111 protein-coding genes, 1 tRNA gene and 1 pseudogene (2 of these 113 only partly in view) are annotated in these 112,932 nt (G+C 67.3%); 63 read left to right on the top strand and 50 right to left on the bottom strand.

What is annotated here, in order from left to right; all coding sequences use genetic code 11:
* The 4 genes from Q8K49_RS13520 to Q8K49_RS13505 form a co-directional block, all read left to right on the top strand.
* On the top strand, window positions 1–2,037 hold the 3' portion of the coding sequence (locus Q8K49_RS13520; protein WP_305306606.1) for an efflux RND transporter permease subunit. 1,152 nt of this gene lie to the left of the window's left edge; the window shows 2,037 of its 3,189 coding nt (coding positions 1,153–3,189); its start codon lies off the left edge, out of view; the stop codon is at window positions 2,035–2,037.
* A gap of 322 nt (window positions 2,038–2,359) precedes the next feature.
* A complete protein-coding gene (locus Q8K49_RS13515) occupies window positions 2,360–3,040 on the top strand; it encodes a HupE/UreJ family protein (RefSeq protein WP_305306605.1) in 681 nt (226 codons plus the stop codon).
* 15 nt (window positions 3,041–3,055) lie between these two features.
* A complete protein-coding gene (locus Q8K49_RS13510; RefSeq protein ID WP_305306604.1) occupies window positions 3,056–3,739 on the top strand; it encodes a transmembrane anchor protein in 684 nt (227 codons plus the stop codon).
* 160 nt (window positions 3,740–3,899) lie between these two features.
* Window positions 3,900–4,256, top strand: a complete 357-nt coding sequence (locus Q8K49_RS13505; protein WP_305306603.1) for a hypothetical protein — start codon at window positions 3,900–3,902, stop codon at window positions 4,254–4,256.
* On the opposite strand, the gene Q8K49_RS13500 is transcribed toward Q8K49_RS13505, so the two are convergent.
* The gene (locus tag Q8K49_RS13500) at window positions 4,240–4,515 is read right to left on the bottom strand and encodes a metal-sensing transcriptional repressor (RefSeq protein ID WP_305306602.1); all 276 of its coding nucleotides are present in this window, start codon (window positions 4,513–4,515) and stop codon (window positions 4,240–4,242) included. The genes Q8K49_RS13505 and Q8K49_RS13500 overlap by 17 nt on opposite strands.
* Window positions 4,516–4,598: 83 nt before the next feature.
* On the opposite strand from Q8K49_RS13500, the gene Q8K49_RS13495 reads away from it, so the two are divergent.
* Window positions 4,599–5,927, top strand: coding sequence for an MFS transporter (locus Q8K49_RS13495; RefSeq protein WP_305306601.1), 1,329 nt, complete (start codon window positions 4,599–4,601; stop codon window positions 5,925–5,927).
* A gap of 244 nt (window positions 5,928–6,171) precedes the next feature.
* On the opposite strand, the gene Q8K49_RS13490 is transcribed toward Q8K49_RS13495, so the two are convergent.
* The 6 genes from Q8K49_RS13490 to Q8K49_RS13465 form a co-directional block, all read right to left on the bottom strand.
* Complete coding sequence (locus Q8K49_RS13490) at window positions 6,172–8,544, bottom strand: TonB-dependent receptor (RefSeq protein ID WP_305306600.1); 2,373 nt, start codon at window positions 8,542–8,544, stop codon at window positions 6,172–6,174.
* A 138-nt stretch (window positions 8,545–8,682) separates the two neighbouring features.
* Window positions 8,683–10,698 carry a sulfotransferase gene (locus Q8K49_RS13485; protein WP_370867784.1) on the bottom strand — a complete coding sequence of 672 codons (2,016 nt, stop codon included), beginning with the start codon at window positions 10,696–10,698 and terminating at the stop codon, window positions 8,683–8,685.
* A 473-nt stretch (window positions 10,699–11,171) separates the two neighbouring features.
* A complete protein-coding gene (locus tag Q8K49_RS13480; RefSeq protein WP_305306598.1) occupies window positions 11,172–11,555 on the bottom strand; it encodes a DUF302 domain-containing protein in 384 nt (127 codons plus the stop codon).
* Entirely contained in the window at window positions 11,552–11,896 is a 345-nt protein-coding gene (locus Q8K49_RS13475) for a helix-turn-helix transcriptional regulator (RefSeq protein ID WP_305306597.1), read from the bottom strand. The genes Q8K49_RS13480 and Q8K49_RS13475 overlap by 4 nt, the downstream gene beginning before the upstream one ends.
* Entirely contained in the window at window positions 11,893–15,123 is a 3,231-nt protein-coding gene (locus Q8K49_RS13470; protein WP_305306596.1) for an efflux RND transporter permease subunit, read from the bottom strand. The genes Q8K49_RS13475 and Q8K49_RS13470 overlap by 4 nt, the downstream gene beginning before the upstream one ends.
* Complete coding sequence (locus Q8K49_RS13465) at window positions 15,120–16,151, bottom strand: efflux RND transporter periplasmic adaptor subunit (RefSeq protein ID WP_305306595.1); 1,032 nt, start codon at window positions 16,149–16,151, stop codon at window positions 15,120–15,122. Before Q8K49_RS13465 ends, Q8K49_RS13470 begins: the two co-directional genes overlap by 4 nt.
* Before the next feature lie 165 nt (window positions 16,152–16,316).
* Between Q8K49_RS13465 and Q8K49_RS13460 the strand changes: the two genes are divergently transcribed.
* The 4 genes from Q8K49_RS13460 to Q8K49_RS13445 all read left to right on the top strand — a co-directional run bounded on the left by Q8K49_RS13460 (window position 16,317) and on the right by Q8K49_RS13445 (window position 18,381).
* A complete protein-coding gene (locus tag Q8K49_RS13460; RefSeq protein ID WP_305306594.1) occupies window positions 16,317–16,610 on the top strand; it encodes a hypothetical protein in 294 nt (97 codons plus the stop codon).
* Window positions 16,607–16,810, top strand: a complete 204-nt coding sequence (locus tag Q8K49_RS13455) for a DUF2892 domain-containing protein (RefSeq protein ID WP_305306593.1) — start codon at window positions 16,607–16,609, stop codon at window positions 16,808–16,810. The genes Q8K49_RS13460 and Q8K49_RS13455 overlap by 4 nt, the downstream gene beginning before the upstream one ends.
* Window positions 16,811–17,059: 249 nt before the next feature.
* Window positions 17,060–17,959 (top strand): MBL fold metallo-hydrolase, encoded by a 900-nt coding sequence (locus Q8K49_RS13450; RefSeq protein WP_370867782.1) that lies wholly within the window; start codon window positions 17,060–17,062, stop codon window positions 17,957–17,959.
* Between the two features lie 110 nt (window positions 17,960–18,069).
* The gene (locus Q8K49_RS13445; RefSeq protein ID WP_305306592.1) at window positions 18,070–18,381 is read left to right on the top strand and encodes a rhodanese-like domain-containing protein; all 312 of its coding nucleotides are present in this window, start codon (window positions 18,070–18,072) and stop codon (window positions 18,379–18,381) included.
* 366 nt (window positions 18,382–18,747) lie between these two features.
* On the opposite strand, the gene Q8K49_RS13440 is transcribed toward Q8K49_RS13445, so the two are convergent.
* Complete coding sequence (locus Q8K49_RS13440) at window positions 18,748–18,888, bottom strand: hypothetical protein (protein ID WP_305306591.1); 141 nt, start codon at window positions 18,886–18,888, stop codon at window positions 18,748–18,750.
* A 354-nt stretch (window positions 18,889–19,242) separates the two neighbouring features.
* Here Q8K49_RS13440 and Q8K49_RS13435 point away from each other — a divergent pair, with 354 nt between their 5' ends.
* Entirely contained in the window at window positions 19,243–20,277 is a 1,035-nt protein-coding gene (locus Q8K49_RS13435; RefSeq protein WP_305306590.1) for a ligase-associated DNA damage response exonuclease, read from the top strand.
* Window positions 20,277–21,899, top strand: coding sequence for a cisplatin damage response ATP-dependent DNA ligase (locus tag Q8K49_RS13430; protein WP_305306589.1), 1,623 nt, complete (start codon window positions 20,277–20,279; stop codon window positions 21,897–21,899). The genes Q8K49_RS13435 and Q8K49_RS13430 overlap by 1 nt, the downstream gene beginning before the upstream one ends.
* A 26-nt stretch (window positions 21,900–21,925) precedes the next feature.
* Here Q8K49_RS13430 and phaC read toward each other — a convergent pair whose 3' ends face one another.
* Window positions 21,926–23,710, bottom strand: a complete 1,785-nt coding sequence (gene phaC / locus Q8K49_RS13425; protein WP_305306588.1) for a class I poly(R)-hydroxyalkanoic acid synthase — start codon at window positions 23,708–23,710, stop codon at window positions 21,926–21,928.
* 15 nt (window positions 23,711–23,725) lie between these two features.
* Window positions 23,726–23,914 (bottom strand): hypothetical protein, encoded by a 189-nt coding sequence (locus Q8K49_RS13420; protein ID WP_305306587.1) that lies wholly within the window; start codon window positions 23,912–23,914, stop codon window positions 23,726–23,728.
* A gap of 112 nt (window positions 23,915–24,026) precedes the next feature.
* On the opposite strand from Q8K49_RS13420, the gene Q8K49_RS13415 reads away from it, so the two are divergent.
* Genes Q8K49_RS13415 through cysC form a run of 11 tightly spaced genes read left to right on the top strand, consistent with a single transcriptional unit; the run spans window position 24,027 to window position 35,738 of the window.
* On the top strand, window positions 24,027–24,926 hold the full coding sequence (locus tag Q8K49_RS13415; protein ID WP_305306586.1) for a LysR family transcriptional regulator: 900 nt from the start codon (window positions 24,027–24,029) through the stop codon (window positions 24,924–24,926).
* 44 nt (window positions 24,927–24,970) lie between these two features.
* On the top strand, window positions 24,971–27,268 hold the full coding sequence (locus Q8K49_RS13410) for a bifunctional salicylyl-CoA 5-hydroxylase/oxidoreductase (RefSeq protein ID WP_305306585.1): 2,298 nt from the start codon (window positions 24,971–24,973) through the stop codon (window positions 27,266–27,268).
* Window positions 27,265–28,026: an SDR family NAD(P)-dependent oxidoreductase gene (locus Q8K49_RS13405; RefSeq protein ID WP_305306584.1), complete on the top strand. Its 762-nt coding sequence runs from the start codon at window positions 27,265–27,267 to the stop codon at window positions 28,024–28,026. The genes Q8K49_RS13410 and Q8K49_RS13405 overlap by 4 nt, the downstream gene beginning before the upstream one ends.
* Entirely contained in the window at window positions 28,023–28,526 is a 504-nt protein-coding gene (locus tag Q8K49_RS13400; RefSeq protein ID WP_305306583.1) for a MarR family winged helix-turn-helix transcriptional regulator, read from the top strand. Before Q8K49_RS13405 ends, Q8K49_RS13400 begins: the two co-directional genes overlap by 4 nt.
* On the top strand, window positions 28,523–29,335 hold the full coding sequence (locus Q8K49_RS13395) for an enoyl-CoA hydratase family protein (protein ID WP_305306582.1): 813 nt from the start codon (window positions 28,523–28,525) through the stop codon (window positions 29,333–29,335). Before Q8K49_RS13400 ends, Q8K49_RS13395 begins: the two co-directional genes overlap by 4 nt.
* Window positions 29,336–29,338: 3 nt before the next feature.
* Window positions 29,339–30,505, top strand: a complete 1,167-nt coding sequence (locus Q8K49_RS13390; protein WP_305306581.1) for an acyl-CoA dehydrogenase family protein — start codon at window positions 29,339–29,341, stop codon at window positions 30,503–30,505.
* Entirely contained in the window at window positions 30,505–32,109 is a 1,605-nt protein-coding gene (locus tag Q8K49_RS13385; RefSeq protein WP_305306580.1) for an AMP-binding protein, read from the top strand. Before Q8K49_RS13390 ends, Q8K49_RS13385 begins: the two co-directional genes overlap by 1 nt.
* The gene (locus Q8K49_RS13380; protein ID WP_305306579.1) at window positions 32,106–32,528 is read left to right on the top strand and encodes a thioesterase family protein; all 423 of its coding nucleotides are present in this window, start codon (window positions 32,106–32,108) and stop codon (window positions 32,526–32,528) included. Before Q8K49_RS13385 ends, Q8K49_RS13380 begins: the two co-directional genes overlap by 4 nt.
* Window positions 32,525–32,920 carry a RidA family protein gene (locus tag Q8K49_RS13375; RefSeq protein WP_305306578.1) on the top strand — a complete coding sequence of 132 codons (396 nt, stop codon included), beginning with the start codon at window positions 32,525–32,527 and terminating at the stop codon, window positions 32,918–32,920. Before Q8K49_RS13380 ends, Q8K49_RS13375 begins: the two co-directional genes overlap by 4 nt.
* 38 nt (window positions 32,921–32,958) lie before the next feature.
* A complete protein-coding gene (gene cysD, locus Q8K49_RS13370; RefSeq protein ID WP_305306577.1) occupies window positions 32,959–33,864 on the top strand; it encodes a sulfate adenylyltransferase subunit CysD in 906 nt (301 codons plus the stop codon).
* Window positions 33,864–35,738 carry an adenylyl-sulfate kinase gene (gene cysC / locus Q8K49_RS13365; protein ID WP_305306576.1) on the top strand — a complete coding sequence of 625 codons (1,875 nt, stop codon included), beginning with the start codon at window positions 33,864–33,866 and terminating at the stop codon, window positions 35,736–35,738. The genes cysD and cysC overlap by 1 nt, the downstream gene beginning before the upstream one ends.
* Here the strand turns inward: cysC and Q8K49_RS13360 are convergent.
* The 6 genes from Q8K49_RS13360 to Q8K49_RS13335 form a co-directional block, all read right to left on the bottom strand.
* Entirely contained in the window at window positions 35,719–37,029 is a 1,311-nt protein-coding gene (locus tag Q8K49_RS13360; protein WP_305306575.1) for a tyrosinase family protein, read from the bottom strand. The two genes, cysC and Q8K49_RS13360, sit on opposite strands and share 20 nt — an antisense overlap.
* A 95-nt stretch (window positions 37,030–37,124) precedes the next feature.
* The gene (locus tag Q8K49_RS13355) at window positions 37,125–37,400 is read right to left on the bottom strand and encodes a SemiSWEET family sugar transporter (RefSeq protein ID WP_305306574.1); all 276 of its coding nucleotides are present in this window, start codon (window positions 37,398–37,400) and stop codon (window positions 37,125–37,127) included.
* The gene (locus Q8K49_RS13350; RefSeq protein WP_305306573.1) at window positions 37,397–37,873 is read right to left on the bottom strand and encodes a low affinity iron permease family protein; all 477 of its coding nucleotides are present in this window, start codon (window positions 37,871–37,873) and stop codon (window positions 37,397–37,399) included. The genes Q8K49_RS13355 and Q8K49_RS13350 overlap by 4 nt, the downstream gene beginning before the upstream one ends.
* A gap of 34 nt (window positions 37,874–37,907) precedes the next feature.
* Window positions 37,908–39,401, bottom strand: coding sequence for an amidase (locus Q8K49_RS13345; RefSeq protein WP_305306572.1), 1,494 nt, complete (start codon window positions 39,399–39,401; stop codon window positions 37,908–37,910).
* Window positions 39,402–39,424: 23 nt separating this feature from the next.
* Window positions 39,425–40,750, bottom strand: coding sequence for an amidase (locus Q8K49_RS13340; protein WP_305306651.1), 1,326 nt, complete (start codon window positions 40,748–40,750; stop codon window positions 39,425–39,427).
* Window positions 40,751–40,992: 242 nt separating this feature from the next.
* A complete protein-coding gene (locus Q8K49_RS13335) occupies window positions 40,993–43,329 on the bottom strand; it encodes a S9 family peptidase (RefSeq protein ID WP_305306571.1) in 2,337 nt (778 codons plus the stop codon).
* A gap of 423 nt (window positions 43,330–43,752) precedes the next feature.
* Here Q8K49_RS13335 and Q8K49_RS13330 point away from each other — a divergent pair, with 423 nt between their 5' ends.
* Window positions 43,753–44,580 (top strand): ferredoxin--NADP reductase, encoded by an 828-nt coding sequence (locus Q8K49_RS13330; protein WP_305306570.1) that lies wholly within the window; start codon window positions 43,753–43,755, stop codon window positions 44,578–44,580.
* Window positions 44,581–44,623: 43 nt separating this feature from the next.
* Window positions 44,624–44,896, top strand: coding sequence for a chorismate mutase (locus Q8K49_RS13325; RefSeq protein WP_305306650.1), 273 nt, complete (start codon window positions 44,624–44,626; stop codon window positions 44,894–44,896).
* Between the two features lie 13 nt (window positions 44,897–44,909).
* Here the strand turns inward: Q8K49_RS13325 and Q8K49_RS13320 are convergent, their stop codons facing one another.
* The 4 genes from Q8K49_RS13320 to Q8K49_RS13305 are packed head-to-tail and all read right to left on the bottom strand — an operon-like array spanning window position 44,910 to window position 47,160.
* Complete coding sequence (locus tag Q8K49_RS13320; protein WP_305306569.1) at window positions 44,910–45,182, bottom strand: type II toxin-antitoxin system RelE/ParE family toxin; 273 nt, start codon at window positions 45,180–45,182, stop codon at window positions 44,910–44,912.
* Window positions 45,170–45,352, bottom strand: a complete 183-nt coding sequence (locus Q8K49_RS13315; RefSeq protein WP_305306568.1) for an antitoxin — start codon at window positions 45,350–45,352, stop codon at window positions 45,170–45,172. Before Q8K49_RS13315 ends, Q8K49_RS13320 begins: the two co-directional genes overlap by 13 nt.
* 30 nt (window positions 45,353–45,382) lie before the next feature.
* Window positions 45,383–45,736: an Hpt domain-containing protein gene (locus Q8K49_RS13310; RefSeq protein ID WP_305306567.1), complete on the bottom strand. Its 354-nt coding sequence runs from the start codon at window positions 45,734–45,736 to the stop codon at window positions 45,383–45,385.
* Entirely contained in the window at window positions 45,736–47,160 is a 1,425-nt protein-coding gene (locus Q8K49_RS13305) for an amino acid permease (RefSeq protein ID WP_305306566.1), read from the bottom strand. Before Q8K49_RS13305 ends, Q8K49_RS13310 begins: the two co-directional genes overlap by 1 nt.
* Window positions 47,161–47,373: 213 nt before the next feature.
* On the opposite strand from Q8K49_RS13305, the gene Q8K49_RS13300 reads away from it, so the two are divergent.
* The 4 genes from Q8K49_RS13300 (at window position 47,374) to Q8K49_RS13285 (ending at window position 49,361) form a co-directional block, all read left to right on the top strand.
* A tRNA-Lys gene (locus Q8K49_RS13300) sits at window positions 47,374–47,449 on the top strand.
* Window positions 47,450–47,736: 287 nt separating this feature from the next.
* Entirely contained in the window at window positions 47,737–48,579 is an 843-nt protein-coding gene (locus tag Q8K49_RS13295; protein WP_305306565.1) for an RHS repeat-associated core domain-containing protein, read from the top strand.
* Window positions 48,580–48,855: a hypothetical protein gene (locus tag Q8K49_RS13290; protein ID WP_305306564.1), complete on the top strand. Its 276-nt coding sequence runs from the start codon at window positions 48,580–48,582 to the stop codon at window positions 48,853–48,855.
* 263 nt (window positions 48,856–49,118) lie between these two features.
* Window positions 49,119–49,361 carry a hypothetical protein gene (locus tag Q8K49_RS13285; protein WP_305306563.1) on the top strand — a complete coding sequence of 81 codons (243 nt, stop codon included), beginning with the start codon at window positions 49,119–49,121 and terminating at the stop codon, window positions 49,359–49,361.
* Window positions 49,362–49,504: 143 nt separating this feature from the next.
* On the opposite strand, the pseudogene Q8K49_RS13280 reads toward Q8K49_RS13285, so the two are convergent.
* From Q8K49_RS13280 to Q8K49_RS13225, 12 genes and pseudogenes are all read right to left on the bottom strand, one after another.
* Window positions 49,505–49,807: pseudogene (locus tag Q8K49_RS13280) on the bottom strand (transposase); the annotation flags it as partial.
* A gap of 110 nt (window positions 49,808–49,917) precedes the next feature.
* Complete coding sequence (locus tag Q8K49_RS13275) at window positions 49,918–50,682, bottom strand: peptidase (RefSeq protein WP_305306562.1); 765 nt, start codon at window positions 50,680–50,682, stop codon at window positions 49,918–49,920.
* Between the two features lie 74 nt (window positions 50,683–50,756).
* Window positions 50,757–51,584: a transglutaminase family protein gene (locus Q8K49_RS13270; protein ID WP_305306561.1), complete on the bottom strand. Its 828-nt coding sequence runs from the start codon at window positions 51,582–51,584 to the stop codon at window positions 50,757–50,759.
* Between the two features lie 3 nt (window positions 51,585–51,587).
* The gene (locus Q8K49_RS13265; protein ID WP_305306560.1) at window positions 51,588–52,520 is read right to left on the bottom strand and encodes an alpha-E domain-containing protein; all 933 of its coding nucleotides are present in this window, start codon (window positions 52,518–52,520) and stop codon (window positions 51,588–51,590) included.
* A 135-nt stretch (window positions 52,521–52,655) separates the two neighbouring features.
* Window positions 52,656–54,068 (bottom strand): circularly permuted type 2 ATP-grasp protein, encoded by a 1,413-nt coding sequence (locus Q8K49_RS13260; protein ID WP_305306559.1) that lies wholly within the window; start codon window positions 54,066–54,068, stop codon window positions 52,656–52,658.
* A 121-nt stretch (window positions 54,069–54,189) separates the two neighbouring features.
* Window positions 54,190–56,637, bottom strand: coding sequence for a prolyl oligopeptidase family serine peptidase (locus Q8K49_RS13255; RefSeq protein WP_305306558.1), 2,448 nt, complete (start codon window positions 56,635–56,637; stop codon window positions 54,190–54,192).
* A gap of 65 nt (window positions 56,638–56,702) precedes the next feature.
* On the bottom strand, window positions 56,703–57,200 hold the full coding sequence (locus Q8K49_RS13250; protein WP_305306557.1) for a hypothetical protein: 498 nt from the start codon (window positions 57,198–57,200) through the stop codon (window positions 56,703–56,705).
* 15 nt (window positions 57,201–57,215) lie between these two features.
* The gene (locus tag Q8K49_RS13245) at window positions 57,216–58,616 is read right to left on the bottom strand and encodes an MBOAT family protein (RefSeq protein WP_305306556.1); all 1,401 of its coding nucleotides are present in this window, start codon (window positions 58,614–58,616) and stop codon (window positions 57,216–57,218) included.
* Window positions 58,617–59,864, bottom strand: coding sequence for a GDSL-type esterase/lipase family protein (locus tag Q8K49_RS13240; protein ID WP_305306555.1), 1,248 nt, complete (start codon window positions 59,862–59,864; stop codon window positions 58,617–58,619).
* Window positions 59,865–59,866: 2 nt separating this feature from the next.
* Window positions 59,867–60,775 carry a DUF459 domain-containing protein gene (locus Q8K49_RS13235; RefSeq protein WP_305306554.1) on the bottom strand — a complete coding sequence of 303 codons (909 nt, stop codon included), beginning with the start codon at window positions 60,773–60,775 and terminating at the stop codon, window positions 59,867–59,869.
* A 109-nt stretch (window positions 60,776–60,884) separates the two neighbouring features.
* Window positions 60,885–61,298, bottom strand: a complete 414-nt coding sequence (locus Q8K49_RS13230) for a DUF2177 family protein (protein ID WP_305306553.1) — start codon at window positions 61,296–61,298, stop codon at window positions 60,885–60,887.
* A 12-nt stretch (window positions 61,299–61,310) separates the two neighbouring features.
* Window positions 61,311–62,342: a cyclopropane-fatty-acyl-phospholipid synthase family protein gene (locus Q8K49_RS13225; protein ID WP_305306552.1), complete on the bottom strand. Its 1,032-nt coding sequence runs from the start codon at window positions 62,340–62,342 to the stop codon at window positions 61,311–61,313.
* A 117-nt stretch (window positions 62,343–62,459) separates the two neighbouring features.
* Between Q8K49_RS13225 and Q8K49_RS13220 the strand changes: the two genes are divergently transcribed.
* The 5 genes from Q8K49_RS13220 to Q8K49_RS13200 all read left to right on the top strand — a co-directional run bounded on the left by Q8K49_RS13220 (window position 62,460) and on the right by Q8K49_RS13200 (window position 66,818).
* Window positions 62,460–63,824: an NAD(P)/FAD-dependent oxidoreductase gene (locus tag Q8K49_RS13220; protein ID WP_305306551.1), complete on the top strand. Its 1,365-nt coding sequence runs from the start codon at window positions 62,460–62,462 to the stop codon at window positions 63,822–63,824.
* 131 nt (window positions 63,825–63,955) lie between these two features.
* A complete protein-coding gene (locus tag Q8K49_RS13215; RefSeq protein ID WP_305306550.1) occupies window positions 63,956–64,813 on the top strand; it encodes a DUF1365 domain-containing protein in 858 nt (285 codons plus the stop codon).
* A 165-nt stretch (window positions 64,814–64,978) separates the two neighbouring features.
* Window positions 64,979–65,683 (top strand): CoA transferase subunit A, encoded by a 705-nt coding sequence (locus tag Q8K49_RS13210; RefSeq protein WP_305306549.1) that lies wholly within the window; start codon window positions 64,979–64,981, stop codon window positions 65,681–65,683.
* A 35-nt stretch (window positions 65,684–65,718) separates the two neighbouring features.
* Window positions 65,719–66,033, top strand: coding sequence for a four helix bundle protein (locus tag Q8K49_RS13205; protein WP_305306548.1), 315 nt, complete (start codon window positions 65,719–65,721; stop codon window positions 66,031–66,033).
* Window positions 66,034–66,167: 134 nt separating this feature from the next.
* Window positions 66,168–66,818: a 3-oxoacid CoA-transferase subunit B gene (locus tag Q8K49_RS13200; protein ID WP_305306547.1), complete on the top strand. Its 651-nt coding sequence runs from the start codon at window positions 66,168–66,170 to the stop codon at window positions 66,816–66,818.
* A gap of 6 nt (window positions 66,819–66,824) precedes the next feature.
* Here Q8K49_RS13200 and Q8K49_RS13195 read toward each other — a convergent pair whose 3' ends face one another.
* Entirely contained in the window at window positions 66,825–67,991 is a 1,167-nt protein-coding gene (locus tag Q8K49_RS13195) for an FAD-dependent oxidoreductase (protein WP_305306546.1), read from the bottom strand.
* Between the two features lie 217 nt (window positions 67,992–68,208).
* Here Q8K49_RS13195 and Q8K49_RS13190 point away from each other — a divergent pair, with 217 nt between their 5' ends.
* The gene (locus Q8K49_RS13190; RefSeq protein ID WP_305306545.1) at window positions 68,209–69,054 is read left to right on the top strand and encodes a hypothetical protein; all 846 of its coding nucleotides are present in this window, start codon (window positions 68,209–68,211) and stop codon (window positions 69,052–69,054) included.
* On the opposite strand, the gene Q8K49_RS13185 is transcribed toward Q8K49_RS13190, so the two are convergent.
* The 8 genes from Q8K49_RS13185 to flgK form a co-directional block, all read right to left on the bottom strand.
* Window positions 69,055–69,672, bottom strand: a complete 618-nt coding sequence (locus tag Q8K49_RS13185; protein ID WP_305306544.1) for an ABC-type transport auxiliary lipoprotein family protein — start codon at window positions 69,670–69,672, stop codon at window positions 69,055–69,057.
* Complete coding sequence (locus tag Q8K49_RS13180) at window positions 69,669–70,607, bottom strand: MlaD family protein (RefSeq protein WP_305306543.1); 939 nt, start codon at window positions 70,605–70,607, stop codon at window positions 69,669–69,671. The genes Q8K49_RS13185 and Q8K49_RS13180 overlap by 4 nt, the downstream gene beginning before the upstream one ends.
* 13 nt (window positions 70,608–70,620) lie before the next feature.
* Window positions 70,621–71,421: an ABC transporter ATP-binding protein gene (locus Q8K49_RS13175; RefSeq protein WP_305306542.1), complete on the bottom strand. Its 801-nt coding sequence runs from the start codon at window positions 71,419–71,421 to the stop codon at window positions 70,621–70,623.
* Entirely contained in the window at window positions 71,418–72,530 is a 1,113-nt protein-coding gene (locus Q8K49_RS13170) for an ABC transporter permease (protein WP_305306541.1), read from the bottom strand. Before Q8K49_RS13170 ends, Q8K49_RS13175 begins: the two co-directional genes overlap by 4 nt.
* A gap of 118 nt (window positions 72,531–72,648) precedes the next feature.
* Window positions 72,649–74,079, bottom strand: coding sequence for a UdgX family uracil-DNA binding protein (locus Q8K49_RS13165; RefSeq protein WP_305306540.1), 1,431 nt, complete (start codon window positions 74,077–74,079; stop codon window positions 72,649–72,651).
* Window positions 74,080–75,321 (bottom strand): putative DNA modification/repair radical SAM protein, encoded by a 1,242-nt coding sequence (locus Q8K49_RS13160; protein ID WP_305306539.1) that lies wholly within the window; start codon window positions 75,319–75,321, stop codon window positions 74,080–74,082.
* A gap of 61 nt (window positions 75,322–75,382) precedes the next feature.
* Window positions 75,383–76,312: a flagellin gene (locus tag Q8K49_RS13155; RefSeq protein ID WP_305306538.1), complete on the bottom strand. Its 930-nt coding sequence runs from the start codon at window positions 76,310–76,312 to the stop codon at window positions 75,383–75,385.
* Window positions 76,312–78,426 (bottom strand): flagellar hook-associated protein FlgK, encoded by a 2,115-nt coding sequence (gene flgK / locus Q8K49_RS13150; RefSeq protein WP_305306537.1) that lies wholly within the window; start codon window positions 78,424–78,426, stop codon window positions 76,312–76,314. Before flgK ends, Q8K49_RS13155 begins: the two co-directional genes overlap by 1 nt.
* A gap of 408 nt (window positions 78,427–78,834) precedes the next feature.
* Here flgK and Q8K49_RS13145 point away from each other — a divergent pair, with 408 nt between their 5' ends.
* The 7 genes from Q8K49_RS13145 (at window position 78,835) to Q8K49_RS13115 (ending at window position 86,840) form a co-directional block, all read left to right on the top strand.
* Window positions 78,835–80,253 carry a flagellar hook-length control protein FliK gene (locus Q8K49_RS13145; protein WP_305306536.1) on the top strand — a complete coding sequence of 473 codons (1,419 nt, stop codon included), beginning with the start codon at window positions 78,835–78,837 and terminating at the stop codon, window positions 80,251–80,253.
* Between the two features lie 3 nt (window positions 80,254–80,256).
* Window positions 80,257–81,021 carry a flagellar hook assembly protein FlgD gene (locus tag Q8K49_RS13140; protein WP_305306535.1) on the top strand — a complete coding sequence of 255 codons (765 nt, stop codon included), beginning with the start codon at window positions 80,257–80,259 and terminating at the stop codon, window positions 81,019–81,021.
* A 13-nt stretch (window positions 81,022–81,034) separates the two neighbouring features.
* Window positions 81,035–82,489, top strand: a complete 1,455-nt coding sequence (flgE, locus tag Q8K49_RS13135) for a flagellar hook protein FlgE (protein WP_305306534.1) — start codon at window positions 81,035–81,037, stop codon at window positions 82,487–82,489.
* Window positions 82,490–82,652: 163 nt separating this feature from the next.
* Window positions 82,653–82,940 carry a DUF1153 domain-containing protein gene (locus tag Q8K49_RS13130; protein WP_284222292.1) on the top strand — a complete coding sequence of 96 codons (288 nt, stop codon included), beginning with the start codon at window positions 82,653–82,655 and terminating at the stop codon, window positions 82,938–82,940.
* A 105-nt stretch (window positions 82,941–83,045) separates the two neighbouring features.
* The gene (gene mnmA, locus Q8K49_RS13125) at window positions 83,046–84,245 is read left to right on the top strand and encodes a tRNA 2-thiouridine(34) synthase MnmA (RefSeq protein WP_305306533.1); all 1,200 of its coding nucleotides are present in this window, start codon (window positions 83,046–83,048) and stop codon (window positions 84,243–84,245) included.
* Between the two features lie 126 nt (window positions 84,246–84,371).
* Window positions 84,372–84,833 carry a hemerythrin domain-containing protein gene (locus Q8K49_RS13120; RefSeq protein WP_370867781.1) on the top strand — a complete coding sequence of 154 codons (462 nt, stop codon included), beginning with the start codon at window positions 84,372–84,374 and terminating at the stop codon, window positions 84,831–84,833.
* 72 nt (window positions 84,834–84,905) lie between these two features.
* Window positions 84,906–86,840, top strand: a complete 1,935-nt coding sequence (locus Q8K49_RS13115) for a S9 family peptidase (protein ID WP_305306532.1) — start codon at window positions 84,906–84,908, stop codon at window positions 86,838–86,840.
* Window positions 86,841–86,866: 26 nt separating this feature from the next.
* On the opposite strand, the gene Q8K49_RS13110 is transcribed toward Q8K49_RS13115, so the two are convergent.
* Window positions 86,867–87,718, bottom strand: coding sequence for a thioesterase family protein (locus Q8K49_RS13110; protein ID WP_305306531.1), 852 nt, complete (start codon window positions 87,716–87,718; stop codon window positions 86,867–86,869).
* Window positions 87,719–87,886: 168 nt separating this feature from the next.
* On the opposite strand from Q8K49_RS13110, the gene Q8K49_RS13105 reads away from it, so the two are divergent.
* From Q8K49_RS13105 to Q8K49_RS13080, 6 genes are all read left to right on the top strand, one after another.
* Window positions 87,887–88,390: a helix-turn-helix domain-containing protein gene (locus Q8K49_RS13105; RefSeq protein ID WP_305306530.1), complete on the top strand. Its 504-nt coding sequence runs from the start codon at window positions 87,887–87,889 to the stop codon at window positions 88,388–88,390.
* A 68-nt stretch (window positions 88,391–88,458) separates the two neighbouring features.
* Window positions 88,459–89,640, top strand: coding sequence for a thiolase family protein (locus tag Q8K49_RS13100; RefSeq protein ID WP_305306529.1), 1,182 nt, complete (start codon window positions 88,459–88,461; stop codon window positions 89,638–89,640).
* A 1,242-nt stretch (window positions 89,641–90,882) separates the two neighbouring features.
* Window positions 90,883–91,137 (top strand): PH domain-containing protein, encoded by a 255-nt coding sequence (locus Q8K49_RS13095; protein WP_305306528.1) that lies wholly within the window; start codon window positions 90,883–90,885, stop codon window positions 91,135–91,137.
* Window positions 91,138–92,031: 894 nt separating this feature from the next.
* Window positions 92,032–94,437, top strand: coding sequence for a M1 family metallopeptidase (locus Q8K49_RS13090; RefSeq protein WP_305306527.1), 2,406 nt, complete (start codon window positions 92,032–92,034; stop codon window positions 94,435–94,437).
* Window positions 94,437–94,943, top strand: coding sequence for a DUF6702 family protein (locus tag Q8K49_RS13085; protein WP_305306526.1), 507 nt, complete (start codon window positions 94,437–94,439; stop codon window positions 94,941–94,943). The genes Q8K49_RS13090 and Q8K49_RS13085 overlap by 1 nt, the downstream gene beginning before the upstream one ends.
* A 259-nt stretch (window positions 94,944–95,202) precedes the next feature.
* Window positions 95,203–95,355 (top strand): hypothetical protein, encoded by a 153-nt coding sequence (locus Q8K49_RS13080; protein WP_305306525.1) that lies wholly within the window; start codon window positions 95,203–95,205, stop codon window positions 95,353–95,355.
* Window positions 95,356–95,362: 7 nt separating this feature from the next.
* Here Q8K49_RS13080 and Q8K49_RS13075 read toward each other — a convergent pair whose 3' ends face one another.
* The 3 genes from Q8K49_RS13075 to thiE form a co-directional block, all read right to left on the bottom strand.
* A complete protein-coding gene (locus Q8K49_RS13075; RefSeq protein ID WP_305306524.1) occupies window positions 95,363–96,139 on the bottom strand; it encodes a hypothetical protein in 777 nt (258 codons plus the stop codon).
* A 44-nt stretch (window positions 96,140–96,183) separates the two neighbouring features.
* On the bottom strand, window positions 96,184–97,866 hold the full coding sequence (locus Q8K49_RS13070; RefSeq protein ID WP_305306523.1) for a sensor histidine kinase: 1,683 nt from the start codon (window positions 97,864–97,866) through the stop codon (window positions 96,184–96,186).
* A gap of 67 nt (window positions 97,867–97,933) precedes the next feature.
* Entirely contained in the window at window positions 97,934–98,593 is a 660-nt protein-coding gene (gene thiE, locus Q8K49_RS13065; RefSeq protein WP_305306522.1) for a thiamine phosphate synthase, read from the bottom strand.
* Window positions 98,594–98,709: 116 nt separating this feature from the next.
* On the opposite strand from thiE, the gene Q8K49_RS13060 reads away from it, so the two are divergent.
* The 5 genes from Q8K49_RS13060 to Q8K49_RS13040 all read left to right on the top strand — a co-directional run bounded on the left by Q8K49_RS13060 (window position 98,710) and on the right by Q8K49_RS13040 (window position 101,742).
* Window positions 98,710–98,895, top strand: a complete 186-nt coding sequence (locus tag Q8K49_RS13060; protein WP_305306521.1) for a bacterioferritin-associated ferredoxin — start codon at window positions 98,710–98,712, stop codon at window positions 98,893–98,895.
* 141 nt (window positions 98,896–99,036) lie between these two features.
* The gene (bfr, locus tag Q8K49_RS13055; RefSeq protein WP_305306520.1) at window positions 99,037–99,537 is read left to right on the top strand and encodes a bacterioferritin; all 501 of its coding nucleotides are present in this window, start codon (window positions 99,037–99,039) and stop codon (window positions 99,535–99,537) included.
* Between the two features lie 93 nt (window positions 99,538–99,630).
* Complete coding sequence (locus Q8K49_RS13050; protein ID WP_305306519.1) at window positions 99,631–100,179, top strand: tryptophan-rich sensory protein; 549 nt, start codon at window positions 99,631–99,633, stop codon at window positions 100,177–100,179.
* An 88-nt stretch (window positions 100,180–100,267) separates the two neighbouring features.
* Window positions 100,268–100,834 (top strand): elongation factor P, encoded by a 567-nt coding sequence (gene efp / locus Q8K49_RS13045; protein WP_305306518.1) that lies wholly within the window; start codon window positions 100,268–100,270, stop codon window positions 100,832–100,834.
* 104 nt (window positions 100,835–100,938) lie between these two features.
* Window positions 100,939–101,742, top strand: a complete 804-nt coding sequence (locus tag Q8K49_RS13040) for an inositol monophosphatase family protein (RefSeq protein ID WP_305306517.1) — start codon at window positions 100,939–100,941, stop codon at window positions 101,740–101,742.
* Window positions 101,743–102,174: 432 nt separating this feature from the next.
* On the opposite strand, the gene Q8K49_RS13035 is transcribed toward Q8K49_RS13040, so the two are convergent.
* A complete protein-coding gene (locus tag Q8K49_RS13035) occupies window positions 102,175–102,546 on the bottom strand; it encodes a hypothetical protein (protein ID WP_305306516.1) in 372 nt (123 codons plus the stop codon).
* 312 nt (window positions 102,547–102,858) lie between these two features.
* Here Q8K49_RS13035 and Q8K49_RS13030 point away from each other — a divergent pair, with 312 nt between their 5' ends.
* The 9 genes from Q8K49_RS13030 to Q8K49_RS12990 all read left to right on the top strand — a co-directional run bounded on the left by Q8K49_RS13030 (window position 102,859) and on the right by Q8K49_RS12990 (window position 108,003).
* The gene (locus tag Q8K49_RS13030) at window positions 102,859–103,638 is read left to right on the top strand and encodes a hypothetical protein (RefSeq protein WP_305306515.1); all 780 of its coding nucleotides are present in this window, start codon (window positions 102,859–102,861) and stop codon (window positions 103,636–103,638) included.
* Window positions 103,635–104,504: a CsgG/HfaB family protein gene (locus tag Q8K49_RS13025; protein ID WP_305306514.1), complete on the top strand. Its 870-nt coding sequence runs from the start codon at window positions 103,635–103,637 to the stop codon at window positions 104,502–104,504. The genes Q8K49_RS13030 and Q8K49_RS13025 overlap by 4 nt, the downstream gene beginning before the upstream one ends.
* 4 nt (window positions 104,505–104,508) lie before the next feature.
* A complete protein-coding gene (locus tag Q8K49_RS13020; RefSeq protein ID WP_305306513.1) occupies window positions 104,509–104,976 on the top strand; it encodes a hypothetical protein in 468 nt (155 codons plus the stop codon).
* Between the two features lie 158 nt (window positions 104,977–105,134).
* Window positions 105,135–105,425, top strand: coding sequence for a hypothetical protein (locus tag Q8K49_RS13015; protein ID WP_305306512.1), 291 nt, complete (start codon window positions 105,135–105,137; stop codon window positions 105,423–105,425).
* A complete protein-coding gene (locus Q8K49_RS13010) occupies window positions 105,422–105,868 on the top strand; it encodes a hypothetical protein (protein ID WP_305306511.1) in 447 nt (148 codons plus the stop codon). The genes Q8K49_RS13015 and Q8K49_RS13010 overlap by 4 nt, the downstream gene beginning before the upstream one ends.
* Window positions 105,865–106,239: a hypothetical protein gene (locus Q8K49_RS13005; RefSeq protein WP_305306510.1), complete on the top strand. Its 375-nt coding sequence runs from the start codon at window positions 105,865–105,867 to the stop codon at window positions 106,237–106,239. The genes Q8K49_RS13010 and Q8K49_RS13005 overlap by 4 nt, the downstream gene beginning before the upstream one ends.
* 63 nt (window positions 106,240–106,302) lie before the next feature.
* Window positions 106,303–106,734, top strand: a complete 432-nt coding sequence (locus Q8K49_RS13000) for a hypothetical protein (protein ID WP_305306509.1) — start codon at window positions 106,303–106,305, stop codon at window positions 106,732–106,734.
* Window positions 106,735–106,801: 67 nt separating this feature from the next.
* Window positions 106,802–107,197, top strand: coding sequence for a hypothetical protein (locus Q8K49_RS12995; protein WP_305306508.1), 396 nt, complete (start codon window positions 106,802–106,804; stop codon window positions 107,195–107,197).
* A 2-nt stretch (window positions 107,198–107,199) separates the two neighbouring features.
* Window positions 107,200–108,003: a YkgJ family cysteine cluster protein gene (locus tag Q8K49_RS12990; protein WP_305306507.1), complete on the top strand. Its 804-nt coding sequence runs from the start codon at window positions 107,200–107,202 to the stop codon at window positions 108,001–108,003.
* Window positions 108,004–108,267: 264 nt separating this feature from the next.
* Here Q8K49_RS12990 and recN read toward each other — a convergent pair whose 3' ends face one another.
* From recN to Q8K49_RS12970, 4 genes are read right to left on the bottom strand one after another with little or no spacing between them, the layout of a single operon-like run.
* Window positions 108,268–109,968 (bottom strand): DNA repair protein RecN, encoded by a 1,701-nt coding sequence (recN, locus tag Q8K49_RS12985; RefSeq protein WP_305306506.1) that lies wholly within the window; start codon window positions 109,966–109,968, stop codon window positions 108,268–108,270.
* Between the two features lie 55 nt (window positions 109,969–110,023).
* Entirely contained in the window at window positions 110,024–110,311 is a 288-nt protein-coding gene (locus Q8K49_RS12980; RefSeq protein ID WP_305306505.1) for a BrnA antitoxin family protein, read from the bottom strand.
* On the bottom strand, window positions 110,293–110,559 hold the full coding sequence (locus Q8K49_RS12975; protein WP_305306504.1) for a BrnT family toxin: 267 nt from the start codon (window positions 110,557–110,559) through the stop codon (window positions 110,293–110,295). Before Q8K49_RS12975 ends, Q8K49_RS12980 begins: the two co-directional genes overlap by 19 nt.
* A 36-nt stretch (window positions 110,560–110,595) precedes the next feature.
* Window positions 110,596–111,441, bottom strand: a complete 846-nt coding sequence (locus Q8K49_RS12970) for an outer membrane protein assembly factor BamD (RefSeq protein WP_305306503.1) — start codon at window positions 111,439–111,441, stop codon at window positions 110,596–110,598.
* Between the two features lie 220 nt (window positions 111,442–111,661).
* Here Q8K49_RS12970 and Q8K49_RS12965 point away from each other — a divergent pair, with 220 nt between their 5' ends.
* The gene (locus tag Q8K49_RS12965) at window positions 111,662–112,597 is read left to right on the top strand and encodes a ribose-phosphate pyrophosphokinase (RefSeq protein ID WP_305306502.1); all 936 of its coding nucleotides are present in this window, start codon (window positions 111,662–111,664) and stop codon (window positions 112,595–112,597) included.
* Between the two features lie 85 nt (window positions 112,598–112,682).
* Window positions 112,683–112,932: the start of a hypothetical protein gene (locus tag Q8K49_RS12960; RefSeq protein ID WP_305306501.1), read on the top strand. Its footprint extends 857 nt past the window's final position; 250 of the gene's 1,107 nt are visible here — the first part of the coding sequence; it begins with the start codon at window positions 112,683–112,685; its stop codon lies off the right edge, out of view.

Raw genomic sequence — 112,932 nt, 5'->3', positions numbered from 1 at the left:
GGCATGGTGCAGACCGGCACCTCGGGCAACCTGATGAGCCTCGGCGCGCTCGATTTCGGCCTGATCGTCGATGGCGCCGTCATCATCGTCGAGAACTGTCTGCGCCGGTTCGGCGAGGCCCAGCATCGCCTCGGCCGCATACTGACCCGAGAAGAACGGTTCGATCTGGCGGCCTCGGCTTCCAGCGAGGTGATCCGGCCATCGCTGTTCGGAGTGATGATCATCACCCTCGTCTATGTACCAATCTTCGCCCTGACCGGGGTCGAGGGCAAGATGTTCCACCCGATGGCGATCACCGTCGTGATCGCCCTGACGGCGGCCCTGCTGTTGTCGCTGACCTTCGTGCCGGCGGCCGTCGCCATGTTCGTCACGGGCAAGGTCGAGGAGAAGGACAGCTTCGTGATGCGCTGGGCGCGGGTTGGCTATCAACCGGCGCTGGACTTCGCGCTGAAGACACGGGGCCTGATGATCGGCGTCGCGATCGTTCTTGTCGCTTTGGCGGGCTTCGGCGCGTCCCGGATGGGGTCGGAGTTCATCCCCAACCTCGACGAGGGAGACATCGCCATGCACGCATTGCGCATCCCCGGCACAAGTCTGAGCCAGGCCATCCAGATGCAGACCGCGCTCGAGGCCCGAATCGCGCGGTTCCCGGAGGTCGAGCGGGTCGTCGCCAAGATCGGCACGGCCGAGGTCGCGACCGATCCGGTGCCGCCTTCGGTCGCCGACACCTTCATCATGCTGAAGGATCGATCCGACTGGCCCGATCCAAGAAAGCCGCGCGGCCAGCTGGTCGAAGAGATGGAAGCTGCGGTGAACGAGATTCCCGGCAGCAAATACGAGTTCACCCAACCGATCCAGATGCGGTTCAACGAACTGCTCTCGGGCGTGCGCGCCGACGTCGCCATCAAGATTTTCGGTGACGACCTCGACGAACTGCTGAGACTTGGAGCCGAGATCGAAGGCATCGTCTCTAGTGTGGAAGGATCGGCTGATCCGCAGACCGAACAGGTCACGGGCCTCCCGGTCCTGCAGATCACGCCCAACCGGGTCGCCATGGCCCGGCTCGGATTGAGCGTGAACGACGTCCAGTCGGTCATCTCCACCTCGATGGGCGGCACAACGGCAGGACAGATCTTCGAGGGCGATCGGCGTTTCGACGTCGTCGTCCGCCTGCCCGAGGCTCTGCGGGCCGACACCGACGCCATCGGCCGCCTGCAGATTCCCCTGCCGGCGAGCGAGGGGCAGGCGCGACAGTTCGTGCCCCTGGCCGAGGTGGCGACGATCGAGCTCACGGTGGGTCCCAACCAGATCAGTCGGGAGAACGGCAAGCGCCGCATCGTGGTGACGTCCAACGTTCGCGACCGCGACCTGGGCTCGTTCATCGGTGAGGTTCAGCAACGGGTCGAGGCCGAGGTGGCGGTTCCGGCCGGCTACTGGATCACCTACGGCGGCACCTTCGAACAGCTGATCTCGGCGGCCAAACGGCTTCAGGTCGTGGTGCCGGCGGTGCTGCTGCTGATCTTCGGTCTCCTGTTCGCCCTGTTCCGCTCCTGGAAGGACTCGGCCATCGTCTTCTCCGGCGTGCCCTTGGCGCTTACCGGCGGGGTGGCCGCCTTGATGTTGCGTGATCTACCGCTGTCGATCTCGGCCGGCGTGGGCTTCATCGCCCTGTCCGGCGTAGCCGTGCTTAACGGCGTCGTCATGGTAAGCTTTATCCGGGGCCTGATCGAGGAGGGCAAGCCGATCCCCGAAGCCATCCGCGAAGGCGCGCTGACCCGGTTGCGGCCGGTGCTGATGACCGCCCTGGTCGCCAGCCTGGGCTTCGTGCCGATGGCGCTCAATGTCGGGACCGGGGCCGAGGTGCAGCGGCCTCTGGCCACGGTGGTCATCGGCGGGATCATCTCATCGACCTTGCTGACCCTGCTCGTGCTCCCAGCACTCTACAGCCTGGTACACGGCCGCGACGGACCTGCGGATCGTCCTCGTCCCGCCTGGCTCGATCACCTGCCATTCCGCGTCAAGCGGAGGCGTACTTGAAGCCAAACCGTCCGGCGACGGCGACGGCCACCGACGCGGCTCCGGCTGCGGCGGTGGACGGGCTGCCCGCCAACCTGCTGTCCCTGACCAGTATCCGGTGGTTCTTGTCCCCTTCCCGTCTGGGACGCGGGCGTCTTACTGGCGATCACGAATCTGGCTGCTTTCGCCCTTCGCTATCTCTCGGAACAACCCCCGCGCTCGATCGCGCGCTCCTGCTGGCTTCTCGCCCGCCCCTCCCTCCGAATCCTCCCCAACCCCCGAAAAGGTCCTCATGACAGTGGCATACCGACACGACCCTTGGTCGTGGCTCAAATCACCCACGATGGCGCTGGCAGCCGTACTTCTGTTCTTCCTGCTCGACGGAGCCTTGAGTCAGGCTCTCGCCCATGGCGTCGCCGAGGGCGACAAGGGCTACATTCAGGAAACCTCTGGCATCGTCTTCTGGCCCTTCGTTTATCTGGGGGCCAAGCACATGGTCACCGGCTACGACCACTTGCTGTTCCTGTTCGGCGTGATCTTCTTCCTCTATCGGATGAAGGACATCTCCATCTACGTGACGATGTTCGCCATCGGCCACTCGACCACGCTTCTGCTCGGCGTGCTGATGGACGTCAGCGTATCCAGCTACCTCGTAGACGCCATCATCGGGCTTTCCGTCGTCTATAAAGCGCTCGACAATCTGGGGGCATTCCAGCGGTGGTTCGGCGTTCAGCCCAACACCAAGGCCGCGACCCTCATCTTTGGGCTGTTCCACGGCTTCGGCCTGGCGACCAAGCTGCAGGACTTCGAGCTTTCGCCGGACGGCCTGTTCGTCAATCTGGTGGCCTTTAACATCGGCGTCGAGATGGGCCAGCTTTTGGCCCTGGGCGCCATCCTCATCGCCATGGGCTTCTGGCGCAAAACCGGCAGTTTCTGGCGTCACGCCTACGCCGTCAACGTCGTCCTGATGACCCTCGGTTTCGTCCTGACGGGCTATCAGCTTGTCGGTTATTTCGTCCTCTAATCGGAGATCTGAACCATGTACAACGCCAACAAACCCACTGCCTCCGAGCTGCCCTCCACGCGCAAGCTGCTGAAATCGACCGGGATCGCGGTGGTCGTCGCCGCTGGCCTGCTCGTCACCATCGTCATGCCAGCCGAGTATGGCGTCGATCCGACCCGCGTCGGCTCGGTATTCGGCCTGACCGAAATGGGGCGGATCAAAGTCTCCCTGGCCGCCGAAGCCCAAGCTGAAGAAGCGGCGGCGGCCACCGCCGCGGTCCCGGCTTCCAGCCCGGAGACGGCCCCGACCGCCCTCACGCCGGCCACTCCAGTCCCCGGCAATCCGGTGCCGGGGACTCCGGCCGCCCCCGTCGCGGCTCCGGCGGAAGCGGCGACGCAGGCCGGCGTGCGCTCCGACCGGACCGTCCTGACCCTCGCTGCCGACCAAGGCGCCGAGATCAAGCTGGTGATGCAGGAAGGGGCAACAGTGCGCTTCACTTGGTCCAGCAGCGGGGGCCGCGTGAATTATGACACCCACGCCGATCGACCGGGCCTGTCCTATCACGGCTACAACAAGGGGTCGGCCGAACGGCTTGAAGGGGAATTGACGGCGGCCTTCACCGGTAGCCATGGTTGGTTCTGGCGCAACCGCACCGGCGAGCCCATGACCATCACCTTGATCACCGAGGGGGCCTATAGCGAGGTCAAGCGGGTGGTGTGATCACCCCGCTTCCCGTCTCCGGTGTCCAGTCCATGGACATCGGAGGCGAAAGTTCGTCGCCCCAGTGATTTGCAAAAGGGTGTCCCCCTCCCCAACCGCGCAGGGCTTGCTCCCCTTACGCGCTAGTCTAGACCTCTCGGCCGACTTGGGGACCGTGACTATGCGTGTGATGATGGTCAAGACGGGGCTCGCCAAAGATCACGTCGAAAGCCTGAACCTGCCCCCGGGAACCGATGGCCAGACGGGCTTTGAAATCGTGCGGCGGCTGAAGGCCCTCGACGGACCGCAGGACCCGGCCCGACCGGACGAAGGTGAAAATTTCGCTGGCGCCCCCGGAGCGACGCGTGGTGACGATGATATCGTCGGCGCCCGGCAGAGGCCCGATTTCAGCGGATATCTGGAAATGTGCAGGCGTCCTCGGTTCGGTTATACCGAACACCAGGATGCCATGATCCGTAGGGATGCGGCGGACGGCTTGGTGCTGCAAGGTCATCGCAGCCTCACAAATATTTCGTGATGGTCTTGAACTCAGCCATCGCTTGACGAGCTTCGACCGGTTCGCCACTGGCGGCATGGGCCAGACAGTGATCGATGTGGTCGTGGATGAGCGCGTTTTTAGCTGCGGCCACGGCTTTCTCGATCGCATGGAGTTGTTGGGCAAGATCCACACAGGTTCGACCGCCCTCGATCATGATGATCGTCTTTCGAAGATGGCCTTCCGCCCTCCGTAATCGATTGACGATCTTGGGGTGGGTCTCGTGCACCACATGTACCATGCTGAATATGCTATCCCCCTGGAGGGGATATGGCTAGTCTGTGCGAACATTTAGCCTACTTCCCAGAAAGCGCGCGCCTGCTGATGTTCTCGCCCCTCCGACACGCCGGATATCGGCATCTGTTCGCGGCCCAGGTCGCCGCCCTGCTCGGCACGGGCATGGCCACGGTCGCGCTGGGCCTTCTCGCGCATGATCTGGCCGGGGCCAATGCGGGCGAGGTGCTCGGCGCGGCCCTGGCCATCAAGATGGTCGCCTATATCGGCGTGGCGCCGTTCGCGAGCGCATTGGTCGCACGGCTGCCCAGGAAGACGCTACTGGTGGCGCTGGACGTTGTGCGAGCCGGTATCGCGATCACCCTCCCGTTCGTCGGCGAGGCTTGGCAGATTTATGCCTTAATGACGGTGCTCTACGTCGCCTCGGCGGCCTTCACTCCGGCCTTCCAAGCCATGATCCCGGATTTGCTTGAGGACGAGGCCGAGTACACCAAGGCTCTGTCACTGTCGCGGCTGGCGGCTGATCTGGAGAGCGTGGCCAGTCCTGTGGCCGCGGCCGTACTGCTGGCGTTCATCAGCTACAACAACCTCTTTGTTGGCACCGCCCTGGGATTTGTCGTCTCGGCCCTGTTCGTGATCACCGCAAGCTTGCCGCTGCTCAGCAAGATTCAGCCCAAGCCTTTCCTGCAGCGTTTGACGGGCGGCATCCGACTGTTCGCCCTGACGCCTCGGCTTCGCGGTCTGCTAGCGATCAGTTTGGCGACCTCGGCTGGGGGCGCGATGGTCTTCGTCAACACCGTGGTGCTCGTCCAGTCCGGCTTCGGACTGTCGGGCCAAGCGGCTGCCTGGGCGCTCGCCGCCTTCGGAAGCGGCTCGATGACGGCGGCGGTGGTCCTGCCGCGCCTGCTTGTCCGTCTGAGCGACCGGACGGCCATGGTGATGGGGGCGGGCCTGATGACCGCCGCGCTGCTGGCCGGACCGTGGATCGCGGTCAGCTATCCCGCGCTGCTGGCGCTATGGGTGATCATGGGCTTCGGGTACTCGCTGACAATCACCCCTGCGGGACGGGCGCTTAGGCGATCGTCCACGGCGCAGGATCGGCCGGCCTTGTTCGCGGCCCAGTTCGCCCTGTCCCACGCCTGCTGGCTGGTCGCCTATCCGGTCGCCGGCCTGGTCAGCGCGGCGGCGAACCCCGGCGCGGCCTTCCTGGTGCTCGCGGCCCTGTGCGCGACCGGGGGCGTACTGGGCCTGCTGATCTGGCCCGCCCACGATCCCGAAAACCAAATCCACGCCCACATGGGACTCGCGCCGGACGATCCTCACCTGGCTGATGGATCGAGGGCGGATCAGACTGCGACACACGCCCATCCCTTTGTGATCGATGAGCGTCATGACCGTTGGCCGAAAGCGAAGCCTTGAGCTTGCCTTGGGGTCGGCCCTTCAGACTCCCGGAACTCGTGACTCCCGCTAGCCCGGTCGCCATGGCCAAATCGAGCAACCCGTTCCGCGACTTTGACAGTTCGCCGGAGGGCTCTGTCAGCCCAAACTTAGCTTGACGGTAAGCAGGACCGGCTCATACCAAGTCTCAGTTTTCGGGACGTCGCGGAACTCTTGGCCCAGCGCGGCCGCTCCGTCCACGCCGCATTCCGGACGACGGCAACCGTCAGAATTTCCAGCCGAGGCGGACGCTGATCATGCGGGGTCGGTTGGGTACGATATAGGTCCTGGCGCCGCAGACCTGTTCCGCGCATTGGGCATAGCGATACAGACTGGCTCGCTCATCGGTGAGATTGCTGACGGCCAGCGTCGCGGACCAGACATCGCTGGCCACGCCGGCCGACAGGTCGGCCGTCGTATAGGCGGGCTGCTCGCCGATGATCGCGCGCTCGATCAGCCGCAGGTCGGTCCAGTTCTCGCCGACATAGACCACTGATCCCTGGACGAAGCCGTCGAGGCTGCCGACCGGAAACTCATAGCGGGCGGTCATATTGCCCTTGAGTTTGGGCGTGACCGGCAGCTCGGTGCCTTCGGGGGCCTGCGGGGTCGGGCAGTTGGTTTCCGGCGACCCATCCGGCGCGAGGAATCCGCAATAGTTCTCGGACAGCTCGGCGTCGGTATAGGCCACCGCCCCCGACAGGGTGAAGTCAGGCGTCAGCCGCCAGACGACGTCGCTTTCGGCCCCCATGACGCGGGCCTGGGCGGCGTTCTTGATCTCCGTCAGCCCGTTCGATCCGAGGATGGAGAACTGGAAATCCTCCCAGCGCAGCGCGTAGACCGCCCCATTCCAGCGCAGGCTGCCATCCATCCAGGTGGTCTTCCACCCCATTTCATAGTTGGTCAGGAAGTCCGAATCATAGGGCGGCAGGCTGCCGCGCCGGTTGATGCCGCCAGGCCTGTAGCCGGTTGACCAGGTGGCGTAGACCATGCGGTCGTCGTCGATCTTGTAAGTCAGGTTCAACCGGTGGGTCGAGCCGCTCTCCTCGACGCTCTTGTCGAGATTGGTGCATGGCGAATCCGGCACGATCGGACCGGAGAAGCAGGAACCCTCGCCCAGGGTGGCGCTGTATCCGGTGCCGAAGCCGAAGAAGCCGCGCAGGGAATTCTCGGACTTGAACAGCCGCAGGCCACCGGTCAGGGTGAGCCGGTCTGTGAGATCGTAGGCGAGTTCACCGAACACCGCCGAATCATCGTCCTCGCGGACCTGTTGAGTGAGCCAGAGCGTGTCGGCCTGGCCGGTGACCTCCAGCGAGGGGACCGTTCCACCGGGTCCGGCCAGGCCGTCGATCCGGTACTTCTGTTCGATGTCGTGGGTCTGCTGCTGGTAGAACAGGCCGACAACGGCGCGCAGCCGGGCGTCCGCTGGCGACGACAGCCGGATCTCGTGGCTGTTGCGTTGGTACTGGTCCGCGCCCTGGATATATTGCGAAGGATTGTCGAGCGGCGTGCCGGAATCGTCGGTCCAGTAGGCCCCATAGCCCGCCAGCGTGTCATAGAAGAAGGAATAGTCAGAGTAGTCCTGCTGTATCTCGTCGTTGCGGTTCATATAGGCGCCCGCATAGACGAGATCCCAGTTGCCGACCCGACCGGTGACAGTGAGCGCCGCCTGGTACCAGCGGTCCTCGAGCGTCTCGGGATAGAAATGGCTGGCGTTCAGATCGCCCTTGGCCGGGTCGTAGGACCAGTTGCCATTGCTGTCGGCGCTCTGACCCATCAGGGACGCCGTGGCCGTCCAGGTATCGTCCAACTCGATCCGAAGCGCGGCGCGACCGCCGATCACGGTGGAGTCGTTGTAGTCCTCCTCGACCCGGCTGGCGTTGTTGATGGTCGCACCCGAGGTCGGATAGGTGAGGGTTCCGGGCACGTTGTCGATATAACCGGCGTCCTGGCGGTACCAGCCGACGACACGGGCGGCGATGCGGTCGCTGATCGGCAGGTTGACGAAGCCCTCGACGCTGCCACCGGCGCCGCCGTGGGCCACGGAGTTGGCCTCGACGTCGATCTGACCATACCGGCCGGCGAAGTCAGGCTTGTTGGTGATCAGACGGATCGTTCCGGCCTGGGAGCTGGCCCCATAGAGGGTGCCCTGCGGCCCGGCCAACGCCTCGACCCGGTTCATGTCGTAGACATTGATGTCCAGCGGCCCCTGGATGGTCGTGATGGGTTGTTCGTCGAGATAGACGCCGACGCTTGGCAGGGACCCCGAATGGTTGCCGTCCCCGCCGCTGGCGATGCCGCGCATATAGACGCCCGAGAAACCCGGGGCGACCGTCTGGTAGGAAACGCTGGGCAGCAGTTTGACGTAGTCGTTGAAGTCCGAGACCCCCATCTGCTCAAGCCGCTCGTTGCCGAGCGCCTGGATGCTGATGGGCACGTCCTGCAGATTCTCATCGCGCTTCTGGGCGGTGACGATAATGTCGTCGATCGCGGTTGTGCGCTCGGCGTCCTGGGCCATGGCGGCCGGCGCCCCGGCCAGCATGGTGGTGCCCATCAGGGCCGCCGACCAGAATGCGCCCCGCACCCCCGTACCCAATTTCATCTTGACCATCTCAGCCCCCCGACGACTCACAGGGCCAGTTGCTCTGGTTCCGGGGGGAGATGTCAATATTGCAAATTTGCCCCGGTCGAACGGGTGCGTTCCGCCCGGACCTGTGGCCCGAACACGGACGCCTCCTGCCTACTGACGCCAGTTCCGCCGGGTCTCGCCAAGGGCCGCTTCCAGGGGCTCCAGCCAGGCCTGGTAGTGGCGCCACTGCTCGAGAGCATCGGTGAAGATCGGGCGCCGCACCTGTTCGGAGCTCGCTGTCCGAACAGCGCGCTCGGTCTCGTGGAACCGCAGGCAGGCCGCCTCAAAGGGGAGGCCGCAATGATCCAACAGGGCGCGGGTCTGCCCCTCCGGATCGGCGATCATGTCCTCATAGATCACCCGGTGCACGCGGCCAGACAGGACCTCGTCGAAATGCCGCATCAGGGCGACATAGTCGGAATAGTAGCGGCCCAGGTCGACGAGGTCGTAGGAGAAGTTCTGGCCGCGCGCGAAATGCTGTTTGAAGGCGGAAAAGCAGCCGGCCATCGGGTGTCGTCGGGCGTCGATGATCTTCGCCTTCGGCAGGATCAGATGGATCAGCCCGACATGGGCGAAATTGTTTGGCATCTTGTCGATAAAGAACGGACGATCCGTCTTCCGGTGCACCCGGGTCCGCGCGACGTATTCTTCGCCGAGGGCTGAAAGGTCTGCGCCGTCGAGCTCCGCCAGACTCTCGGGGTAGGCCGTGGCCCCTCTCCCCTCAGACCCGCCGCCCAACCGTCGCGCCAGCGAGATGATGTCGGGCAGTTCCTGGGTTCCCTCCACCGCCGAATGGCTCGACAGGATCTGTTCGATCAAGGTTGAACCGGCCCGTGGCAGACCCACGACGAAGATCGGATCCGGCGCCGGACAGCCCGCCCCGGCTTTGCGGGCCAGCAAGTCCGGGGTGAACACGGCGCGGGACCGCTCCATGTGCGAGGTCGTGGCGGCGGCGTCATAGCGCTCGCGCGCTCGACGCAGTCCAGCCCCCTGCTGGTAATGGTTGAACGAGGAACGATAGCTTCCGGCATCCTCGAACGCCTTGCCGAGCGTATAGGCCAGATGAAGCCGATCCTCGTCGGAGATGTCCGGACGGACCAGCTGACGTTCCATCTCGGCGACGTCGGCGGACGTAAAGACCAGGGTTTTGAGATTGGCCAGACTCCACCAGGCCTCTCCCATATGAGGAGCAAGGGCCGCAGCGCGGCGATAGGCGTCAATGCACTCGGCCTGACGCCCGACGGTCTTGAGCGCATGGCCGAAGCTCAGCCAGACCCGGGGTTGATCCGGAAGCGCCTTGAGTAGCGAACTCCAGATCGCGATGGCCTCGTCATAGTCGCCCACCCGGCCGAGCGCAGCGGCCTTGAGATTCAGATAGGTGGGGCGGTCCGGTTCGAGGCTCAGTAGCTGCTCGATCTGCGCCAATGCCGCGACAGCCTTGTTCTGGCGGTAGAGGACGGTCGCATAGTTGTGCCGCGCGGGAGCGAAGCCCGGGGCCAGTTCGACGCAGCGCTCCAACAGACGTTCGGCGTCGTCAAGCCGACCGAGCCGACCCCCGGTTTCGGCGAGCATCCGGATCGCAGGAACATTGAACGGATCTCGCTTGAGATAGTCCCTCAGCAGGCGTTCAGCGATGGCCAGACGATTGTCAGCCAGCGCCGCGCCGGCTTCGAGCAGGATCGGATCTGAAACCGATGAACGGATCTCCTCGGCGGTGGCGACCGCCGCACCCGTGTCATCTCCGCCCATAGCCAATTGTTCGGCCAGAGCGCGCCAAGCGGAGGTCAGACCCGGATCCAGTGTCACGGCGCGTTTCAGGGCAGCGATGGCGGTATTGCCTTGGCCCAGGTCGGTCAGTGCGAGTCCGATCGCAGCATGAAGCGGCCCCCAGTCGGGCCGGGTCGCCAACAGCGGCTCCAGGGCCGCCAGAGCGGCCTCCGGCGCCCCCCGTCGGCGCCGGGCTGAAGCCAGCAGAACCAGTGCTTCCGCTTCATCTGGGTAGAGTCGGAGGATCTCGTCTGCCTGGGCCTCCGCGAGCCTTGGGTCGTCGGACATCAAACGATATCCATGCGCAAGCGCCGTCGTCAGATCGGCGCTGCCGGCCGGGCCCGGATCGGCCGCTGACATCATCATTGCTCCCCGCTATCGCCTCGGCGGCGTTGTCAGACTGACGGTGCGAAGCCGAACCGTGCCCTACGTCGGCCGCCTCAGGCAACCGCGGCGGCGGCGCTGTCGGCCCAAAACTGGCCACCCGGCGATCTGACCCGCCCAGCGTCTTGGCTATGGCCCAAATTTGATGGCCCGCACCGGATCGTCTCGTAGCTGACGTCGATCCCCGCTGCGCCAGAAGCTCCTCACGTCGCGGAAACTCAGGCTGAACCGGAAACAGAGCCACGCCGCATGTCGGATGACATCCGCCGGAAATCTATCGCGCTTGAACGAGATCGGCTCCACGAAACATCATCCCTGTCAGTGGCTTATGCCGCTCTATGTGGAGACAGGTTAGCGTTAGCCTGACAGCATCCCTCCCTGCCCGGCTCGCAAACATCGTGCGTTCGAGAAGCCGGATTGCAGATCAAATCGCGCCGTCGCGCGCGCCCTCAAATCTCATCGACAGCCGAACGCAAATGCTCACCCACCGTCCGCGCGTGGCCCAGCAGTTCGGTATTGTCGATAGCGCTCATCGAGGCGGCGGGGTCGACGGCGAACACCTCGACGCCGCAATCGGTCTGCTGGACGACGACGTTGCAGGGCAGCATGACCCCGACGTGCGGCTCCATATTCAGGGCTTCGTGGGCCATGACGGGGTTGCAGGCGCCGAGGATGCGGTAAGGGCGGAAATTCTCCCCGATCTTCGCCTTGAGCGTGGCCTGGACGTCGATCTCGGTGAGGACGCCGAAGCCGTGCTTTTGAAGCGCCGCGCGGGTGCGCTCGACGACGGCCTCGAAGTCGCCCTCGATCGTGCGGGCATGGAAATAGGTCATGATGTCTGGTCCTCGGGTTTATCGCGGTAGATGTCGCATAGCAGGGCGATGAGGCGGGCCGCGGCTGGATCGGAGATGCCGTAGTAGATGGTCTGGGCCTCGCGTCGCGGAGCGATGACGCCGGCTATGCGCAAGCGGGCGAGATGCTGCGAACAGGCTGACTGCGACAGGCCCGCATAGCCGGCCAACTCACCGACCGCGCACTCACCTTCGCTCAGCCGGCACATCAGCATCAGTCGCTGCTCGTTGGCGAACAGCCGCAACAGCCGGGCCGCGGGAGCGGCGCTGGCCTCGAGCTCGGCGAGGGCGGCGGCGTTCGGCATAGGCAAGGCGTCGATCATGGCGTCTCTTCCGCGGGCCCGGGCGCAGCCAGGGGCCGACCGTCGTCCTTCAACGCGATATAGATGGCCGGGATCACCAGCACCGTCAGAATCGTGGAGGAAATCAGACCGAACAGCAGGGAAATCGCCAATCCCTGGAAAATCGGATCGAACAGAATGACCGCAGCGCCGATCATGGCGGCCAGGGCGGTGAGCAGGATGGGCTTGAAGCGGATGGCGCCCGCCTCCAGCAGAACCTCGCGCAGCGGCCGTCCCGGTGTTCGGGCGTGGCGAATGAAGTCGACCAGCAGGATCGAGTTTCGCACGATGATCCCCGCCAGGGCGATGAAGCCGATCATCGAGGTGGCGGTGAAGGGCGCGCCGAACAGCATGTGGCCGATGACGATGCCGATCAGGGTCAGGGGGATGGGCGTCAGGATCACCAGCGGAATGCGGAAATCCTTGAACTGGGCGACGACCAGAACATAGATCCCCAGCAGGGCCACGCCGAAGGCGGCGCCCATGTCGCGGAAGGTCACCCAGGTGATCTCCCATTCGCCGTCCCACAGCACGGTGGGGACCGTCTCGTCCGTCGGCTGGCCGTTGAGGCGAACCTCGGGACGCGGCAGCCCCTTCCAGTCGTGGGCCTTGATGGCCGCGTCGATGGCCATGATGCCGTAGATCGGGGCTTCGAACTGGCCGGCCAGTTCGGCGGTGACCATCTCCGCGGCCCGGCCGTCGCGGCGATAGACGGGCCAGCCGGCCAGCTCGCGCCGGGCCTCGACCACCTCGCCCAGTTCGACCAGCCGCCGGCCGCCGTCGATCGTGGTCATGGCAACGGGCATGACAGCCATCTGTTCGTTCCAGGTCCGGGCCGACTGCGGCAGGCGCACGGCGATCTCCAGAGGGGTCCGCTCGTCTCCGCGCTCGGCGTAGCCGAGCACCTGGCCGCCCATGACGGCGGCGATGGAGTCGTGCACCTCGCGTTCGGACAGGCCGAATCGCTCGATCTTCTCGCGGTCCGGGATCAGGCGCAGGACCGGACGGCGGACGCCGTAGCTGTTGTCCACGTCGACCACCGAGGGCTCGGCCCGGAACAGGGTCTCCAGTTCGGCGGCCACGGCGCGGCGGGTGGCGGGATCGGGGCCGTAGACCTCGGCCAGCAGGGTCGCCAACACCGGCGGTCCCGGCGGGGCCTCGACCACCTTGATTGAGGCCCCCGCCGGCAGCGGCAGGTCGGCCAGACTGCGGCGCAGGTCGAGGGCGATGGCGTGGCTGCTGCGGCTGCGTTCACCCTTGGGGGCCAGCATCACCGCAAGGTCGCCCTGCTCGGCCCCGGCGCGCAGGAAATAGTGGCGCACCAAGCCGTTGAAGTTGAACGGCGCGGCGGTTCCGGCATAGCTTTCCAGCGACTCGACCTCGGCCAAGGTCCCGGCCACGGCGGCGGCCCCGGCCAGGGTGCGTTCGGTGGTCTCGAGGCTGGTCCCTTCGGGCATGTCCAGCACGACCTGCAGCTCGGACTTGTTGTCGAACGGCAGCAGCTTCACCGGCACGGCCCGGAAGCCGAACATCGACATGGCGAGCAGGGTGGCGACACCGACCACGATCAGGAAGGTCCAGGCGCTGCGGCGCGAGCGGATCACGGGCGTCGCAACCTTGCGATAAAGGCGGCCCAGCATCCCCTCCCCGTGCTCGTGACCCGTGTCTCCGGCCAGGGTCTTGCGGGCCAGACGGATCATCAGCCAGGGCGCGATGACCACGGCGACGAAGAAAGAGAAGACCATGGCCGCCGAGGCGTTGACCGGGATCGGCGCCATATAGGGGCCCATCAGACCCGAGACGAACAGCATGGGCAGCAGGGCGGCGACCACGGTCAGGGTGGCGACCACGGTCGGGTTGCCCACCTCGGCCACGGCCTCGACGGTGGCCTGGGCGCGGCTGCGGTCGTCATTCATGGCCCAGTGGCGGGCGATGTTCTCGATCATCACGATGGCGTCGTCGACGAGGATGCCGATCGAGAAGATCAGGGCGAACAGGCTGACGCGGTTGATGGTGTAGCCCATCAGGTTGGAGGCGAAGAGGGTCAGCAGAATGGTCGTGGGGATCACCACTGCCGTCACGCCGGCCTCGCGCCAGCCGATGGCGAAACCGATCAGGATAACGATGGAGATGGTGGCGAGGCCGAGGTGCATGAGCAGCTCATTGGCCTTTTCATTGGCCGTCTCGCCATAGTCGCGAGTGACCACGACCTCGAGGCCGTCCGGAATCAGCGTGCCCTTCAGCGCCTCGACCCGCTGCATCACCCCATGGGAGACCACCACGGCGTTGGCCCCCTGGCGCTTGGCCACGGCCAGGCTGACGGCCGGGGTCCGGCTCCAGCCGTCGCCGACGCGCGCGTAGTGGGCGGCCCGGGCCTGATCCTCGCGCGGGGCCTGAACGACGGTCGCTACGTCGCGCAGATAGACCGGCTCGCCGGCCATAGAACGGACCGTCAGCAGGGCCGCATCGTCGGGCGTGGCCAGCCGTTCGCCGGAGCGCAACGACACGGCCTGGCCCTGGTCGCGGAAGGCGCCGGCGGGGAAGCTGCGGTTGGCCTGGGCCACAGTCTCGAGGATGGAGGACAGCGCCACGCCGCGCGCGGCCATGCGGGCGGGATCGGGCTCCACCCTGATCTCGGACGGGCGGCCGCCGACGACGAAGGTCAGGCCGACGTCCTCAACCTTGCTGATCTCGGTGCGCAGGCGGGCGGCGACGTCGTAGAGGGCCTGATCGCTCCAGCGCGCGGCGGCGGCGGCGCGGGGTGTCAGGGTCAGGACCACGGCCGGAACGTCATTAATGCCCCGGGTGACGATCTGCGGCTCTGACACGCCCGTGGGAATGGAGCCGTAGTTGGCGCGCACCTTCTCGTGCACGCGAACCGCCGCGTCGTCGGGGTCCGAGCCGACCACGAAACGGGCGGTGACCATCACCCGGTCGTCCTGTACCTGGGTGTAGACGTGCTCGACGCCGTCGATGCTGCGGACGATGGCTTCCAGCGGCTTGGCCGCCAGTTCGGTCGCGTCGGCGGCGCTCAGCCCGGGGGCTGCGACCATGATGTCGACCACGGGCACGCTGATCTGCGGCTCCTCCTCGCGGGGGATCGACAGCACGGCCATCAGGCCGACGGCGATCGCCGCCAGCAGTATCAGGGGGGTCAGGGGCGAGTTGAGCGTGGCGCGAGTCAGCCGCCCGGAAAGGCCGAGGTTCATCGGGTGGGCTCCGGGGCCAGCACCACATCGCCGGCAGCGAGACCCGACAGGACCTCGACACGATCCGCACCGGCGGGGCCGCCCAACTGGACCGGCGCCTCGCTAACGTGGCCGGCGCGATCGACGGTGCGGACGAAGTCGATGCCGTAGCGGCTGGCGACGACGCGGCGGGGAATTACCAGCGCGCGCCGCTGACCCACCGGCACCTGGACGGTGACGCGCTGTCCAACCCGGTCGCTGTTCAAGCCGGGCACCGAGATGTCCGCGATGGTCTGGCCGGCGGTGGTGGCCGGATAGACCTGGGCGATGGTCCCCGCGCTGACGCCGGGCAGGTCCTCGGACGAAATGATGACGCCTTGGCCGACCCGCAGGTTGCGACCCTGGGCCTCGGGCAGTTCAAGTCGCAGGACCAGCGGTCCGGCGGTGATGGTGGCGACTGACTGTCCGGCGTTAACCACCGAACCGGCGGGCACGTCGGCGGCGAGCACCCGCCCGGACGTGGGGGCCAGGATGCGGCCCTGGGCCCCGGTCTCGGCGCTGGCCGAGCGCACGGCGCGCGCCGCCCTGACCTGTGCGTCGGCGGCCCGCGAGGCGGCCACGGACTGGTCGAGCCGGGCCTGGGCGTAGATGCCTTTGTCGAACAGGGTCTGGATGCGCGACAGGTCAGCCCGGGCCCGCGCGGCCTCGGCCTCGGCCGCCGCGACCTGAGCACCATAAGCCGCCGTCTCGAGCCCGACCCGGTTGTCGGTGACCAGGCCGATGATCTGGCCCTGACGCACCGTATCGCCTTCACGCACGTTCAACTCGCTGAGCGTACCCGGAATGCGGGCCCGCGCCTCGCCGAGATCGCGCGAGGCCACCACGGCTGAGGCCGGCTTGACCGCGTCGATCATGGCTTCGGTCACGGTCAGGCGCTCGCCCCGCGCAGGCGCGGTCACCACGACCTCGGGCTCTCCGCCGCAGGCCGACAATCCGCCGACCAGAAGGACGGCGGCGAGGGCGGCGAACAGGGCCGTGGGCGTCTTCATCCGAGAATCCTTATGTAAGGTTGCTCTAATATTATATCATGCTAATATGAATGCAAGCCTGAGGTCTGTGCACAGGGCGCCGATTCCCGGCCTTGTTCGGAACAAGGCGCGGCGGACCCCGTTGGCGCAGGATTGAGCATCGGGGACAGCTCAAGGAGTTTGCGCATGGAACGGCCCACCATCATCATACCGGGCGCAGGCCTGGGCCGCGCCATCGCCGCGTTTGATCTGCGGCACGTCCCGCGTGAACGCGCGCGGATCGTAATGGCGTCGAAGGGCGACAACTTTCATTTCAACCCTTTGGTGGCGGTGAACGGGCGCAAGCGCGAAGCCATCGAGGTCAAGGTCCGCAGGGGCCAGGCCGAGCGGCTCTACGAAAAGCTGGCCCTCGATCTGATCGGCGCCCACAAGCTGCGCCGCACCACCCGGTCCACCCCCGTACAGGAGCCGAGAGCATGAGCCTCGACCGCGCCGTCATGATGTTCGCTGGCTTCATGGTGCTTGTCAGCCTGGCGCTGACCCACTGGGTGCATCCGACATGGATTTGGCTGACGGTCTTCATCGGCCTGAACCTGCTTCAGGCCTCGATCACAGGCTTCTGCCCAGCCGCCATGCTGTTCCGACGGCTGGGCGTGCGGCCGGGAACGGCGTTTCGTTGAGGATCGAGAAAGCTGCTGGATCGTCTGCTGGAAGCCTGCCATGCCCACAGCGTCACCAATAAGACGGACGGCCATCTCCGGGCCGCGCGGCCTGGTCATGTGGGCAGAGTTCCGCGATCTGGCGTGCCAGGCCGCCGACCACAACGGAGTAGACTTCGTGGGCTTCCCGGTGTGTGACGACGGCCGCCGCTACAGCCAGATATTGGTGGCGCCGCTCGCCGAGCCGCCGCCGTCATTGGAGGTGAGACGGTGATCAAATACTTCACCCACGGCGGGGCCGAGATTGCGGCCTTTCACGATCAGAAAACCGGGAGCTGGCAGTATGTGATCGTCGATCCGACCACACGGGCTGCGGCCATCATCGATCCTGTCTGGGACTTTGACGAGAAGGCGGCCTCAACGTCCACCGGCAACGCGGACCGGATCCTCGACCATATTCGCGACCGCAACCTGGCCGTCGAATGGATTCTGGATACCCACCCGCATGCCGACCACTTCTCAGCGGCGCCCTACCTGACGGAAAAGCTGGGAGCCCCGACGGCGATCGGCGAGAAGGTCACGGACGTTCAGATATTGTGGAAAAATCTCTACGGTCTCGCCGACGCATTCCCTGTTGACGGACGTTATTGGGACCGGCTGTTTAAGAGTGAGGAGCGCTTCAAGCTGGGGGGGCTTGAGGGGCGTGTGATGTTCTCACCCGGACACACAATGGCATCCATTACTTACGTGATCGGGGGCAACGCCTTCGTGCACGATACCCTGATGATGCCGGACGCCGGCACTTCCCGGGCTGACTTTCCCGGCGGTGATTCGAGGGCGCTCTACCGCAGCATTCAGGATCTGCTGGCGTTGCCGGACCGCACCGGCGTGTTCGTCGGTCATGACTACGGGCCCGGAGGCCGCGAGCCGGCCTGCTTCAGCACAGTCGCTGAACAAAAGGCCAGCAACATCCACGTTGGCCGAGGCCGGTCGGAGGCAGAGTTTGTCGCATTGCGTGATGAGCGCGACGCCAACCTGCCCCTGCCCAACCTCATGCTCTACGCCCTTCAGGTGAATATCCGGGGCGGGCGACTGCCCGAGCCGGACGCCAACGGGCGTGTGTTCTTCCGCATACCCGCCAACCAGTTCAAGCCACCTCGTGGCGTATAACGATGGAGGCTGGCGATTGAGGGGCCACCGGCGCGGCCGTGTTGCGCCTACTCGCGACCTGTTCCCACCAGACGGCGGGCGCCGCCCGCCTGCAACCCGAGGAAACTGACATGAGCACCAAATCCATCACCCCCGAAGATGCCGCCCGCCTCGTCGCAGAAGGGGCGCTACTGGTCGACATCCGCGAGCCCGGCGAATGCGCCCTGGTCATCGCCGGAGCCCACCCCGCGCCCCTTTCAACGGGCGCGGCCGGGCTGGCGGCCAAGCCGGGCCAGCCGGTCATATTCCACTGCCGCAGCGGTCGGCGCACGCAGATGAACGCCTCCGCCCTTGCGAGCACCGTGGACACAGACGACGTCTATCTGCTGGAAGGCGGGATCGACGGCTGGCAGGCTGCGGGGCTGCCGGTCGAGCGCCGCTGAGGCGGGCGGCGGATGGATCTGATCCAGCCCATCCTGGCAGGGGCCTCGGGCTCGGTCGTAGGCTTCACCCTCGGTCTCGTCGGCGGTGACCTGTAGCCGTGCAAACTCGGTATTCCGCAAGTCGCGAATCGATTGCGTCTGCTCCCGCCCAACGGGTGGAGGACCCTCGCCGGACAGGCTCGGCGTCGCCTGCTCCACCCGCGTCTCGTGGACACAAGTTGTCGGCGGACTGACAGCACCCGACCGCCGGACCCCCAAGGTCCGGCAGTCGCGTTGGCTTAGGCCCAGGTGTAGAGGCCGCTGGTGTCGATCCAGTTATCTCTGCCCAGGATTTGGCCGTCTTCTGTGATCGTCAGTTGCATCGCGTCATGCCTTGAGGCGGGCAGCCAGGAAGTCCAGATGGCCGATCGGATTGTACAGGACAGTCCCGTCGGCGTTCAGGGTCACTGTGGCGCCATTTGCGCTGGTGCCCACCGACACAATGGTGAGCGTGCCCCCCGTCGACATCAGTCGCGCCGGCTGTGAAGTTCGAGGCTGCGAACGTGAAGCTCTCGTCCTCGCCCACACCGTTCCGGAGGATTCCGGCGAAGCCGAGATCCAGACGGGCACGCGTCAAACCCCGCCGCCGCCCGGTGAACCGCGGGGAATACGATATGACCTGCTCCTGGATTGGTTCGGCGGCGGCTGACGCCTCCAAGACGACGTCTGGGGGTAATGGGCGCTGCCGGACTAGCTCCACTGTTGAAAACCTTGCGGACGGTCTGCGGTCCCATGCCAGGCGGCACACGTTGCGGACTGGACCCGACGGAAACCTCGCATTGTCGCGGCGTTCAAGGTTCTGCAAACTCGCTCCGGAACCCCATGCCCCCGCCCGCTGACCGTCGCACTTCACGCCGTTTTGACTCGATCCTGCGCCCCACGCCGGACGGGCTCTGGTGTCCAGGTGGAGCGTTTTTCATCGATCCGCCGCGGCCCGTCGATCGGGCGGTCATCACCCACGGCCACGCCGATCATGCGCGAGCGGGGCACGGCGCCGTACTGGCGACCCCTGAAACCCTGGCCATCATGGGCGAACGCTACGGCCACGACTTCGCCGGTCACGCGCAGTCGCTGGCCTATGGCGAGCGGGTCGTGATCGGGGGTGTCGAGCTGTCGCTGGCGCCGGCGGGCCATGTTCTGGGCTCGGCACAGGCAACGGTTCGTCAGGGCGGACTGACGATCACGGCCTCGGGGGACTACAAGCGCCGACGCGATCCGACCTGTGTCCCGTTCGAACCCGTGCCCAGCGACGTCTTCATCACCGAGGCGACCTTCGGTCTGCCCGTGTTTCGCCATCCGCCGGACACGCAGGAGATCGGGCGGTTACTGCGGTCGGTCCAGCAGTTTCCCGAGCGCGCCCATCTGGTCGGGGCCTATGCCCTCGGCAAGGCGCAACGCGTGATCCGCCTGCTGCGCGAGGCCGGCTATGACGAGACCATCTATGTCCACGGCGCGCTGGAGCGGCTGAACCGGCTGTACGAGCATTTCGGCGTGTCGCTGGGCGCGCTGGCGCCGGCGACCGGGTCCAAGGCCGATTTCGCCGGGCGCATCATCATCGCCCCGCCCTCGGCGCTGGCCGATCGCTGGAGCCGGCGGTTTCCCGACCCGGTCACGGCCTTCGCCTCGGGCTGGATGAGCGTGCGGGCCCGGGCGCGGCAGCGGGGCGTGGAGCTGCCGCTGGTGCTGTCGGACCACGCGGACTGGGACGAGCTGACCGAGACCCTGACAGAGCTTTCGCCCGAAGAGATCTGGATCACCCACGGACGCGACGACGCCCTGCGCCGCTGGGCCGAGTTGAACGGGCTGACGGCGCGCGCCCTGCACCTGGTTGGCTACGAGGACGAGGACGACGACTGATGCGCGCCTTCGCCGCCCTGCTGGATCGCCTGTCGCTGACCGCGTCGCGCAACGCCAAACTACGGCTGATCCGCGACCACTTGGCGGACGCACCGGATCCTGATCGAGGCTGGGCCCTGGCCGCCCTGACCGGCGCCCTGTCGTTCACCGCCGCCAAGCCGACCATGATCCGCCAGGCGGTCGAGGCGCGGGTCGATCCGGAACTGTTCCGGCTGTCCCACGACTATGTCGGCGACCTGGCCGAGACCGCGGCCCTGATCTGGCCCGCCCGTCACGGCGCCAACCGGGAGCCCGATCTGTCGGAGGTGGTCGACGCCCTGACACAGGCAAAACGCGGCGAGGTCCGGGCGCTGCTGGAGGGGTGGCTGGACGCGCTGGACGCCGACGGCCGCTGGGCCCTGCTCAAGCTCGTGACCGGGGGGTTGCGCGTGGGGGTCTCGGCGCGGCTGGCCTGGCAGGCCGCGGCGGACTTCGGCGGGGTCGAGGTCGCCGAGATCCAGGAGGTCTGGCACGCCCAGACGCCGCCCTATGCCGACCTTCTGGCCTGGCTGGACGGCAAGGCCGACCGTCCTGCGGCCGACGCCCACGGCCGGTTCAGGCCGGTCATGCTGGCCCAGCCGCTCGACGAGGCGGACCTGCCGAAGCTGGACCCCGCCGCCTACGCCGCCGAATGGAAATGGGACGGCATCCGGGTTCAGGCCACCAGCGAGGGCGGGGTGAAACGCCTCTACAGCCGCACCGGAGAGGATGTGTCGGCGGCCTTCCCCGACGTGCTGTCAGCCCTGACCTATGAAGGGGTGATCGACGGCGAGCTGCTGGTTTTGCGGGACGGACGGGTCGCGCCGTTCGGCGACCTGCAGCAACGGCTGAATCGCAAGGCCGCGGACGCCAGGGTGATGGCGGCCTATCCCGCCGGCATCCGCGCCTATGACCTGCTGGCGGCGGACGGCGTCGATCTGCGCGGCCTGACCTTCGTCGAGCGGCGGGCACGGCTGGAGGCCCTGGTCGCCAGGACGGCGTCCGACCGGATCGATCTGTCGCCGGTGCAGCCGTTCGCGTCGTGGGAGGCGCTCACGGCCTTGCGTCTCGCGCCGCCCGCCGGCGATCCGGCGGCGGCGGAGGGGCTGATGCTCAAACGACTCGACAGCGTCTATGAGGCGGGCCGACCCAAGGGACCGTGGTTCAAGTGGAAGCGGGATCCGCACCTGATCGACGCGGTGCTGATGTACGCCCAGCGGGGTCACGGCAAGCGCTCCAGCTTCTATTCCGACTACACCTTCGGCGTATGGATCGAGGACGCGAACGGGGCCCATGCGTTGACGCCGGTGGGCAAGGCCTATTTCGGTTTCACCGACGAGGAGCTGAAGCAGATCGACAAATTCGTGCGCGACCACACGGTCGAACGCTTCGGCCCGGTGCGGTCGGTGCGGGCGGACCGCGAGTTCGGCCTGGTGCTGGAGGTGGCGTTCGAGGGTCTGCAGCGGTCGAAACGCCACAAGTCAGGGGTCGCCATGCGTTTCCCCCGGATCAGCCGCATCCGCTGGGACAAGCCGGCGAAGGAGGCGGACGAACTGGCGACGCTGGAGGGGATGTTGGATCAGGTCGAACCGGCGCTGGGGTGAGCCGTCAGGCCGGGGCGTCCAAAGACCTAATGCCGAACCCGGACGTAGTCGCCGGGCGCGGCGGCGCCGGCCTTCAGCTTGCCTGAGCCCACCTTGCGGGCCTTGACCTTGTCGTCGGCCCCGCCGGCGTCGAGCCAGCCCTGCCATTCGGGCCACCACGAACCGGCCTTCTGCTCGGCGCCGGCCAGCCAGGCCTCGGCGTCAGCGGGGGCGTCTTCATTGGTCCAGTAGCCGTGCCTGTTGGCCGCCGGCGGATTGATCATTCCGGCGTTGTGGCCCGAGCCCCCCAGCAGGAACCGCGTCGGCCCGCCGAAGAAGGCGCGACCGGCGTAGGTGTTCTTCCAGGCCGAGACATGATCATCCTTCAGCGCCACGATCATGACCGGGGTCTCGATCGCCTTGAGGTCCAGCGTCACGCCGTCGATCGCGACCCCGCCGTCCTTGAGCTGGTTCCCGCGCAGGATCTGGCGGCCGTATTCCTTCAGCATCCGCGCCGGGATGCGCGAACCGTCGTCAAACCACCACAGCAGGTCCGAGGCGCGGGCCTCGTCGCCCAGCAGATAATGGTTCACCACCGACGACCAGATCAGGTCGTTGGCGCGCACGGCCGAGAACAGCTTGGTCAGGTCGTGGGCCTCGACATAGCCCTTGTCGTCCAGATAGCGGTCAAAGGCTTTCAGGTCGTCTTCGCCGGTGAACACCGACCATTCGCCCATCTCGCCGAAGTCGACGAGGGTGGCGATCAGGGTGGCCGAGGCGATGCGGTCAGCCCGGCCTGTACGGGCCAGATAGGCCAGCGTCATGGCCGAGAGCGTGCCGCCCAGGCAGTAGGAGACCAGATCCGCGTCCGGCTCGCCCGTGGCTGCCTCGACGGCGTCAAGGGCGGCGATGACGCCGTCCTTCACATAGGCGTCCATGCCGTTGTCAGCGTGGCTCTCGTCCGGGTTGGCCCAGGAGATGACGAAGACGGTGTGGCCCTGATCGACCAGCCATTTCAGATAGCTGGCCTTGGGCGTCAGGTCGAAGAGGTAGTATTTGTTGACCAGCGGCGGCACGAACAGCAGCGGGCGGCGATAGACCGTGTCGGTCGTCGGCGCATACTGGATCAGTTCCATCAGGTGGTTCTTGAACACGACCGCGCCCGGCGTGGCGGCGACGTTGACGCCAAGCTCGAAATCATTCGGCGCGCGGCGGCTGACCAGCCCCTGCCCCCTGCCGACGTCCTCCAGCAGGTTCGACAGACCGGTCATCAGGTTCAGGCCGCCGCTCTCGATGGTGCGGCGGGCGACCTGCGGATTGGTGTGGGCGAAATTCGTCGGCGCCAAGGCGTTCATCATCTGGCGGCTGGCGAAGTCGACCTGGGCGCGGGTCGCGTCATCGACCGGTGCGGCGGCGACGAAATCCTGCAGCTGGCGCGCGGCCAGCAGATAGGCCTGTTTCAGATAGTCATAGACCGGTTCGTCGCTCCACGCCGGGTCGGAGAAGCGGCGATCGCCCTTGGCCGGAGCGGCGACGGGAGTGGCCTCCTGGCCCATGGCCCGCTCGCCCATGGCGCGCCACAGGGCGACCCAGTCGTTCCAGTTGTTCGCCTGGGCCTCGAACAGCGCCGCGGGCTGGATCATCACCGCGGTGTTGAAGTCGATCATCGCCCGCGTGAGCGTCGCCGGATCATAGGGCAGCGCCTGGGGCGCGGCGGCCTGGGCCATGGTCGTGCGCACCGCGGCGGCGGCGTTCTGCATCAGGGTGGTCAGGGTCTCGGCCACGACGGTCGGGTCAGGCAGATGGGGAACCGGCGGCTGGGAAACGGTCATGGGCAGGCTTTCCGCTTACAGCGAGACGAGGACATCCACGGCCGCGCAATCGCGCGGGGCCACGAACAGCAACGCCAGGGCGCGGTCCGGGTTCTCGGCCGCCCAGATCGGGCAGTGAGTGTCGAATGCGTCGATCAGCGCGGCTGCCGGCGTGGGAATAGTGGTTCGGATGGCGGGCATATAGGCGGCGGAGTCGAAGGCCATGACGGTGTCCTCGGAAAGGAGACGTTCGGATGGAGGGGTATGTCATGGCTTTTTTGTCCTGACGATGCCAAAATCTGTGCAATCGTTGTGCGTTTTTGCACAGGAGCGGACGGTGGCCGACTTCAACTGGAACGACCTGCGCGCCTTCCTCGCCGTGGCCCGCACGGGGCGTCTGACCACGGCGGCCGCGCGGACCGGCATGGACCACACCACCGTGGCCCGGCGCATCGCGGCGCTGGAGGACGGTCTGGGGGCCCGGCTGTTCGACCGCAGCCCCCAGGGCTACGCCCTGACCCCGCACGGCGAACGCCTGATGCCGACGGCGGAGAAGATCGAGAGCCTGACCCTGCTGGCCGCCAGCGAACTGGGCGAGGCCGACCAGGCCCTGACCGGCACGGTGCGGATCGGCGCGCCGGAGGGCTTCGGCAGCTACGTTCTGGCGCCGCTGATGGCCAAACTGGCCGACCGGCATCCTGGACTCGATATCCAGCTGGTGGCCATCTCCGGCGTGCTCAGCCTGTCCAAGCGCGAGGCCGACATCGCCGTGACGCTCAGCGCGCCGCGCGAGGGCCGGCTGATCTCGCGCAAACTGACCGATTACGGCCTCAGCCTCTACGCCGCCCCCGCCTATCTCGACGCACGCCCGCCGATCCTGACCCGCGCCGACATGGCCGGCCAGCGCTTCATCGGCTACATCGGCGACCTGCTCTACGCGCCCGAGCTCGACTATATGCAGGCGCCCGACGTCGACATCCATGTCGCCCTGCAGAGCTCCAACCTGATCGCCCAGCTCCAGGCCGCGCTGGCCGGGGCGGGCCTGTGCGTCCTGCCCGACTTCATCGCCGCGCGCGAGACGGATCTGCGGCGTGTGCTGCCCGACGCCGTGCATCTGGACCGCAGCCTGTGGCTGGTCACCCATGCCGACCTCAAGCCTCTGGCGCGTATCCGGGCGGTCACGGCGATGATCGTCGAGGCGGTCAAGGCGGACCGGGCCATGTTCACCAGCGCCTGACCCGACCTCTGGACACCCGTCCGATTTTGTTTCAAGCTTAAAATATGTCGTCGGATCGAGCCGTCAAAAGCATCGCCGTTGTGGGCGCCGGGCCGGGCGGCCTGTACCTCGCCATTTCCCTGAAGCTGCGTGATGCGTCTCTCGACGTCGTGGTCCATGAGCGCAACCGCGCGGACGACACCTTCGGCTGGGGCGTGGTCTTCTCCGACCAGACCCTGGCCAATCTGAAGGCCAACGACCCGGAAACTGCCGCCGCCATCGAAGCGGCCTTCGTCCACTGGGACGACATCGACGTCCATATCCATGGCCGGACCATCCGCTCCGGCGGGCATGGTTTCGCGGGCATCGGGCGGCAACGGTTGTTGACCGTCCTACAAGAGCGCGCCCGGTCGCTCGGAGTCGATTTGAGGTTCGAGGACGAGGTCGCCGACATTCGCGCCCTGCCGGCCGACGTCATCGTCGCCGCCGACGGCCTGAACAGCCGCGTCCGCAACGACAATCCCGAGGTCTTCGGCGTCGACATCGATGTGCGGACCAACAAATACATCTGGCTGGGCACGAAACAGTCTTTCGACGCCTTCACCTTCGCCTTCGTCGAGACACCCCACGGCTGGATCTGGGCCCACGCTTACCAGTTCGAACCGGGCGCCTCGACCTTCATCGTGGAGTGTTCGGAGGCGACATGGCGCGGCCTTGGCTTCGAGGCCATGGATCACGACCAGACCTGCCGCGCGGCGGAGGGCCTGTTCGCCGACTGGCTGGGCGGCCATGCCCTGATGAGCAATGCCAAACACCTGCGCGGCTCAGCGTGGCTGAACTTCCCGCGCGTGGCCTGTTCCAACTGGCGCGCCGGCAGGGTGGTGCTGCTGGGCGACGCGGCGCACACGGCCCACTTCTCGATCGGCTCAGGGACCAAGCTGGCCTTCGAGGACGCCATCCGCCTGGCCCGGGCCCTGACCGACGGGGGCGATCGGGACGCGGCGCTGGCCGCCTATGAGGCAGAGCGCCGGGTGGAGGTGCTGAAGCTGCAGAGCGCGGCCCGCAACTCCACCGAATGGTTCGAGACGGTCGACCGCTATGTCGGACTCGACCCGCTGCAATTCGCCTACAGCCTGCTGACCCGCAGCCAGCGCGTCAGCCACGAGAACCTGCGCCTGCGCGACCGCGACTTCCTGACCGGGGTCGAGCGCTGGTTCGCCGACAACGCCGGCGCTCCGTCCACAGACAATCCACCCCCGCCCATGTTCGCACCACTGAAACTGCGCGGCCTGACCCTGCCCAACCGCGTCGTCGTCTCGCCCATGTGCATGTATTCGGCCGAGGACGGGACCGTCGGCGACTTCCATCTCGTCCACCTCGGCGGGCGGGCGCTGGGCGGCGCGGGTCTGGTCTTCACCGAGATGACCGACGTCTCGGCCGACGCCCGGATCACGCCCGGCTGTGCGGGGATGTACAGCCCTGAGCATCGCGACGCCTGGAAGAGGATCGTCGGCTTCGTCCACGCCCAGGGTTCGCGCATCGCCATCCAGCTGGCCCACGCCGGGCGCAAGGGCTCGGTTGAACGGCCGTGGGGGCCGCGCGCCGATCAGCCGCTCGAGGACGGCTGGGCGTTGATCGCTCCGTCCGCCATTCCGTGGTCGGACGAAGATCAGATTCCGCGCGAAATGACCCGCGCCGACATGGACCGCGTCCGCGACGACTTCGTGCGCGCGGTCGGCTGGGCCGACGAGGCCGGCTTCGACATGGTCGAACTGCACTGCGCCCACGGCTATCTGCTATCGTCCTTCCTGACGCCGGTGTCGAACCACCGCGCTGACACCCACGGCGGCCCCGTCGAGAACCGGCTGCGCTTCCCGCTGGAAGTTTTCGCCGCCATGCGCGCAGCCTGGCCCGACGACAAGCCGATGTCGGTCCGCCTGTCGGCCAGCGACTGGGTAGAGGACGGCCTGACGCCTGAGGACTCGGTGGCCATCGCCCGCGCTTTCGCCGAGGCCGGCTGCGACCTGATCGACGTGTCTGCGGGATCGACCACGCTGGACGGCCAGCCCGTCTACGGCCGGATGTTCCAGACCCCGCTCAGCGACCGCATCCGCAACGAAGCGGGGGTGGTCACCATGGCCGTCGGCAACATCTATGAGACCGACCATGTGAACAGCATCCTCGCCGCCGGGCGCGCCGATTTGTGCGCCCTGGCCCGGCCGCATCTGGCCGATCCGAACTGGAGCCTGCGCGCCGCCGCCGAGCTGGGCTGGCGAGGGGTCCAGCCGCCCGTCCAGTACCGCGCCGGTTTCGCCCAGCTGGCCCGCAATCTCGAACGCCAGCAGCAGGTGGGATCCGTATGAGCCTGACCGGACATCACGCCGTGGTCACCGGAGCCGGGTCGGGCATCGGCCGCGCCACCGCCGACCGGCTGGCCGAGGCCGGCTGTCAGGTCACCCTGATCGGCCGCCACATCGATCGGCTGGTCGAGACCGCCGACCGCGTCGGCGACGCCGCCTTCGCCGCCCCGGCCGACGTCACGGACCCGGACGCCCTCGCGGCCGCCATCGAGGCGGGTCGCGACCGGTTCGGCCCGATTGACATCCTGATCAACAACGCCGGCGCGGCCACCTCCGCCCCCTTCCTCCAGACCGACGCCGAAGCCTTGCGCGCCATGCTGGCCCTTAATCTGGAAGCGCCCGCAGAGGCCGCGCGTCTGGTTCTGCCGGGCATGCTGACCCGTCGATGGGGCCGGATCGTCAACGTCGCCTCGACGGCCGGCCTGAAGGGCTATGCCTACGTCTCGGCCTATGTCGCGGCCAAGCACGGCCTCGTCGGTCTGACCCGCGCGCTCGCGCTCGAAGTCGCCTCGAAGGGCGTGACGGTCAACGCCGTCTGCCCGGGCTTCACCGACACCGACCTGGTCGCCCGCTCGGTCGAGGCCATCGTCGGCAAGACCGGCCGCAGCGAGGAGGAAGCCCGCGCGGCGCTGGCCGCCTCCAACCCGCAAGGCCGGCTGATCACCCCGGACGAGGTCGCCATGACCATCGTCTGGCTGTGCGGCGACAACGCCTCGGGCGTCAACGGTGCCGCCGTACCCGTCGCGGGCGGCGAACTGTGAGCCCCGCCGCCGCCCATCTGCCGGACAGGCTGGGCGGCGCGCCCGACGGCAAGCGCTCGCTGCGTCTGTGGCTGCGGCTGCTGACCTGCTCCACCCGCATCGAACAGACGGTGTCGCAGCGGCTCAGGGACGAATTCGACTCCACCCTGCCCCGCTTCGACATGCTGTCGGCCCTCGACCGGGCCGGCGCCGGGGGCCTGACCATGGGCGAGGTCTCGCGCATGCTGATGGTGTCCAACGGCAATGTCACCGGCCTGGGCGCGCGGCTCCGGGCCGACGGCCTGATCGAGGCCGTGGCGGGGGTCGACCGCCGCGTCCAGCGCGTGCGTCTGACCGCCGCCGGACAGGCGCGCTTCGCCGTCATGGCCCGCGCCCACGAACGCTGGATCGAGGCCCTGTTCGCCGGCCTGACCGGGGCCGAGGCCGACGATCTGACCCGACTGCTGGAGCTGACCAAACAGTCGCTCCACGCCACCACGCCCGAGGAGCTGAACGGATGAAGGCGCGCGACTACAAGGCGGCCCATTTCCTGTGGTCGGTCGATGACGACGGCGTCGCGACCCTGACCCTGAACCGGCCCGAGCGGAAGAATCCGCTGACCTTCGACTCCTATGCCGAGATGCGCGACCTGTTCCGCGCGCTCGTCCACGCCGACGACTGCGAGGTGGTGATCGTCACGGGCGCCGGCGGCAATTTCTCGTCGGGTGGGGACGTGCACGAGATCATCGGCCCGCTGACCGAAATGGCCATGCCGGCCCTGCTCGACTTCACCCGCATGACCGGCGATCTGGTCAAGGCCATGCGCGGCTGCCCCCAGCCCGTGATCGCCGCGCTGGACGGCGTCTGCGTCGGGGCCGGGGCGATCATGGCCATGGCCTCGGACCTGCGCATCGCTACGCCGCGCACGAAGACGGCCTTCCTGTTCACCCGCGTGGGGCTGGCCGGTTGCGACATGGGCGCCTGCGCCATCCTGCCCCGCCAGATCGGTCAGGGCCGGGCGTCAGAGCTGCTGTTCACCGGCCGGGTCATGACCGCCGACGAGGGCGAGCGCTGGGGCTTCCACAACCGCGTCGTCGAGGGCGAGGCCTTGATGGAGACCGCACTGGAACTGGCGCGCTCGCTAGCCAAGGGGCCGACCTTCGCCCACGGCATCACCAAGAACCAGCTGAACGTCGAATGGGACATGAGCCTGGACGCCGCCATCGAGTCCGAGGCCCAGGCCCAGGCCATCTGCATGCAGACCAACGACTTCCGCCGCGCCTATGAGGCCTTCGCCGCCAGGCGCGAGCCGGTGTTCGAGGGGAACTGAGCCATGGCGGACCGCACCTTCCTCGACTGGCCCTTCTTCGACGACCGCCACCGCGCCTTCGCCGCTGATCTGGACGCTTGGGCGGACAGAACGGAGGCGGTGAACCTGCACGGCGACCACGACCTCGACGGCGATTGCCGCTCGATCCTCAAGGCGCTGGCCGAGGGCGGGTGGCTCAACAACGCCGTCCCCGACGCTAACGGAAAACTGGACGTCCGAACCCTGTGCCTGACGCGCGAGACCCTCGCCCGCCGCTCGGGCCTGGCCGATTTCGTCTTCGCCATGCAGGGCCTCGGCTCCGGCCCGATCAGCCTGTTCGGTACGGACGACCAGAAGGCCCGCTGGCTGCCCGGCGTGGCGGCCGGCGAGACCATCGCCGCCTTCGCCCTCTCCGAGCCCGAGGCCGGCTCCGACGTCGCCGCCCTGTCCACGACCGCCCGGCGCGACGGCGACGGCTGGATACTGGACGGGACCAAGACCTTCATCTCCAACGGCGGCCTAGCCGACCGCTACACCGTCTTCGCCCGCAGCGGCGAGGCGCCCGGCGCCAAGGGCCTCAGCGCCTTCGTCGTCGATGCAGACACGCCTGGGTTCGAGATCGTCGAACGCATCCCCCTGATGGCCGCCCATCCGCTGGCGACGGTCCGCTTCAACGCCTGCCGCATCGACGGCGACCGCATCCTCCGCGCGCCGGGCGAGGGCTTCCGCATCGCCATGGGCACGCTCGACGTGTTCCGCTCGACCGTCGCCGCGGCGGCGCTCGGCTTCTCACGCCGCGCCTTCGGCGAGGCCGCCTCCCGCACCGTCTCCCGCAAGCTGTTCGGCGCCCCGATGAGCGACCTGCAGCTGGTGCAGGCGTCCCTCGCCGACATGGCGCTGAAGATCGACGCCTCGGCCCTGCTGATCTACCGCGCCGCCTGGCTGAAGGATCAGGGCGCGCCGCGCGTCACCCGCGAGGCCGCCATGGCCAAGCTCTACGCCACCGACGAGGCCCAGGCAGTCATCGACGCGGCGGTCCAGCTGTTTGGCGGCCTCGGCGTCGTCTCCGGCCATCCAGTCGAGCGGCTGTACCGCGAGATCCGCGCCCTGCGCATCTATGAGGGCGCGTCCGAGGTGCAGAAGATCGTCATCGCCCGGCAGGCCCTGGCGGCCATGGCGGGAGGCGGCTGATGGGGACCAGCGCGCATCTCGACCGGTTCGTCCTCGACCATCTGCCGCCGACGGACCAGCAGCCGGAGTTCGTCTTCGACCTGCCGGAACTGGTCTATCCCGAGCGCCTGAACGCCGGCGTGGAGTTGCTGCGCCGGGCGCTCGCCGCCGCCGGCCCCGACGCCCGCGCCCTGATCGACTTCGACCACGAATTCTCGTGGAGCCGCGTCGACGCCATCTCGGGCCGGATGGCGCGGGTGCTGGTCGAGGAGATGGGCCTGGTCCCGGGCAATCGCGTACTGCTGCACGGCCCGAATTCCTCCTGGACTGTCCTGGCCTGGTTTGCGATCCTCAAGGCTGGCGGCGTCGTGGTCGCCACCATGCCCATGCTGCGCGCGGCCGAATTGGCGACGGTGATCGACAAGGCCCGGATCAGCCGCGCTCTGGTCTATTCGACCCTCGCCGACGCCGTGAGCGAGGCCCGGAATGCGACGACATCGCTGACGCAGGTGATGGACTCGACCGCGCTGCAGAAGGCCGCCCAGGCCCTGCCCGCCGGTTACCGCTTCGACGCCGTGGACACCGCCGCCGACGACCCCGCCCTGATCGCCTTCACCTCGGGCACCACCGGCAGGCCCAAGGGCTGCGTCCATTTCCATCGCGACATCCTCGCCATGGCGGATACGTTCGGCCGCCACATCGTCGGCCTGACGAAGGACGACATCGTCGTGGGCGCCCCGCCCATCGCCTTCACCTTCGGCCTCGGCGGACTGGTGGTCTTCCCGGCCGCCGTCGGCGCCGCGACGGCCTTCGCCGATCGCCCCGGCCTCGAAGCCCTGGCCGAGACCATCGCTCGTCACAGGGCCACCGCCCTGTTCACCGCCCCCACCGGCTACCGCGCCCTGCTGAAGCTGGCCGGCGGGCACAACCTGTCCTCCCTGCGCACCTGCGTCTCGGCCGGAGAGGCCCTTCCCGCCGCCACTTCGGACGCCTGGCATGAGACTACCGGCGTCCGCATCATCGACGGCATCGGCTCGACCGAGATGATCCACGTCTTCATATCCGCGCGCGGTGACAACATCCGCCCCGGCTCCACCGGCAAGGCCGTGCCCGGCTATCAGGCCCGGATCATCGACGCCGACGGCAAACCCCTGCCCCCCGGCGAGACCGGCCGCCTCGCCGTGCGTGGCCCGACCGGCTGCCGCTACCTTGATGACGACCGGCAGGCGGCCTATGTCCAGAACGGCTGGAACCTGACCGGCGACATCTACCGTCAGGATACGGACGGATACTTCTGGTTCGTGGCCCGATCCGACGACATGATCGTCTCGTCCGGCTACAATATCGGCGCGCCCGAGGTGGAGCACGCCCTGCTGCGCCACCCCGCCGTGGCCGAGGCCGCGGTGATCGGCGTCCCCGATCCCGAACGCGGCCAGATCGTGAAGGCCTTCGTGGTGTTGAACGAGGGCCACGCCCCCTCCGACGCCCTGCGCGCCGAGCTCCAGACCTTCGTCAAGGGCGTCATCGCCCCCTACAAATACCCCCGCGGCCTCGACTTCGTCGAGGCCCTGCCCAAGACCCAGACCGGCAAGCTGCAGCGCTTCCGGCTCAAGGAGCCCAAATGACGGGCCAGATTTTCACGGTCGAACGCCGCGTCCGCTTCGCCGATTGCGACGCGGCAGGCATCGTCTTCTTCCCGCGCTATTTCGAGATGCTGAACGGGGTCGTCGAGGATTGGTTCGCCGGGCCGCTGCACGCCTCCTTCCGCGAACTGCACGTCAACCGTCATGTCAGCGTCCCCACCGCCGCCGTCGAGGCCCGCTTCATCGCCCCCTCGCGGCTGGAGGACGAGTTGACCTTCGCCCTGACCGTCACCAGACTTGGCGGCGCCTCCTGCGGCCTGCGCCATCGCATCAGTTCGGGCGGTCAGCTGCGCTTCGAGGCGACGCAGACCATCGTCTATGTCGGCGCGTCGCTGAAGCCCGAACCCTGGCCAGAACCCTTGCGCACCCGTATCACCTCGTTCGTGGAGACGTCCGAATGAATCGTGTCCTGCTGCCCGAAGGCTGGCCTCGGCCCAAGGGCTATTCCAACGGCATCGAAGCGACCGGCCGCACGGTCTTCGTCGCCGGCCAGATCGGCTGGACACCCGCAGGCCTGTTTGTCGAGACGGGGTTCGCCGGCCAATTCCGCCAGGCGCTGGAGAACACCCTCGCCGTCCTTGCGGAAGCGGGCGCCGGCCCAGAAGATATCGTCAGAATGACTTGGTACGTGGTCGACAAGAGCGAGTATTTGGCCGCCCTCCGCGACATCGGCGCGGCCTGGCGCGAGCTGATCGGACTGCACTACCCGGCCATGGCCGTGGTCGAGGTCAAGGGACTGATCGAGGACGCGGCCCGCGTGGAGATCGAGACCACCGCCGTCGTCCCCGCGTGAGGGTTGGCGCCGCGCGATTCGGGGGCCACAGCTAGACCATGCGGCTACACGACGACGTCCTTGGCGCACTTGAGGCCGAGGCTATTCACATTTTCCGGGAGGTCGTCGCCGAGTGCGAACGGCCCGTGCTGCTGTTCTCGGGCGGCAAGGACTCGGCGGTTCTGCTACATCTCGCGCGCAAGGCCTTTTTCCCCGCCGTGCCGCCCTTCCCCCTGCTTCACGTCGATACGATGTGGAAATTCCGCGAGATGTACGTCTTCCGCGACCAGGCCGCGGCCGCGGCGGGCATGCGGCTGCTGGTTCATCGCAATCCCGAGGCCGAGGCGGAGGGCATCAACCCGTTCGATCATGGGGCGAGCGTCCACACCGATCTGTGGAAGACCCAAGGCCTTAAACAGGCGCTGGATGAGGGCCGGTTCGACGCGGCCTTCGGTGGCGCCCGCCGCGACGAGGAGAAGAGCCGGGCCAAGGAGCGGATCGTCTCGGTTCGCACGGCGGCGCACGGCTGGGATCCCAAACGCCAGCGTCCCGAGCTCTGGAACCTCTACAACACCCGCCTGAACGATGGGGAGTCGGTGCGGGTCTTCCCCCTGTCGAACTGGATCGAGCTGGATGTTTGGCGCTACATTCAGCGCGAAAACATCGGTCTGCCCTCGCTCTATTTCGCCGCCGACCGGCCGGTGATCGAGCGCGACGGAGCCCTGCTGATGCTCGACGACGATCGCCTGCCGCTGCGGCCCGGCGAGACCGCCCGGATGCGCCGGGTCCGCTTCCGCACCCTCGGCTGCTGGCCCCTGACCGCCGCCATCGACAGCGATGCAGACTCCCTCGAGGCCGTGGTCCGCGAGGTCGCGGAGGCCTCCGTGTCAGAACGTCAGGGCCGGGCCATCGACCACGATCCGTCGGCCTCGATGGAGCGGAAGAAGCGCGAGGGCTATTTCTGATGGTGGCGCTGCATGACATCGGCCCGAAGGAAGTCGTCCGCCTGATCACCTGCGGCTCGGTTGATGATGGCAAATCGACCCTGATCGGCCGTCTGTTGTACGACGCCGGCGCGATCCCCTCCGATCAGATCGCGGCCCTGCCTGACCTCGACGGCTCCCCGGATCTGTCCTTCCTCGTCGACGGTCTGGCGGCCGAGCGCGAGCAGGGCATCACCATCGACGTCGCCTACCGCTTCTTCGACATCGGCAAGCGCCGCTTCGTCCTGGCCGACACACCGGGGCATGAGCAGTACACGCGCAACATGGTCACCGCCGCCTCGACGGCGGACCTGGGCATCGTCCTGGTCGATGCGCGCAAGGGGGTGCTGACCCAGACGCGACGGCATAGCCGGCTTCTGGCCCTGCTGGGCGTCCGTCGCGTCGTGCTGGCGGTGAACAAGATGGACCTGGTTGAGGGAGCCCAGGGCCGCTTCGACTCCATCGTCGCCGACTATTGCGCCTTCGCCGACCAGATTGGCCTGACCGACATCACCGCCATCCCGACCTGCGCCCGGACAGGCGAGAATGTTTCGGCGCCGGGCGGTCTGACATCCTGGTACGCCGGTCCCGGCCTGATGGCCCATCTGAAGACCGTCGGCCTCGCTGAAGCCGCGCCCGGCCCGCTGCGTATGACGGTACAGGGCGTCAGCCGGCCGAATGCGGACTTCCGGGGCTTCGCGGGCAGGATCGTCGTGGGCAAGGCTCGTCCGGGAGACGCCGTCCGTGTCCTGCCCTCGGGCGTCAGCGCTACCATCGACCGCATCGTCACCATGGACGGTGATCTTGACGAGGCCCGGATCGGCCAGTCCGTGACCCTGACCTTGACGCCGGAGGTGGACGTCTCGCGCGGGAACCTGATCGCCGCCGCCGAGGCTCCACCCGAAGTCGCGGACCAGTTCGAGGCCCATCTGGTCTGGATGTCCGACCGCCCCCTGCTGCCCGGCCGGTCCTACTGGCTGAAACTGGGCGCGGAGACGGTGGCGGCGCGGATCAGCGACCTGCGGCACAAGGTCAATGTCGATACCGGAGAATTGCTCGCCGCGCCGACCCTCAGCCTTAACGACATCGGACTGTGCACCCTGGCGCTCGATGCGCCAGTCGCCTTCGAGCCCTATGCCGTCAGTCGCGACCTGGGGGGCTTCATCCTGATCGACCGGATAACCAACGAGACCGCCGGCGCCGGTATGATCCGCTTCGCCCTGCGCCGTGCGGCGAACATCCATCCGCAGGCCCTGACCGTCAGCCGAACCGATCGCGCTGCACTGAAGCGGCAGTCGCCGCTGGTGCTGTGGTTCACCGGCCTGTCCGGCGCCGGCAAGTCCACCATCGCCAACCGCGTCGAACAGCGGCTGTTTGCCGAGGGCCTGCATTCGGTGCTGCTGGACGGCGACAATGTCCGCCACGGCCTGAACCGCGACCTCGGCTTCACCGACGCCGACCGGGTCGAGAACGTCCGCCGCGTGGCCGAGGTGGCGCGGCTGATGACCGACGCGGGCCTGATCGTGCTGGTGTCCTTCATCTCGCCCTTCCGCGAGGAACGCCGGATGGCGCGCGAGCGGATGGAGCCGGGCGAGTTCATCGAGGTCTTCATCGACGTCCCCCTGGAGGTGGCGGAGGCGCGGGATGTGAAGGGTCTCTACGCCAAGGCGCGGGCAGGCCAGTTGAGCCATTTCACAGGCATCGACAGCCCCTATGAGGCGCCGGAAGCGCCCGAACTACGGATCGACGCCTCGGCCTGCTCAGCGGACGAAGCAGCCGACCGGATCGTCGCCTTGGTCCATGCGGCGCAAGCGGCCGAACGGCCCGCCGGAGGCCTCAGGCCGCGTATTCGGTGATCGTCAGCGTAGCCTCGAGCGAGACCGCGCAGACCGGGGGCCGCTGCTCCTCTGGTCGCAGGTCCTGGGCCGTCGATACGATCACGAGCGGCCCCGTAGTCAGTCGCGCCAGTTCGACCACGGCGCTGTCGAAGGTGAAGACGTGGGCGTAGTCGCCATGCCCGGCATGATCGCCCGCTTCGCCCATGCCGAAATGCACAAACGTCGGCGACACGCCCAGATCGACCCGACCCTTTTCGGTGAACACGCTGGTGGCGATGGCGCGGCCCGTCAGGTTTTCAGACCGCTCATAGGCCACGACGCCCTCGCCTTCGACTGTGACCCTGTTTGGCGACTCGCGCAGCAGACGCACGACTTCGGCGGGCAGTTCCAGCCGGAGGGAGTCGTCGGTCGCAGCGGCGTCGACCCGCACTGAGACCTGGCGTGTCGACACCGGTCCGTCGCCCAAGGCGCTCGGGGGCAAAGCGAAGACCAATGGCGCATAGAGCGCGTCGTAGCGGTACCCCAGACCGCGCGTGGAGGTTATGCGCGACGCGAGCCAGCGCCCCGTCTGCCGGCCATCTGGGCCCGTGAACCCCGACATGGAGAGGTCCTTCCACGGCCGGGGATAGGCCAGGTCGCCATTCTTCTGGTGCCAGGTCGCCCAGACCCGGTCGACGTTGCAGTGGTGCAGCCAGAACACCGGGTCCAGCGCCGCCGTTCGGGTGCTCCCCATCAGGCCGCCGACCAGCATGTGGATGATGTTGTGGCCATAGGCTTCCACCCGACCCGCCGCCCGGTCGCGACCGCAGAAGGTCTCGAAGCGATCGTCGGCGACGCGGGCCACATCGCGGCTCTGGGCGAAACGGGCTTTCTGGAAGTCGAGGGTCTCAGTCGCCGGGTCGCGCTCACGCTCATAGAGCGCCGATGTCGGATCCAGCACCCACGGCGGCAGGAAGCGGTCCACCTGCCAGTCCCAATAGGGCATGGCGAAGTTTGAGTGCCCGGTCACCTGGGCGATGATCCGTTCCATATGGGCCACCTGCAGGCGGTGCCAGGGCAGGAACCGCCAGTTGCCGTGCTCGGCGCGCTGGGCATGGAGCCGGTTCTGGGCCTCCCACGACAGGGAATCCGACCGGCGTTTCATGATCTTGACCCCCTCGGCGAAGGCCAGGATGTCGGTGTCGGCGGAACTCAGCGAGGAGGCCGCCTTTCGGACGCGCCGCGCGTCCTGCGCCCAGGCCTCGCCCGTCGCCAGGGCCGTCATCAGACCGCCCGCGCCCGCCAGCGCGCCTCGTCGATTGAGCAACATCGGTCAGGCCCCCGCCTTCAGAACGGCGTTACGGTCTCAGAGCCGAGCCGCCCTGTCCATCGGCATCGCCCGCAGGTTGTCGGCTGTTCGCGGGCTCAAGCCGAGCGTGGGCCGTCGAACCACCACTTCATCGCCAGCACACCGGCGGCCATGACCAGGGCGCAGGCATTGGCGATGACAATGGGCCAGGCGTCGGTCAGCACGCCGTAGGTGGTCCACAGCACGAAGCAGATCACCGTCAGCGAATAGGTCTTCAGCGACACGGAGGAGGCGTCGCGTTCCCTCCAGATCTTGATCATCTGCGGCGCAAAGCTGGTGATCGAGCACAGGGCCGCGGCCGTGCCGACGACGTTGGCGACCAGACCGCTCACCGGGACGCCTTGCGGCGACCGGGCGTCTTCTTCTCAGCCGGTTTCCCCGCGGGTTTGCGAGGCGCCGCCGACAGGTCCTCGGCGCGCGTCGCCACGATCGGCATTTGATCGCCGCCGTGCAGGCGTTGGGCGCGGGCCTCGACCTCGACCAGGATCTTGTCGAGATCCTTCTCGGTCAGGTGCTCGATGCCGATGAACCGCTCGTCGGCGGCGGTGACGGCATGCAGCAACTCATCCAGCTTGGCCTGAATCGCCGCGCCGTCGCGGTTCTGGGTGTTCTGGATCAGGAAAACCATCAGGAAGGTGATGATGGTCGTGCCGGTGTTGATCACCAGTTGCCAGGTCTCGCTGAATTTGAAGATCGGACCGGTTGCCGCCCAGATCAGCACGATCGACAGGCAGGCGATGAAGGTCCATGGCTTGCCTGCCACCTTGGCCGTCGCCGTGGCGAATTTGACGAACTGCTTTTCCATGGCTGCTTAACTGCGCCTTGCGGACTACGTTGCGTTACTCGCCCTCGCGCACCGGCGAGGAGCCGGCGGCCAGCAGCGGCGCGTTTTCCTCCATCGTGTCGATCGACCGAACGAACGTCGGCGGTCGCAGCGCATGGGTCAGTTGCTCGAATGCATAGCCCAGCGACAAGACCTTCGAGTCCTCCCATTTTCCGGCGATGAAGCTCATCCCGACCGGCAGCCCGCGCACGAAACCCATCGGCACGGTCAGGTGCGGGTAGCCGGCGATGGCCGGCATGCTGGACGCCGCCCCGGCATAGTGGTCGCCGTTGACCACATCCGTCGTCCAGGCCGGGCCGGTCGTCGGCGCGATCAGGGCGATGACGGCGTGGTCGCGCATCATCCGGTCGATGCCGTCGGCGCCGGCGGCCTTCAGGGAGGTCGCTCGCGCCGCCACATAGGCCGGGTCGTCCAGCCCCTTCGTCTGCTCAGCCTGCAGGAACAGCTCCTGCCCGAACAGGGCCAGTTCACGTGGCTCGGCGATGTTGAAGGCGATGACGTCGGCCAGGGTCCGGGTCTGCACCTGCCGCGGATCGGTCGAGGCGAGGTAGGCGTTCAAATCGACCTTAAGCTCGGTCAGCAGCACGGTCAGCTCGGCGGCGTCCATGGCCGGGTCGGGGCCCTGGGTGATATCGACCAGAATGGCCCCCGCTTCGCGCAACCGGGACAGGTTCTCTTCGAACACGCGATCAAGGCCATTCGAATAGCCGGTCGCGAATCGCATCACGCCGATGCGCGCGCCACGCAGCGAGCCCGCGTCCAGCGCCGCGCGATAGTCGACCTTCCGTGCGTCGGCCTCGACCGTGGCAGGATCCAGCGGATCGCTTCCGGCGATGACGGTCAGCACCATGGCCGCGTCCTCGACCGTCAGCGTCATCGGTCCGGCGGTATCCTGGGAATGGCTGATCGGCACGATGTGGGTGCGGCTGACCAGGCCGACGGTCGGCTTGAAGCCGACGATGCCGTTGATCGCCGCGGGGCAGGTGATGGACCCGTCCGTCTCGGTCCCGATCGCCGCCGGCGCCAGCCCCGCCGCCACCGCCGCCCCGCTGCCCGAGGACGAGCCGCAGGCGTTGCGATCCAGCGCATGCGGGTTGCGGGTCAGTCCGCCGACCGCGCTCCAGCCGCTGGTCGAGCTGGACGAGCGGATATTGGCCCATTCCGACAGGTTGGTCTTGCCGACGATCACCGCTCCGGCGGCCCTCAGCCGCGCCACCAGAGGCGCGTCCCGGCCGGGAGCGTTGTTGAGAAGCGCCAGCGACCCCGCGGTCGTGGGCATGTCGGTGGTTTCGATGTTGTCCTTGAGAAGGATGGGCATGCCCGCGATGCCGGCTCCGTCCTCCCACCGCACCACCTGTTGCGGATCGGCCCAGACCAGCAGGCTGTTAGTCGCGGCTTCCTGCGGCGTCACATGGCGTGCGCCATAGACTTCCTGCGCTGACGCCGCTCCGGCGAGCAGCAGAGCGGCCGCGGTCGCCGCGGTGATCATCCGGCCTATCATCATGGTCCCCGTCATCCTTCCGGTTGAAGCGCCGGCGCCCGCCGCGCCCGCGTCCGCTGCTCGAAGGCATACCCCAGCGACAGCACCTTCGCGTCGTCCCATTTGCCGCCGATGAAGCTTATCCCCACCGGCATGCCGCGGTCGAAGCCCATCGGCACGGTCAGGTGCGGATAGCCGGCCACCGCCGCCAGCGAGCTGGACGAGCCTTGGGACCGGTCGTCATCAGTCGGGTCATTGGTCCAGGCCCGCGATGTCGTCGGCGCGACCAGCGCGACCACCCGGTGGGTCGCCATCATCCGGTCGATCCCCTCCGGACCTGCAGCGCGCAGCGATCGTTCCCGCGAAGCGATATAGACCGGGTCTTCCAGTCCCGTGGTCGCCTCGGCGCGGATGAACAACTCCTGGCCGAACAGCACTGTCTCGCGCGGTTCGGCGGCGTTGAACGCGATCAGATCGGCCAGGCTCCGGGACGGCACCTGCGCGGGATCGGTCGAGGCCAGATAGGCATTCAGGTCGACCTTCAGCTCGGTCAGCAACACCTGGAGGCTGGCGCCCACGGCCTGCATGTCCGGCCCCTCGGTGATCTCGACCAGTTCGGCGCCCGCATTGCGCATCGCCTGAAGCGCCCGCTCGAACTCGGCTTGCGTTTCGGCTGAATAGTTGGCGATCAGGAACCGCATCACCCCGATCCGCGCGCCGTTCAACGAGCCGGCGTCCAAAGCGGCGCGATAGTCGACCTTGCGGGCATCGGCCTCGACCGTCGCTGGGTCTAGCGGGTCGGAGCCGGCGATGACCGACAGCACGATCGCCGCGTCCTCAACCGTGGTGGCGATCGGCCCGGCCGTATCCTGCGAATGGCTGATCGGCACGATGTGGGTGCGCGAGACCAGACCCACGGTCGGCTTGAACCCGACCACGCCGTTCACCGAGGCCGGGCAGACGATGGAGCCATTGGTTTCGGTGCCGATGGCCGCCGGCGCCAGACCGATGGCCACGGCCACCGCGCTGCCGGCCGAAGAGCCGCAGGGGGTGCGTGCCGGATCATACGGATTGCGCGTCTGCCCAACGACGGCGCTCCAGCCGCTGATGGAATTAGTCGAACGGATGTTGGCCCATTCGGACAGATTGGTCTTGCCGAGGATGACCGCGCCGGCTTCGCGCAGGCGCGTGACGATGGGTGCATCGCGGCCCGGGGCGTTGCCGGACAGCGCCAGCGAACCGGCCGTGGTCGGCATGTCGGCGGTTTCGATATTGTCCTTGAGGAGGATGGGCATGCCGCTGATTCCGGCCTCTGGCATCCAGCCTCGGTCGCTGATCCCCGATGCCCACGCGATCATGCTGTTCGGGCCGACAATGTCGTCGCGGCAGCGATCTGTATAGGCATGGTGGTCAGGACTGACGTTGCCCCGCTCTCTGTAGAGCTGCTCGCAACGCGTTCCTGCCAGCGTCACTCCCAAGGCCCGATCCGCCGCGGCTGTGGCGTCAGCCGCCGCGGCGTCGGCCGCAGCCCAAATCTCGGGCTCCGGCATGGACGGCGTGGCGCAGGCCCCCAGAGTCAGGGCCCCTGCCGCCCCTGCAATCAGTCCTGCGCGGCGGGCGCCCTTGAACCGATCGTGCGATCCAGAAAGTCGAGATACGTCCGCCATTGCTGCAGCTGCCTTTCATTGCCCCGGACGCCGTGGCGCTGGCCGGGGTAGAGCATCAATTCGAAGGGAATGGACGAGGCCTGCAGCGCGTCGATGACCCGCGTGGAGTTCTCGAGGATGACGTTGTCGTCGGCCATGCCGTGCAGCAAAAGCAGCCGCCCGGTCAGGTTCGGCAGGCGCGGAATGGCGTCCGAGGCGGCATAGCCCGCGGCGTTAGCTTCCGGCGTCGACATGTATCGTTCGGTATAGTGGGTGTCGTACAGGCTCCACTCGGTCGGCGGCGCGCCCGCGATGGCCGATGTCAGCCCCATGTGGGGCTCGGTCAGGGCCATCAGACTCATGAACCCGCCATAGGACCAGCCCATCATGGCGATGCGATCGCCGGCAACGTATGGCAATGTTCTCAGATAGTTGATAGCCAACACCTGATCTTCGACCTCAGGCTGCCCCATGCGCAGATAGAGCGCCTGTTTGAAAGCCGCTGAACGGTCGCCCTCGCCCCGGTTATCGAGCCGGAAGACGATGTATCCGGCCTCGGTCAACAGTTGATTGGTGGACGACTGCCACGACTGCCGCACCCCGCCGCCGGACGGTCCGCCATAGACCTGCATGACCACCGGATACTGTTTCGACGGATCGAAGCCCGGCGGCGTGGTCATCTGCCACACCAGCATCTCGCCATGGCTGTCCAGCGTGCCGAAGGTCACCTCGCCCCGGCGTGACACGTAGGGGAAGCTGGGATGGTCGGCGTCGAGCCGGTTCTCCTCGATCCAGCGCACGAAGGTCCCGTCGGCCCGGTACAGGCCCGACTGCGGCGGGGTCTGCAGGTCAGTATAGTTGCCGACGAAGGCGGTCCCCGTCCTGTTCATCGAAGCCGACCACCAGCCGCCGTCGGACGTCACAGCGACGGCCTGGCGCAGTTCGTTCAGCGAGGCCCGCCACAGGCGCTGGGTCGTCGGCCGCTCGCCCTGCACGTCGCACATGGTCACCCGGCCGCCGGGCAGCGGACAGGCGCTGTGGCCGCCGGTCACCCCGGGGGGCCGCGCGGCATAGCCAAACGAGGCGGTGAAGAAGACCTCGCCGGTCTGCTGGTTGACGCCGTCCAGGCTCTTCACCGGCCAGGGGCCGTGGGTGATTGGCTGGATCAGCGTCCCGTCGCGCTCGTACAGATACAGGTGCTTCCAACCCGTCTCCTCCGACGACCAGATGAAGCGGCCGTCGTCCAGCGGCCGGAAGTCGTCGTTCAGCGAGACCCAGGCGTCCGAGGTCCGGGTCAGGATCACCCGCGACGCGCCCGTGGCCGGATCGACGCTCAGCAGGTCCAGAGTCTTCTGGTCGCGCGACTGGCGCTGGACATAGAGGGTGCGACCGTCAACCGACCAGTCGACCCGCGCCAGATAGATGTCGGCGTTCGCGCCCAGGTCCACCTTGGTCCGCCGACCGCTTTCGCGGTCGTGGACGAACAATTCGACCACCGCATTGGGCCGCCCGGCGCGCGGGTAGCGCTGCTCGATAACCCGGGCGCCGCCGCCGGTGATGTCGAGGCGCGGGATAATGTCGACCGTGCTCTCGTCCGTCCGTTGCAGGGCGATGTAGCGTTCGTCCGGGCTCCACCAGTAGCCGGTGTCGCGGTCCATCTCCTCCTGGGCGATGAACTCGGCTGTGGCCCAGGTGATCAGGCCATCGCCGTCTGAGGTGATCTCCGTCTCGCGATTGCCGTCCAGCGCCAGCACAACCAGATCCTGGTCGCGCACGAAGGAGACGAAATTGCCCATCGGCGACACCTTGGCGTCGATCTCGTCGGCCTCGGTCTCGGTCAAGCGGCGCACCGCCCCGCCCTCACGTTCGGCCAGGAAGATGTCGCCTTCAAGCGGGGCCAGGATATAGCGGCCCTGTTCGTCCCACGAATACTCGACCACGCCGCGCTGGCTGATCCGCATCCGCTCGCGCCGGGCCTTCTCGGCCTCCGACAGTTCGCCGGCGTCGGGAACCAGCGCCCGCGCGTCGATCAGCTTGAACGGCTCGCCCTCGCCCGTCGGCGCGGCCCACAGGTCCAGCACATCCACGTCATCCTCGCGCGAACGCAGGAAGGCCACGAGTTCGCCGTCCGGCGACAGGCTGACGCCGCGCGCCACCGGTCCGGCCAGCGACGGATTGGCGAACACCCGCTCGGGCGTCAGGACTGTCGGGTCCGGCGTTTGCGCCATGGCGGCGGTGAACGGCGAAAGCGCCGCGAGAAACAGGGTGGAGGCGAGGAGTTTGTTGCGCATGACGCTGACGCTAGCGGTCGTTTCGGCCGGCGTCATCCCCGATTCCGCACGGGCGGTGGAGGAGTCGAGAGTACATTCTGGCGCCGGAAAATTATCGAGTGATCGAGCGACCCTTCGGGTGGTCCGCGCAGGGATCGCCGGTTGAACCGGATGCTGATGCCATGATGTGTGTCGAACCGTCAAAAAGCCCTGTCGCCTCCGCGTCTTCGCATTGAGGCACACCGCTACGTCAGCTTCGGTCGCAGGCGATTGACGGTCAGGCCAATGAGGCCGGGACAAGGGGCGGAAGGACACGATCAGGGGCGAAAAGGGACGCGATTATCAGGGGCGAGAAGACAGCATCGCCGGGGCGCGCTCACAACAGACCCGGCGCGACACCGCATCCCTTCCCCCGTCGTCCCTCACCCCCTAATAAGCCTCGCAATGACCGACGTCGCCGCCTCCGCACCCGCGAAAGCCTCCGCCTTCCATGAACTGGAAGTGCTGTGGGTGCGCCACTGGACCGACCAGCTGTTCAGCTTCGCCATTGCCCGGCCCGAGGATTTCCGCTTCCGCTCGGGCGAGTTCGTGATGATCGGCCTGCCGGCGGAAGATGGAGGAAAGCCCATCTTGCGCGCCTATTCCATCGCCAGCCCGCACTGGGACGAGCAGCTCGAGTTCCTGTCGATCAAGGTCCCCGACGGCCCCCTGACCTCGCGCCTCCAAAGAATCCAGCCGGGTGATACGGTGCTGATGGGCAAGAAGCCGACCGGCACCCTGGTGCTGGACGCCCTGACCGGCGGCGAGCGGCTGTGGCTGATCGGGACCGGCACCGGCCTGGCCCCCTGGATCAGCGTCGCGCGCGACCCCGACACCTATGCTCGCTTCAATCGAGTCGTCGTCTGCCACACGGTGCGCAATGTCGCCGACCTCACCTATCGCGACTTCTTCACCTCGGGCATCCACGACGATCCCCTGATCGGCGACGAGGCGAAGGCCCAGCTGACCTATTATCCCACGGTCACCCGCGAGGCCTTCGACACGCCGGATGGCGAAAGGGGGGGCCGCATCACCGACCGCATCAAATCGGGCGCCCTGTTCGCCGACCTGGGCCTCCCCGCGGGCTTTTCGCCAGAGCGCGACCGGGTCATGCTGTGCGGCTCCATGGCCATGATCAAGGAAACCGGTGAACTGCTCGAAACCTTCGGCCTGAAGGAAGGCTCGAACGCCGAGCCCGGCGACTACGTGCTGGAGCGCGCCTTTGTCGGCTAGCGTCACCATCGATCCGCGCACCGCCCCGGAGGCCTGCGCCTCCATGGCCGAGGTCCGGCAGGGCGTCGACGCGCTCGACCGCGCCCTCGTCCAGCTGCTGGCCGAGCGCCAGCGCTACATGGACGCTGCGGCCCGCATCAAGCCGGACCGCTCCGAGGTGCATGACGACGCGCGCATCGAAGACGTCGTCGCCAAGGTGCTGGCCGCCGCCGGCCCCGCCGGCCTGTCGCCCGCTATCGCCGAGCCGGTGTGGCGCACCCTGATCAACCGCTGTATCGCCCATGAGTTCGAGGCCTTCGACCGTACGCGCGGCTGAGCCGTTCGACCCGTCAATCGGGGTGACGGGCGGAATGGCGGATTTCCAGAATTTCGACCCTGTCCCGAACAATGCGATAGCGGATGACATAGGGCGGCGTCGTCGTCAGTTCTCGGCGGCCATGAGAGATCGACCGTCCCCTGTCGGAATGGATATCAAGAGCATCGTCCGCCGCCCGAATACGTAGCGCCAGTCGACGCGCCGCAAGTGGGTTGAACTGCGCGATATAGGCCTGGATCGCGACCAGTTCGACCAGCGCCCCTCGCGTCCAGACTACTTGAACCAATGGGCGGGCGCCGGCGTTTCGTCCGGAGTCCCCCAAGTGTCGAGCCAGGCAGCCACTTCCGCATGAGGGACCACCCGACCCGCGGCGACATCAGCCTCGGCCTCGGCCGCACGAGCGGCGTCGAACGCCTCATCGACCTCGTCAAAAATGGACGGCTCAGGCTTTCCCATGGCGTCTCATACCACGATAGCGGGAGCGATTCATCCCCGCAGCGATCTCAACATCAGCGCGTGCCGATACGCCGCCACATCGGCCAGGGCAATCTCCAGCGCGTCCCGCACCCGGTCCAGCAGCGGCGGCGCCTCCGCCTTGTCTGCCGCCTCGGCGATCTGACAGGCCTCCGCCAAGGCTCCGGCGCCGATCCCCGCGGCCGCGCCCCGGATCGTATGGACCCCGTCACGCCAGCCGTCCTCGCGCACGTCCAGCAGCGGCGACCACATGGCGGCCTGCTGGGCGAACAGGCCCAGCACCTCCTCCGTGATCGCGTCGTCGCCGCCGGTCATCCGCTCCAGCACGGCGAAGTCGACCGCTCCCGACAGATCACGCAGCGCCATCAGCCGGCGGTCTCCTCGCCCTTGGCCAGCCGCGAATTCCACGCCGACCAGCCGAAATAGACCACCAGGCCGATGGCGTTCCAGATCAGGAAATAGACCTGGGTCTTGGTTGGCAGGCTGGCCAGGAGATAGAGGCAGCCCGCCATGGCGACAGGACCGACGACCCAGGCCAACGGCGTGCGGAACACGCGGGCTCGCGCAGGCTCGCGAAGGCGCAGAACCAGCAGACAGGCGCCGACCGCCGTAAAGGCCGCCAGCGTTCCGGCGTTGGCCAGCGCCGCGATCTCGTCGAGCGGCAGAATGCCGGCCAGCAAGCCGACGATCACGGCGGTGAACAGGGTCACTACCACCGGGACGCCCCGTTTCGAGACGGCGCCGAGGCGGCGCGGCAGCAACCCGTCACGCGCCATGACATAGAAGATGCGGGTCTGGCCGTAGAAGAACGCGAGGATCACCGTGGGTACGCCGACGATTACGGCCGCCGCGACGATCTGGGCCGCTGCCGGCTGGTTCAGCAGGCGAAGGATCAGGGCCAGCGGCTCATCGCTGGACGCAAACTGGCCGAATGGCATTGAGCCCACCGCCGCGGCCGCGACCAACATGTACAGAATGGTGCAGATGATCATTGATCCGAGGATACCGATGGTCAGGTCCCGGCCCGGGTTTTTGGTCTCTTCGGCGGCCGTGGCGACCGCATCGAAGCCGTAGAAGGCGAAGAAGACGATCGCCGCCCCGGCCATCACCCCGACCTCGACACCTTCCGGATTGGTGTTCTTGTTGAACCCGAAGGGCATCAATGGTTCGAAATTCGCGGCGTCGAACACCGGCAGGACGACGGCGATGAACACCGCCAGAGCCGCGCATTTGATCAGAACAAGGATGGCGTTGACGGTCGCGCTCTCCTTGGTCCCCAGCAGCAGCAGGCCGGTCACCACGCCGATGATTCCTACGGCGGGAAGGTTGACGAGGCCGCCGGCATGCGGCCCCGCGATCAGATCCGGCGGTAGTGACACGCCGATCGAAGTGAGGAATCCGGTCGCATAGGCCGACCAGCCCACGGCCACCGCGCTGACGACCAGCGAATACTCGAGGATCAAGCTCCAGCCGATGATCCAGGCCAGGGCCTCGCCCAGAACCGCATAGCTGTAGGTGTAGGCGCCGCCCGCCGCGGGCATCATTGTGGCCAGTTCGGCGTAGGCCAAAGCGACGCAGGCGCAGACGATGCCGACGATGGCGAAGGCGACGATGATGCCGGGCCCCGCCTTGGCGACGCCGACGCCGGTCAGGGTGTAGATGCCGGTGCCGACGATGGCTCCCACCCCTAACAGCAACAGGTGCGGCCAGCCCAGCGTCCGCTTCAGCCCGCCGTGTTCCTGCGTGGCCGTGGTCGATTCGATCGAGCGCCGGCGGTTCCAGAAAGCCATGTCGTTCGTCCCCTCGCCGCTCCGGCCCCGTTGGGGCGCCCAGTTGATTCCGGAGAGACCCTAGCCGGTCCTGCGACAAACCGAAACGGAGGGGCCAATCCCCTTGCGCGCAAAGGGCATTGCCATTAGGAACGCCCCCTCTCCGAAGCCGATCCCTGACTGGCGCGTTCGGAGCGGCACGAGCCATGCGTGGCTCCGCCTGACGAATGGTCCGGGTGATTAGCTCAGTTGGTAGAGCAGCTGACTCTTAATCAGCGGGTCGTAGGTTCGAACCCTACATCACCCACCATCGTTTCAAAGACTTAGCGGAAAATTCGGGGCACGGTTCAGCTGGGCCGGGCCACGGCCCTGAACCGCCGCATCGGCGCGGCGTGGGGCGCGCCGACGGCCTGTGGCTATGATGACCTGTCACGCCTGTCGTCCCTGGCGCATAATCCCGCCGGGACCCTGCTGCGCCGCTATGTCCACGCCGACGGGGCCGACACGCCGCTGGTCTGGTACGAGGGCGCGACCACCGCCGCGCCACAATATCTTTATGCCGACCATCAGGGCTCGATCGTCGCCCGCACCGACGCCTTGGGCAACGCCGCCGGCGTCAACGGCTACGACGAATACCGCATCCCCAATGCCGCCAACGCCGGCCGCTTCCAGTACACCGGCCAGACCTGGCTGCCCGAGCTGGGCATGTACCACTACAAGGCCCGCATCTACTCGCCGACCCTGGGCCGCTTCCTGCAGACCGATCCGATCGGCTATGAGGACCAGATCAACCTGTATGCATATGTGGGCAACGATCCGGTCAATAGGACGGATCCGACGGGGGCAATGCAACAAGAGAGGTCGGACGGGCTTCGGCCAGCCATCACCCCGACCGCACAGGCCCGTGGCCTTAGGCCAGCTCTGCCGGCTTCCACGGAGTCAGAGGGGGCTGCGGACGATGGCAACACCCTTTCAATCGGGTTGAGTGGTCAACTTACTGGGACGGTGTTTTCGGGTCAGCTTTCAGTGGGCATTGCCATTGATTCTAACGGCGATGTAGCGGTTTACGGAAAGGCTGGCGGCGGCGCGGGAGCGGGCTTAGGCGGCGCGCTCGGTGTTGAAGTTTCCGTCGCGAATGTGCCGGTATCGGGGCTAAGAGGTCCCGCTGTGGAAGGAAGCATCGGAGGAGGGCTAGTGGTAGGAGGAACAGTAGATGGAGCTGTCCTTCTAGATTCAGAGACCTTGCAGCCGAGCGGCTCGGCGCTCGGATTTACGGCAGGGCTTTCTGGGGGGGGGGGGGGGGGGGAGGGAGACAAGCTTTGTTGGTGCAACTCAGACAGTAATAATTCCACTGACCGACCCGGATCCCTGAGCATACATAGAAATCCCAACGCTTTTCGCGTTGCTGTTTCGGAAGCGAGTGTTAATTCGGAGTTCTGAATGAAGTACATAGCAATATTTCTGTCAATTTTGTTCATATCTCTGTGGGCTTGGGTGATGGTGTTTTTTAGCCTTTTATCCAAGTTTCGTCCGCGCCAAATTATCGGAGAATACAAATTTGAATTATCAAATCATGGCAAGTTGTTCTTTGTTTCCTCATTTGATTTATTCCTATTAGTTTTTCCAGCCGTGGTTGCTGCGGCTGTGTTGGTGATTAGCGTTTACATGGATTTTCGCCGGCGAAAGAAAATAGAGCGAGATTCAATGAGTTTTTGAATTGACCTAGGAAGTGGGGACGGAAGTGGGGACGCACACCCCTTTCCGGAACTGGGGACAGGCACCCTTTCCGTCGGAACGGAGCTTCGGCGACAGGGACCTCACCCGCGGTACGGGCGCACTGGAGGCAAATGCGTCTATGACGTCGAGAGCCGCCTGGCCGCCGGGCCGAACGGCGCCAGCCTGACCTGGGATCCACTGGGCCGGCTGTTCCGGAGCTCGAGCAACAGCCACCCGGCTACCTCTACGACGGCGACGCCCTGGTGGCCGAGTACGACGCCGCCGGAACGTTGCTGCGCCGCTATGTGCACGCCGACGGCGCCGACGTGCCGCTGGTCTGGTACGAGGGGGCGATGACGGCGGCGCCGCAAGGTGCTGTCATCTGTGGATGGCCCCTGCGCTGCAAGTGTGAATTGGGTTTGATGTCGGGATCTGTCGGGGTGCGGTCATCTGTCCGGCCTGTTGGCGCGGCGCTGATGTCCGCTGGCCCTGATGGAGTCCGCTAGCCAGGTCCCTATCAGTCCGTCGAGCTCAAGGCTCCGACAGCACCTTGGGTTTTCCCGGCCTACGGCCGCGTTCAGATCGTCATCATCATCCCTTGTGCACCCTTACAGTTCGGAGCGGCGGCCGTGAGCCGTCGCGATCTTGATCAGGCTGTGAGCGGCGGACGATAGACCTCGCCGCGCTTCAACACCGCCCAGGCTATCCTGGCGTTCTTGTTGGCCATGGCGACCGTGACGACGCGTGCGGGCCGTCGTTCAAGCAAGGCATTGATCCACGCCCCTGAAGCAGACGCGCCAGTTCGCGCCCGACGGATCACCGAGGTCGCTCCTACGACAAGCAGTTTGCGCAGATAGCCGTCGCCCATCTTGGAGATACGACCGAGGCGGTCCTTGCCGCCGGAAGAGTTCTGTCGCGGGACCAGACCCAGGAAGGCGGCGAACTCCCGGCCAGGCGAGCAGCCGACGTTCGAGCCCATGGATCTCGGCGGCGAGCGTATCGAGCTGTTCGGCCAGTCTGCAGGGCGGATCGCGCCAGCTCCGCGGTTCCGCCGGACGCCGCTCAGCTTTCGACCACCGACGGTCTGGGCCGCTTCATCCAGGGAGGCTCGGGCATCGACCGGCGCGCGGCGGCCTGGGCCTGGGTCCAGCGCAGGTGCAGGTCGGCGAAATAGGAATCGTCCTGCTCGATCCGCCGCTGTTCGCCGCTGAAGTAGTCCCGGCGCACGGTCAGGACGTCGAACGGCGCTCCCACGCCCACGTTCGACCGCATGGTGGTCGAGAACGAGATCAACCCCAGCTTCACGGCCTCGGCCAGCGAGGAGTCGTACCCAAGTCCGCTTTCGAGGATCGGCTTGCCGTATTTCAGCTCGCCGATCTGGAGGTAGGGGGTGTCCTGCCCGCACTCGATGAAATTGCCCTGGCTGTAGATCAGGAACAGCCCCATCTGCCCGCCGTTGATCTGGCCGCCCAGCAGCATCGAGGCCGAGGTGTTCAGACTGTCGGCTTCCAGCGCCGGCGCGATCGACAGCCGCACGCTGCGCAGGGCGTGGCCCAGAATCTGCGCGCATCGGAACAGGGTCGGCGCTGTCTCCAGCGTCTGGGCCGGCTCCCCGACGTTCAGATGGACTCCCTCACGCGCCATGGCGAGGGCCGTCTGGGTGACCGACAGGTTTCCCGCGGTACAGACGCCCAGCACCCGCTCGCCGGGCCGGTCGACGACATGCAGCTTGCGATAGGTCGAGATGCTGTCAACGCCCGCATTGGTGCGGGTGTCGGCGATCAACGCCAACCCCTCCTCGACCAGCATGCCCACGCAGTAGGTCATGCGGCGCGCGATTCCCGCAGCCAGTCCGTCATGATGTGCACGGTAACAGATTCCCGCGTCGGATAACCCACGACCTACGCCTGCTGTTGACCCTGTTGCATGTCGGCATCACGCACGTTCAGCCGCACCGCCAGCCGCTCGCCGCCGCCGCCATAGCTGGCCCCTCGCACCGGCGCCGCACCCAGATAGTCCAGCCCGGTCGCCACGCGAACATAGCGATCAGTGGCACAGATGCCGTTGGCCGGATCGAAGCCGACCCAGCCGAGATCCTCGACCCATGCCTCAGCCCACGCGTGGCCGGCCTCCTGATCGTCCTGCCCGTCCCGCCGCAGCAGATGGCCTGACACATAGCGGGCGGGCACGCCCATCTCCCTGCAGCAGGCGATGAAGACATGGGCGTGGTCCTGACAGACCCCCCGGCCAAGCGCCAGAACCTCGGCGGCCGTATGGGTCGGGGTCGTGACGCCAATCTCGAAAGCGACCGATCCATGGATGCCCGCCATCAGCCGATGCAACCGTTCCAGTGGAGGATGGGCGGAGAACTCCGAGGCAAAAACCGCGATCAACTTGTCCCGCCGGGTCAGCGCCGTGTCGCGCAGGAAGACGAGCGGCGACAGCGTCTCCTGATCCGGCGGCACGACGCCGGCGGTCTCGGCCGTACTGACCTCGCCGGACACCCGGATCGTCAGGCTTTGCGTCGGCTGTTCCGTATAGAGCGTGTGGACGATGTTGCCGTAGGCGTCCTCTGACTTGCGCAGCCGCGCATCGATGTCGGTTTCGACCCGCCAATTGCGGACCTGCTGAGCCTCGGAGGAGCGGGGCGTCAGCCTCAGGGTCTGGATGATGAAACGCGCCGCCCGGTCGTAGGCATAGGTGGTGGCGTGGTCGATGCTGATGCGCACTTGTCAGCTCAGATACTGGTCATGGATGGCCTGTCCCAACCGGCCGTTCTCGCCGAGGAAGGCCTGAATGTATTCGTGCAGGCCGGACTGGAAGATGTCCTCGATGCGCGAATTGTCGAACGCCCGCATCCGGTCCGCCGCCAGCCGCTGGGCCGGGCCGCGCCGACCGTAGTCGTTGGCCAGCCGCTCCAGATAACGCACGATCGAGGCCTGACAGCTGGCCAGAGAGCGCGGCATCTGGCGGTTCAGCACCAGCAGATCAGCTACCAGCCACGGCTTGACGCTATCGCGATAGACCCAGCGATAGGCCGTCAGGGCCGAGACCTCGCGCAGCAGGGTGGTCCATTGGAAATAGTCCAGCTGCCCGCCGACCCGCTCGCCCTCGGGCAGCAGCAGATGGTATTTGACGTCCAGCAGCCGCGCGGTGTTGTCGGCCCGCTCGATCGCCGCGCCCAGCCGCAGGAAATAGTAGCCGTCGTTGCGCAGCATGGTCCGCGAGGTCGCGCCCTCGACTGACAGGGTGACCGTCTTCACCCATTCCAGAAACCGCGCGAACTCGTCGCGCCGGGTCGGCTGGCCCTGCTCCTCCAGCCCGTTCCAGGCCCCGTTGATGGCCTCCCACAGCTCGACCGTCAGGGCCGTACGGACCGAGCGGGCGTTGGTGCGGGCGCGGGTGATGCAGGCGGTGATGGACGAGGAATTGTTCGGGGCGAAGGCCAGAAATTCGCGCACCGACTTCTCGGTCGGCGACCGGCCCAGCGCCTTGGGCGCGCCCGCCGAGGCCAGGGCGCTGGCCCAGACCGTCTCGGCATCGCCGTCGCCCCGCGTCGGAATGGCGGCCAGCCGCAGCGTGGCCTCAAGGATGCGCGCGAGGAAATCCGCCCGCTCGATATAGCGGCCAGTCCAGTACAGGCTGTCTGCGGTTCTCGATAGCATCAGGCCTGCCCCCTCCACCACGCTGCGCGTGGTCCCCCTCCCCCTGCGGGGGAGGATTTCGGCACGTCATTCCTCCCCCCTTGGGGGAGGGGGACCAGCCGAAGGCTGGTGGAGGGGGCGGGCCGTGCGCTGACCTCAAACATCCAGCACCCAGGTGTCCTTGGTGCCGCCGCCCTGGCTCGAGTTGACCACCAGCGATCCAGGCTTCAGCGCCACCCGCGTCAGCCCGCCGGGCGCCACCTTGACCCCGTCGGGACCCGACAGCACGAATGGCCGCAGATCGACGTGGCGGCCGTGCAGCTCGCCCTTGTCCAGCGTCGGCGCGGTCGACAGGTCCAGCGTGGGCTGGGCGATGAAATCGTCGGGATCGTTGATCAGTTTCTTCCGGAACGCCTCGATCTCGGCCTTGGTCGAGGCCGGTCCCACCAGCATGCCGTAGCCGCCCGAGCCGCCGACCTCCTTGACCACCAGCTGGTCGAGCCTGGACAGGACCTCTTTCAGCGCCTCCGGCTCCCGGCAGCGCCAGGTCGGGACATTCTTCAGGATCGGCTCTTCGCCGGTGAAGAAGCGGATGATCTCGGGCATGTAGGTATAGACGGCCTTGTCGTCGGCCACGCCGGTGCCGACCGCATTGGCCAGGGTCACCGTCCCCGCCTGATAGGCCGTCATCAGCCCGGGCACCCCCAGGGTCGAATCCGGCCGGAAGGTCAGGGGATCGAGGAAGTCGTCGTCGATCCGGCGGTAGATCACATCCACCTGCTGCCGCCCCTGTGTGGTGCGCATGAAGACCTTGCCGTCATCGACGAACAGGTCGCGCCCCTCGACCAGGTCGACGCCCAGCTTGTCGGCCAGGAAGGAATGTTCGTAATAGGCCGAATTGAACGGCCCGGGCGTCAGGACGACGATGGTCGGATCGGCCCCCGCCGCCTCCGGCGCGGAGCCCCGCAGGGACGCCAGCAGCATGTCGGCATAGGTCTCGACCGGCCTCACCGGATAGTCGGCGAACAGGTCGGGGAACAACCGCATCATCATCTCGCGGTTCTCCAGCATGTAGGAGACCCCCGACGGCGTGCGGCAGTTGTCTTCAAGGACGTAGAAGCCGTCCTCGCCCGTGCGGACCAGATCGACGCCGGCGATATGCACCCAGACCCCGCGCGGCGGCCGACGGCCCTGCATCTCGGGCACATAGTGAGGGTTGGTCAGCACCAGTTTCGCCGGGACGATGCCCGCCTTCAGGCATTCCTGCGGCCCATAGACGTCGGCCAGGAACAGGTTGATCGCCCGGACCCGCTGGACCAGCCCCGCCTCCAGCCCGGCCCATTCGGACGCGCCGATGATGCGGGGGACGACGTCGAAGGGGATCAGCCGCTCGCTGGATTCCGCATCGCCATAGACGGCGAAGGTGATGCCCATGCGGCGGAAGAACAGCTCCGCCTGACGCGAACGCGCCTGCAGCAGCCCCTCGGGCGCATCGGCCAGCCAGCGCGCGAGTCCGCGATAGCTGTCGCGGACTCCCCCGCCGTCACCTGACATTTCGTCGAAGGCCATGCCGCTCCCGTTGCGATGAACACACAGCGTGGCCCGACAAGCGGCGCTGGCGCAACAGGAATGTTGCGCCGCCGCAAAGGTTCAGTCCGTCAGGATCGTCCCTCTCCCGCCGGGAGAGAAATCAATCAGAACCCACCCGCGGCCCCGCGTTCTTCACATACTGGTCCAGCCAGCGGGTCATTTCCCACAGGGTATGGCCGACGGACTCCCGCGCCCGGTAACCGTGGGCCTCCAGCGGCAGGACGACGTAGCGAACGTTGGCGCCATTGCCCTTCAGCGCCGCGTAGAATCGCTCCGACTGCACCGGGAAGGTTCCGGAGTTGTCGTCCGCCTCGCCGTGGATCAGCAGGATCGGCTCGTTGACCCGGTTGGCGAAGGTGAAGGGCGACATCTGGTCATAGGTGTCGCCGGCCTCCCAATAGGTCCGCTGTTCGGCCTGAAAACCGAACGGCGTCAGGGTGCGGTTATAGGCGCCCGACCGGGCGATGCCGGTGCGAAACAGGTCGGTGTGAGCCAGCAGGTTGGCGGTCATGAAGGCGCCGTAGCTGTGCCCGCCGACGGCGATCCGGTCCCGGTCGGCCACGCCCATTTCGACCACGGCGTTCACCGCCGCCTCGGCGCTGGCTGTCAGCTGCTGGATGTAGGTGTCATTGGGTTCGGCCCCGTTGACGCCGACGATCGGCATCGAGGGATCGTCCAGAACGGCATAGCCCTGGGTCAGCAGGAACAGATGGCTGATGCCGCCCGGCCGTGTGAAGCGGTTCGCGGTGTCGACCACCTGCCCGGCCACGGCGGCGTCGGTGAACTCGGCCGGATAGGCCCACATCACCAGCGGCAACGGCCCGTCGCGATCCTTGTCATAGCCCGCCGGCAGATACAGCGTTCCGGACAGCTGAACCCCGTCGGCGCGGGTGTAGCTGATCAGCTGTTTGGTCACCCCGGCCAGTTGCGGGGCCGGGTCGGGGAAGGCGGTCAGCGCCGTCGCCTGGGCGTCCAGATCACGAACGAAGAGGTTGGGCGGGTCGTTTCTCGTTTCGCGTCGCGTCAGCAGCCGCCGTCCGTCCTCGTCCAGAATGCCGACGACGCTCTCATAGACCCCGTCGGCCGAGGTCCAGACGCGCTCGGTCGCACCGGTGGTCAGGTCCATGGTCGACAGGAAGGGATACTCCCCTGCCCGCGTCGCTCCGGCCCCGGTCATCAGCACCCGCGCGCCATCAGCGGTGAACCGCATCACCGGGAAGCCGCTGGCGTTGGCCTCGGTCACCGGGAAGCCCGGGTCGTTGTAGCGGTCCTGATAGTTCCGCTCCAGTAGGGTGCGGCCCTGACCGGGGTTGGAAGGATCGACCAGATAGCGGGTCTCGCGCCGGTTGTTGAACTGCCGGCTGATCACCAGCGCCGTATCCGCGTCGCCCCAGATCACGCCGCCGTAGCGATCCTTCAGGTCGATCAGGGGCGTCGGCTGGCCGGTGAACGGCGCGGCCAGGGTGAAGACCCGGTCACGCACCTCTGCCGGCGTGCGCGGATCGCCGCCGTCCTGGGCCTCGACCCAAGTCAGGGTCGAGCGCGCATCGGCCCGCCACTGGGCCGAGCGCGGGCCCGGCGCCACGGAATCGAACGGGGTCGGGATGTTGTCGCGCAACGGCAGGTCGGCGACCCGGTGCACCACCCGGCCCTGCAGGTCGGTCACCACCACCTCAGCCGGGAACAGGGCCGCCGGGACGACGTAGCTGTAGGGATGCTTCACCGTCGTTTGCAGAATATAGCGCCCGTCCGGCGATACGCCCGAGCCCAGATAGACCGCCGGCGCCCCGAGCGTCCGCGCCGCGCCGTCGAGCGGTACGAGCGTCAGCTGCGAGGTGAAATAGTGTTCGAACAGGGCCTCGTCGCCGGCGTTGGACAGCAGATCCTGATAGGTCCTTGCCGGGGCCGTCCGGCCGAGGCTCTCCTCAACGATCGGCCCCTCGGGCGGACGGCTGACGTCGGGCGCGGGGCCGCGGCCCTCGGGTGTCATCCGTACCACCAGACCCGAACTGTCCGGCAGCCAATCAAAGGCCCCGCCGCCCGCGGCGTTGACCCGGGCGTCGGTCAGCTTGCGTGCGCCGCCGCTGGCGACATCAACGGTCCACAGCTCCAGCCCGGTCGGCGCATCCATCAGCAGGGCCAGCGACCGGCCGTCGGGCGACCAGCCCGGCGAGACGAAGCGCGCATTGGCCGGCAGGCTGACGGTCCGGGCGGGGCCGCCCGCCACCGGCTGGAAGCTCAGACCGGTCAGCCAGGCCACACGGCTGTTGGCCTGGCCGTTGTTGCGCGGATTGATCCGATATCCTGCGAGCCGCAGCATCGGCTCGGCCAGTTCGGCGATCGGCGGCAGGTTGGCGCGGTCGTACAGGGCCAGGGTCGTCCGGTCCGGCGACAGGCTGGGCGTCGGCGTCGGTTTGGTGTCGAGGATGTCAGCGATCGGCGCCGGCGGCTGCTGATAGGTCCGGCCTTCCTGCGCCAGGGCGGGCCCGGCCAGAACGGCCAGCAGGACGAAGGCGGGCATGGCCCGGCCGAGCAGACGATGACGCATGATCAATTCCCCAGGAGTACCGGCCCCGATGGGCGCCGCACGCTAGGGGGCGGGGAAGGCTCCGGTCAAGGCGCGGTCGGCGCCGGCTCCTGACCCAGGAACCGCGCGTCACACGCCGCCATCCAGGCGTCGCGGACGCCCTGCCGGGGCATGTCCACGCCGAACACGGCCAGTTGCGCCACCCACACTTCGGACAGCGACTGCACCGTGCCCTGCAACCAGCCCGGCGGCTGCTGCCGCGACCAATTCAGGGGCGAGACGGCGTTGAACACCAGCAGGAAGGCCGCGGTCACGAAGATCGTCCGGCTTGTCCAGCGCCGGTCGCGGGCCGCGACGCCTTCATCGTCCAACGGCGGAGCGGGCGGAAAGGCGAACCGCCCCAGCGCCGCCAGCCGGTTCTCGCGCGTCGGCAGGTCGTGGGCGTCGGCGTTCTGATTCCAGTCGCTGTAGGGATCGCCCGGCCCCGGCGGCAGGCTCTCGTACAGCGGCGGGAAGGGCGATTCCGGCCGGTGAACCGGAAACGGCTGAAGCGGGATATCGGGAGGATCGCGCTCGTCGGTCATTTCGGGTCCAACGCCTCAGAACTGGAAATAGATAAAGGGGGCCACGCCGTCCGGACGCACCGCCTCGATGAGCAGGAAGGCGGCCCCGAGCAGCAGGCCCAGGGTCAGAGACGGCGCCGCCTTGAGCCGCTCGGCCATGCCCTCGATGGCGCGTGGCGGCAGCCAGTGCATGGCCAGACCGCCGACGATGAGGGTCAGCAGCAGCGGCGTCAGCGCCGTGACCGGCCCGATCCGCCCCAGCCCCTGCAGCATGGCCATGGCCAGATCGAAATTCTCGGCCCGGAACAGGATCCAGCCAAGGCAGACAATGTGGAAGGTGACCAGCACCCCGACCACCGTCGGCACAACCTTGCGATCGCCGAACGCCGCCCGGCCCAGCCGTTCGATCACCTGAACCCCGCCGTGCAGGGCGCCCCAGGCCAGAAAGGTCCAGGCCGCTCCGTGCCACAGCCCGCCCAGCACCATGGTGATGAAGACGTTGATGCAGGACGAGATCAGCCCCTTCCGCCCGCCCCCCAGCGGCACATACAGATAGTCCCGCAGCCAGCTGGACAGGCTGATATGCCAGCGCCGCCAGAAACTCTGCATCGACGACGCCCGGTACGGCTGGTCGAAATTGCGCGGGAAGGAATAACCCAGCAGGGCGGCGATCCCGATGGCCATGTCCGAATAGGCCGAGAAGTCGCAATAGATCTGGACCGCATAGCCGTAGACCGCCGCTGCGATGTCGATGCCCCCATAGGCCGACGGATCGAAGAACACCGGATCGACCAGGTTCACCGAAATCTCGGACGCGATGACGGTCTTCTTGAACAGCCCCCACACGATCAGCAGCAGGCCGTGGGTGGCCATCGCCCGCGTCAGCCGCGGGGTCCGGTCGAACTGGGGCAGCAGGTCCGAGGCCCGCACGATCGGTCCCGCCACCAGGTGCGGGAAGAAGCTCATCAGCAGCATGACGTCGAGCAGGCTCTTCGCCGCCGGCGTCTTGCCGCGATGCACGTCCACGACGTAGCTGATCCCCTGGAAGGTGAAGAAGCTGATCCCCACCGGCAGCACGATCTGCAGCAGCGGCAGATCCCGCTCCCAGCCGAACCGCATCAGCAGATCGCCCGCCTGCTCGATGAAGAAGCCATAGTATTTGAAGAAGCCGAGGATCAGCAGATTGGCCGCGACGCCCAGCCCGACCAGCCACGCCTTCTTCGCCCCGGGCTGTCGCGCGATCAGCGCCCCGACGCCCCAGTTCAGCACCGCCGAGCCGATCAGCAGGGCGACGAACCGCCAGTCCCACTGGGCATAGAAGAACCAGCTGGCCAGCAGCAGGAACAGCTTGCGCCGCCCGTTCTCGCGGTCCAGCGACCAGGCGGTGAAATAGACGAACAGGAAGAAGACACCGAAAGCCAGCGTAGGAAACAGCATCTATTCCGCCCCCCCGCGCCGCGCCGACCAGGCCTCATAGGCGGCCATCAGATCGGCGTGCAGCACCCCGCCGATCCAGTCCGCGCCGGCCGAGCTGAAATGCACGCGATCGCGCAACATGAAGGGCTCGTCCCTCGTCGCCAGCCGATCCGCTGAACAGTCGCCGCCCATCCGCCCGTGCCAGTCCCAGAACGCCACACCCGTGTCGGCGGCGACCCGGCGTTGCACGTCCCGCACCACCGCCAGCGACGGCGGCGGCGCCCGGCGCCCGTCCGCGCTGCATCCGTCGACAACGCCGTTGCGCAGGGCGTCCGGCGCGCCGAGGATCATCAGCGAGGCCCCCGGCGCCAGCCGTCGCAGGCGCACGATCTGTCCCCGCAGCAGCGCCTCATAGGCCCGCGCGTCCAGCGCGTCGTCGAACCCTTCATTGGTGCCGAACGCCAGCACGATCAGCGTCGGCCGCCAGGCAGCCAGCTCCCGCGCCACCACCCTCTGGTCACGCGCGGCCAAATCCCTGAGCGTCGCCCCGACCACGCCGAGGTTGGACAACTCAACGCCCGGAGCGATGTTGGTCAGGCGCACGTCATGCAGCGACAGGACGCCATCCAGCGCACGGAGTTCAACCTGTCGCGGGCTCCCGTCGGCGTACAGGGTCGCACAGCGTTCCTCGCCGAAGTCCACGGACCAGCTCTCGTCCTCCGTCGCCACCTCCAGTCGTCCGGGCCCTTCACCGCACAGACCGATGTGCACGAAAGCGGGCGACACCGACTCCCGCCTGAAGGTCAGCGTGCTCCCCGGCTGCACCGTGATCGCCTGCACCCCGGTCAGTCCTACCCCGGCCCGGACGTAGCCCGCATTACCCGCCAGCGGCGCCAGCGTGGTCGTCCATCCGCTCGCCGTCACCTCGACCTGCAAGGGCGCATAGCCATCATAAGGCACGCCGGGCGGCAGCACCCCGCGACCGCCATCGCCGAACCGCGCCTGCAGCGCCGCCCTGAGCTTGCCGGTGATACGGTCGCCCGCGGTATGGCTGTCGCCGATCTGCAGGATATGAACCGGCGCCGGGTCGCTGCCTGTTTCGGCCCGCGCCAAGGCCTCGAACACCCCGGCCAGCGCTTCAGGCTGACACAGGCCGCCCGGGCAGACGGAAGCGCCCGGCGCGAGCGTTTCGGCCGGGCCATAGGGAACCTGGGCCGCCGCCGCGGACGCAAGAAAAGCCGCGACGAGGGCTCCGACGAACCCCCTCATGCTCAGGCGGCTGGCGAGACGGGCGGGGCGGAGGCCGGGATTGCCGCGGCCTGCGGGCGGTCCAGACCGGCGTCACGCTTCAGCCGCGCCGCGACGGGGGCGCTCATGCGCAGATAGCCGGCCATCGACATGTGAATGCCGTCGCCGGCGCGCATCAGCACGCGGCGTCCCCCGGCGGTTGGCAGATAGGCCTCGTAACCGCCCTCGGCGTTCGAGGTCAGGCCCACGGTTTCGATATAGGGCACGCCCAGCGCCCGCATCCGGGCCTCGACCACGCCGTTGATCAGCGTCATCCGGCCGTCGAAACTGTCGCGCTTCATCCGCGGCAGACCGACCCAGTAGACCGCCACGTCGCGGCTGCGCAGCAGGGCGACCAGATCGTCGATCCGCTGGGCATAGGCGGCCTTCCAGCCGTCGGTGCCGAACATGTGCACCACGCCGCCGGTGTCGATGCCCTGGGCGTCATTGGTGCCGAACAGCATCACGGCCACATCGACCGGATGCTCGTCGAGCTGGGCCTGGGTCTTGGCGTGGATGTTCACATAGTCGTAGCGGCTCAGCCCGGTCGAAACCTGCGAGAATTTGGCCACCGAGACGTTCGGCTGGTCCTGCAGGTCGCGATACAGACCGGCGTACAGACCGTCAGCCATGGAGTCCCCGAAGACGCCGATGCGCAGCGGACCCTGGGCCAGCCGCGCGTTCAGCGGCGTCACACGGGCCATGGCGGGTATGGGCGCAGGCGTCGGCGGGGCGGCTACCGGCGCAGGCGTCGGCGGCGCGGAGGCCGCGGCCTTGTCGCCCAGCATGACGGTCGGATTGCGCAGCCACGCCCGACCGTCCGGCGTCAACGCCAGTCCGGCCAGAACGCCGACCACGAAGATCGCCGTCAGTGCATTGACGCCAGCACGCAAAGCCTTTTCCCCGACTGAACCACGTCCAGTCCAACCTTTTACCCTATCGCTGCGATCTGGCCACCTCGCGCCCGTCTCGCGGGAAGAAAAAGGTTAATCCCGAGGGCCCTTAGCCGAACCTTCCTTCGGCCCATCTCGCGGCGAAATATCCGCCCAGCGCCGAGACGGTGGTCAGTGTCGTACCCCACAACAGGTCGATCAGGGTCAGCTTCAACGACCAGACGTTCAGCGTCGCCTGGTTGGTCAGGTCGTAGGTGGCGTAGGCCACGAACCCCAGCACCGCCCCGTTGAGCGCCGCCCGCTGCCACGCCCCTTCGCGCAAGGCCGGCTCGATGGCCAGAAAGACCGTCCCGAAGATGGAGATCAGATAGAAGGCGACCGCCGCCTTCATATCCGGCTTGTCGGCCAGGATCGGACCCAGCACCGGCTTGTACAGTCGGTCGGCCATGGTGGTCAGCCAGACCGCGTCGATCGCCGCGAAGGTCAGACCCGCGCCCAGATAGGCGACGATGTATTTGATCATGTCTTCAGGCCTTTACGCAGGCTTCAGCAGATAGTGATTGACCGCCCAGGTGTTGCCGCCGTCGTTGCCGAACAGCCCGGCCGTGGCAAGATAGAACCGCCGCCAGCGCCTCCTCCACAGGGCCGCGTCCGCGCCGTAGGTCTCGCGCATCAGCTCCATCACCCGGTCGCCGTTGGCGTCCATATTGGCCAGCCAGTGGTCGGCGGTGCGCTGATAGTTAATCCCGTTCCAGGTCCACTCCCGCTCAACCCGGAACAGGTCCGGGAACTGCCGCATAAGGCCCCGGCTGGGCATGACCCCGCCGGTGAAGAAATGCTGGGCGATGAAGTCGCCGCTGTCGGTGTGGTCGAAGCGGTAGGGCGCGTCGCGGTGGGTGAAGATGTGAATGAACATCCGCCCGTCCGGTTTCAACCAGCCATGGGCCCGCGTCAGCAGGGCGCGCCAGTTGGCCATATGCTCGAACATCTCGACCGAGACGATGCGGTCGAAGCCGTCTGTGGCAGCCGGAACGAAGTCGTTCATGTCGCAGGTGATGACCGTCAGATTGGTCAGACCGCGCGCCTCCGCCTGGGCCTCGATGTGCCCGCGTTGGCCATGGCTGTTCGACACGGCGGTGATGGCCGAGTTCGGATACCGCTCCGCCATCCACAGGCTCAGCGAGCCCCAGCCGCAGCCCAGCTCCAGGACCCTCTGACCGTCCATCAGGGCCGCGTGGGCGCAGGTGTCGGCCAGCGCCGCCTCTTCGGCCTGATCCAGCGTCGTGTCGGCGGACGGATAGAGGCAGCAGGAATATTTCAGCCGCGCGCCCAGGCAAATCTCGAAAAACTCAGGCGGCAGCTCATAATGTTGCTCATTGGCCGCCGCTGTGTGTTCGGCGATGGCGCGCAGGGCCATGTCACGGGCGAAGACGGCCTCGTCATGCGGCGCCTCGCGGTCCAGCCGCTTTCGCGCCTCGCTGACCAGACTGTCGATCGCCGGGCGGGCGATAAAATCCGGGAATGGCGCATCTTGCAGCCGGCGTATGGCGACGTTCGTGATGGACATGGGCGCTCCTGGCAGGCCTGACTATCCCACAGCTACGCCGCAGCGTAGCATCCGGATGAACGGCATCCGCCGCGCTGTTTCCGCCGTAGCTCTTCGCAACCACAGTCTGGAGTCGGCATGCCCCCTCATCTCGTCGCGGAGACGCCCGCCTCGTCCGCCGGCCTTCGCATCGCCGTGGTCGGGTCGGGCATATCGGGCCTGTCCTGCGCCTGGCTGCTGTCGCAGGAGCATGACGTCACCCTGTTCGAGGCTGACGATCGGCTGGGCGGCCATTCCAGCACCGTGGATGCGCCGGCGCCGCATGAGCCGGTCGCAGTCGACACCGGCTTCATCGTTTATAACGAGACCAACTATCCCAATCTGACGGCGCTGTTCGCGCATCTGAACGTGCCGACCAAGCCGGCCATGATGTCCTTCGCCGTCTCCATCGACGACGGCGCCTTCGAATACTGCAGCCAGGGTATCGGCGCCCTGTTCGCCCAGAAGCGCAACTACGCCAGTCCCAGATTCTGGCGCATGATCGGCGACCTGCTGCGGTTTCAGAAACAGGCCCCCCGCGATCTGGCGGAGCTGGAACGGACCGGCGAGACGCTCGAAACCTATCTGGTGCGTGGCGGCTACGGCGCCCTGTTCCGCGAAGCGCATCTGCTGCCCCAGGCCGCCGCCATCTGGTCCTGCACCATGGGACAGATGGCTGACTATCCTGCGGCCTCCTTCGTTCGGTTCTACATGAACCACAACCTCCTCAAGGTGGATCTGAGACCGACATGGCGCACGGTGGAGGGCGGCAGCCGCTCCTATGTGACGCGACTGACCGAGGCCTTCCGCGGCCGGGTCGTCACCAGTGCGGGCGTGGTCGGGGTGCTGCGCGGTCTCGACGGCGCGGCGCTGCGGTTCGACGACGGGCGGCTGGAGCGGTTCGACGCCGTGGTGCTGGCGACCCATTCCGACCAGGCCCTGAAGCTGCTGGAAGCGCCGTCAGCGGAAGACCGCCGCCTGCTGGGCGCCATCGGCTATCGGCCCAATCACGTCATCCTGCACCGCGACGCCTCGCTGATGCCCAAACGGCGCAAGGCCTGGGCCGCCTGGACACATCTGGGCTATTCCGACCGCGCGGGCGAAGGCGGCGTGACCTACTGGATGAACGAGCTCCAGTCCCTGCCCGGCCCGCCCCTGTTCGTCAGCCTGAACCCGGCCAAGGCGCCCGACCCGGCACTGGTGATCGGCGAGTGGGACTATGAGCACCCGGTGTTCGACGCCGCCGCCGTCGCCGCCCAGTCCGAGCTCTGGAGCCTGCAAGGCCGCCGCAATATCTGGTTTGCCGGGGCCTGGTTCGGCTCAGGCTTCCACGAGGACGGCCTGCAGGCCGGACTGGCCGTCGCCGAGCAGTTGGGCGGCGTGCGCCGGCCGTGGTCGGTCGAGAATGAAAGCGGGCGGATTCAGATCACCGCCTTGCCTCCGCCGCTGGCAAAGGTGGCGTGACCCTCGCCCCTCAAGCCCTTCCCCCCTTGCGGGGGTGGAGGACGATCGCAGCGCGATCGGCCGACCTGGCCGGCGAAGCCGGTCGGATGGGGGGTGTGTTCTCCGGTCTCGCCCGCCTACGATCCGGCAACATGTATTCGACCATCAAAAGGGGCGCGCTGACCCCCCATCCGTCTCGCTCCGCGAGCCACCTTCCCCCGCAAGGGGGGAAGGACACCGTCAGCGCCCTCTACACGGGCGAGGTCGTGCATCAGCGGTCGCGCACTTTCGACCACCGCCTGCGCTATCGCCTGTGGATGGTGCTGGCCGATCTCGATGAACTGGATGGGCTTCAGGATCGCCTGCGCCTGCTGGGCCGGGCACGCTTCGGCCTGATCAGCCTGAGGGCCGCCGACCACGGCGACCGCTCCGGCCGCCCCCTGCGCGCCCAGGTCGAGGGCCATCTGACCGGTGCCGGCATCGACATCGCCGGCGGGCCGATCCGGCTGCTGACGATGCCGCGCATCCTCGGCTACGGCTTCAACCCGATCAGTGTCTTCTTCTGCCACACGCCCGACGGTGCGCTGGCGGCCCTGGTTTATGAGGTCACCAACACCTTCCACGAGCGCCACAGCTATCTCGTCGCTGTTCCGGCAAACCGGACGGGCCCAGTGCGGCAAACCGTCAAAAAGCAGCTGTTTGTCTCGCCCTTTATGGATCGCGACTTGACCTATGATTTTACCGTCCTGCCGCCGGGAGAAGCCGTGTCTGTCATCGTGGCGGTGCGCCGGGGCGATTTGCCCATCCTGACAGCCAGTTTCGCCGGCCAGCGCCGACCCCTGACCGACAGCGAGTTGCTTCGCGCCTTCGTCACCCATCCGCTGCTGACGTGGAAAGTCACTTGGGGCATTCATTGGGAGGCGGTGAAGATGATGATCAAAGGCGCCCGATACCGCCACCGCGGCGCCCCGCCCGAACAGCCGGTGACCGAGGGCTCCGTCCGTTTCTGACGTACACGCACGCTATGGTCGGGGCATGGTGGGTCCGGACGCAGTGGACGCTTCGGACGCTTCGAACGGTGTTTTTTGCCGCTCGCCTTGCCCGTGTCGCATCCCCACGGTACGGACGGACGAGCGCCGCCAATATTCATCAGGTGGTGAAAATATGAGGAAGCGATGCGGAAGATCTTCCCCGACGCGGCGTCCGCTCTCGAGGGCCTGACCTTCGACGGCATGACCGTCATGTCCGGCGGCTTCGGCCTGTGCGGCATCCCCGAACACCTGATCGCCGCCCTGCGCGACAGCGGGGTCAAGGACCTGACCGTCATCTCCAACAACGCGGGCGTCGACGGCTTCGGCCTCGGTCAGCTGCTGGGCACCCGCCAGATCGCCAAGATGATCTCGTCCTACGTCGGCGAGAACAAGGAGTTCGAGCGCCAGTATCTGGCCGGAGAGCTCCAGCTCGAGTTCAACCCGCAGGGCACCCTCGCCGAACGCATCCGCGCCGGCGGCGCCGGCATCCCGGCCTTCTTCACCGCCACCGGCGTCGGCACGCTTGTCGCCGAGGGTAAGGAAGTCCGCAACTTCGGCGGCCGCGACTATGTCATGGAGACCGGCCTCGTCGCCGACCTGTCGATCGTCAAGGCGTGGAAGGCTGACGGCCGCGGCAATCTCCAGTTCCGCAAGACCGCCCGCAACTTCAATCCGATGATGGCTACGGCCGGCAAGGTCACCGTCGTCGAGGTCGAGCACATCGTGCCGACGGGGACCTTCGACCCCGACCAGATCCACACCCCGGGCATCTACGTCGATCGCATCGTCCTGACCGTGCCCGAGAAGCGCATCGAACAGCGCACGGTCCGGGCCCGCGAGAGCGACTGAATAGGGGGTAGGGTGTCGGGTATGGGGTGTGAAAGGTGACAGCGCCGCTCAAATCCTACCGGGAACTGACCGTCTGGCGTGACGGCATCGCCCTTGCTAAGGCGTGCTACCTCGTCACCCGAGAGTTCCCGAAGGACGAGTTGTTCGGCCTGACCTCCCAGATCAGACGCTCTGCGGTGTCAGTCCCGGCCAACATTGCCGAAGGATACGGGAGAGGCTCGCGCAACGACTACGTCAGACACCTGATGATCGCGCAGGGATCGCTCAAGGAACTGGAAACACACCTGATCATCGCTACGGAAGTCGGTCACACCCCAAGCCGAGATAGACCCGGTGCTGGGCCGATGTGATCAACTGGGCCGAGGCCTCGGGGTCCTCATCCGATCACTCCGCGCGCGCGACGCCGCCGACAGCTGAACCCCACACTCCGAGCCCAGACTTCTCGAACACCCCACACCCCATCCCCCACACCCGGATCATCCTCATGCCCCGCACCCGCGAACAACTGGCCGAACGCGCCGCCCGCGAGCTCCAGGACGGCTTCTACGTCAACCTGGGCATCGGCATTCCGACCCTGGTCGCCAACTATATTCCGCACGGCATGGAGGTCACCCTCCAGTCCGAGAACGGCATGCTCGGCATGGGCCCCTTTCCCTATGAGGACGAGGTCGACGCCGACCTGATCAACGCCGGCAAACAGACCATCACCGAGATCGCCGAAAGCAGCTATTTCAGCTCGGCCGACAGTTTCGCGATGATCCGCGGCGGCCACATCAACCTGTCCATCCTCGGCGCCATGGAGGTGGCCGAGAACGGCGACATCGCCAACTGGATGATCCCTGGCAAACTGGTGAAAGGCATGGGCGGGGCCATGGACCTGGTCGCCGGCGTCAAGCGCGTGGTCGTGGTCATGGATCACGCCAACAAGCACGGCCAGTCCAAGGTGCTGAAATCCTGCACCCTGCCCCTGACCGGCACGGGCGTGGTCAGCCGGGTCATCACCGACCTCTGCGTCTTCGACGTCAAGCCGGACGGTGCGGGCCTGGAGCTGATCGAACTGGCCGAGGGCGTCACCCTCGAAGAGGTCGCAAGCAAAACCGAGGCGACCTACTCTATCGCGCCCGGCGTCGGCTGACCCGCGTCAGGCGTTGGCGAACAGGGTCCCGAGCGCCGCCAGCGCCTGCTCGGCCTCGGCGCGGTCCGGCGTCTCGTCCGCCACGCCATAGCCGACCATCTGGTTGCGGCCGTTGGCCTGGATGACGATGCCGTCGGCCCGCGGCACCATGCCGATCCCCCGATAGAAGAGCCCGTAGGTCACCTCGGGCTGCGGCGGCAGCCAGGCGATCTGGCCCCGGACCGGTATGATGCTTTCGTCCCGGAACAGGGCGCGCGCGCCATAGCCTGTGCAGTTCACCACCACCGGCTCGGCCAGGTCCGCCAGTTCAGAGGGATGATAGAACGTCCGCTGCACGATGCGCCCGCCCTCCATCAGGAAAGCTTCCGTCAGCTGCCGCGCGTACTCGGCCACATTGAAGGTCATGATCGGCCCGACGCTCGCCGTCGGCACGCGGAAGGGATGCTCGTCCGGCCGCAGTTCGCGCGATCGGGGCGTCAGGCCCGCCAGACGGTCGCCGTAGCGGGCGAACCCCACCCGACCCGGTGTCGGCGCCGGCCCGACCGCGCCGCCGGCCCCAGGCGCGTCTTCCAGATTGTACTGGTCGATGAACCGCACCGGGTCGCCATCCAGGCCGACAAAGGCGTGATGATCGACCCACGACCGCCGCGCCATCGCTTCCCAACGCGCCGGAAAGTCCGCTGACACAGCGGCGGCGGCGGCGATCCGCGAATCGGGCGACCAGACGCCGGTGGCCCGGGCCGAGCGCGTATAGGGGGTCCGTTCGGCGGCGTAGATGGTGACCTGGGCGCCGGCCCTCAACGTCTGCAGCGCCGAGGTAAGGCCCAGCGCGCCACAGCCGATCACGGCCACCTGCCGCTGGCCGCCCTCAAGCGCCAACTCGCGGGCCACGGCCGCTGATCCCCACGCCAGGGACCAGCCCGATCCGCCGTGGCCGTAGTTGTGAACCACCCGCTTGTCGCCGACCGTCTCGGTCTCGATGCGCGGCCCCTGGGCCCGAAACGGCCTGAGGCAGACAGTGATGCGACTCAGCCGGCCCGGATCGGTCAGCAAGGGGGCCAAGGCTTTGGGCTGGAAGACGGGCCGCGTCGCCGTCGGCGTGACCACGGGCGCCGAGGCGCAGCTTGTGAGTCCGGCGGAGGCGAGGCCGGCCAGTACCATTCGGCGGTGCAACTGAACGTCCAGTGTGGTTCTCCCGTCGCGCCAGCCCCAAGCCGGTATCATCGGGCGTCAGGCCGGGCAATGTGAGGCGCCCTTTCCCTCGTGGGAACCTGCACCGTTGCCGCCGGGCTCAAGTCGTAGTCATACTCGATCCCGGCGGGCGGAAAGACCCGTGCTCAAGCAGCCCGCGACCGCGTCGCGGGCGGTAGCGCGTATTGGGAGTAGTGTGATGGCCGACGGCGCCTATCGCTGGCAGGGCAACTGGCCTGCGCCCGACGCCGCGCGCGTCGCCGAAATCGCCGCGGCCTGGGACGATGCGCAGGTCGACGCCTTCGCCGAACCCGCCCGGGCCGCCGCCGTAGAGCGCATCGAACGCGCGCTGGCCGCCGCCCGAACCGGCGATCTGGCGGAAGCCTCAGCCCAGCTGACCCACGCCCGCTCGGTGCTGGACGGTCTTGACCCGGGCGCGCTGGAGCCCCGCAAAGGGCTCGCGGGCCTGTTTGACGGTCGGGACGCCCGGCTGAAACGTTTCCGCGACACATGGAGCCGCGCCGCCGCCGGTCTGGCCGACACCGCGAACGAGCTGTCGGGCCGCATCGAAGGCACCAGTCAGCGCTCCGGCGTGCTCGACAAGGCCTGGACCGAGATCAGGGACGCGCTCGCCGATCTCGACGCCCACCTCGCCGCAGCCGCCGCCCGTCTTTCAGGTCATGCCCCGAACGAGGGCGACGCGCCGCATCCGCTGGTCGCACGTCGGGCCACCCTGGACGCCTGCCGCGCCGCCGCCCTGCAATCCCTGCCGCTGATCCGCAGCGCCCAGAACGCCGACGCCCGCGCCGCGGAGTCGCTGAAGGCCTGTGCCGACGGCGTCGCCTCGTGGCGCGAGGACTGGAAGGAGGCGCTCGGACTGGCCGGCAAGCGGCCGAAGTCGGTCCGCCCCGACCGCGAGCGCATGGGCCGCGTGCGCGACGACCTCAAGGCCCGCATCGACCGGGCGCTCACCGAACTAAGCGCCTCGCGCAGCCGCCGCGCCGATGTCGAGAGCCGGATGGCGGAACTGCGCCGGCCCCTCTAGTCAGCCCGCGCTGGCGTCGGTCCAGGCGACGATCTGGGTGTTCAGGTCCCGCGTGGCCAGATCGAAGGCCTCAACGATCGACGACACGCGATTGGCCGCCGCAGGCTGTTCGACGGTGAAGACCCGTTCCGCCGAGACCGTGCGCTCCGGAAGCACCAGCAGGCGGGCCCGGGCGGTGATCACGATGGTGGGCGTCGCCCCCGGCGCGTCATAACGGGCCTCGAACGAGCGGATGTCGATATCCAGCGACCGCTCGCCCCGCGTCAGCTCGCGCGGACCGATCAGACGCACCCGCCTTGCTTGGGCGGCGAAGGCGTTCTCGATGCTTTCCATATAGAGGTCCGACGCGGGTGAGACCCAACGGGCCCCTGCGATGTAGGCCGTCTCCGTGCCGGTAACACCCAGCAGCTTGTCGCCTTCGACCGCTTCCGGGAACTCGACCCGACGCAGGGTGACCTGGGTCGGTCTGGCCAGGACCGGGATCGCTGACGATGACACCGGGATTGCGCCGAAGCGATAGGTCTGCACTGGATCAGGCGACGACAGCAGGGCGCAGGCTGAGAGGGCCATGAGGGCCACGGTCGCCGCGATCGGGCGGATCAGTGAAAAGCGGTTCACGGCTGGACCTCCATTTCCTTGGTCGGCGCACGGCCGATGAAGTCGCGTGGACTGGACCGGACCTCGTCGACCAGCCCCTCCAGCGACCGGGTCGCGTCCTCCAGCGCCTGGATCGACTGCTGCAGTTGCGGCAGGCCGGTGGTGGCGAACTCGTTCAGCGGCGCTTCCACATTGGTCGCAGTGCGGTTGATCGAGGCTACCGCCGATCGCGCCTCTTGCGCCGCGGCATTGATGTTGGCCACGGCCTCGCGCCCGTCTCCCTCGATGATGCCGCGGGTGCTGACCGCCAGCGCTTCGAACTCGGCCACCGCCGAATTGGCCTTGGTCAGAGCCTGTTCCAGCTGTTCCAGCATGCCCTTGCGGGCCTCCAATTCGGTGGTCAACGCTTCGACGTTTTTCAGGCTGGTAGAGAAGGAGCGGACATTGTCGTCCGACAGGACCCGGTTGATCCGGTTCAGCGCGTCCACCGTCTGGGCCAGCACGGTCCCGGAGCCGCTGAGCAGCTCCGCGATCGGCGACGGCTGGCTCTGGATCACCGGCACCACATTGGCGGGATACTGGGTCTTGAGGATGGCGCTCTGCGGGTTTCCGGCGGTGATCTGGATATAGTTCAGCCCGGTGATGCCCTGCGGCTCCAGCTGGGCCCGCGAGGTGACGCGGACCGGCGTGGTCGCATCGACGCGGATTCGGGCGATGACCTGATCACCCTTTTCGGGGTCGAGATTCAGGTCGGTGACCTCGCCCACGCGGATGCCGTTGAAATGCACCTCGCCGCCCTCCGACAGCCCGCGCACCGGTCCATAAAAGACGATGTCGTAGACGTCGTAGTCATTGTTGAACTGCAGGCGGGCCAGCCAGATGGAGAACACCGCCAGCGCCGCCAGAAGGGCGATGGTGGCGATGCCGACGGCGGCGTAGTGGGCGTCTCTTTCCATCTCTCCGCTCTCCTCAGGCGGTTTTCTTGCCGGCGCGACCGCGCGGGCCGAGGAAGTATTCCCGGATCCACGGATGGTCCGACTGCTCCAGTTCCTGGACAGGAGCCTTGGCCACGATCCGCTTGTCCGCCACGACCGCCACCTTGTCGGTGATGGCGTAGAGGCTGTCGAGGTCGTGGGTGATCATGAACACGGTCAGGCCGAGATCGTTCGATAGCTGCCGGATCAGGTCGTCGAAGGCCGCCGCGGCGATCGGGTCCAGCCCCGCCGTCGGCTCGTCGAGGAACAGCAGCTCCGGATCCAGGGCCAGCGCCCGGGCCAGGCCGACCCGCTTGCGCATCCCGCCCGACAGCTCGGCCGGCTTCAGATGGTGGGCCTCGGGTTTCAGCCCGACCATGGCGATCTTCATCTCGGCCAGTTCCCGGATCACGTCCACGGACAGACCAGTGTGCTCGACCAGGGGCGAGGCGACATTGTCGATAACGCTCAACGAAGAGAACAGCGCGCCCTGCTGAAACAGGATACCCGTCCGGCGTTCGATGTCGGCTTCATCGGCGGTCGTCATGGTCGCGCGGTCGTAGCCGAGGATGCTGATCGCGCCGCCCTCGGGCTCCTTCAGGCCGATGATCGAATTCAGCAGCACCGTCTTGCCGGTGCCCGATCCCCCGACGACGCCCAGCACCTCGCCGCGCTCGAGATCCAGATCGAGGCCTTCGTGGATCGTCCGGTCCCCGAACTGGCTCAACAGGCCGCGAACCTCGATCAGGCGCTCGGGCTGGGCGGCCGGTAGGGATTTCCGGTGGGCGGCGGTCACAGGTTCAGCTCCAGGAAGATCAGGGCGAACACCGCGTCCAGGACGATGATGGCGAAGATAGCCTGCACCACTGCCGCCGTGACCCGGCGGCCCAGGCTCTCGACATCGCCCGCGACCGCCATGCCCTGGCGGCAACCGATGGCGGCGATGACGACGGCGAAGACGGGCGCCTTGGCCAGGCCGACCATCAGATGGGTGCCCATGTTCGGGTCTTCGCTGATGCGCTGGATGAAGAAGGCGGGGCCGTAGCTGAGCTGGCTCCAGGTCACCAGAAGTCCGCCGAACAGGCCCGCCACCATGCCGATGAAGGTCAGCAGCGGCAGCATGACGATCATGGCCGCCAACCGGGGAATGACCAGGGCCTGGAAGGGATTGACGCCCATCACCTGCATGGCGTCGACCTCCTGGTTCATCCGCATCGAACCGATCTCGGCTGCGAATGACGAGGAGGAACGGCCGGCCAGCAGGATCGAGGTGATCACCACCGCCAATTCTCTCACCACCGACACCGCCACCAGTTGGACCGTGAACACCGCCGCGCCCAGCTGGGTCAGCAGGCTGGCTCCCAGAAAGGCGATCACCGCGCCGATGAAGAAGTTCGTTGTGGCGATGATCGGGATGGCGTCCAGCCCAGCCCGTTCACCCTGGCTGAACCACGCCGCCCAGCGGATCCGGCCCGGTCGCATGGCTGATCCGACGGCGACCACCAGCCGGCCCAGGAAGGCCATCGACAGGGTCGCTTCGTCTAGAATGTCGTGAACGCCACGCCCGACCTTGCCGAAAGTACGTACCCAACCAGGCGAACGGGGAGGCGGACCGGCGCTTTCGCGCTCCAGCTTCTCGACCATGGCATAGGTGCGCCCGGCCTCTGGCCGCTGGGTCCAGGCCGACGGAGGCAGCACGCAGTTGGCGGCCTGGACGATCGCCAGGGCGCCCGCCGTGTCGAACCGGCCCATATCGGTCAGATCGACCACATCGACGCCCCGCTCCTGCAGTTCGTCGTCCAGACGACGGGAAATCCGGCCCAATTCGGTCGCCGTCCAGTCGCCCGTCAGCCGAAGGGTCAGCCCCGGCCCGCCGTCCTCGATCTGGAAATCCGCCGCGGCCATGACCCTACCTAAATCGCCCTGTCTGATTTGCCTACGCCGGCCGAACGGCAAAGCTGGGACGGACTTCAAAACGCGGCCCAGCCGTATTCGTTCAGCCACGGTTTCACGAGTCTACAGTTCAGAGCAAAGCCCGGACGCGTTTCAGGTCTTCTACGAAGCGGCGGCGTTCGACGATCCGGGCTGCTTCATCCCGCAACCGCAGGAGGTAGGCCGGATGCACGGTCGCCACGACATGGGCGCCGTCGAGCTGGGTCAGTATCTCTCCGCGCTCCTGCGTGAGGGCGACCTTCCGGTTCAGCACGCCCAGAGCAGCGGTCGCACCCAAGGTCAGGATCACCTTGGGCATCGTTAGACGACGCTCCGCGTCGAGCCACCAACGGCAGGCGCTGATCTCGCTGACGAGCGGCGTCTTGTGGATGCGCCGCTTGCCCCGCGGTTCGTGCTTGAAATGCTTCACCGCATTGGTGACGAACGCGTCTTCCCGGTCGATACCCGCCGCGCTCAACGCCTCGTCCAGCACCTGACCTGCGGGTCCGACGAAGGGCTTTCCGACCAGATCCTCCTGATCGCCCGGCTGTTCCCCGACGATCATCAGGCGCGCCTTCCTCGCTCCGGAGCCGCAAACACCCTGGGTCGCATCCCGCCACAGCGGGCATCGGCGGCAGGCCTGAACCGCCTGTCCGAGTTCTTCCAGCGACGAAGGGATGAAACCTTCATCGAAAGCATGGTCGCGGTTTATGCGCGACAGCGTCTTCGCCAGCCGGAGGTTGGGCTCGGACGCCGGCGCCGCGACCATGGTCTCGGTCCGGGCGGACGACTGCGCGGTCAGTTCCCGGATCAGCGCCGCCTCGGGCAGGTTGTTCCAGTACCGCTTGGGCATTTCGCCCTGCATGGTCTTCAGCTTGAGCCGCGCCGGGTTGAAGGTGGAGGCATAGTAGGTCTTCCAGAATTCCTCGAACTCGTCTTCCGACGGAGCCATGTCGCGGGTCGCGGGCGGCCCGAAGGCCAGCGCTTCGCCGTCCCAGATCGCCGATCCTTCCGGCGTCAGGATGGACCAGCGCATGGTCGGGAAGCGGCGCTTGAAGAACGGCGATGTCCGTTCAAGCACCCGATGGGCGGGTTCGAACCATGCCACCCAGCGCTCGCCATCTACCGCTTCGATCCTTCGAAAGCGCACGAAGGCCTTCATCTTGTGGCTGGCCCGGCTGACGTTTTTGGCCCGCTCCATCGCGTCGGCGACGTCGGGGTCAGTGACGACGCGGATCAGGTCGGGTTCGACCCTCAACCGCCAGAGCAACCGGTACAGTAGGTCAAACCTATCCTCCGACCGATGCAGGACGACGGATTGCGCCAGATCGATGAAGCCTCGTGGCGTGTGAAAGGACGCGTCTACCGGGGGCACGGGAAGGCCGTGGTCGAACAGGCCCGGAACGCTCCGTCCAACCCGGAAAGCCGCTTCTCCCGGCGCGATCCCCGCCAGACGAAAGGTCCGCGCAGCCGCACGCCAGCCGTCGAAATCGGTCTCGCTGGCCAGCGTCGCTACGCGCATTCAAAACAGGTTCAACTGCACCGGCTGGACGACCGGCGTCATCCGGGCACGCAGGTCGGCGGCGTCGGTGAGGCCGCCCGGCGTCCAGTCGAGGGCGGTAATGAAGGGCCGGACCTTGTGGATGCCCCGGCACAGACGCCCGATGTCCTCGAGCCGTAGAGTGCGCCAGCGCCGGACCTGCACGATGCGGTTCACCGACTTCACGCCAAGCCCGGGCACCCGCAGCAACATCTCGCGCGCACCCGTGTTCACGTCGACCGGAAATTGCGCCCGGCTGTTGAGCGCCCAGGCCAGTTTGGGGTCAATGTTCAGGTCAAGCATGCCGTCATTGGCGGCGTCGCCGATCTCGGCTGGTGAAAATCCGTAGAAGCGCATCAGCCAATCCGCCTGGTACAGTCGGTGCTCGCGCATCAGCGGCGGTTTCGACAGGGGGAGGGCGCTGGATGAATCCGGTATCGGGCTGAAGGCGGAATAATAGACCCGGCGCAGGCCGTATCCCGCGTAGAGCGAGGCGCTTCGATCAACGATCTCTGTATCGGACGCGCCGTCCGCGCCGATGATCAACTGGGTGCTTTGGCCCGCTGGCGCGAACTTCGGCGGCTTCGCCTTGTCCTTCTTCGCCGGACGCGCCGCCTCGACCTTCAGACGCACCCGGCCCATCGCCTGTTTGATAACGCCAACGTCCTTCTGCGGCGCCAGCCGCTTCAACGCTTCATCGCGCGGCAGTTCGATGTTGGCTGACAGCCGGTCAGCGTAGAGGCCAGCCTCCTCGACCAGCCGCGGATCCGCCTCCGGAATCAGCTTGAGATGGATGTAGCCGCGGAAGTCGTGTTCCTCCCTCAGCTTCTTCGCGACGAGAACCAGCTGCTCCATCGTGTAGTCGCCCGAACGGATGATGCCCGAGGAGAGGAACAGACCTTCGATATAGTTCCGCTTGTAGAAATTCAGCGTCAGTTCGACGACCTCGTCTACGCTGAACCGGGCTCGCTGAACGTTCGAGGACGCCCGGTTAATGCAGTAGACGCAGTCGTAGATGCAGAAATTGGTCAGCAATATCTTGAGCAGCGACACGCAGCGGCCGTCCGGTGTGTAGGCGTGGCAGATCCCCATGCCTTCGGTCGAGCCCACGCCCTTTCCGCCGATCGAGTCCCGCTTCGACGTGCCGGAAGACGCGCAGGAAGCGTCATATTTTGCGGCGTCCGCCAGGACGGCGAGCTTGCTGCGGAGATTCAGAACGGTCATCCGTTCACTTTATGTTCTCGGCGTCACGCGTGTCGAGCGTGGCCGCAAAACAAAATGCTTTTTAGCTCAGATAGTTGAGAAGCGAGACCTGCCGCAGTTGGCTGATCACCTGGGCCGAGGCCTGGATGGCGACCTGCGACAGCTGGAGGTCGGTGATCGCCGCCGCCATGTCTGCGTCGGTTCGGCCCGCCACCAGCTGGTCCAGCGCAGCCTTCTGGGCCTCGTGACCGGCGGTGATGTTGTCGACCTGTTTGGACAGGGATCCCGTCGTGGCCATCTTGTCCACCACGGCCGTCGCGGCCTGTTCCAGCCGCGCCAGTTGCGTCACCAGGAAGGCCTTCTGCGGAGCCGTTAGCCGCCCATCCAGCGGGCCGGACCCCGGAGTCGTATGAAAACTCTGGATGTCCCGAAGAATGCTCAGAACGTCCGTGCCCAGTTCGTCGGCGAGGAAGCCCGTCTCCAGCGTCGTGCCTTCGGCGACGCGGCTGGCGGTTTTCAGCGTGTCATTGCTGAATAGCGAGGCCACGCTGGGCGCAGCCACAAGGTCAGCAAGGTTGGTCGCGGCGACCGGCATGGTTGAAGTCGAAGCCCCGGCGAACAGATAGCCGCCCTGGTGCCGCATGTTCAGTCCGCCGCGCGCGGCCTGGAAATAACCTTCGAGATCCAGCATCAGGGACCCGCCGGAATCGGTGGCGATGGCTCCGGCCAGCGCCTGGCGCGACCCGGCAGTGGCGTCGTTGATCTGGCCAAGGGCCAGGTCCTGGGTGGTCAGGCGCGCGTTCACTGCCGCGCTGGTGTCGATGAATCCCTGAATCCGGCTTTGAGCGCCCTTCATGGCGGTCAGGGTTTCCGACTGCCGGCCGAAACCGGTCAGATCGGTGGCGTTCTTCTGGGTCGAGACCCGCTCCTGCGCGTCAGCCGCCCGGGTCTGGGCCTTCATCAGGTCCAGCAGGGCCGATTGATAGTTTCCGAAGGTGGCGACGCGGGTCATCAGACCATCCCCATCAGCGTATCGTACATGTCCTTGGCCGCCTGAATCAGCCGGGCCGAGGCGTTGAAGGCCTGCTGATAGGTCGTCATCAGCACCAGTTCCTCATCCAGATTGACGCCCTCGTGGGCGGTCTGGCGGGCTCCGGCTTCGGTGTAGAGGGCGTTCGCGGTCTCCATACGGTTCTTGGCCGCCGCCGCCTTGCCGCCGATCTCGCCCGACAGCTCCGCGGCGTAGCGGGAGACCGAGATCGATCCGCCGGAAGATCCGCCGGCAGCCTGAAAATTCGCCGCGCGCTCACCCGCGTCGGCGAGGGCGAGCGCCCCTCGACCGTCACCGGTGCTCAGGGCCGCCGTTCCGACAGCGGCCGACAGATTCAACTGCGCCAGCGCCAGCCTGGACGGGCTCTGCCGAATATCCGTACGCAGTGCGAAGCCGTCGGCCCGCGAGGCGCGCACCCCGCCACCGATGCCGAGCAGCTCGGTCACCGAAACGCCGGACGGCGCCTGGGTCGTGCGGTCCTCCAACACGGTCATCATCGACGCCGGATTGCCGTAGCCGGCGAAAGACAACGAACCGTCGGCGGCAAGCGAGAAGGTTCCGAAGCGACCGATCCCCGTCGCAGGATCGTTCAGGGCGGTGACCAGGTCTCCGACCGTATCTCCCGCGGGCACGGCGACCTGCAGGTCGCGCAGCCGCGATCCTGACTCGCCGGTGAACCGGAACGTCAGGGTTTCCCCGGCGGTGAAGCCATGCGGTGAAGCGGCTGTCAGGCCGTTGTCGTAGAAGGCTGGGCGATCCGTCGAGACAAGGTCGTTGAGGCCGAAATAGTGTGAAAAGCTTCGGCCTGCCTTGGCGGAAGGACTGGCGGCGGCATCCGCGACTGCCACGCCGTTGGCGCCGGTTGCCGCAACAGTGAGCCTGCCATCGGTGAAACTGGCCGTCGCCGCCCCGCCCAGCTGGGCATTCAGGACGCTCAGGAAGTTCGCCGGCGTCGCCGCGGCGCCGTTCACCGTCATCGTCGCGCCCGAGAAGACGATGTCCGCCCGGACCTGGATCACGCCGGCTGCGTTGGTCACAGCAATGGTGGTCTGTCCCGAGAAGCCGGCGATCGCGCTCTCGAACGACTGCCCCACATTGCGACCGGTCAGGCGGGTAGGCGCCGGCACGGCGGAGTTGGCATTGTGGGCGCGGTTCAATTCATCGGCGACATGGGCGACCAGTTCGGCCAGCCGTTCCGCCGCGGCCGGCGCTTCAACGTCCCGCAATTCGACCAGACCCTTGATCTCGCCTGAGATGATGCTGTCGAGCAGGGACCGCTTCTGCCCACCCGGCTCGGTGACCCAGATTTCGTTGAAGGCGGTTTCGCCGGTGATCGTCCCGGCGCGATTGTAGCCAAGCGTCGCGGCGCCCTGGCCGGCCAGCAGAGTGCCCGAGCCGGTCCGGATCGATACCCCGCCGACAGGCCGCGTAGCGACCCGGATATCCACCAGTTCAGCCAGTTGACCGATCAGGGCCGACTGGGCCGTCTCAGCACCGGAAGCGTCGCTATCCACCGCCGTGGCGCGCGCGATCTCGAGGTTCAGACCTTCGATCTGTTCAAGCAGGCTGTTGGCTCGTTCGACGGCGCTCTGGATTCGGCTGTCCGCGTCTTCGCGAGTCGCTTGAATCTGGGACGAGATCCGGCCGGCCTCATCGAACAGCGCCTGGGTCCGAAACAGGGCGTCCTGACGACGAGGCGAAGACGTCGGATCCTCTGCACTGGCCGCGAAGGCGGAGAAGACGGCGTCCACCTGCGAGAAAAAGCCGGCGTCGCCGCCCGGGTCTCCGAATAGCGACTGGATACGGTCGTACATTTCATGGCGTACGCCCATGCGCGCCGACTCGGCCCCCGCATTCAGGCTCGCTGCCTGCAGGAACCGGTCGGTGGCGAGGCGAATGCGTGACACCTCGACGCCGGACCCGACGCCCTGACTGGCCAGGCTCCGCTGTTCAGCGATCTTGCGCACATAGCCGGGCGTGTTGACGTTAGAGACGTTGTCCGAAACGACGCGTAGCTGGGTCTGAGCGGTTTGGAGACCCGAACTCGCGGTGTTCATGATGGCGCTCAGGGACATCCGAAGGCCTCCAAAGTCGCGGCGCCCGGCAAGCCCTGCCAGCCAATGCGCGTTTTTTGCCCGGCGTCGCGCAAAGGCGGGCCGTACAAGCTACTGAAATTACGCGCTCTTGCGTTTCGCGCCTGGGTCATGAGCGGCAAGGGGCGCAAACGCCGGGCCATTCGCGCGTCGGGCTGAAGCGGACCCACCGGTCCAGGGCTGGCGCCGGGCAAGAATCGTCTTCACGCGGCAAGTTTCGACTGAGCCCCGCCGGCGTCTCATCGAACTTCCAGTGAGATTTTCTATGACCATTCAGCATCTTGCGAGTCGTCGTCCGGTTGGCCCGCGACTTGCGCCACGGATTGCGAATGTCCGGCGCAGCAAGCGCCCTCGTCCCCCGCGCTTCGGCGACCCGTCCTCCCGGAACTCATGTCCGCCCTGACCCTGCTGTCCGTCATCGCGCCGGTCGTCCCCATCGCCCCGCAAGGGCCGTCGGGCGAGGCCGTGTCCGGATTCCGGGACCTGCTGGCGGCCCTGTCCGGAGAGGACCCAGCAGCGCCCGTTGCAAAGAACCCGGCCGAACCGCGGACGCTTGACGAAGCGGAGGTCGAGGCGGAGGTCGGGGCTTCGGTCGTCGCGGGCTTCCTGGCGGCGCCGCTCGTTCTTCCGGTTGCGGAGGAAGCGAGCTCCACGACCGGCGCCGAATCTGGTGGAGATCAGCCAGACGAGGCCGGGGCGGACGCCGTCCTCCTCCGACTTGCTCCGGTCGGCGCGGCCACCGATCCGGACGGGACGCAGGCCACGACCCCGCTGACTTTAGACAAGGTCCCGACCCCCAAGACCAATGGCCCCGAGGTTCAGCCCCGCGAGCAAACCACGACGCCGCCGCTCACGGTCGAGGGCCTGACCACCGGCCCGCCCGGGCCTGAGGTTCTGCCTCCGCTGCCCGCGGGCCGCCCGCTCACGGGGGAAACGTCGGACACCGCGTTGACCCTCGCCGAAACCGCCGCTGCGACGGAAGCCGTCGAGGCCCACGTCCGGACCGGCGCAACGCCGGCGCCTTCATCCTCGCCTCCGGCGGCTACGCCCCCGCCGCTGCGCCCTCTGGCGGAACGCAGTTCCCGGTCGCCGGGACCGCCCGACGCCGGGACCGGTGACGGAACACGATCGGTCGATCCGGTCCGACCGGTTCGCGCGAGTGCGAACGCCACCCCGGCCGTCGCCGCCAATCCGGCGGCTGGCCCGGCAGACCTGGCCGCAGCCGCAGCCGCCGCGGCCCGCGACGTCGCCAATGGCGACGAGACTGAAAGGACGCCCTCCGAATCGTCGGCTCCGGTCGAAAGCGCGCCCGGCCAGTCCCAGACCCAGGCCGCCGTCGGCCCCCGCGAAACCGGCGTGTCCCAGTTGTCGCGCGCCACGATCGAGGCGACAGCCCAGATCGCCGCCCAGATCCTGCGCCGGCTGGAGGGCCGTTCCACCCGATTTGAAATGGCCCTGACGCCGGACGAGCTCGGTCGCGTGGACGTCAAGCTGGATATCGACTCCGAAGGTCGGCTGAATGCCCGCCTCGCCTTCGACAACCCTCTCGCCGCGACCGATTTCAGAGGCCGCGCCGACGAGCTGCGCCGCCAGCTCGAGGAGGCCGGCTTCCATCTTGCCGAGGACGCCTTCGAATTCGCCGAGCGGGACAGCGGCTCGAGCGCTTTCGACCGCGGGCAGGATGCGCGGAACGGTTCGTCCCGCGCCTTCGCCGCCACCTCTCGTCTGAATGCGGAAATCGATGTCGCCCAGCCTCGCCGCTGGATGGCGCTCACCCTCTCGCCCTCGGGCGTGGATATGAAGGTCTGATCGATGGTCGAAGCCGTCTCAAGCGCCGCCAGCAACGCCACGGGCCGGATCGCTGCGGGCACCGGCATGCTGGCCTCGAATTTCGAGACCTTCCTGACCCTGCTGACCTCGCAGCTGAAGAACCAGGACCCGTTGTCGCCGGTCGATTCCAACCAGTTCACGGCCCAGCTGACCCAGATGGCCGGCGTCGAACAGCAACTGCTGACCAACGACCTGCTGAAGGGCCTGCTCGCGGCACAGGGGGGCGGCGGTCTGGCCGGCGCCGCCACCTATATCGGCAAGGAGGCCACCGCCGCCTGGTCCGCGACCAAATTCACCGAAGGCGAGGCGACCTGGAGCTATGAACTGGCGTCGAACGCGGCCTCGGCCACGCTGCAGGTGCTGGATGGCTCAGGCAATGTCGTCTGGTCAGGCGAGGCGCCGGACCGGACCACGGGAGTCCACGACTTCACCTGGGACGGCGAGGCCACCAGTGGCAATGACGGCCAGGACGGTCAGGTGTATTCGCTGCGGGTCGTGGCCAAAGACGCCGCCGGCGGCGCCCTCGACAGCCAGGTGCTGACGCGTGGACGGATCACCGGCGTCGAGATGTACGACGGGGTGCCGTATCTGACCGTCGGCAACTCCATCCTGCCACTCTCCACCGTGATCGCGCTGGAAGAGTCCCGAACCGCCCCGCCGTCGCCCCCCGCCAATGACGATGAGGGCGAGGCGGGCCTGCTGGCTTCCCTCGCCGACTCATTCAACCCCTTGAAACTGTTCTCGTAAGGAGCTTAGCGCCATGAGTATCAACAGCGCACTTCTGGCCGGCGTGTCCGGCCTGACCGCCAACGCCGCCGCCCTCGCGGCGATCTCGCAGAACATCGCGAACGTAAACACCGTCGGCTACAAGCGCAGCGCCGGCGAGTTCTCGACGGTGATCAACAGCCAGTCGCAGGGCGCGGGCTATTCCGCCGGTGGCGTCCTCGCCACCGCCCGGCATTTCACCAGCCAGAACGGCCAACTGCAGCGCACCACCTCGAACACGGACCTCGGCATCGCAGGCCAAGGCTTCTTCGTCGTCACCGAGCGCCCCGAGAACGTTCAGGTCACCGACACCCGCCTGTTCACCCGCGCCGGCGCCTTCACCGTCGATAATCTGGGCTACCTGAAAAACACCGCCGGCCTCTACCTGCAGGGCTGGCCCGTTGACGCCGAGGGCAATATCGCTACCGACCCGTCGGACCTGAACCGGCTCCGTACCATCAACGTCGGGTCGGTCGGCGGCACGGCGGAGCCCACCACCCGCATCCAGCTGAACGCCAACATCAAGTCCAGCCAGTTGGTCTCGGCCGAGGCGACTGACGCGGCCGCGACGCCGCCCGGGGCCAACGCCTATGACCCCGCGACCAACTCCATGGCCATGTGGAACGTCGATACCGGCGCGGGGGTGAAGCCGGACTTCGAGCTGACCATCCCCGTCTCGGATTCCAAGGGCGGCCAGCGCACCGTGGCCCTCGCCTTCCTGAAGAGCACCGTGCCCAACCAGTGGTACGCCGAGATTCGCGCCATCCCCGCTTCGGACGTGGTCACCGGAGCCGGCCTGACGAATGGCCAGCTCCGAAGCGGCCTTGTGGCCTTCACCCAGGACGGCCGTCTCGATGTCGCCGCCATGGCGGCGCTTGGCACAGCCGCGCTGTTCCAGGATCCGTCTACGGCGTCGCTGACGTTCGGCTCATCAGACGCAGCCGCCCCGGCCGCCGGCGCTTTCAACTGGGCGCCTGGATTGGGGATCGACAACCAGTCCCTCGCCTTTGACCTGACGGCCGCGACGGGCGGCCTGACCCAGTACGACAGCGCCTCGGTGGTGCAGGCCGTCCTGACCAACGGCACGGCCTTCGGCAACCTGTCCGAGGTCAAGATCGATGACACCGGCTTTGTCACCGCCATCTTCGACAACGGCGTGACGCGACAGATCGCCCAGATCGCCTTGGCCACCTTCCCCAGCCCCGACAGCCTGACCCAGACGTCCGGCAACGCCTACCGGGTCAGCCAGGGCTCGGGCACCTTCAACCTGAAGGCGGCCGGCACCGGCGGCGCCGGCCTCATCGGCTCGTCCCAGCTGGAAGCCTCGACCGTCGACCTGTCCGCGGAGTTCACTGGGCTGATCACCACCCAGCGCGCCTATTCCGCCTCGTCCAAGATCATCACCACCGCAGACGAAATGCTTGCCGAACTGATCAGCATCAAACGCTGATACTCGAGTAACAAGGCGTAAATCTCGATGAATCCCTTGTTGAATATTGAGACCGTGGACGGAGGGCATTTTAGCCTTTCCTTCACCACGACGCTTAAACGGCCCTTAGCCGCCGACCGCTACGGTCAAGTCATAGTGGTGGTGGTCAATGAGGCATAAGCCCATGTTGCAAGAGCGACGCCTGAACAATCGAGGCGAACAATACGTGGTCGGGCCGACGGGCACTCCCCTGACGCTACACGACCTCCCGCCGGCCAATACGGACCGCTGGGTGATCCGCCGCAAGGCGGAGGTCGTGGCCGCGGTTCGCGGCGGGCTGATCAGCCTGGAAGACGCGCTCGCGCGCTATCGCCTGACGGCCGAGGAGTTCCTGGCCTGGCAGAAGGCGATCGACAAATGGGGCATGCAGGGCCTGCGCACAACGCGCATCCAGCACTACGGCCGCCCTTAAAGCGACTGCTCCGACGAGATTACGGCCGCTCCCGGCGACGGGGGCGGCCGTTGTCGTTTCGGACCGGCCTCGAATTCGCGCCGCTTTCGCACTACATGGCGCCCCATGACCCTCGCCGAGGACATCTGCCCGGTCCCGAATATCGCGCGCCCTGACATGGACGCGGCGGTCCAGGCTGCGCGCGCAGCGGTCGGCCTGCCGGTCGGATCGCGTGTGGTCGCGGCCATGTCGGGCGGTGTGGACTCCACCGTTGTCGCGGCCCTGCTGCACAAGGCGGGCTTTGACGTCGTCGGGGTGACGCTGCAACTCTACGACCACGGCGCGGCGCTGAAGAAGAAGGGCGCCTGCTGCGCCGGTCAGGACATTCACGACGCCCGGCTGGCGGCCGAGATGCTGGGCATCCCCCACTATGTCCTCGACTATGAAAGCCGGTTCCGCGACGCCGTCATCGACCAGTTCGCCGACTCCTATCTCGCCGGCCAGACGCCCGTGCCGTGCATCCGCTGCAACCAGACAGTCAAATTCCGCGACCTGCTGGATGTCGCCCGCGATCTCGGGGCCGAGGCCATGGCTACAGGCCACTATGTGCGGCGCTCGGTCGTCGGCGACCGCGCCCAGATGCGCAAGGCCATCGATCATTCGCGCGATCAATCCTATTTCCTGTTCGCCACCACGGCGCAGCAGCTGGACTATCTGCGCTTCCCGCTGGCCGATCTGGAGAAGCCCCAGGTGCGCGGCGTCGCCGCCGAACTGGGCCTGCGCATCGCCGCCAAGCCGGACAGCCAGGACATCTGTTTCGTGCCCAATGGCGACTACCGCACCCTGATCGACAAACTGCGGCCGCAGGGACGCGAAGCGGGCGAGATCGTGCACATGGACGGCCGGGTTCTGGGCGGCCACGCGGGCATCACCGACTACACCATCGGCCAGCGCCGCGGCCTGAACGTCGCTGTGGGCGAGCCGCTGTTCGTGACCCGTCTGGATCCGGTGAAGCGCCACGTCATCGTCGGGCCGCGCGAAGCCCTGCTGACCGCATCGCTGACGCTGGACGAGACCAACTGGCTGGGCGATGAACCGTCCATTGGGGCGGCGGCGGAAGGCGGTGCGCCGGTTCTGGCTCGCGTCCGCTCGACCCGGCCGCCCTCGCCGGCGCGTCTCTCGCTGATCGACGGAGCCGTGACCGTGACTTTCGCCTCCGGCGAGGAAGGCGTGGCTCCGGGGCAGGCCTGCGCCCTCTACGATCCGGCCGATCCCGATCGCCTGCTGGGCGGCGGTTTCATCAAGACCACCGCCGCCATTGCCTGAGGGGCCTAGCGATGCGCTGGCTTCGCGCGCGGGCCTGCCCGCCGAATTCCTCTACCTGCGCGAGGGCTTCCGCGTGACCGCTGGAACGAAGCCGGCCTGAACCCGATCGCCCGCCACTGGCTGGGCATGCACGCCGGCTTCCGGGCGCAGCAGGCGGGAATGGCCGATCTCGTCGCCCGGTGGCGGGGAGGAGCCATGGCGACGCGCACCCTGCATGGCGCGCTGATCCCGGCCTTGCAGCAGTTCCTGCAGCGTCTCGACACCCAACATCGCATCGAGAGCGGCCACTATTTCCCGGCCATGCAGCACATCGAGCCGCGAATCGGGGCCGGCGTCGCCCTGCTCGACCGGGATCATGACGACATCCACGCCCATATCGAGGCCTTGATCGGAACCGGCCGCGGCTTCCACCAGGCCGTGACGGCGGGCGCTATCGACGCGGATGATCGCCTGCGCCGGCTGGCGGAGACGCTGGATCTGGCCCGACCTGATCTGGCGCGGCATCTGGACGATGAGGAGGACATCGTCATCCCCCTGATCGCCCTGCACGGCGATCCGCTGGCCGACTCAATCCAAGCTGAGCATTAAATCCGCGACAGGTCGCATCTGAAGTGGTCGGATGCCGCCTCATCCATGGTCATCACCCAGCAAGGATCCGCCATGCGCCCGACCGTCTGTCTCGTCTCCGTCCTCGCTCTCATGGCCGCCGCCCCGGCCGTCATGGCCCAGACGGCCTCCCCTGAAACCGCCTCCGCCAGCGCCGCAGACCTCCGCACCTACACCGCCGCTGAATTCTACCAGACCCGCAACTACGGCCTGTCCAGCCCGGCGGGCCTCGGCTTCTCGGCCGACGGCCAGTCGATCCTGATCAGCAGCGACGAGACCGGCGTGTTCAACGCCTGGGCCCTGCCCGTCGCCGGCGGTGCCCCCGTCCCGCTAAGCGTCTCCACCACGGTGGCGACGCGCGGCCTCAGCTACTTCCCCAACGATGACCGTGTCCTGCTGTCCGCCGACAGCGGCGGCGGCGGCAGCGAACTGGACCATGTCTATGTCCGGAAACTGGACGGGACGGTTCGCGATCTGACCCCGGGCGAGGCCGTCAAGGCCGACCTGCTGGGCTGGAACGCCGCCCGGGATACGTTCTTCGTCACCTCCAACCTCCGCGATCCGGAGGTCTTTGATCTCTACGCCTATGATCCGGTCACCTATGAGAGCCGGCTGGTGTTCCAGAACCCGGGCATGTTGATCGCCGACGTCTCGCCCGACGGCCGTTGGCTGGCCATCGACAAGCCCAACACGAGCGCCGACAGCGATGTCTATGTCGTCGACCTTCAATCCGGCGGCGAGCCGCGTTTGGTCACGGCTCATGAGGGCGCGGTCGCCCACGGCACCTACGCCTTCAGCCCCGACAGCCGCCAACTGATCTACGGCACGGACGAGCACGGCGAGTTTAACGAGGCCTGGACCTACGACCTGACGACCGGCGAGAAGGCTCCCCTGATCCAGGCCGACTGGGATGTCCAATTCGTCAGCTACTCGCCATCGGGCCGCTACCGCATCTCGGCGCTGAACGCCGACGCCTCCACCGAACTGACGCTTCTGGACACCACGACGGGCCGGCCGGCGCGGCTGACGGGCCTGCCTGACGGCGACATCGGCCAGGTGCGCTTCAACGCCGACGAAACCCGCATCGCCTTCACGGTTTCGTCCGACACCTCGCCCAATGACGTCTGGACCGCCGACCTCGCGACCGGTCAGGCGCGGCGGCTGGTGACTGCCCTCAACCCGGTCATCAACGAGGCCGACCTGGTCGAGTCCAGCGTCGTCCGCTACGCCGCCTCGGACGGAACCATCATCCCCGGCGTCCTGTATCGCCCGCGGGGCGCCTCGGCGGCGCATCCCGCCCCGGCGATCGTGATGGTCCACGGCGGCCCGGGCGGCCAGAGCACCCGCGGCTATTCGCCGATGATCCAGCACCTGGTGAACCATGGATACGCGGTGCTGGCGGCCAACAACCGCGGCTCGTCCGGCTACGGCAAGACCTTCTTCCACATGGACGACCGCGCCCACGGCGAGGCCGACCTGCAGGACATCGTCGACGCGGGAAGCTGGCTGCGCGCGCAGGACTGGATCGCAGACGACCAGGTCGCGGTGATGGGCGGTTCCTACGGCGGCTACATGACCGCTGCGGCCCTGGCCTTCCATCCGGACGCCTTCGAGGCCGGGATCAACATCTTCGGCGTCACCAACTGGGTGCGGACGCTGGAGTCAATCCCGGCCTGGTGGGGACCCCAGCGCGATGCCCTGTTCGACGAGATGGGCGATCCGGCGATCGACGGCGAGCGCCACCGCCGCATCTCGCCCCTGTTTCATGCCGCCAACATCCGGCGTCCGATGCTGGTGGTGCAGGGCGCCAACGACCCGCGCGTGCTGCAGGTCGAGAGCGACGAACTGGTCGCGGCGGTCCGGGCCAACGACATACCGGTGGAATATGTTCTCTTCCCCGACGAGGGCCACGGCTTCCAGCGCCGCGACAACCGCATCACCGCGCAGGAGGCCTATCTGAAATTCCTCGACCAGCACGTGCGCGACTGACTGCCTGAAACGGACGCCGCCAGGGCTCAAGCCCCGGTCGGCGTCCTCATCGGCATCAGCTTTCTCCGCTGGCGCACCAGCGCCAGCGGGCGACCGTCGGGGGCCCAGGCGACGCCGTCCTCGACCGCCCAGCCGCCGCCGACGTCGCGGCTGGTGAAGTGGAAATAGGCCCAGCCGTCGGGCGCCGTCTCCGGTGTGATCGCGGTCAGCAGATCGACCCTCAGGTCGACGCTGGCGGAGATGATCGGCGGCGCCGGGAAGGCCGTGAAATAGGTCGGGTACAGGCCGTCCAAAAGGAACAGCAGCCGCGTCTCGTCCAGCGGCGCCGCGTCGATAGTGCGCATCCAGCAGCCGAGGTCGGGCGTCTTGCCGGCGTTCTCACCGAACAGTTTGGACCCGGCCACGAAGCGGTGCTCGATGTGACGGGCGAACCAGGGGCCGAAGCTGGTGTCCAGCGGCGTCGGTTCCAGTTCATTCACCGGTCGGGGCGAGGCGGTCAGCGGCGTCAGCACCGGCCCGTCCACATCCCGGCCATAGGTGCCCAGCGCCTGAATCGCAGTCCGGTCGCCCTGCCCGCCGATGACCGAGGCATAGGCGAGGTTGCGGCCGCCGCGGGTCATCGTCGGGGTGAAAACCACGTCCTCGAACCGGGCCGCCGCGAGATACTGGATAGTCAGGGACTGAAGCGGCGCCTCGATACCCAGCCTCTGGCGCATGGCCCCGGCGGCGAGGGCGGCCATCAAGCCGCCGAAAGGCGCACCGCGTTCCTGGGGCGCCGACTGGGGCGCGTTCGAGAAGCCGCCGTCCAACCGCGCGGTCAGGCCGCCGGCGCCGTCGTCGGTCAAGGCGAGGGCTTCGGCCAGGGTCTGTTGAGTCATGGGCTGTTGCCATCGCGGACAAAGGGCGGGCGGAAGCGGGGAGGCTTCCGCCCGAAGTCGAGGGATCAAGAACGCCGCGAGGCGTCCGTAGCCAAACGAGACTGACCTAGTCCGTTCAGATTGGCAACCCTCTTGCCAAAAGGCTGACGTGAGGTCACTTTCACCCCCATGGGACGCACCGCAGACTATTCTCGACAGAGCTGTTCGATCGCCGCGACGCTCGAAGTCATCGGCGATCCGTGGACCCTGCTGGTCATCCGCGACGCCTTCAACGGCGTCAGTCGGTTCGAACAGTGGCAGGAGCGGCTGGGCGTCGCCCGCAATGTGCTGGCCGCCCGGCTCAAGAGCCTGGTCCAGCACGGCGTGCTGGAGCCGCAGCTCTATTCCGAACGGCCGCCTCGTAACGAATACGTCCTGACGGCCAAGGGCAAGGACCTGTACGGCGTGCTGGTCACCCTGCACGGCTGGGGCGCCAAACACGTCTATGGCGACGCGGATTCCGGCGTCTCCATGATCCACAAGACCTGCGGCCACGACCTGGCGCCGCGCATCGCCTGCGGCCACTGCAATGAGATCGTCAAACCGCGGGACATCCTGCTGACCCGGGCCGAAAACCGTCCGACCGTCGGCGAAATGATGCCCCGCGAACGGACGGACGTAGAGGCCGCCTGAGCCTCTTGCCTTTCCGTGCGTAGCGGCCCATCCAGCCGCGCAATTCCTCCTCCCAAGGGTAGTTTTCCATGTCAGATCCCGTCGTCATCGTCTCCTTCGCCCGCACCCCCATGGGCGGCTTCCAGGGCGCCCTGTCCGGCGTCAAGGCGACCGAGCTCGGGGCGACGGCCGTCAAGGCGGCGGTCGAGCGCGCGGGTGTCGATCCGGCGAAGGTAGAGCAGATCTATATGGGCTGCGTCCTGCCCGCCGGCCTGGGCCAGGCGCCCGCCCGCCAGGCCGCCATCGGCGCCGGCCTCGGCCAGCATGTCGAGGCGACGACGGTCAACAAGATGTGCGGCTCGGGCCTGCAGGCCGTGATGATGGCCTCGGACAGTCTCGCCGCCGGCAGCGCCGACATCATCGTGGCGGGCGGCATGGAGTCGATGTCCGGCGCCCCCTATCTGATGACCAAACACCGCGGCGGCGCCCGCATCGGCCACGATGTCATCGTCGACAGCATGTATAAGGACGGTCTGGAAGACGCCTATACCCCCGGCAAGCTGATGGGCGCGTTCGCCGAGGACTCGGCCCGGACCTATCAGTTCACCCGCGAGGCGCAGGACGAATATGCGCTGGAGAGCCTGAGCCGCGCCCGCGACGCCATCGCCTCGGGCGCCTTCAAGGCCGAGATCACCCCGGTCGAAGTGACGTCACGCAAGGGTGTCGAGACCGTCACCGAGGACGAACAACCCGGCAAGGCCATGCCTGAGAAGATCCCGCACCTGAAGCCTGCTTTCTCCAAGGACGGCACCATCACCGCCGCCAATGCCAGCTCAATCTCGGACGGCGCCGCGGCCCTGGTGATGACGCGCGAGAGCGTGGCCAAGGCGATGGGCCTTCCGATCGTCGCCCGCATAGTCAGCCACGCCGCCCACGCCCATGAGCCCGGCCTGTTCACCACCGCCCCGGTTCCGGCCATGCAGAAGGCGTTGAAGAAGGCCGGCTGGTCGGTCGAGGACGTCGATCTGTGGGAGATCAACGAGGCCTTCGCCGTGGTCGCCATGATCGCCATGCGCGACATGGGCATCGACCGGGCCAGGCTGAACGTCAACGGCGGCGCCACGGCCCTGGGCCACCCCATCGGCGCCTCGGGCGCGCGGGTGCTGACGACCCTGCTGGCGGCGCTGCAGGCGCGCGGCGGGACGAAGGGCGTGGCCAGCCTGTGCATCGGCGGCGGCGAGGCCGTGGCCGTGGCGGTGGAGCTGGTCTGACCCGGGGCCGCCGCCGTCTCCTCCCCGTCGCAGATGGTGAGGGGGACCATGCGAAGCATGGTGGAGGGGTGGAGGAGGGACGCATCGCGTCCCGACGACGGGAGGAACGCACAGCATCCCGACGACGGCCTGATCGTACTATCCCCCACCCGCTATCGTCATTCCGGCGAAGGCCGGAACCCAGCGGCGCCGAAGGCGATCTGTTCAGGCAGGGTGCCCGCGACAGCTTCGCGCTCGCGCGCGCCGCTGGGTTCCGGGCCTCGCTACGCTCGCCCGGAAAGACGATAGCGGGGAATGTCGCTGTACTGACCATCCGCCGATTGTCAGCCTATTGCGCACCGCCAACCCTTTGACTTCGCTCGACTTCAAAGGGAAAGTGGGAAGGGAAGTGGGGACATCGCCTTGTCATCCCCGACGAAGCGAAGCGGAGATCGGGGACGCGTGAAGGCGTGGGGGTCGCGCCCCCGGAAGCGTCAGCTATCCGGGGGACTGGTGGGCGCCAGGCTGTCTGTCCTGACCTGTCGCCCGGATAGCCGCTGACGCAGCTTCCGGGCGGAATGGAGGGGCGCCTTTTCCCGTCCCCGATCTCCGCTTCGCTGCGTCGGGGATGACAAGGGGGTCGGTCGGCGAACACCGGCTCGAGCCGCGCCGCGACATGGGCCCACACCCCGCCCCCGGCGACCGCGAACGCCCCGGCCGCCAGTTGCAGGCAGGCGAGATAGTCGCCTTCGTCGAAAACGTCGGCTGCCTGCGATTGCCGCGCCGGGTGACAGGATGCGGCGTGCCGGGGAGGACCACTCTCGCTTGCCTGGCCGCGGAACGCATGCTCCACAATGGACGAGGCGGAAGTTTCGCTCTCTTTTTGCTCCGACATCAACGGCGATACGGACGAAATGTGTGCGTGCCCCCGCTTCCGGATGGCTCCCGGTGGGCTCCCTGCCGGGTCTCCCGGTAGTTGCTTGACCCCGATCGGCTATGAAATCAGCGCCTCGGCATTCAAAAAGTGTTGATACCGCAATCACGGACCGCTAACCGGTGATTGAAACTCCTCGGGGGAAAACGCAATGGCGAGATATATCGATCAAGTAATCGCGGGCGATGAAAAAGTCCTCTTTGATGCCAAAGTTCACTGGGCCATCTATATTTGGCCCATTTTTTGGACAGTAGTAACTTTCGGGTTCGCTTTACCAATCACAGCCATTTGGTTTATATTTGCGCTAATGTATCAACTAAATTCCGACTTTGCCGTTACCAACAAGCGACTTAGTAGCCAAATTTGGCTTTATTACCCGAACCACGATTGAGCAGCGTTTAGGAAAAATAGACAACATTATTGTCAATCAAGGTGTTCTGGGGCGCATACTGAACTACGGTAGAGTTATTGTGCGCGGCACCGGTGTCTCATCTTCACCATTTGGCCCTATCAGCCAGCCCCTAGATTTTAAGCGAGCCATTGAGGCGGCTATTGAAGCCACTGAAAGCAAGGCCGTTAGCTGAACTGTCTATGAACCGTGTGGTTAGAAACCAACGAAGCCGATCGAGGCGGAAGGAGCGCGGCCGCACAGACTAAGCCGCCTCCACCCACGGCTCCCACGTAACTACCCACGCCATTTTGGGGCGTAAAATAGGCGCTGATGACAGCGAGGATGGTCTGGAGCCTGTTGGCAAACCGGGCCCACCCACCCCTTTCCGCCGCCCGTAGAGGCCCGACCTCCGCCGCCGCCATGACGCTATGCTGACAATCCGCCGATTGTCAGCATATTCCGCGCGGCCAACTCTTTGATTTCGTGTCACTTCGAAAAAATACAGCGTCACCAGCCATCATGGCTGGGACCGCCCCCATAATTCGCTCCATCCCGGCGGTGGGGAGGGCGTCGGATCCAGCGCCTCGATGTCGGCGGGCTGTGGTCGAGCGATGAAGCCCGGGGGAAGGATACTCCGGGGGTCCTCGTGGAGGTCGATGGATGGCCTCTGCTTGCTCGCCGCGCGCCTGGGGACGGAACCGCTACTGACACACGATCAGAACGTTCCGCCGTCCGTCCTGCCCGCAAGGGCGCGCCGGACCGCCGGTAAGGCCCGAAGCAAGGGCCGCCAGCCGGCGGGCGCGTGGAAAACGACTGCGCGGGGCGGCGCCGTCCCTTCCCGACCGTGACTTCACGGGCGGATCAGAAGGGCGGCCAAGGTCGGCTTCGTCGAAACGGTAAAACTATCCAAACACCGGGCGAGGCCCGGCCGCCCCGCGCCCTCCCCGACCTTTCCGGCAGTCCTGCCGGAGGGCGATGACGCACGTCCGGTCGGACCATTACCAATTCGTAAGGCGGCCTCGCCTTGCGCCCCTGCCCTCGACCACTAAGGTCCGGCCGGGCTTTCAGGTAACGGACGGTGTTTCGAATGCGGATCGGTATGTTGCTGGCGTCGGTCGCCGGCGTGTCCCTCATGGCCACGGCCGCCCTGGCCCAGCAGAGCGTCGGCCCGGTCGACCAGTCGCGGGGCACGTTCGAAGACAAGTTCCGCCAGTTCGAGGGCGAGGACTGGCCGACGCCGACCGACTATCGCAACGCCTCGGGGGCGCCCGGCCACCGCTACTGGCAGCAGCAGGTCGACTATGACATCGATGTCAGTCTGAATGAGGCTGACCGCACCCTGACGGGCCGCGAGGCCGTGACCTACACCAACCATTCACCCGACGCCCTCGGCTATCTGTGGCTGCTGCTGGACCAACAGAACTATCGCCGCGGCTCCCTGGCCGAGCGCAGCCGGACCTACACGGCCTCGGACACCGTAAGCGTCAATGAGGTGCTGCGCGTTCAACGGATGCGGGACTGGGAAGGCGGTTTCAACGACCTGACGGTGACCGGTCCCGACGGCCGGGACCTGCCCTTCACCATCGTCGATTCCATGATGCGGATCGAACTGCCGCGCCCGCTCGCGACCGGTGAAAGCTTCGCCTTCACCATCGACTTCAGCCTGCCCCTGCCCGAGACCAATGTCGTCGGCGGGCGCAGCGGCTATGAGTGTTTCACCAAACCTGGGGAAGATGGAAGTTGCCTGTTTCTGGCCGCCCAGTGGTTCCCCCGCCTGGCGGTCTATTCCGACTATGAGGGCTGGCATAACGCCCAGTTCCTGGGCTCCGGGGAGTTCACCCTCGAGTTCGGCGACTATGACGTCTCCATCACCGCGCCCGCCGACCACACCGTCGCGGCGACCGGCGAACTGCAGAACACCGACATCCTCAGCGCCGACCAAAGGGCCCGGCTGGCCCAGGCCCGCACCGCCGACGCCCCGGTCTATATCGTCACCCCGGCCGAGGCCGCCGCCGCCGAGGCCCGCCCGGCCCGCTCCGGCACGCGCACCTGGAATTTCAGCGCCGACAACGTCCGCGACTTCGGTTGGGCCTCAAGCCGGAAATTCATCTGGGACGCCATGGGCGTCGACCAGGAGAGCGCCGAACATCCCGTGGTCATGGCCATGTCCTTCTATCCGAAGGAGGCCCGGCCACTGTGGGACGCCTATTCGACCCGGGCGATCGCCCACACCATCGACGTCTACAACCAGTTCGCCTTCACCTACCCCTATCCGACCGCCCAGTCGGTCAACGGCCCGGTCGGCGGGATGGAATATCCGATGATCACCTTCAACGGGCCGCGCCCGGTGCGGGGCGACGACGGCCGCCTGACCTATACCGAGCGCGCCAAGAACGGCCTGATCGGCGTGGTCATCCACGAGGTCGGCCACACCTATTTCCCGATGATCGTCAACTCCGACGAGCGTCAGTGGACCTGGATGGACGAGGGGCTGAACAGCTTCCTGCAGTTCCAGGCCGAGAAGCTCTGGGACGCGGACTTCCCGGCGCGCGGCGAGCCCTCCAGCATCGTCGAATATATGGTCAGCCAGGACCAGGTGCCGGTCATGACCCAGTCCGACAGCCTGCTCCAGTTCGGCAACAACGCCTACGCCAAGCCGGCCACCGCCCTGGTGATCCTGCGCGAGACCGTGCTCGGCCGCGAGCTGTTCGACCGCGCCTTCCGCGAATATTCGCAGCGCTGGGCCTTCAAGCGGCCGACGCCCTATGACTTCTTCCGCACCATGGAGGAGAGCTCGGGCGTCGACCTCGACTGGTTCTGGCGCGGCTGGTTCTATTCGACCGACCACGTCGACATCTCGCTGGAGGGCGTGACCGCCGCGACGCTGGAATCCGCCGATCCCGAGGCCCGCAACCGCGCCGCCCGCGAGCGATTCGAGCAGGAGCCGGTCTCGCGCACGGTCGAGAACAACCGCGGCATCGAGACGGTGGTCGAGCGCGACCCGGCCACCCGGGACTTCTACAACCAGACCGACCGTTTCACGACCACGGCCCAACAGCGCCGTGACGCCGAAAGCGCCGCTCGCCGCGCCGACGCCGACCGCCGCGCGGCGCAAGGGTTCGACGACAACATCTACCGCTTCACCTTCAAGAATGTCGGCGGGCTGGTGATGCCGGTGATCCTCAAGCTGACGTACAGCGACGGCTCGGACGAGACGATCCGCATCCCCGCCGAGATCTGGCGCCGCAACAGCCAGCAGGTGATCTGGCAGCATGTTTCGTCGAAAACCCTGGTCTCGGCCGAGGTCGACCCCTTGCGGGAAACCGCCGACGCCAACCTGGCCAACAATCTGTTCCCCCGCCGGATCGACGAGCGGACCGTGCGCCTGTCGCCCGCGCCGTCCCCCGGTGAAAACCGGATGCGCGACTCGGACGTCGAGGTCAGTCCCGACTCGACCGCGACCCGGGTTCGCCGTCCGGCGGCGGCCCAGTGATGAAACGGGCCCTGCTCGCCGCCATCCTGATCGCCGGCCTCGCCACGCCGGTGCTGGCCCATCGCGGCCATTCGGGGCTGACGGTGATCGAGATCGACCCGGCCTCGGGCGCGGTCAGCGTCATCCACCGCTTCGCCGCCCATGACGTGGAGCCCGCCCTGGTCTCCATCGCCCCGGAGGCCCAGCCCAGCCTGGACGACCCTCGCGCCGTCGCCGATCTGGAGACCCACCTCGGCCAGCGGTTCCGGCTCGCAGTCGACGGCGTCGCCGTGCCGGTGACCCACGCCGGCACCGACCTGGCGGGCGACAATATCCGCATCGCCTTTGCGGGCGAGACGCGCGATCACAGCATCGGCGCGGTGACCATCGACCTCGACTTCTTCCCCGGCGTCCACGACGACCAGGAACAACAGGTCAATGTGCGGATCAGCGGCGTCACCCGCACCGTGGTCTTCCGGCCCGGATCGTCTGCCCAGACGTTGGAGTTCGCGGCAGCCGGATCCTGACCGCCCCGGCCAAAAGCTGCGGCGACTGCGGCCTGTGCTGCAAGCTGATGGGCGTGACCGCGCTGGCCAAGCCTGCGGGCAAATGGTGCCGGCATTTCAGCAAGACGGCGGGCTGCGCCGTCTGTGATGACCGGCCCGGCGACTGCCGCGTGTTCAACTGCCCTTGGCTGCTGACCGAGGCTCTCGACGACAGCTGGAAACCGACCATCGCCGGCTTCGTCCTGCACAGCGAACAGGGCGGCGCGCGGCTGGTGGTTGAATGCGACGCGGCCCGGCCCCACGACTGGCGGCGCGACCCTGGCAGGCGACCCTGCGCCCTTGGGCCGCCGCGCCCGGCCCGGAGGTGCTCGTCTTCGCCGGATCGCGCGGCATGCGGCTGGGCGAGCCGGACACGCCGTTGCGCCGGGCCTGACGACCGCCTAGCGGACGTCCACCGACTGCGCGATCCGTTCGGCCATGTCGCGATCGGCGCCGTCCAGACTCATGGTCCAGACATGGATTTCGCGCGGCGACGTCGGGCGCTGGAACAGGTGCTCCACGGCGTGGCGCATCCCCTCCTCGGTCGAGAGGATTGAGGCGCGCCCCGCCGCCTCGACCATCTGGCCGCTGTAGATCGGGAACTGCGACGCCGGACCGGCATAGACCATCACGAACGATTGGGCGCCACGGCGGATCGTATAGATGCGGAAGTCAGGACCCGGGCGGCCGCTGACGATTTCGAAGCCCGGCGGCAGGTCGGCGGTAAAGGGCAGGGCCGCGCGCGCCGCGCTGTCCAGCACCGTGACGCTCGGAGGGGCGGGAACCGGGACCGGGGTGACGACCGGCGGCTCTGCGGCAGCTGCCGGCGCCGGGGTGGGGGTCGCAAGGACGGGCGGCGCCATGGCGGGGCGCGCGGCGACGGACGGCGCGGGCGTGGTGACGGCCGCAGGGCTGGGCCGGGGCCCGGGTTCGATTGGAACCGGCGTCGCGATCAAGGGCGCGGCCGGTTGGGCCGACGGAACGTGCGTCGGGACGATCGTGGAGGTGGTCGCCGGCGCCGGGGGCGGCGCGAGATAGACGGCAGGGGCCGGGGGACCGCTGTTCAGGTCGCGGGTCAGGCTGCTGACGGGCGCGACTGGAGGCGTCTGGGCCGGCGGGATTTGCGCGTGCGCGGCTCCGGCGAGCAGCAGGACGGCGGCGGGGACAATGATTTTCATGGAGGCGACAATCCCCCTTCACCCCGCCGACGGCAAGGTCTTGATCAGGCGGCGGGCAGTTCAACCCAGAAGGTGGCGCCCTCGCCGGGCGCCGAGGTCACGCCGATGGAGCCGCCCTGCAGTTCGACCAGCCGCTTGGCCAGGGCCAGGCCGATGCCGTGACCTTCAACCGTCGAGCGTTCCAGGCCCAGCCGGTTGAAGGGTTCGAAAAGCTGGGTCTGTTTCTCGACCGACAAACCGGCGCCGCGGTCGATGACCTCGATGCGGACTCCGTCATGGATCTTGCAGGCGCGGAAAATGATCACGCCGCCGGCCCCGCCGTATTTGACGGCGTTGGAGGCCAGGTTGGCGATCACCTGGGTCAGCCGCTGCGAGTCGGCCAGAGCGACCAGGCCGTCGCCTTCGCTGACCAGCTCCAGTCTAATGCCCTGGGCGTCGGGCCGCAGGGCCGTCGTCCGACGCACGTCCTCAAGCACGCCGGGCACATCCGTCGGTCGAAGCTCGACCTTGATCGCGCCGGATTCGGCGCGGGCCACGTCCAGCAGATCATGAGCCAGGGCCTCGACCTGACGGGCGGTCTTGACCAGCATGTCAGCCATCTCGGCCTGGGTTGCCGAAACCGGCCCCAGCTGACCGGCCTTCCACAGCTCCCCGATGCCGATCACGCCGCCTACGGGGCTCTTGATCTCATGCGCGACGTTGGCGAGCAGGCGCGACTTGGCCTCGGACGCCCTTTCAGCGCGAATCTGACCCAGGCGGGCGCGGTCGGCGAAACGGTCGCGCTCCTCCAGCAAGGCCGCAACCAGCATGATTGGCATATAGCCGAACAGCACGAGCAACTGAGCCATCATGGCGCGGTCGGCGCCCTCGAATGCCACGGAATACGGACCTAACCCCCGCATGCTGCCGCCGACCGCCACGATGGAGATGATGACCAGCGCAGCCGTGACTCCCAGCATACGCAGCCGCACCGCGATCAGCAGCAGCAAGGGCATGTTGACGAAGCCGATCGGCATCTGCTGTTGGAAGAACACTGTGTAGGAAATGACCGCCAGCCCTCCCAGCAGGACCGCCGCCTCAATCGCGCGGGCCGGAGCGCGAAAGCGCGCCATTTCCCGCTTTGTCAGGGCCAGACCGAAGCTGGACAGTACGGCGATGCTGAGCGCATGGCCAAACCACCACGTCCGGGCCGAGTCGAGGAAATCGGCGCCAGTCATCCACCAGAGCATGCCAGAGGCGAAGACGGCCGCGGGGATGGGAGCGATGACGGCAGCCGCGAGCAGAAACCGACAGGCGCCCTGCACGGAAGCGAGGTTCAGGGTCGGGGCGAACCGCCGCGCCAGCCGGACAGCGAGATAGATTTCCAGCATGTTGGCGACGGTGAACATCACCGTCAGCTCGGTCGAATTGCCGACGAGCAACTCGCCGGCCGCGATCCCGGCCGCGATTAAACCACCGAATGACAGGTCATAGAGCGGTCCCCGCGAGGTTCGAAGCCAGACGGCGACCGCGACTCCAGCCGCACCCCACAAGGCCGCCACCACGCCGGCCGACCGCGCAAAGGTCAGCGACAGAACGACCAGCACCAGGACGGCCATGGCCGTGAAAACGGGGGCCATCGGCTGGCCGACGCCCGCCCGGCGCCCGCCTGCGCCGACACGCGCCTTGGCCGGGACATCAGCGCCGACAGCGGCCTCTGGCGGGTCGAGCGCGCGGCTCATGCTCATCTTGGGGTCCGAACGGGGGGATGTCAGCGATTTTCCTAGCCCGTCGCATCCTAATATCCCCTGAAGGTCAGGCGAGTGACGCCAGCGCCCGATCCAGCTCCCGAACCGCCGCCGCCGGCCCATCAGGATGGCTCCAGACGGCCGCGCTGACAGCCACAAAGTCTGCCCCGGCCCGCGCCAAACCCGCGGCTGTGTCCGCCGTGATCCCGCCGATGGCGACGCAGGGAATCTCGACCGTCTCCTGCCAGATGGTCAGTATCTCGGGATCGGGGCGGTGAACCGTCGCCTTGGTCGCGGTGGGGAAGAAGGCGCCGAAGGCGACATAGTCGGCCCCGGCCTCGGCGGCGTCCATCGCCAGTTCACGGCTATCGTGACAGGTCACGCCGATCATGGCGTCCCGTCCCATCAAGCTCCGCGCCTGAGCGACCGAGCCGTCTGACTGCCCCAGATGCACGCCGTCGCAGCCCGAGCGGGCCGCCAGATCAGGCCGGTCATTGAGGATGACCGCCACGCCCCGGACCTGGGCGACAGACTTCAGCGCCGCGACGGCCGCCAGTACGGTCGCATCATCGGCGTCCTTGAGCCGGATCTGCAGCGCCGCCACGTCCCCCGCGTCCAGCGCCGCCTCCAGATTGCCCACGAAGGCCACGAGATCAGGTATCGCTGACGGCGTGATCAGATACAGCCGGCAGGGGGGGCGTTCGGATGCGACAGCGGTCTTGGCCATGGGCCGGAAGTGCGACGGTTGCGTCGCGCCGTCAACCAGGTCACTGCGAACGACTTGCATTCGCCGCACCTCCCTGCTATAGCGAACCATTCGCAACCAGTCGGGTCCGCCCCTCCGTGTACGTCTGCAACTGCAACGGTCTTCGCAAGCGTGACGTCGCCGCCGCCATCGAGGCGGGAGCGACCCGTCCGCGCGACGTCTTCACCCGCAACCAGTGCGCCGTCCAGTGTGCCAGATGCGTCTGCGAAATGCGCGAGATGATTCAGGACAGCCGCGAAACCTTCGCCATGGCCGCCGAATAGGCTTCGCCCCAGTTGCGGGCGATTTTTACTCGCAATTTCAATGTCGCGATAAGTGTTCGCAAGTGAACACAAGGCGTTTTGCCGTGTTATGAACCGGCAGGACGCGGCGACTCAATCGCCGTCGCCGACAGGAGCCAGGCCATGAAGGGCGACCCCGCGATCATCCGCACGCTCAACGCGGTGCTCACCAACGAACTGACGGCGGTGAACCAGTATTTCCTGCACGCCCGGATGTTCGAGAGCTGGGGCCTGAAGCATCTCGGCCAGATCATATACGACGAATCGATCGGTGAGATGAAACACGCCGACATGCTGATCAAGCGCGTGCTGTTCCTCGACGGCCTGCCCAATCTGCAGGACCTGCACAAGCTGAAGATCGGCGAGTCCGCGGTCGAATGCCTGGGCGCCGATTTGCAGCTGGAACTGGGCGGGCGCGATACACTTCTGGCCGGCGTGGCCCAGTGCGAGGCGGCCCGGGACTATGTCAGCCGCGACATCCTGATGCGCATCCTGAACGACACGGAGGAGCACATCGACTTCCTCGAGGCCCAGCACAAGCTGATTGAACAGCTGGGCGAGCAGAACTATCTGCAGTCCGCCATGACCGAGATCGCGCCGGACAAGTCGGCTACGGGCAACTGACGCGCCGCCCCGCCCGGACCAATTGACGAGGTCCGCCGACGGAACCCGCGCGCTTCCCCGTCATTGTCTGTCCGCAGACAGGGAGAAGCGCGGGTGAACGATATCGACGACATCCTTCACGACGCACGCGACGTCGCCGGCGACTTCCTGAACGCCAACGAGCGCGACATCGGCCATGTGATCCTGGGGGTGGCGGTGACCGTCGGCTTCGCTCTGGGCGCCACCCTGCTGGCCCGGAGCTCGATCCGGCCCCGGCCCCTGCATCTGGCGGACGCCGACGCCCCGATCACCGAGCGGCCGCGCGGACCTTTGAGCCTGATCCTTCCGGCGGTGTTCTCGGTCACTACCCTGTCGGCGGTGCGGGTCTGGAACGCCCCCGCCCGCCCCGAACGCACCACGGCCATGAGCCTGTGGGCCGCCGCCCAGGCGCTGAACGCCGTCTGGATCGCCATGCGGCCAGCCAGTCGCGGCCTGCAGATCGCCGCCGCCATGTCGTCCGCCGGTCTCGCCGCCGCCTTCGCCCATGAGGCGCGCAAGCTGGATGCCCGCGCGGGCAAACTGGCCGCCCCCAGCGGCGGATCGGTGCATCTGGCCAATCTGGTGCAGGGCAAGTCGCGGCATCAGGAACCGACCGTTCACTGACCGCCGCCTTGCCGGATGACGCCGCATCCTCTAGGGACTGCGCCCGTTCGCGCGCCGTGCAGGCAGCGCCCAGACCCCTGAGAAACCGATGAAGATCAACGGCAACAACATCAAGCCCGGCATGGTCCTTGAGCACAACAAGGGCCTGTGGGTCGTGACAAAGGCCAGCCACGTCAAGCCCGGCAAGGGCGGCGCCTTCGCCAACATCGAGGCCAAGAACCTCGAGACCGGCAACAAGCTGAGCGAACGCTTCCGGTCGGAAGACAAGGTCGAGCGCGTCACGCTGGAGCAGAAGGAGTTTTCCTATCTGTACGAACAGGGCGACGCCCTCGTGTTCATGGACGACACGACCTACGAACAGACCGAACTGCAAAAGGACTGGGTCGGCGAGGATCGCGTCGCCTATCTGCAGGACGGCATGAAGGTCACGATCGAAATGCACGAGGAACGGCCCATCGGCCTGTCCCTGCCCGATCAGGTCACCCTGGAAGTGGTCGAGACCGAGCCGACCGTGAAGGGCCAGACCGCCTCATCCTCCTACAAGCCCGCCATCGCCAACAACGGCGTGCGCATCATGATCCCGCCGTACATGGGCGTGGGCGAGCGCATCATCGTCGACACCTCCACCGGCGAATACGTCCGCCGCGCCGAATAGGCCCGAGCGGCTGCACAACCCGGAGGCGCAATCCTGCGTCTCCATGACCTTCTCCGACTGTCCGGGCTGATGCCTTCCAAGGACTTTCGGACCAGGAGATCCCCATGGCCCTCGCTTCCGCACTCGTTTCCGTCATCATCGACGCGGTCCGCAAGACCGCCCGCCCCATGCTGCGCGACTTCGGCGAGGTCGCCCAGCTGCAAGTGTCCCGGAAGGGCCCGGGCGACTTCGTCACCGCCGCCGACATAAAGGCCGAGGATTCGCTCTACGAACTGCTGATGAAAGCCCGCCCCGGCTACGGCTTCCTGGGTGAGGAGCGGGGCATGATGGAGGGGACCGACAAATCCCATACCTGGATCGTCGATCCGATCGACGGCACCACCAACTTCATGCACGCCATGCCCCATTTCGCCATCACGGTGGCGCTGCAGCGCACCGCGCCCGACGGCGCGTCCGAGATCGTCGCGGGCGTGACCTACAACCCTGTCATGAACGAGCTGTTCTGGGCCGAAAAGGGCAAGGGCTGCTATCTGAACGACCAGCGCATCCGGGTCGCCGGCCGCCGCGACCTGTCGGAGAGCCTGATCGCCACCGGCCTGCCCTTCATCGGCAAGACCGGCCACGCCCAGGCCATCAAGGACATCCACGCCATCGGCCAGCGCGTGGCGGGCATCCGCCGCCTGGGCGCCGCATCGCTGGACTTCGCCTGGGTCGCGGCCGGGCGGTACGACGCCTATTACGAGCGCAACCTTCAGCCTTGGGACGTGGCGGCGGGCATCCTGTTCGTCACCGAGGCCGGCGGCGTGGTCACCACCATCGACGGCGAGGGCCGGCCGGAAACGGGCGCCCAGATCCTGGCGACGAATTCGGAGCTGCATCCCCAGCTGCTGAAGGTGCTGCGGGGGTAAGCCCGAGGGCAGAGAGTCTCGCATTCTGGACAAAAAATGTCGGCGGTGAATTCCGCCAATCAGGCATCTCCCGCTGAGGACGGCTCGCCGGCCCCTTGGCGGTGGCGGCGACGGGTTCGACAATGTGAAAGACCAGGCCCGGCGGGCTTTTCGCTATTATGCACGGGCCTGCGTCAGAAACGGTCGTCGGGCCGATTCCGGGGCGGCGACGACGGACGTCGGAGGGTCGAGAGTAGCGGGTCACGGTCCTCAAAGGGGCGAGAAGACACGGGGCGAGAGTATACGCTTCGGCGGGGAAGATTCCGGCCTCCGACACAGACCGCGGCGCCGTCCAGCGCCGGGCGCGGGAGCCGAACGTCCGGAAGGTGGCGCCATGCCTTTGACCGGGTCCGACCCATTGTGGACGTTCGCCTGACGAGATCTTGAGCGGCCTTAGTCCGTTGTGGCACCTGGTGTGGCGCTTCTCGTCCGGAAGTCTATCGGCACACAGGCACCGCCGACCATGTGATGAGGTCGAATGATCACGTTCTGGCCATAGACGCCAACGGGAGTGGAGTTGGGCAGCCTGTAGGTCAGACGATAACTCCCTGAAGGCACAACAAACTGGCGGGTCCGGTTGATTGACGTCGGATTGATGATCCCGGCAAAGACGTAGCTCGGCCCGCTGGGAAGCCGTTCGAAAGTGTATTCATAGGTGTTGAGCGACAGGGTCACGACCTCAACAGTGTTCGGCGCGGCGCAGCTGTTTCTGACAACCGATACATTGGCCTGGGCCGGACCGGCAAACGCCAGAACAGCGGCCATCACCCCTATCATTCTCATCTATTTCGCCTCCCCCGACCTGTTCAGCCTTAACACATCGGCGCAGGCAGACAACTCGCGCTCAGCCGCCCTGCTACCCACGAACGGGCACGCCGCGGAGATCCGCAGGAAGCGGGAAGCCAATCATGATCTGGCCACTGACGGATATCGGACTGGAGTTTGGTCGGTTATAGCGATGCACCCAACGAGATATGGAAAATCTAAAGTTTAAAAAACGCTATTCTACCTGTCCTTGACAGCCAAGCTTCCTCGTGATCAGCGTGAAAAATCAAGGTTTTTCGAGGGAGCGGGTTGATGGCCAGGATGTCTAGAACGGAACTGATCGTACTGGCTGGGTTGGGAAGCTTGGCGGGCCTTGCCCTGTCGCCTTCTGCCGTCAACGCCCAGACATCGGAGTCCGCCAACGGCCCCGCCTTCCTGGAGGGTTCAGGTTCCCAGGCGACGCGAGGCACCGGCGGCGTTGTCTTTTCGGACCTCTTAATCTCCTCCATATCCATACGCGGCGGTCGCACCGTCGCCACTACCCGCACCGACGGGCAGGGCGGCTTTCGTTTCGACCTGCCGCCCGGCGCCTACAACATCTGTCTGAATGGTCCGGGGCTCAGGTCGGCAATCGACCGCGGCGGCGGTTCCCAAGGGGATGACCAAATAATCGGCATCCTGATCGGACTGCTGATTCCGGCAGTCCAGTCCCCGCCGACTGAACAGCGACTGACCTTCCCCGGCGGGAGCGCATCCGGTCAGGCTGGAGGGCGGGGCCCGTCGGGGGATCGTGACCTCTGCTTCCCCTATACGGCGGTCGCGTCCGCCGGCACCGGCGGCCAGACCACCCGCGGCCAGAGGGTGATGCCTGACGGCAGTATTATCAGCACCGGCGATCCTGAGTTCGGCACAGCGGGCTCCATCGGCGATCCGCATGAAACCACCGGCGACGGACGTGCGGATCGACGGGTCGATCCGCGTATCCCGCCGCCCGGCGCGGGGGCGGCTCCGGCGCGCCCTGCCGCGCCCCAAACCGTGACCGTTACGGGCACCATCCGTTACCTGTTTGGACTCAGGGGCTCAGCATTATGACCCTGAACCGCAGACTAATGTTAGTGGCGGCGACCGTGGTTGTGGCGGCCGCAGTCGTCGCCCCGGCGGCTACCGCGCAGGACCGCGCGGCCTATGACGGACTGAAGCAGACCGTCTCGGTCGATACCTTTCAGGCCACGGAATCTGTCGGAGGCAGCGTAACGGCCGACGGCATGACCGCCCTGCTGATCCAGGCCCTGGTGCGGGACGGGCGGTTCGTGGTGATCGAGGGGGCAGCCTCATCGGAGGCCAGCGCCATCGTGCGCGGGGCCGTCACCAAATACGAGCCCGCCGCCGGGGGCAGCAGTCTCAGCATCGGCGGTGGGCTCGGTTCGATGCTGGGCGGCCGGGCGGGCACCCGCAGCCAACGGGCGGTGATGGAAATATCGCTGCGGCTGGTGAACACCTCCACCGGGCAGGTCGTCTCGACATCCAGCGCCCAGGGCAGCGCCTCGTCGCGGACCTCTGATGCGGGCCTGGTCAACACCTGGTCGGGGGCGACCGTCGGCGGCGAAGTGTTTCGCGCCACGCCGATCGGCCAGGCCGGGGAGGACGCCATCATGAGGGCGGTGGATCAGATTGCCGCCGGCATGCGCGATGTGCCTTGGTCAGCCCTTGTCGTCGATGCTGCGGAGACCGGGGTCTATCTGAACGCAGGGGCCGACCGCAACGTCCAGCCGGGCCTGACGCTCACCGTCTGGCGACCCGGCCGGACCCTGACGGATCCCCGCACCGGCGAGGTGCTGGACGTCGAGATGGCGCGCATCGGTCAGGTTCGGGTCGAGACCGTGCGGGACCGGCTGTCGATCGCGAGCGTCGTCGATGGCGAGCAGCCCGTTCGTGGCGATGTTCTGAGGGTGGAATGAGATCATGACTCGCATATTGAAACGGCGGATGATCGCCCGCTCCGCCGCCGTCGCCGTCGTCGGCATGATGCTGATGGGGGTGGGCCAGTCGACACAGGGCGTGCCAATCTCTGGCACTGATGTCGGCCTGGAGGGGGAGCCGGGCGGGGTGGTCGCCCCGATGCCCACCAATGATGCGGGCCAAGCGAGCTTCACTGTGGGGCCGGGGCGGTACGCCGTCGCGATCTGGAATGTCCAGTCACTGGGCGTTCCAGCCGTCGCGCGGATCGAGGTCGGGCGCACCGTGCTGACCTCCGCCCCGATCCTTCCGGGTCAGGGCCGGGGCCGGGCCTATTTCATGGGACCGGACGGCCGGCGGCTTGTCGCGGTGGTTCCCGGCGGCGGCCGTATCCGCGTGACCCTGACCGAGGCCGCCTCCGGGCCGCGCCCATGGACGCCGGTCGTACCGCGACCGCGGGAGGGGCGGTCATGAGAAGTCGGTTTGCCTTTCTTGCTGCCGCCAACGTTATGCTGACAGGCGTATTGCTACCGGCAATGACTCCGGGTGTGCCCATACAGGGGACGTCGGTTGGGCTTGAAGGCGATCCCGGCTCAGTCGTGGCGCCAAGGCCCACCAACGACGCCGGGCAGATGGCTTTCGCCGTGGGGCCGGGGCGATACGCCGTCGCGATCTGGAACATCCAGTCGCTGGACCGTTCCGCCGTCGCGCGGATCGAGGTCGGGCGCACGGTGCTGACCTCCGCCCCGATCGTTCCGGGTCAGGGCCGGGGCCGGGCCTATTTTATGGGACCGGACGGCCGGCGGCTGGTGGCGGTGGTCCCGCACGGCGGCGGCCGCATTCGCGTCACCCTGACCGAGGCCGCCTCCGGGCCGCGTCCATGGACGCCGGTCGTGCCGCGGCCGCGCGAGGGGCGGTCATGACGGCCCGGCTCGCATGTCTTGCAGCCGTCGGCGTGATGCTTGCGAGCCTGTCGCTTCCGACGCCGGGCACGCCGATCGTAGGCATTCCCGTAGGCCTCGAAGGCGATCCCGGTTCGGTCGTCGCGCCGATGCTCACCAGTGACGCAGGTCATGCGGCGTTCGCTGTCGGGCCGGGGCGATACGCGATCCTGCTGCCCAGCGTTCAGACGTTAGCCGTGCCCGCCGTCGCGCGGATCGAAGTCGGGCGCACGGTGCTGACCTCCGCCCCGATCCTTCCGGGTCACGGCCGGGGCCGGGCCTATTTCATGGGACCGGACGGCCGACGGCTGGTGGCGGTGGTCCCGAACGGCGGCGGCCGCATCCGCGTCACCCTGACCGAGGCCGCCTCCGGGCCGCGCCCATGGACGCCCGCAATTCCCCGATCGCAGGAGATTCGCCCATGATTGCTCATGTCATCGCCGCCCTGACCCTTCTGGCCGTTCCTCCGGCGCCCGGCCAGCCGACCGGGGGTACGGTTTCATCGGCCCCCGCGGTTGTCTCCATTCAGGCGGCGGCCCGCGACAGGCGCGGACCGGACTGCACCGCGGTGTTCAACACCAACAAGACGAGGATTGAAGGCCTCGCCGCCGCGGGTCGGACCGACGACATCAAGGCCATCTTCACCGCCGCCGGGTGTCCGCAGCCGACGGTCGAGGCCCCGCCTGCGGCCGGTCCGACGCGGCAGATGAACAGGATAACCTGTGAGGCCACACTGGTGCCGCCGCGGATCCGCTGCACCTTCATGGCCCGCAGCCAGACCCCCGACGCCTCCTGACGACCCTGGTTGTGCACGACCCGACTTGACCGCCCCCTAGAACCCAAACGCAGGAGACGTTCCATGACCCGCCGCCCCCTCGGCCGTGCCGCCCTCGCGGCCGCCGTCCTCATGCTGGCCTTTCCGGCCATCCCCGCGACCGCTCAGAGTCCGGAGCACCGCGCCGAAAATGATATCCCCGGCATCGACATCATCGTCAGAAAGAAGCCCGGCGGCGTGGCCATGCCGGCGGGGACAAGCGGTCGCAACGGAAGGTTCTCGGTCCGCGTGCGGGTCGAACGCGGAGAGTACGAAGTGACCACCGCCTGCCGCCCGCGTACGCCATGCCCGCGGCACCGGCTGGACGAACTGATGGTCGACAACCGCCGCATCCTGCCCGACGCCGAGGGCCGGTTCAGCTTTCCGATCCCCCCGCCCGAGGACAGCGACTCTGTGCGCCTGAGTGGTCGGGTGCGTGTCTGGCAATTGATGCAAGGCGACCAAGGGCCCCGATAGCGCACCGCTGAACGGGATACGACCTTCGCAAAACCAACCGCAACCGAAACCGACAAGGAGTGAGACCATGAAGAAAACAGCCGTCATCCTGGCCACCGCGGCCGTCTTTGACCTCGGCGTCATGGTCGTCGCCGGCCAGGCCCGGCCGCAGGCGCAGGCGCAGGCGCAGGCGCAGGCGCAGGATCGCGCGACGCCGGGGCCCGACAATGCTCGCCCCTGGACAGGGAAGCACCTGCCGCGAACCGAGCCGAGCGCTTGTCGGGCCACCGGACCCGGCGGGTCTTCGGACGCGGACTGCCCCGCAGGCCAAGCCCGGGGAACTGATTTCTTCCTCAAGCTGGATTCGTTGGATGCGGAGCAGGCGTGCACGACGAGGCGGGGCTCCGTGGTCATCGTCGAGGGCGTTCGCCAGTGTCGTCTGCCTGCGGCCAGCAGTGGGCCGGCCCCGTCGACGCGCCGATAGTCTTGCTCCGCCCCGACGGGCCGGTCGCCCCTTCCGGCGATCCGCCGCATCCGGTCGTGGCGGACGCTGACGCGGTCGTGCGTCTGTCCGCCCTGCCGCCCGCCGGGGGAGCGACCGCGACCGGCCGGGTGGTGCTGGACATCGGCGGGGAGCCGGTCACGGTCGAGATGACGGTGCCGGCCGGACCGGTCGCGGTCGAGGCCGTGCTGCCCATCTTCCATGGCCTGAGCAGCCTGTTCGCGACGCGGGCGACGGCGCGCGCCGGGTCCGAAGGGCGGTCGGTGTCCTGTCGCGCCGGCTGCGGGGCCTGCTGTCGCCAGATGGTGCCGGTGTCGATCGCGGAGGCGCGAGCCCTGGCCCGGCTGGTCGAGGCCATGCCCGAGCCGAGGCGCGATCACGTCAGGCGCCGGTTCGAGGCGGCGGTGGAGACGCTGGATGCGGAGGGCCTGCTGGACGGGTTGGACGGCGAGCCCGGCGAGCGTCACGCAAAGGGCCGCGCTTATTTCGAGGCCGGGGTGGCCTGCCCCCTGCTGGAGGATGAAGCCTGTTCGATCCATGCCGATCGGCCGCTGGCCTGTCGGGAATATCTGGTCACCTCGCCGCCCGAGCTGTGCGCCACCCTGGCCCCCGGAGTGGAGAATCTGGCGTTGGAGGCCAGACCGTCCCTGGCGCTTCTGCAGGCGGATCCGAGGGAGGGATGGTTGCCGTTGGTGCTCGCCCTGGACCAGGACACAAGGTCGCCGCCCTCGCCCCGTGACCGGACCGGCGCCGAAATCATCCGGGACGTGATCGCCCGGCTGGGCTGACCATCGAATGTCCTAAGCCAGAAGGAGCCGTGTTTCCGCCAACCGCGAGCTCCTTTATGCGCTGGAGTCATTGGCGCCCGCATCAGGGGCAGCATTATCGCTCATCGGCGGGCGCGCACACGCCATCCCGATCACCATCGTAACAATCTTGCCACCGGCCAATCCGGACGCGAGCTTGCAGGTCGCCGTTTCGGACGTCAGCGGCAACTTTATCAGGCAACTGCGGGAACGTCCGCTTGAAGCGGCACACCACGTCGCTCCCCGTCACCCGATCAGCGACCGGGCCGCCGCCCGCGCCTCATCCGTGATCACCGCACCGGACAACATGCGCGCGATCTCTTCGCGGCGGGCATGATCGTCCAGCGCATCCACCGTGGTCGTGGTCACGCCGCCGGTGTCGGCCTTGCGCACCTTCCAGTGGGCGTGGGCGCGGGCGGCGACCTGCGGGCTGTGGGTCACGACCAGCACCTGGGCGCCGTGCGCCAACCGCTCCAGCCGCGCGCCGACGGCGGAGGCCACGGCCCCGCCGACTCCCTGGTCGACCTCGTCGAAGATCATCACCGGCTGGCGCTGATCCTCGCGCCCGGCCAGGGCCGCCTTCATGGCCAGGGCGAAGCGGGCCAGTTCCCCGCCCGAGGCGATGGCGTCCAGCGGTCCGAAAGCCGTCCCGGCGTTGGTGGCGATCTCGAACCGGACTATCTCGACGCCCAGCGGTCCGCGGCGGCCCTCGGCCACGGGCTCGAAGGCGACGCGGAAGCGGGCCCGGTCCAGTTTCAGCGGAGCCAGCTCGGTCATGACCGAGGCCGTCAGACGCTCGGCGGCGGCTTCCCGCGCGGAGGTCAGCAGCATGGCGGCGACGTCATAGGCCTCGCGCGCGGCGGAGGCGGCGCGTTCGGCGGCGGTGATGGCCTCGGCGCCGTCCTCGATCAGGCGCAACTGCTCGCGGAAGCGGATGCGCAGCACCGGCAGGCTGTCGACCGAGGTGTTCAGCTTGCGGGCGGCGGCGCGCAGGGCGAACAGCCGCTCCTCGGCCTTGTCCAGCCGGCCGGGCTCGAAGTCGAAGGCGTTGGCGGCGGCGTCGACGCAGGCGATGGCCTCCTCGGCCTCCACCATGGTGCGGTCGATGGCCTCGGCGGCGGCGGACAGCTTTTGCAGCAGCGGATGCTCCGGGTCCGTGCCCGCCTGCCCGGCCCGCTGGCGGGCGTGTTCGACGGCGCGCAACGCGGCGGACAGCTTCTGGGACAGTTTGTCTCCGCCCAGCGACGCCTTCGCGTCCGCCAGATCGGCGATGGCCTTCTCGGCCGCGCCGAGGATGGCCCGCTCGCCGGCCAGTTCGGTCTCCTCATCGGCGCGTGGGTCCAGCGCATCGAGGTCGGCGAGGTTCAACGTCAACTCCTCGGCCCGCGAGGCCGCGTCCGCAGCGGCGGCCTTCAGATCGGCGACGGTGCGCTCGGCGACCTTGAGCCGGTCGGCGGCGGCGGCGACGCCGTCCAGCTGGGGCTGCAGCCCGCCGTAATTGTCCAGCAGGGCGCGGTGAGTCTTCCAGTCCAGCAGGCCGACGGTCTCGTGCTGACCATGCACCTCGACCAGCGCCTGGCCGATCTCGCGCAGGGCGGCGACGCCGGCGGGCTGGTCGTTGACGAAGGCGCGGCTGCGGCCGTCCGCAGCCAGGGTCCGGCGCAGGATCAGCTCCTCGCCCGGCGCCACGTCAAACCCCCGCTCGCTGATCAGGGCGATCAGGGCCGGGTCGTCAGGGGCGGTGAAGACAGCGGTGGCCGAGGCCTGTTTGGCGCCGGCTCGCACCAGACCGGCGTCGGCGCGGGCGCCCAGCACCAGACCGAGAGCGTCGAGGATGATCGACTTGCCGGCCCCGGTCTCGCCGGTCAGCACGGTCAGGCCGCCGTCGACCTCGAGGTCGAGCGCATCGACCAGCACGATGTCGCGGATGGAGAGGGCGGTCAGCATGGAAGGAAACGATTCGGCATCCATGCCACCCTAGCCGAAAGTCGGGCTTGAACCGTCAGCCGGAGAGCCCGGCCTGGCGACGCAAGACGGCGTTCAGCCTAGATTGCCATCCCTCGCCCTGCCCCCGCCAGTACTCGAGCACGTCGGCGTCGAGGCGAAGTGTGACCTGTTTCTTCGGCGACGCCAGTTTCGGACGCCCTGGAGACCGCTTGAACTGAGCGAGGATGTGCTCGGGCAGGATTTCGCTCGCCGGCCGCAGACGCGCCGCCAATTCTGCTGTCAATTCGGGCGCGTCGTCCTCATCGAGCTCGACGTTTTCCCAATCTAGCTTTCGAGCAACCATTTCCTCGGCTCCTTCGCCCGCGCTCGCCGAAGACTGATTGCTCGCACGTTTCCGTCCCGTATCGTGAAGGTGAAAGCGTGGAGGCGACCATCAATGTCACCGAAAGCGACGTAGCGAACCTCGTTGTAGTCCTTGCGGTCGTCGATACCGATCCGTGCCGCCTGCATGTCCATCTCTTCGGCCAACCGAAGCGATACGCCGTGTTTGACGATGTTCGCAGCGTCCTTGGCCGGATCGAAGACGATCATTTATGTAGCTACATAAATGCCGCTGGTCAAGTCTCGTCAGCCCGGAATGATCCGGCGCAGCCAGCTTTCGCGCTGACCGGTCGGGGCCACCTCGGGCGTACGGCCGTCTTCGGACAGCAGGGCGTAGGCCTCGGCGTACCAGGGGCTGCCCGGATAGTTGAAGCCCAGCACGGCGCCGTTGCGGGTCGCCTCTTCCTTCAGGCCGAGGACCAGATTGACTTCGACCAGCCGGTACAGGGCCTCGGGCGTGTGCGAGGTGCGCTGGTAGGCCTCGTTGTCGATGACCGCCTTGTAGCGATTGATCGCCGCCAGCGGCTGTCCCGCGCGCTGGTAGTAGCGGCCAATGGCCATTTCCTTGCCGGCCAGCTGGTCGTTGACCATGTCGATCTTGACCGTGGCGTCGGTGGCGTAGGAGGTGCCGGGGTACCGGCGCTGCACATCCTTGAGCCCGTCCAGCGCCGCCTGGGCATAGCCCTGGTCGCGGCCCACGTCGGTGATCTGTTCGAAATTGCACAGGGCCTTCATGTAGAAGGCGTAGGGGGCCGACGGATTGCCGGGGAACAACTGGATGAACCGGTCCGAGGCGGCGATAGCCTCGGGGTAGTTGTTGTTCTGATAGTAGGCGTAGATCTGCATCAGGATCGCGCGGCGCGACCATTCCGAATACGGATGCTGCCGCTCGACCTCCTGGAAATAGTCGATCGCATCGGCCCAGCGGCCACGCTCCATGCGCTGGTAGCCCGTGTTGTAGAGCGCCTCGACGGGACGCTCCTCATAGGCGAGGCGCGGGCGGTCGCCGCGTCCCGCACAGGCCGATATCGTCAGGGCCGAGACAGCCACGGTGGCCAGGATCAGGCCGGCGCGGAATTTGGAAGCAGGCAAGGACGACCTCAACTTGAAATGCCGGCGGGCGCGGACCCGTCGGCGCCCCCGAAAAACGAGACGCAATCTCTACACCAGCGAACCTGCCCACGCCAATGCGCGAAGAAGAGCGCCGAAAAGGCGCGCCGCGCCTTGTGGCCGGGCCGTCCGCTGGTATGAAGCGCGCCAGCGCCGCGGAAGCATTCTCAGCCGGGCGATGACGGCGAAAGGATGACCGGACATGAAGCTGCTCTCTGGCAACTCGAACCGGACCCTGTCCCAGGCCATTGCGGCCCACCTCGACATGCCCCTGACCAAGGCCCAGGTGAAACGGTTCGCCGACAATGAGGTCTTCGCGGTGATCGAGGAGAACGTCCGCGGCGAGGACGTCTTCGTGATCCAGTCGACCAGCTACCCGGCCAACGACAATCTGATGGAGCTGCTGATCATGACCGACGCCCTGGTGCGGGCGTCGGCGCGCCGGATCACCGCAGTCATGCCCTATTTCGGTTACGCCCGGCAGGACCGCAAGACCGGCGGCCGGACGCCGATCTCTGCCAAGCTGGTGGCCAATATGATCACCCGGGCCGGCGCCCACCGGGTGCTGACGATGGATCTGCACGCCGGGCAGATCCAGGGCTTCTTCGACATTCCGACCGACAACCTGCTGGCCACGCCGGTGCTGGCCCAGGACATCAGGGACCACTATCGCCGCGGCGACGACCTGATGATCGTCTCGCCCGACGTCGGCGGCGTGGTGCGGGCGCGGTCGCTGGCCAAGCGGCTGGACGCCGACCTGGCCATTGTCGACAAGCGGCGGCCCAAGGCCGGCGACAGCGAGGTCATGAACATCATCGGCGACGTCCAGGGACGGCGCTGCATCCTGTTCGACGACATCGTCGATTCGGGCGGCACCCTGGTCAATGCGGCCAAGGCCTTGATGGACAAGGGCGCGACCGAGGTGTCGGCCTATATCAGCCATGGCGTGCTGTCGGGTCCGGCCGTCCAGCGGATCACCGACGGACCGCTGAAGGAACTGGTGATCACGGACTCCATCGAGCAGCCCCACGAAGTTTTGAACTGCGAAAAAATCCGTACGGTTTCCGTGGCCCCGTTGATCGGAGAGGCTATCCGGCGGATCGCCAACGAAGAATCCGTGTCCAAGCTGTTCGATTAACGGTCGGAAAACGGTTCTCCCCGCGTTATAAGCCCTTCAAACTTCCGGCGTCTCGATGCGCCGTGCGTCCTTGTGGGGATATCGCATGTTCAAGGCTCTTCCGCGCCGCGGCCTTTCGTTGGCGACCGCCGCCGTTGTCGCCGCCGTTCTGGCCAGTTGCGCGACCCCGGAGCCGGAACCCGCTCCCGCACCGCCCCCGCCGCCCGCCGCGCCGCCGCCGGCTGTCAGTCTGAACGAGGGCGTGGCCCAGGCCGCCTCCATCTATGTCGCCTTCATGCGCGAGGCCGGGACCATCCAGGCCGGCTTCACCAGCGCCGAAGCGATCCAGGCCGCCA

The organism is Brevundimonas sp. (assembly GCF_030682035.1).
GTDB lineage: Bacteria > Pseudomonadota > Alphaproteobacteria > Caulobacterales > Caulobacteraceae > Brevundimonas.
Note: the sequence above shows the minus strand (reverse complement) of the source record. Positions and strands in the feature narration are given on the sequence as shown.

Coding starts and splice junctions, on each gene's coding strand:
- Q8K49_RS13515 (WP_305306605.1), top strand. CDS start 2,360: ATGGCGCTGGCAGCCGTACTTCTGTTCTTCCTGCTCGACGGAGCCTTG.
- Q8K49_RS13510 (WP_305306604.1), top strand. CDS start 3,056: ATGTACAACGCCAACAAACCCACTGCCTCCGAGCTGCCCTCCACGCGC.
- Q8K49_RS13505 (WP_305306603.1), top strand. CDS start 3,900: ATGCGTGTGATGATGGTCAAGACGGGGCTCGCCAAAGATCACGTCGAA.
- Q8K49_RS13500 (WP_305306602.1), bottom strand. CDS start 4,515: ATGGTACATGTGGTGCACGAGACCCACCCCAAGATCGTCAATCGATTA.
- Q8K49_RS13495 (WP_305306601.1), top strand. CDS start 4,599: ATGTTCTCGCCCCTCCGACACGCCGGATATCGGCATCTGTTCGCGGCC.
- Q8K49_RS13490 (WP_305306600.1), bottom strand. CDS start 8,544: ATGAAATTGGGTACGGGGGTGCGGGGCGCATTCTGGTCGGCGGCCCTG.
- Q8K49_RS13485 (WP_370867784.1), bottom strand. CDS start 10,698: ATGTCAGCGGCCGATCCGGGCCCGGCCGGCAGCGCCGATCTGACGACG.
- Q8K49_RS13480 (WP_305306598.1), bottom strand. CDS start 11,555: ATGACCTATTTCCATGCCCGCACGATCGAGGGCGACTTCGAGGCCGTC.
- Q8K49_RS13475 (WP_305306597.1), bottom strand. CDS start 11,896: ATGATCGACGCCTTGCCTATGCCGAACGCCGCCGCCCTCGCCGAGCTC.
- Q8K49_RS13470 (WP_305306596.1), bottom strand. CDS start 15,123: ATGAACCTCGGCCTTTCCGGGCGGCTGACTCGCGCCACGCTCAACTCG.
- Q8K49_RS13465 (WP_305306595.1), bottom strand. CDS start 16,151: ATGAAGACGCCCACGGCCCTGTTCGCCGCCCTCGCCGCCGTCCTTCTG.
- Q8K49_RS13460 (WP_305306594.1), top strand. CDS start 16,317: ATGGAACGGCCCACCATCATCATACCGGGCGCAGGCCTGGGCCGCGCC.
- Q8K49_RS13455 (WP_305306593.1), top strand. CDS start 16,607: ATGAGCCTCGACCGCGCCGTCATGATGTTCGCTGGCTTCATGGTGCTT.
- Q8K49_RS13445 (WP_305306592.1), top strand. CDS start 18,070: ATGAGCACCAAATCCATCACCCCCGAAGATGCCGCCCGCCTCGTCGCA.
- Q8K49_RS13440 (WP_305306591.1), bottom strand. CDS start 18,888: ATGTCGACGGGGGGCACGCTCACCATTGTGTCGGTGGGCACCAGCGCA.
- Q8K49_RS13435 (WP_305306590.1), top strand. CDS start 19,243: ATGCCCCCGCCCGCTGACCGTCGCACTTCACGCCGTTTTGACTCGATC.
- Q8K49_RS13430 (WP_305306589.1), top strand. CDS start 20,277: ATGCGCGCCTTCGCCGCCCTGCTGGATCGCCTGTCGCTGACCGCGTCG.
- phaC (WP_305306588.1), bottom strand. CDS start 23,710: ATGACCGTTTCCCAGCCGCCGGTTCCCCATCTGCCTGACCCGACCGTC.
- Q8K49_RS13420 (WP_305306587.1), bottom strand. CDS start 23,914: ATGGCCTTCGACTCCGCCGCCTATATGCCCGCCATCCGAACCACTATT.
- Q8K49_RS13410 (WP_305306585.1), top strand. CDS start 24,971: ATGTCGTCGGATCGAGCCGTCAAAAGCATCGCCGTTGTGGGCGCCGGG.
- Q8K49_RS13405 (WP_305306584.1), top strand. CDS start 27,265: ATGAGCCTGACCGGACATCACGCCGTGGTCACCGGAGCCGGGTCGGGC.
- Q8K49_RS13395 (WP_305306582.1), top strand. CDS start 28,523: ATGAAGGCGCGCGACTACAAGGCGGCCCATTTCCTGTGGTCGGTCGAT.
- Q8K49_RS13390 (WP_305306581.1), top strand. CDS start 29,339: ATGGCGGACCGCACCTTCCTCGACTGGCCCTTCTTCGACGACCGCCAC.
- Q8K49_RS13385 (WP_305306580.1), top strand. CDS start 30,505: ATGGGGACCAGCGCGCATCTCGACCGGTTCGTCCTCGACCATCTGCCG.
- Q8K49_RS13380 (WP_305306579.1), top strand. CDS start 32,106: ATGACGGGCCAGATTTTCACGGTCGAACGCCGCGTCCGCTTCGCCGAT.
- Q8K49_RS13375 (WP_305306578.1), top strand. CDS start 32,525: ATGAATCGTGTCCTGCTGCCCGAAGGCTGGCCTCGGCCCAAGGGCTAT.
- cysD (WP_305306577.1), top strand. CDS start 32,959: ATGCGGCTACACGACGACGTCCTTGGCGCACTTGAGGCCGAGGCTATT.
- cysC (WP_305306576.1), top strand. CDS start 33,864: ATGGTGGCGCTGCATGACATCGGCCCGAAGGAAGTCGTCCGCCTGATC.
- Q8K49_RS13360 (WP_305306575.1), bottom strand. CDS start 37,029: ATGTTGCTCAATCGACGAGGCGCGCTGGCGGGCGCGGGCGGTCTGATG.
- Q8K49_RS13350 (WP_305306573.1), bottom strand. CDS start 37,873: ATGGAAAAGCAGTTCGTCAAATTCGCCACGGCGACGGCCAAGGTGGCA.
- Q8K49_RS13345 (WP_305306572.1), bottom strand. CDS start 39,401: ATGATCACCGCGGCGACCGCGGCCGCTCTGCTGCTCGCCGGAGCGGCG.
- Q8K49_RS13340 (WP_305306651.1), bottom strand. CDS start 40,750: ATGATCGCGTGGGCATCGGGGATCAGCGACCGAGGCTGGATGCCAGAG.
- Q8K49_RS13335 (WP_305306571.1), bottom strand. CDS start 43,329: ATGCGCAACAAACTCCTCGCCTCCACCCTGTTTCTCGCGGCGCTTTCG.
- Q8K49_RS13330 (WP_305306570.1), top strand. CDS start 43,753: ATGACCGACGTCGCCGCCTCCGCACCCGCGAAAGCCTCCGCCTTCCAT.
- Q8K49_RS13325 (WP_305306650.1), top strand. CDS start 44,624: ATGGCCGAGGTCCGGCAGGGCGTCGACGCGCTCGACCGCGCCCTCGTC.
- Q8K49_RS13315 (WP_305306568.1), bottom strand. CDS start 45,352: ATGGGAAAGCCTGAGCCGTCCATTTTTGACGAGGTCGATGAGGCGTTC.
- Q8K49_RS13310 (WP_305306567.1), bottom strand. CDS start 45,736: ATGGCGCTGCGTGATCTGTCGGGAGCGGTCGACTTCGCCGTGCTGGAG.
- Q8K49_RS13305 (WP_305306566.1), bottom strand. CDS start 47,160: ATGGCTTTCTGGAACCGCCGGCGCTCGATCGAATCGACCACGGCCACG.
- Q8K49_RS13290 (WP_305306564.1), top strand. CDS start 48,580: ATGAAGTACATAGCAATATTTCTGTCAATTTTGTTCATATCTCTGTGG.
- Q8K49_RS13275 (WP_305306562.1), bottom strand. CDS start 50,682: ATGACCTACTGCGTGGGCATGCTGGTCGAGGAGGGGTTGGCGTTGATC.
- Q8K49_RS13265 (WP_305306560.1), bottom strand. CDS start 52,520: ATGCTATCGAGAACCGCAGACAGCCTGTACTGGACTGGCCGCTATATC.
- Q8K49_RS13260 (WP_305306559.1), bottom strand. CDS start 54,068: ATGGCCTTCGACGAAATGTCAGGTGACGGCGGGGGAGTCCGCGACAGC.
- Q8K49_RS13255 (WP_305306558.1), bottom strand. CDS start 56,637: ATGCGTCATCGTCTGCTCGGCCGGGCCATGCCCGCCTTCGTCCTGCTG.
- Q8K49_RS13250 (WP_305306557.1), bottom strand. CDS start 57,200: ATGACCGACGAGCGCGATCCTCCCGATATCCCGCTTCAGCCGTTTCCG.
- Q8K49_RS13245 (WP_305306556.1), bottom strand. CDS start 58,616: ATGCTGTTTCCTACGCTGGCTTTCGGTGTCTTCTTCCTGTTCGTCTAT.
- Q8K49_RS13240 (WP_305306555.1), bottom strand. CDS start 59,864: ATGAGGGGGTTCGTCGGAGCCCTCGTCGCGGCTTTTCTTGCGTCCGCG.
- Q8K49_RS13230 (WP_305306553.1), bottom strand. CDS start 61,298: ATGATCAAATACATCGTCGCCTATCTGGGCGCGGGTCTGACCTTCGCG.
- Q8K49_RS13225 (WP_305306552.1), bottom strand. CDS start 62,342: ATGTCCATCACGAACGTCGCCATACGCCGGCTGCAAGATGCGCCATTC.
- Q8K49_RS13220 (WP_305306551.1), top strand. CDS start 62,460: ATGCCCCCTCATCTCGTCGCGGAGACGCCCGCCTCGTCCGCCGGCCTT.
- Q8K49_RS13215 (WP_305306550.1), top strand. CDS start 63,956: ATGTATTCGACCATCAAAAGGGGCGCGCTGACCCCCCATCCGTCTCGC.
- Q8K49_RS13210 (WP_305306549.1), top strand. CDS start 64,979: ATGCGGAAGATCTTCCCCGACGCGGCGTCCGCTCTCGAGGGCCTGACC.
- Q8K49_RS13200 (WP_305306547.1), top strand. CDS start 66,168: ATGCCCCGCACCCGCGAACAACTGGCCGAACGCGCCGCCCGCGAGCTC.
- Q8K49_RS13190 (WP_305306545.1), top strand. CDS start 68,209: ATGGCCGACGGCGCCTATCGCTGGCAGGGCAACTGGCCTGCGCCCGAC.
- Q8K49_RS13180 (WP_305306543.1), bottom strand. CDS start 70,607: ATGGAAAGAGACGCCCACTACGCCGCCGTCGGCATCGCCACCATCGCC.
- Q8K49_RS13170 (WP_305306541.1), bottom strand. CDS start 72,530: ATGGCCGCGGCGGATTTCCAGATCGAGGACGGCGGGCCGGGGCTGACC.
- Q8K49_RS13165 (WP_305306540.1), bottom strand. CDS start 74,079: ATGCGCGTAGCGACGCTGGCCAGCGAGACCGATTTCGACGGCTGGCGT.
- Q8K49_RS13160 (WP_305306539.1), bottom strand. CDS start 75,321: ATGACCGTTCTGAATCTCCGCAGCAAGCTCGCCGTCCTGGCGGACGCC.
- Q8K49_RS13155 (WP_305306538.1), bottom strand. CDS start 76,312: ATGACCCGCGTCGCCACCTTCGGAAACTATCAATCGGCCCTGCTGGAC.
- flgK (WP_305306537.1), bottom strand. CDS start 78,426: ATGTCCCTGAGCGCCATCATGAACACCGCGAGTTCGGGTCTCCAAACC.
- Q8K49_RS13145 (WP_305306536.1), top strand. CDS start 78,835: ATGTCCGCCCTGACCCTGCTGTCCGTCATCGCGCCGGTCGTCCCCATC.
- Q8K49_RS13140 (WP_305306535.1), top strand. CDS start 80,257: ATGGTCGAAGCCGTCTCAAGCGCCGCCAGCAACGCCACGGGCCGGATC.
- flgE (WP_305306534.1), top strand. CDS start 81,035: ATGAGTATCAACAGCGCACTTCTGGCCGGCGTGTCCGGCCTGACCGCC.
- Q8K49_RS13130 (WP_284222292.1), top strand. CDS start 82,653: ATGTTGCAAGAGCGACGCCTGAACAATCGAGGCGAACAATACGTGGTC.
- mnmA (WP_305306533.1), top strand. CDS start 83,046: ATGACCCTCGCCGAGGACATCTGCCCGGTCCCGAATATCGCGCGCCCT.
- Q8K49_RS13120 (WP_370867781.1), top strand. CDS start 84,372: ATGCACGCCGGCTTCCGGGCGCAGCAGGCGGGAATGGCCGATCTCGTC.
- Q8K49_RS13115 (WP_305306532.1), top strand. CDS start 84,906: ATGCGCCCGACCGTCTGTCTCGTCTCCGTCCTCGCTCTCATGGCCGCC.
- Q8K49_RS13110 (WP_305306531.1), bottom strand. CDS start 87,718: ATGACTCAACAGACCCTGGCCGAAGCCCTCGCCTTGACCGACGACGGC.
- Q8K49_RS13105 (WP_305306530.1), top strand. CDS start 87,887: ATGGGACGCACCGCAGACTATTCTCGACAGAGCTGTTCGATCGCCGCG.
- Q8K49_RS13100 (WP_305306529.1), top strand. CDS start 88,459: ATGTCAGATCCCGTCGTCATCGTCTCCTTCGCCCGCACCCCCATGGGC.
- Q8K49_RS13090 (WP_305306527.1), top strand. CDS start 92,032: ATGCGGATCGGTATGTTGCTGGCGTCGGTCGCCGGCGTGTCCCTCATG.
- Q8K49_RS13085 (WP_305306526.1), top strand. CDS start 94,437: ATGAAACGGGCCCTGCTCGCCGCCATCCTGATCGCCGGCCTCGCCACG.
- Q8K49_RS13080 (WP_305306525.1), top strand. CDS start 95,203: ATGCGACGCGGCCCGGCCCCACGACTGGCGGCGCGACCCTGGCAGGCG.
- Q8K49_RS13075 (WP_305306524.1), bottom strand. CDS start 96,139: ATGAAAATCATTGTCCCCGCCGCCGTCCTGCTGCTCGCCGGAGCCGCG.
- Q8K49_RS13070 (WP_305306523.1), bottom strand. CDS start 97,866: ATGAGCATGAGCCGCGCGCTCGACCCGCCAGAGGCCGCTGTCGGCGCT.
- thiE (WP_305306522.1), bottom strand. CDS start 98,593: ATGGCCAAGACCGCTGTCGCATCCGAACGCCCCCCCTGCCGGCTGTAT.
- bfr (WP_305306520.1), top strand. CDS start 99,037: ATGAAGGGCGACCCCGCGATCATCCGCACGCTCAACGCGGTGCTCACC.
- efp (WP_305306518.1), top strand. CDS start 100,268: ATGAAGATCAACGGCAACAACATCAAGCCCGGCATGGTCCTTGAGCAC.
- Q8K49_RS13040 (WP_305306517.1), top strand. CDS start 100,939: ATGGCCCTCGCTTCCGCACTCGTTTCCGTCATCATCGACGCGGTCCGC.
- Q8K49_RS13035 (WP_305306516.1), bottom strand. CDS start 102,546: ATGGCCGCTGTTCTGGCGTTTGCCGGTCCGGCCCAGGCCAATGTATCG.
- Q8K49_RS13030 (WP_305306515.1), top strand. CDS start 102,859: ATGGCCAGGATGTCTAGAACGGAACTGATCGTACTGGCTGGGTTGGGA.
- Q8K49_RS13025 (WP_305306514.1), top strand. CDS start 103,635: ATGACCCTGAACCGCAGACTAATGTTAGTGGCGGCGACCGTGGTTGTG.
- Q8K49_RS13020 (WP_305306513.1), top strand. CDS start 104,509: ATGACTCGCATATTGAAACGGCGGATGATCGCCCGCTCCGCCGCCGTC.
- Q8K49_RS13015 (WP_305306512.1), top strand. CDS start 105,135: ATGGCTTTCGCCGTGGGGCCGGGGCGATACGCCGTCGCGATCTGGAAC.
- Q8K49_RS13010 (WP_305306511.1), top strand. CDS start 105,422: ATGACGGCCCGGCTCGCATGTCTTGCAGCCGTCGGCGTGATGCTTGCG.
- Q8K49_RS13005 (WP_305306510.1), top strand. CDS start 105,865: ATGATTGCTCATGTCATCGCCGCCCTGACCCTTCTGGCCGTTCCTCCG.
- Q8K49_RS13000 (WP_305306509.1), top strand. CDS start 106,303: ATGACCCGCCGCCCCCTCGGCCGTGCCGCCCTCGCGGCCGCCGTCCTC.
- Q8K49_RS12995 (WP_305306508.1), top strand. CDS start 106,802: ATGAAGAAAACAGCCGTCATCCTGGCCACCGCGGCCGTCTTTGACCTC.
- recN (WP_305306506.1), bottom strand. CDS start 109,968: ATGCTGACCGCCCTCTCCATCCGCGACATCGTGCTGGTCGATGCGCTC.
- Q8K49_RS12980 (WP_305306505.1), bottom strand. CDS start 110,311: ATGGTTGCTCGAAAGCTAGATTGGGAAAACGTCGAGCTCGATGAGGAC.
- Q8K49_RS12975 (WP_305306504.1), bottom strand. CDS start 110,559: ATGATCGTCTTCGATCCGGCCAAGGACGCTGCGAACATCGTCAAACAC.
- Q8K49_RS12965 (WP_305306502.1), top strand. CDS start 111,662: ATGAAGCTGCTCTCTGGCAACTCGAACCGGACCCTGTCCCAGGCCATT.